General features: G+C 33.9%; 81 protein-coding genes and 1 tRNA gene (1 of these 82 running past the window's edge). 43 read left to right on the forward strand and 39 right to left on the reverse strand.

All coding sequences use genetic code 11. The annotated features are described in order from the left end of the window. Nucleotides 1-210: the 3' portion of a phosphomannose isomerase type II C-terminal cupin domain gene (locus tag BA768_RS05540; protein ID WP_065720013.1), read on the forward strand. The gene continues 135 nt to the left of window position 1, outside the view; only the last 210 of its 345 coding nucleotides appear in the window; its start codon lies beyond the left edge, outside the window; the stop codon is at nt 208-210. A gap of 12 nt (nt 211-222) precedes the next feature. Further along, nucleotides 223-1,188: a hypothetical protein gene (locus BA768_RS05545; protein ID WP_065720014.1), complete on the forward strand. Its 966-nt coding sequence runs from the start codon at nt 223-225 to the stop codon at nt 1,186-1,188. Here BA768_RS05545 and BA768_RS05550 read toward each other — a convergent pair whose 3' ends face one another. The 14 genes from BA768_RS05550 to pdxA form a co-directional block, all read right to left on the reverse strand. Continuing rightward, the gene (locus tag BA768_RS05550) at nt 1,189-2,073 is read right to left on the reverse strand and encodes a hypothetical protein (RefSeq protein ID WP_065720015.1); all 885 of its coding nucleotides are present in this window, start codon (nt 2,071-2,073) and stop codon (nt 1,189-1,191) included. It lies immediately after the preceding gene. Between the two features lie 9 nt (nt 2,074-2,082). Continuing rightward, nucleotides 2,083-2,967, reverse strand: a complete 885-nt coding sequence (locus BA768_RS05555) for a glycosyltransferase (protein WP_228388310.1) — start codon at nt 2,965-2,967, stop codon at nt 2,083-2,085. Then, the gene (locus BA768_RS05560) at nt 2,943-4,082 is read right to left on the reverse strand and encodes a glycosyltransferase family 4 protein (protein WP_065720016.1); all 1,140 of its coding nucleotides are present in this window, start codon (nt 4,080-4,082) and stop codon (nt 2,943-2,945) included. Before BA768_RS05560 ends, BA768_RS05555 begins: the two co-directional genes overlap by 25 nt. 84 nt (nt 4,083-4,166) lie before the next feature. Continuing rightward, on the reverse strand, nt 4,167-5,378 hold the full coding sequence (locus BA768_RS05565) for a glycosyltransferase family 4 protein (protein ID WP_065720017.1): 1,212 nt from the start codon (nt 5,376-5,378) through the stop codon (nt 4,167-4,169). Further along, entirely contained in the window at nt 5,368-6,330 is a 963-nt protein-coding gene (locus BA768_RS05570; protein WP_065720018.1) for a hypothetical protein, read from the reverse strand. The genes BA768_RS05565 and BA768_RS05570 overlap by 11 nt, the downstream gene beginning before the upstream one ends. Beyond that, a complete protein-coding gene (locus tag BA768_RS05575) occupies nt 6,327-7,316 on the reverse strand; it encodes a hypothetical protein (protein WP_065720019.1) in 990 nt (329 codons plus the stop codon). Before BA768_RS05575 ends, BA768_RS05570 begins: the two co-directional genes overlap by 4 nt. 90 nt (nt 7,317-7,406) lie before the next feature. After that, nucleotides 7,407-8,363, reverse strand: coding sequence for a hypothetical protein (locus tag BA768_RS05580; RefSeq protein WP_065720020.1), 957 nt, complete (start codon nt 8,361-8,363; stop codon nt 7,407-7,409). 17 nt (nt 8,364-8,380) lie between these two features. After that, entirely contained in the window at nt 8,381-9,361 is a 981-nt protein-coding gene (locus tag BA768_RS05585; RefSeq protein ID WP_165601773.1) for a glycosyltransferase family 9 protein, read from the reverse strand. A 31-nt stretch (nt 9,362-9,392) separates the two neighbouring features. Beyond that, nucleotides 9,393-10,640, reverse strand: a complete 1,248-nt coding sequence (rocD, locus tag BA768_RS05590; RefSeq protein ID WP_065720022.1) for an ornithine--oxo-acid transaminase — start codon at nt 10,638-10,640, stop codon at nt 9,393-9,395. Nucleotides 10,641-10,883: 243 nt separating this feature from the next. Then, the gene (gene accC / locus BA768_RS05595) at nt 10,884-12,239 is read right to left on the reverse strand and encodes an acetyl-CoA carboxylase biotin carboxylase subunit (RefSeq protein WP_034678986.1); all 1,356 of its coding nucleotides are present in this window, start codon (nt 12,237-12,239) and stop codon (nt 10,884-10,886) included. An 82-nt stretch (nt 12,240-12,321) separates the two neighbouring features. After that, on the reverse strand, nt 12,322-12,804 hold the full coding sequence (accB, locus tag BA768_RS05600) for an acetyl-CoA carboxylase biotin carboxyl carrier protein (RefSeq protein ID WP_034678988.1): 483 nt from the start codon (nt 12,802-12,804) through the stop codon (nt 12,322-12,324). Between the two features lie 127 nt (nt 12,805-12,931). Continuing rightward, nucleotides 12,932-13,135 carry a 50S ribosomal protein L32 gene (gene rpmF / locus BA768_RS05605; RefSeq protein ID WP_034678990.1) on the reverse strand — a complete coding sequence of 68 codons (204 nt, stop codon included), beginning with the start codon at nt 13,133-13,135 and terminating at the stop codon, nt 12,932-12,934. Nucleotides 13,136-13,194: 59 nt separating this feature from the next. Then, nucleotides 13,195-13,719, reverse strand: coding sequence for a YceD family protein (locus BA768_RS05610; RefSeq protein ID WP_065720023.1), 525 nt, complete (start codon nt 13,717-13,719; stop codon nt 13,195-13,197). Between the two features lie 83 nt (nt 13,720-13,802). Next, complete coding sequence (gene pdxA / locus BA768_RS05615) at nt 13,803-14,894, reverse strand: 4-hydroxythreonine-4-phosphate dehydrogenase PdxA (protein ID WP_065720024.1); 1,092 nt, start codon at nt 14,892-14,894, stop codon at nt 13,803-13,805. Nucleotides 14,895-14,943: 49 nt separating this feature from the next. On the opposite strand from pdxA, the gene BA768_RS05620 reads away from it, so the two are divergent. Genes BA768_RS05620 through BA768_RS05630 form a run of 3 tightly spaced genes read left to right on the forward strand, consistent with a single transcriptional unit; the run spans nt 14,944 to nt 17,682 of the window. Further along, nucleotides 14,944-15,540 carry a riboflavin synthase gene (locus BA768_RS05620; protein ID WP_034679283.1) on the forward strand — a complete coding sequence of 199 codons (597 nt, stop codon included), beginning with the start codon at nt 14,944-14,946 and terminating at the stop codon, nt 15,538-15,540. Beyond that, nucleotides 15,530-16,984: a sensor histidine kinase gene (locus tag BA768_RS05625; protein ID WP_034678996.1), complete on the forward strand. Its 1,455-nt coding sequence runs from the start codon at nt 15,530-15,532 to the stop codon at nt 16,982-16,984. The genes BA768_RS05620 and BA768_RS05625 overlap by 11 nt, the downstream gene beginning before the upstream one ends. Then, entirely contained in the window at nt 16,984-17,682 is a 699-nt protein-coding gene (locus tag BA768_RS05630) for a tRNA1(Val) (adenine(37)-N6)-methyltransferase (RefSeq protein ID WP_065720025.1), read from the forward strand. The genes BA768_RS05625 and BA768_RS05630 overlap by 1 nt, the downstream gene beginning before the upstream one ends. Here BA768_RS05630 and BA768_RS05635 read toward each other — a convergent pair whose 3' ends face one another. Together BA768_RS05635 and rpmH are read right to left on the reverse strand one after the other, a co-directional pair. Next, on the reverse strand, nt 17,683-18,393 hold the full coding sequence (locus BA768_RS05635) for a cell division ATP-binding protein FtsE (RefSeq protein WP_034679000.1): 711 nt from the start codon (nt 18,391-18,393) through the stop codon (nt 17,683-17,685). 154 nt (nt 18,394-18,547) lie between these two features. After that, on the reverse strand, nt 18,548-18,706 hold the full coding sequence (rpmH, locus tag BA768_RS05640) for a 50S ribosomal protein L34 (RefSeq protein WP_034679005.1): 159 nt from the start codon (nt 18,704-18,706) through the stop codon (nt 18,548-18,550). 222 nt (nt 18,707-18,928) lie between these two features. Here rpmH and BA768_RS05645 point away from each other — a divergent pair, with 222 nt between their 5' ends. After that, the gene (locus BA768_RS05645; RefSeq protein ID WP_065720069.1) at nt 18,929-19,933 is read left to right on the forward strand and encodes a DHH family phosphoesterase; all 1,005 of its coding nucleotides are present in this window, start codon (nt 18,929-18,931) and stop codon (nt 19,931-19,933) included. 6 nt (nt 19,934-19,939) lie between these two features. On the opposite strand, the gene BA768_RS05650 is transcribed toward BA768_RS05645, so the two are convergent. The 7 genes from BA768_RS05650 to tilS all read right to left on the reverse strand — a co-directional run bounded on the left by BA768_RS05650 (nt 19,940) and on the right by tilS (nt 26,884). Next, on the reverse strand, nt 19,940-20,743 hold the full coding sequence (locus BA768_RS05650) for a patatin-like phospholipase family protein (protein ID WP_065720026.1): 804 nt from the start codon (nt 20,741-20,743) through the stop codon (nt 19,940-19,942). 62 nt (nt 20,744-20,805) lie between these two features. Further along, a complete protein-coding gene (locus BA768_RS05655) occupies nt 20,806-21,588 on the reverse strand; it encodes an alpha/beta fold hydrolase (RefSeq protein ID WP_065720027.1) in 783 nt (260 codons plus the stop codon). Nucleotides 21,589-21,599: 11 nt separating this feature from the next. After that, a complete protein-coding gene (locus BA768_RS05660; protein WP_065720028.1) occupies nt 21,600-22,130 on the reverse strand; it encodes a hypothetical protein in 531 nt (176 codons plus the stop codon). A gap of 62 nt (nt 22,131-22,192) precedes the next feature. Next, the gene (locus BA768_RS05665; protein WP_065720029.1) at nt 22,193-22,723 is read right to left on the reverse strand and encodes an ExbD/TolR family protein; all 531 of its coding nucleotides are present in this window, start codon (nt 22,721-22,723) and stop codon (nt 22,193-22,195) included. A 191-nt stretch (nt 22,724-22,914) separates the two neighbouring features. After that, on the reverse strand, nt 22,915-23,208 hold the full coding sequence (locus tag BA768_RS05670; protein WP_165601774.1) for a T9SS type A sorting domain-containing protein: 294 nt from the start codon (nt 23,206-23,208) through the stop codon (nt 22,915-22,917). Between the two features lie 246 nt (nt 23,209-23,454). After that, nucleotides 23,455-25,521, reverse strand: coding sequence for a protein-disulfide reductase DsbD family protein (locus BA768_RS05675; RefSeq protein ID WP_065720031.1), 2,067 nt, complete (start codon nt 25,519-25,521; stop codon nt 23,455-23,457). A 1-nt stretch (nt 25,522) separates the two neighbouring features. Further along, complete coding sequence (gene tilS / locus BA768_RS05680) at nt 25,523-26,884, reverse strand: tRNA lysidine(34) synthetase TilS (protein ID WP_228388312.1); 1,362 nt, start codon at nt 26,882-26,884, stop codon at nt 25,523-25,525. Between the two features lie 50 nt (nt 26,885-26,934). Between tilS and BA768_RS05685 the strand changes: the two genes are divergently transcribed. From BA768_RS05685 to BA768_RS05710, 6 genes are all read left to right on the forward strand, one after another. Continuing rightward, nucleotides 26,935-27,768, forward strand: coding sequence for an OmpA family protein (locus tag BA768_RS05685; protein ID WP_034679025.1), 834 nt, complete (start codon nt 26,935-26,937; stop codon nt 27,766-27,768). A 365-nt stretch (nt 27,769-28,133) separates the two neighbouring features. Continuing rightward, nucleotides 28,134-28,781, forward strand: coding sequence for an O-methyltransferase (locus BA768_RS05690; RefSeq protein WP_034679028.1), 648 nt, complete (start codon nt 28,134-28,136; stop codon nt 28,779-28,781). A gap of 80 nt (nt 28,782-28,861) precedes the next feature. Then, nucleotides 28,862-29,578, forward strand: a complete 717-nt coding sequence (locus BA768_RS05695; protein WP_065720033.1) for a C40 family peptidase — start codon at nt 28,862-28,864, stop codon at nt 29,576-29,578. Between the two features lie 6 nt (nt 29,579-29,584). Further along, on the forward strand, nt 29,585-30,052 hold the full coding sequence (locus BA768_RS05700; RefSeq protein WP_065720034.1) for a DUF1648 domain-containing protein: 468 nt from the start codon (nt 29,585-29,587) through the stop codon (nt 30,050-30,052). Nucleotides 30,053-30,067: 15 nt separating this feature from the next. Beyond that, nucleotides 30,068-30,583, forward strand: a complete 516-nt coding sequence (locus BA768_RS05705; RefSeq protein WP_065720035.1) for a hypothetical protein — start codon at nt 30,068-30,070, stop codon at nt 30,581-30,583. Beyond that, complete coding sequence (locus tag BA768_RS05710; RefSeq protein WP_065720036.1) at nt 30,583-31,821, forward strand: 3-deoxy-D-manno-octulosonic acid transferase; 1,239 nt, start codon at nt 30,583-30,585, stop codon at nt 31,819-31,821. The genes BA768_RS05705 and BA768_RS05710 overlap by 1 nt, the downstream gene beginning before the upstream one ends. Here BA768_RS05710 and BA768_RS05715 read toward each other — a convergent pair. From BA768_RS05715 to BA768_RS05725, 3 genes are read right to left on the reverse strand one after another with little or no spacing between them, the layout of a single operon-like run. Beyond that, a complete protein-coding gene (locus tag BA768_RS05715) occupies nt 31,813-32,439 on the reverse strand; it encodes a deoxyuridine 5'-triphosphate nucleotidohydrolase (RefSeq protein ID WP_065720037.1) in 627 nt (208 codons plus the stop codon). The genes BA768_RS05710 and BA768_RS05715 overlap by 9 nt on opposite strands. Beyond that, nucleotides 32,439-33,197, reverse strand: coding sequence for a glycosyltransferase family 2 protein (locus BA768_RS05720; RefSeq protein ID WP_065720038.1), 759 nt, complete (start codon nt 33,195-33,197; stop codon nt 32,439-32,441). Before BA768_RS05720 ends, BA768_RS05715 begins: the two co-directional genes overlap by 1 nt. 21 nt (nt 33,198-33,218) lie before the next feature. Next, the gene (locus BA768_RS05725; RefSeq protein WP_065720039.1) at nt 33,219-34,196 is read right to left on the reverse strand and encodes an acyltransferase family protein; all 978 of its coding nucleotides are present in this window, start codon (nt 34,194-34,196) and stop codon (nt 33,219-33,221) included. A 201-nt stretch (nt 34,197-34,397) separates the two neighbouring features. Between BA768_RS05725 and BA768_RS05730 the strand changes: the two genes are divergently transcribed. From BA768_RS05730 to BA768_RS05780, 11 genes are all read left to right on the forward strand, one after another. Then, the gene (locus tag BA768_RS05730; RefSeq protein ID WP_065720040.1) at nt 34,398-34,865 is read left to right on the forward strand and encodes a lipocalin family protein; all 468 of its coding nucleotides are present in this window, start codon (nt 34,398-34,400) and stop codon (nt 34,863-34,865) included. A gap of 182 nt (nt 34,866-35,047) precedes the next feature. Beyond that, complete coding sequence (gene leuS / locus BA768_RS05735; protein ID WP_065720041.1) at nt 35,048-37,861, forward strand: leucine--tRNA ligase; 2,814 nt, start codon at nt 35,048-35,050, stop codon at nt 37,859-37,861. A gap of 238 nt (nt 37,862-38,099) precedes the next feature. Next, nucleotides 38,100-38,963, forward strand: coding sequence for a MotA/TolQ/ExbB proton channel family protein (locus BA768_RS05740; protein ID WP_034679039.1), 864 nt, complete (start codon nt 38,100-38,102; stop codon nt 38,961-38,963). 62 nt (nt 38,964-39,025) lie between these two features. Beyond that, the gene (locus tag BA768_RS05745; RefSeq protein WP_034679040.1) at nt 39,026-39,637 is read left to right on the forward strand and encodes an ExbD/TolR family protein; all 612 of its coding nucleotides are present in this window, start codon (nt 39,026-39,028) and stop codon (nt 39,635-39,637) included. A gap of 12 nt (nt 39,638-39,649) precedes the next feature. Continuing rightward, nucleotides 39,650-40,219, forward strand: coding sequence for an ExbD/TolR family protein (locus tag BA768_RS05750; protein WP_034679041.1), 570 nt, complete (start codon nt 39,650-39,652; stop codon nt 40,217-40,219). Between the two features lie 24 nt (nt 40,220-40,243). Beyond that, on the forward strand, nt 40,244-41,089 hold the full coding sequence (locus BA768_RS05755; RefSeq protein ID WP_034679042.1) for an energy transducer TonB: 846 nt from the start codon (nt 40,244-40,246) through the stop codon (nt 41,087-41,089). Nucleotides 41,090-41,160: 71 nt separating this feature from the next. Beyond that, nucleotides 41,161-41,358: a C4-dicarboxylate ABC transporter gene (locus BA768_RS05760; RefSeq protein WP_228376805.1), complete on the forward strand. Its 198-nt coding sequence runs from the start codon at nt 41,161-41,163 to the stop codon at nt 41,356-41,358. Continuing rightward, nucleotides 41,351-42,226, forward strand: a complete 876-nt coding sequence (locus tag BA768_RS05765; protein WP_065720042.1) for a PstS family phosphate ABC transporter substrate-binding protein — start codon at nt 41,351-41,353, stop codon at nt 42,224-42,226. Before BA768_RS05760 ends, BA768_RS05765 begins: the two co-directional genes overlap by 8 nt. A 99-nt stretch (nt 42,227-42,325) precedes the next feature. Continuing rightward, nucleotides 42,326-43,972 (forward strand): tetratricopeptide repeat protein, encoded by a 1,647-nt coding sequence (locus tag BA768_RS05770; RefSeq protein WP_065720043.1) that lies wholly within the window; start codon nt 42,326-42,328, stop codon nt 43,970-43,972. Nucleotides 43,973-44,120: 148 nt separating this feature from the next. Further along, nucleotides 44,121-44,840 carry a bacillithiol biosynthesis deacetylase BshB1 gene (gene bshB1 / locus BA768_RS05775; protein WP_065720044.1) on the forward strand — a complete coding sequence of 240 codons (720 nt, stop codon included), beginning with the start codon at nt 44,121-44,123 and terminating at the stop codon, nt 44,838-44,840. Nucleotides 44,841-44,875: 35 nt separating this feature from the next. Next, a tRNA-His gene (locus tag BA768_RS05780) sits at nt 44,876-44,951 on the forward strand. Between the two features lie 118 nt (nt 44,952-45,069). On the opposite strand, the gene BA768_RS05785 is transcribed toward BA768_RS05780, so the two are convergent. Together BA768_RS05785 and BA768_RS05790 are read right to left on the reverse strand one after the other, a co-directional pair. Beyond that, entirely contained in the window at nt 45,070-45,405 is a 336-nt protein-coding gene (locus tag BA768_RS05785; RefSeq protein WP_034679055.1) for a DUF3276 family protein, read from the reverse strand. 99 nt (nt 45,406-45,504) lie between these two features. Beyond that, the gene (locus BA768_RS05790; protein ID WP_065720045.1) at nt 45,505-47,166 is read right to left on the reverse strand and encodes an ABC transporter ATP-binding protein; all 1,662 of its coding nucleotides are present in this window, start codon (nt 47,164-47,166) and stop codon (nt 45,505-45,507) included. A gap of 90 nt (nt 47,167-47,256) precedes the next feature. Here BA768_RS05790 and nusB point away from each other — a divergent pair, with 90 nt between their 5' ends. The 5 genes from nusB to BA768_RS05815 all read left to right on the forward strand — a co-directional run bounded on the left by nusB (nt 47,257) and on the right by BA768_RS05815 (nt 51,609). After that, nucleotides 47,257-48,162, forward strand: coding sequence for a transcription antitermination factor NusB (nusB, locus tag BA768_RS05795; protein WP_034679060.1), 906 nt, complete (start codon nt 47,257-47,259; stop codon nt 48,160-48,162). A gap of 17 nt (nt 48,163-48,179) precedes the next feature. Continuing rightward, entirely contained in the window at nt 48,180-48,704 is a 525-nt protein-coding gene (locus BA768_RS05800; protein ID WP_065720046.1) for a DUF1573 domain-containing protein, read from the forward strand. An 11-nt stretch (nt 48,705-48,715) separates the two neighbouring features. After that, a complete protein-coding gene (gene yajC / locus BA768_RS05805; RefSeq protein ID WP_034679065.1) occupies nt 48,716-49,066 on the forward strand; it encodes a preprotein translocase subunit YajC in 351 nt (116 codons plus the stop codon). A 242-nt stretch (nt 49,067-49,308) separates the two neighbouring features. Further along, nucleotides 49,309-50,040, forward strand: coding sequence for an SDR family NAD(P)-dependent oxidoreductase (locus tag BA768_RS05810; protein ID WP_065720047.1), 732 nt, complete (start codon nt 49,309-49,311; stop codon nt 50,038-50,040). Nucleotides 50,041-50,079: 39 nt separating this feature from the next. Then, entirely contained in the window at nt 50,080-51,609 is a 1,530-nt protein-coding gene (locus BA768_RS05815) for a T9SS type A sorting domain-containing protein (protein ID WP_065720048.1), read from the forward strand. Between the two features lie 31 nt (nt 51,610-51,640). Here the strand turns inward: BA768_RS05815 and ligD are convergent, their stop codons facing one another. From ligD to BA768_RS05855, 8 genes are all read right to left on the reverse strand, one after another. After that, the gene (ligD, locus tag BA768_RS05820) at nt 51,641-53,515 is read right to left on the reverse strand and encodes a DNA ligase D (protein ID WP_065720049.1); all 1,875 of its coding nucleotides are present in this window, start codon (nt 53,513-53,515) and stop codon (nt 51,641-51,643) included. Nucleotides 53,516-53,592: 77 nt separating this feature from the next. Further along, entirely contained in the window at nt 53,593-54,195 is a 603-nt protein-coding gene (locus tag BA768_RS05825; protein ID WP_065720050.1) for a DNA polymerase ligase N-terminal domain-containing protein, read from the reverse strand. Then, nucleotides 54,195-54,980, reverse strand: a complete 786-nt coding sequence (locus BA768_RS05830) for a Ku protein (RefSeq protein ID WP_065720051.1) — start codon at nt 54,978-54,980, stop codon at nt 54,195-54,197. The genes BA768_RS05825 and BA768_RS05830 overlap by 1 nt, the downstream gene beginning before the upstream one ends. 109 nt (nt 54,981-55,089) lie before the next feature. Beyond that, complete coding sequence (locus BA768_RS05835; RefSeq protein WP_065720052.1) at nt 55,090-57,264, reverse strand: hypothetical protein; 2,175 nt, start codon at nt 57,262-57,264, stop codon at nt 55,090-55,092. 35 nt (nt 57,265-57,299) lie between these two features. Then, nucleotides 57,300-59,054, reverse strand: coding sequence for an aspartate--tRNA ligase (gene aspS, locus BA768_RS05840; protein WP_065720053.1), 1,755 nt, complete (start codon nt 59,052-59,054; stop codon nt 57,300-57,302). A 137-nt stretch (nt 59,055-59,191) separates the two neighbouring features. Next, on the reverse strand, nt 59,192-59,626 hold the full coding sequence (locus tag BA768_RS05845; RefSeq protein WP_051883016.1) for an ankyrin repeat domain-containing protein: 435 nt from the start codon (nt 59,624-59,626) through the stop codon (nt 59,192-59,194). Between the two features lie 115 nt (nt 59,627-59,741). Continuing rightward, a complete protein-coding gene (locus BA768_RS05850; RefSeq protein WP_034679077.1) occupies nt 59,742-59,948 on the reverse strand; it encodes a helix-turn-helix domain-containing protein in 207 nt (68 codons plus the stop codon). A gap of 163 nt (nt 59,949-60,111) precedes the next feature. Further along, nucleotides 60,112-60,696: a DUF2975 domain-containing protein gene (locus BA768_RS05855; protein WP_034679080.1), complete on the reverse strand. Its 585-nt coding sequence runs from the start codon at nt 60,694-60,696 to the stop codon at nt 60,112-60,114. A gap of 155 nt (nt 60,697-60,851) precedes the next feature. Here BA768_RS05855 and BA768_RS05860 point away from each other — a divergent pair, with 155 nt between their 5' ends. Together BA768_RS05860 and BA768_RS05865 are read left to right on the forward strand one after the other, a co-directional pair. Then, the gene (locus tag BA768_RS05860) at nt 60,852-62,246 is read left to right on the forward strand and encodes an MATE family efflux transporter (protein ID WP_065720055.1); all 1,395 of its coding nucleotides are present in this window, start codon (nt 60,852-60,854) and stop codon (nt 62,244-62,246) included. A gap of 187 nt (nt 62,247-62,433) precedes the next feature. Beyond that, the gene (locus tag BA768_RS05865; protein ID WP_065720056.1) at nt 62,434-62,553 is read left to right on the forward strand and encodes a 30S ribosomal protein THX; all 120 of its coding nucleotides are present in this window, start codon (nt 62,434-62,436) and stop codon (nt 62,551-62,553) included. Between the two features lie 58 nt (nt 62,554-62,611). Here BA768_RS05865 and BA768_RS05870 read toward each other — a convergent pair whose 3' ends face one another. Beyond that, the gene (locus tag BA768_RS05870; protein WP_034679085.1) at nt 62,612-63,268 is read right to left on the reverse strand and encodes a DUF937 domain-containing protein; all 657 of its coding nucleotides are present in this window, start codon (nt 63,266-63,268) and stop codon (nt 62,612-62,614) included. A 106-nt stretch (nt 63,269-63,374) separates the two neighbouring features. After that, nucleotides 63,375-63,884, reverse strand: coding sequence for a DUF2480 family protein (locus BA768_RS05875; protein ID WP_034679086.1), 510 nt, complete (start codon nt 63,882-63,884; stop codon nt 63,375-63,377). A gap of 108 nt (nt 63,885-63,992) precedes the next feature. Here BA768_RS05875 and lpxB point away from each other — a divergent pair, with 108 nt between their 5' ends. From lpxB to BA768_RS05930, 11 genes are all read left to right on the forward strand, one after another. Further along, nucleotides 63,993-65,096, forward strand: a complete 1,104-nt coding sequence (lpxB, locus tag BA768_RS05880) for a lipid-A-disaccharide synthase (protein ID WP_065720057.1) — start codon at nt 63,993-63,995, stop codon at nt 65,094-65,096. 32 nt (nt 65,097-65,128) lie between these two features. Further along, complete coding sequence (locus tag BA768_RS05885; RefSeq protein ID WP_083206591.1) at nt 65,129-66,022, forward strand: T9SS type A sorting domain-containing protein; 894 nt, start codon at nt 65,129-65,131, stop codon at nt 66,020-66,022. Between the two features lie 55 nt (nt 66,023-66,077). Beyond that, nucleotides 66,078-67,853, forward strand: a complete 1,776-nt coding sequence (locus BA768_RS05890) for a ComEC/Rec2 family competence protein (protein WP_065720059.1) — start codon at nt 66,078-66,080, stop codon at nt 67,851-67,853. A 144-nt stretch (nt 67,854-67,997) separates the two neighbouring features. Beyond that, on the forward strand, nt 67,998-68,660 hold the full coding sequence (locus tag BA768_RS05895; RefSeq protein WP_034679089.1) for a succinate dehydrogenase cytochrome b subunit: 663 nt from the start codon (nt 67,998-68,000) through the stop codon (nt 68,658-68,660). Nucleotides 68,661-68,675: 15 nt separating this feature from the next. Then, nucleotides 68,676-70,688: a fumarate reductase/succinate dehydrogenase flavoprotein subunit gene (locus tag BA768_RS05900; protein WP_065720060.1), complete on the forward strand. Its 2,013-nt coding sequence runs from the start codon at nt 68,676-68,678 to the stop codon at nt 70,686-70,688. Between the two features lie 24 nt (nt 70,689-70,712). Then, entirely contained in the window at nt 70,713-71,480 is a 768-nt protein-coding gene (locus tag BA768_RS05905) for a succinate dehydrogenase/fumarate reductase iron-sulfur subunit (RefSeq protein ID WP_034679092.1), read from the forward strand. 183 nt (nt 71,481-71,663) lie between these two features. Beyond that, nucleotides 71,664-73,214, forward strand: a complete 1,551-nt coding sequence (locus tag BA768_RS05910) for a TlpA family protein disulfide reductase (RefSeq protein WP_228388314.1) — start codon at nt 71,664-71,666, stop codon at nt 73,212-73,214. 111 nt (nt 73,215-73,325) lie between these two features. Beyond that, nucleotides 73,326-74,741 carry a 23S rRNA (uracil(1939)-C(5))-methyltransferase RlmD gene (rlmD, locus tag BA768_RS05915; protein WP_065720071.1) on the forward strand — a complete coding sequence of 472 codons (1,416 nt, stop codon included), beginning with the start codon at nt 73,326-73,328 and terminating at the stop codon, nt 74,739-74,741. Between the two features lie 41 nt (nt 74,742-74,782). After that, entirely contained in the window at nt 74,783-77,254 is a 2,472-nt protein-coding gene (locus tag BA768_RS05920) for a zinc-dependent metalloprotease (RefSeq protein ID WP_065720072.1), read from the forward strand. An 8-nt stretch (nt 77,255-77,262) separates the two neighbouring features. Further along, the gene (locus BA768_RS05925; protein WP_065720061.1) at nt 77,263-77,730 is read left to right on the forward strand and encodes a DUF6452 family protein; all 468 of its coding nucleotides are present in this window, start codon (nt 77,263-77,265) and stop codon (nt 77,728-77,730) included. Further along, nucleotides 77,696-78,358: a DUF6048 family protein gene (locus BA768_RS05930; RefSeq protein ID WP_034679094.1), complete on the forward strand. Its 663-nt coding sequence runs from the start codon at nt 77,696-77,698 to the stop codon at nt 78,356-78,358. The genes BA768_RS05925 and BA768_RS05930 overlap by 35 nt, the downstream gene beginning before the upstream one ends. 19 nt (nt 78,359-78,377) lie before the next feature. On the opposite strand, the gene BA768_RS05935 is transcribed toward BA768_RS05930, so the two are convergent. Beyond that, on the reverse strand, nt 78,378-78,779 hold the full coding sequence (locus BA768_RS05935) for a hypothetical protein (RefSeq protein WP_065720062.1): 402 nt from the start codon (nt 78,777-78,779) through the stop codon (nt 78,378-78,380). A gap of 190 nt (nt 78,780-78,969) precedes the next feature. Between BA768_RS05935 and BA768_RS05940 the strand changes: the two genes are divergently transcribed. Together BA768_RS05940 and BA768_RS05945 are read left to right on the forward strand one after the other, a co-directional pair. Beyond that, complete coding sequence (locus BA768_RS05940; protein WP_065720063.1) at nt 78,970-81,030, forward strand: M43 family zinc metalloprotease; 2,061 nt, start codon at nt 78,970-78,972, stop codon at nt 81,028-81,030. Nucleotides 81,031-81,183: 153 nt separating this feature from the next. Beyond that, complete coding sequence (locus BA768_RS05945; RefSeq protein ID WP_065720064.1) at nt 81,184-81,684, forward strand: hypothetical protein; 501 nt, start codon at nt 81,184-81,186, stop codon at nt 81,682-81,684. Nucleotides 81,685-81,793: the final 109 nt, after the last annotated feature.

Genomic DNA, 81,793 nt, shown 5'->3' on the forward strand with positions numbered 1-81,793 from the left:
TGGACGGTCATTGAAGGTGATGCCACTGTTGTTCTTGATGATAAAGAAATTAAATTAGGTTACGGCGAAAGCATTTTTATTCCGCTTGGCGCAAAACACAGAATGATGAATCTTTCTGAAAAACCTGTGGTATTTATCGAAGTACAGACCGGAACTTATTTTGGTGAGGATGATATTGTGAGGATTGAGGATGAGTATGATAGGAGCTAAAATGTTTTGTAAATGAAAATTATATTTCATGAAAATCAATTGTGTTATAGAGGCACGTCTAATGCACTTTTTGATTATGCAAACTATAATGAGACAATTTTAAATAATGAGTCTGTAATTCTTTATCCAAAAGATAGTCCGAATAATATCAGTGAGGCAATAACTCGATTTGAAAATAGATTTGAGGTGATAGCTTACAATGATGTTGCAGATAGAGATCGTATCATCAATAGCTTAAATGCAGACCTTTTTTATGCAATAAAGTCCGGACAAAAAGAGACTGATGCTCCTGTTGATTTAATCAAAACAGTTATTCATGCTGTTTTTAAATATAATGAACCATACGGAGATGTTTATGCCTATGTATCAGAATGGTTATCAAAAACGATGAGTGACGGGCAATTACCTTTTGTACCTCATATAGTTGATTTGCCCGAAGTGAAAGGAAATCTACGTGAAGAACTAAATATTCCTAAAGATGCAATTGTATTTGCCAGATATGGCGGTGCTGATACTTTTGATATAGATTTTGTGATGGATGCGGTAAAGAAAACTGCCATTAAAAACAAAAATATTTTTTTCATTTTTATGGGGACTAATGAATTTGTAAAAAGAAATTTTTTCAGATCATATAAAAATATTATTTTCCTTCCTCCAACAACTGATGTAGAAAGAAAAGTTAAATTCATTAATACTTCCGATGCCTTTCTTCACGCAAGGCAGCAAGGTGAAAGCTTTGGTATAGCAGTGGGAGAGTTTTCCATTAAAAATAAACCCATCATCACATGGTCTGGCTCTGATGAAAAATCACATTTGGATATTTTAGGTGAAAAAGCAGTGCTATATAATGATAAAAAAGATTTACTACATATTTTAAATAATTTTAAGCCTGATCCTACTCAAGATTGGGATTGCTATTCTCATTTATTTAATCCTAAAGTGATTATGAGCAAATTTGATGAGGTTTTTATGAAATAATTAGCCTAAAGATTTTAAATAAAGTTTTATTCTTTTTTTTAATTTAAGAGGCATCGTAATGTAGTTCTGATGATGATTTTTCTCAAAATTGATGATGAATTCATCTATGTTTTTAGAAGGAACGAATATAAGTTCTTTCCAATCACTTGGCGATAGAGGATGGAAATTTTTAAATTCGGTGTAATTTTCTTGGTTCAGTTCATACCATCTTTTATAAAACTCTTGGGTATCAAAATCATTATTGTGTCCCCAGTTATTGATTTTTTGAAGAATTTCTTCTGGGCTTCTTGCCCAAGATTGATGAATATTGTTAAAATCTAAGTGTAAGGTATAATTGTTTTTCGGGAATCTTGCATTTACATATTCAGGAGTATTTGTGATGAGAAAGCATGATTCTGTAAAGGGAGCCACTACAAAAAATCCCTCCTCTGTCTGTTTAAAAAGTGTAACGAAGTTTACAAAAAAATTAACAGGTGTTTTTGTGGGATTTCTTAAAAGATATTTTTGTTTTCTTAAAAAATGTGCTAGTTTATCAAATCCTACGGGATATTCGTCACTGTCAATTTGAAGATGCCATCCACCGCTACCCATTTTTTTCGCAAGCATATTTCTTTGTCTTGTATCAAGATCTATTGTGCTAACCCCTTTTACATAAAACGTGTCTGCATAAAACACGATTTTTTTTTGGTGATCTAATTTCTGAATTTCAGAAAAAACAATTTCGGGAATTTCAAAATCATTACCTGCCCATGTTTTTCCATCTTGGTCGTAGCATATAAAAATTTGGTCAGAAAAGTCATATATCTGTTTTATGGAATTAAATATAAATTTGTAGTCATAGGACAAAAGATACCCTACTTTAATAATATTTTTTGAATCAGTCATAATTTTTAATTATATTTTTGAGTAAATTCCATGTAATATTCCTTTTACATAGGCTTTTCCCATAGAGAATTTACCTTTTTTTATGGCTCTTCTTGCGAGTGTCCATCGTTCTTTGGTGACATATTTTATATTTCCGTTGTATAATCTGCAAAGCCAAATTCGATTTCTGGTCATATAGTATTGGTAGAAACTACTTCTTTTTGTAAAGAGGTTGTAAGCTTCATATTGTGTATTTACAGCTATTCTCCATTTTGTCTTTGTCAAAAGCCGTAAACACCATTCAGATTCTTCGTAATACATAAAAAAGGTTTCATTCATAAATCCTACATTATCTAATATTTCTTTTCTGAACATCAGTGCACTTCCATCCACATAGTTTATATTGTAATTATAATCAGATGCCTTTACGTTTTCTTTGTATTTTTCATAGTTGATGTGATCACCCGCAAACCCTTTCTCTGGAAACAATAAACCACCGTCTGAAAATATTTTATGACGGTCATTTCTGTAACAGATTCTAGGGCCAATCATTCCTAGATTCGGTAACTCATGTAGATCTTTATACAATTTGTGGATAACTGCTAATGATATTTCAATGTCAGGATTTAGTAATAAAAAATATTTTTTCCCATCTTCAAGAGCTTTTTTAATCGCTAAATTATTTCCGTAAGCATATCCTCCGTTATGATTACTCAGTATAGTATTTATATTTTTTTGAAATCCAAGTTTCTCTATATCATTCTTGTCTTTTGAATCATTATCTACCACATAAATAGATTTTTCGAGAAGTCCTTCTTTTAATAATGAATCCACTTCCCGCTGTGTATCATCAAAAGAATTATAATTCAATATAATTATTGCTAAATCATTCATCTCGTTAAAACGTTTTTCCATTTTTTTAGAGCTTTTTCTTCAGAAAAATTATTTTTAAAATATTCTTCTGCCTGGCTTTTTATACTTTTATAAAAAGATTCATCTTGCAATAAAGATATTATTTTATCTTTAAATATTTCGGGGTTATTATCGGTCAAACATCCATTTGCTATACGTGATGAAAATCCGTCAACTGCTCGTTCTGTTCCCACTACAGGAAGACCAAAAGAAAGAGCTTCTATTACTTTGATTTTAATACCTGTGCCTTCTAGCATTGGGCATATGGCAATTTTTGATTGAGAATAATATTCATCTAAAGTTTCTGAAAACTCTACTAAGGTTACACCTTTTCTTTTTTCAAGATGTTTACAAATACGTCCAATAATTACAATGTTGATATTATCTGGTAATATTGGATAGACATTATCAAAAAACCATTTCATTGATTTTATGTTGAAAATGTTATCTGATCCTACAAAAATAAGATCAAATTTCTTTTCAGAATTAGAAAAAAAATGAGAGGGAAAAGATGGCGGTATATTCACAACTTTATCACCTAAAAACCCTTTAAACACAAAATTCTCATCATTAGATATGGTAATAACCTTATCAAATTTATTAAGATTATTAATTTCCTCCTCAAAACGATCACCGATTTTTAATAAGGGATTCTTATAAAATTCGTTTAGAGTAATCCAATCGTGAGTGTCTATGATTGTTGTCTGATTATTTGAGGGTTTATAATCAATAAGACCGGCCCAAAATTCGTAATTAATAATTATATAATCATATTTTTTAGCCTCAACAATTTTTTCGAAAGACGCTTTGATGTAGTTTGTCAATAAATGATTTGATTTATTGTTTTTTGTAGTTATCAGACTAAATTTATATCTCCAATATTCTAATGATCCTATTCTCTTTACAGGTCGTCGTGAAAGTAGAAATAGAGTGTCAACAAGATTATGATCTATATCTGTGGTGTCACCCATTACTTTATACATATCTTCAATGCCTACTAAATCAATCTGATAACCTAAATTTTTTAGAATATTTAAATTAGCTTTAGCTCTTGTCACGTTTCCTGCCCTGTTGGAAAAAGGATTTTCCGGAAAAAAAAATAGAATTTTTTTTGTCATTGTAATAGAATAATGTCTGAATTAGGCCAAGATTTTGATGTTATACATTTCTAGCTCTTTTAAATAATCGTTTTTTAGTGTATTTTACTTAAACAATTTTAAAACCTCATCTCTCTGCGCATCAATAGAGAACGGATAAATACCTTTTTCCGAATTATGATGAAGGGTATTCCAAAGTTCTTTGTCTGTACAGATTTCAATAATATGATCGGCAAATTTTTGATAATCATCATTCCCTGAAATTAAGGCAGTAATTCTATTTTCTAAAAACATGCCTTCAGCGCCTATTTCTGTGGTTAATACAGGTAGAGTATACTCTAAAGCCTGACCTATTTTGCCTTTTACCCCTGCTCCGAAACGAAGAGGTGAAACCGAGGCAAAACATTTTTCATAATAAGGGATGATATCTTCTACATATCCCGCAATTTCAAACTTCTCCGAGTTCATATTCTGAATAGATTCCGGAGCTTCTGAACCAATAATAGTAATTTTAAGATCCGGCATTTTTTGCCATACAAGAGGCATAATCTTATGATAAAGAATTTCTACGGCATCTACATTGGGATCATGCAAGAAAGTTCCTATGAAAAATATACCTTCTCTTTTTTCAAATGAAGGCATATCTTCAGGTTTTACTTTAAGATTGTGAACATTACTCACGGTAACCAATTTAGATTCGTCTACAAAAGATTTCATAAATTCTTTTTCCTTATCACTGATTACTGCAATTTTATCTGCTTTTTTACAAAGTTCAGTTTCAATATATTTGTATTTTAACAGTTCTTTGGCTCTCTTTTTATCATATTTTATTTCCAGGCCTCGCTCCATTCTCAGATAATGAATGTCTACCATATCGTAAATGATTTTTGCATGAGGAGCATTTTTTCTGAAAAAGTCTAGATAATATTCAAAAAGCTCAGGTCTGTGACACCATACAAAATCTATTTTTGGCAACAGGTTGTCTAAAAAATGTTTTTTTCCTTTTAATATTCCAAAATTATTGATGAAAGGAGTATAAACATTTACATTATGATCATTTAAATTCTGAATATACTTTTTGAATTCTACCGTAGGAATAGACTTTCGCCAATCCATAAGATATACATTATAATATTTTGCAAGAAATTTGGCAATTTCTGTAAGCCTGTTTGATGCAGAATCTTTATCGAAAGTAGGGATCTGACTGTCTACAATAAGAATCGTTTTCTTACCATCATCATGAACAATGGTTTTGTCAGATAAAGGATAATATTTCTTTATATGAATATAGTTTTTTATCTTTCTTTTAATTCCCATCAGGTTGTAGTTTAAAAATGTTGGCGGTAAAAGTTTTTACACTGTATTTATCGAGTATATACTGTGGAATTTCCACATACGGAAGATCAATAAAATCTTTTATAGAATCTGTATTGACATTTTTGCTGTCAATAATCATCATATTATCCGGATGGAAAAAATCATATTCTTTCACGGCTGAATTGGTTGTGATAAGTTTCTTTCGATAGCTAAGACTTTCAAAAGTTCGGAATGAAAGACCTTTCTGATCTGCTCTTTGTATATCGATCATCGATTTAGACCGTGAAATAAAATCCTTAGTTTCTTCTAAGCTAAGATATTTTGTTATGGAAGAGAGATGCGGATAATTTAATTTTTCAAACCAAAATAAAATAAATTTTATTTTCAATCCTGCATCAACTAATGCCTTCGACAAATTATTGATCTCTTCAATTCGATTATCATAAGATGAGATATTGAAAATATCGTACTCATTTTCTCTTGATTCTATTTTTTCGTCGTAAATGAAATTCGTCGTTTCAATAAAACCATAATTTTTTATGTCTTCTTTTTCGTAAGAATAAATCTCGTCAAAAAAATGTGCAATTTCAAGTTGTTGAGGATATTTTTTACAACTGTCGTAATAGTAAGCGATAAAACAGTCTGTTCTTTTTTTAAGCTCCTCCAAAACGTGCAAATCCATAAGATCGGGACGGATAATAAAAATAATATCCTGTTTTTCTTTGATCTGCTGAAGAATCTGTTCGTTAAAAAATTCTCTTTTTCTGTTCTTTCCAAACAGTTTCGTGATTCCGTTCCAGATTTTAACACCTATATGTGGATACTTATATTTTATAACATCCGTTTTTATATCTGTCACATTTATTGATGAATAAGACTGCAATTCTTTGACTACAAAATCAATATAGCCATACGCAAAAGGATAGATTAAAGTAATTTTCTTTAAGGTCATTTTTTAAATATTTCCTGCAGCTTTTTTTCGAATGTTATTTCTTCATTCAGTACCATATCCTTATAAACTCTGAATTGCGGAATATGTTGCGGATAATTGTTCAAAACTTCTTTTATTTTCTCTACGATCGCCGGAATTTTACTCTCGCTGAACTCAAATTTATACTCTTCCGGAATCATTAAATCTTCATAATAAGCAGAAGAACCATTCTTTCCCGAGATAATACAGCAATCCTGAGAAACAGATTCTCTCAACATCTTATCTCTGCCCGGATTTTCACCAAAATCTACATACAATAAAGATTTTGACATCAGTTCCTTGATCTGCGAAGCATTCATGTTTTGAATAGGAATCCATTGCAGATCAGGAGAAGCTTTGATGAGCTCAGGAATTTCTTTTTTACCTTTTTTAGGGTTGTATAGGATCGTTTTGTTGTTAAGATCTTTTTGAATAGGTTCTTTGTTTTCTAAAAATATCGGATTGATGTAATCACACACAAAATCGATCTGGCTTTCAGGGATGCCATGATCTTTCAGATAAATACTCGACCGGTAAGATTGTGCCCATTGATAAACATTGGGTAGAGCTTCAAAATGATATTCCTTATCGTTTTGATTGTAGAATATTTTGGTAATGAAGCTTTGTTTTCTGACCCTGTAATCCATTAAAATTTTATAAAAATCTACACTCAGCCACCAGATTATTTTCTGGCTCTGGGGGTATTTTTTTATTAGAAAAGTCATCGATTCCGGGATGATCAATATATTATCGGGATGGTCTTCAAAACTGTGAATCTCCTGAGTTCTGTAAATATTATAGTTTACAGCTTTTGCATTTGCTTTCTTAGGAACATAATGCATGTATACATTATCAAACCCCAATTCATAAAGCTTGTTTGAAAGCTGGTGCAATGCTTCCGGACCACCTGTCACTTTCTTCGGGGGACAAAATATGATGATCTTGGAAGTATTTTTATAAGAAATCATAGAATCTCAGTTAATAAATAGAGTTTGATTGAGATGTTTTCTCAATTTGAAGGTGCGATAATACCATTTAATTTTTAAAATTACAAAATATTAATTAACCAAATCTTCTACCCAGTTTTCTATTAGATATTTATGAAGAATATTTTTAGGGACTTCACGATAAGGAGTGTTAATAAATATTTCAGGAATCGTGATGTTTTCGATGTCTTCAATAACCAAAATGTTTTCAGGATTGTAAAAATCATAGTTCACAATATCTTTATTGGTTGTAATCAGCTTTTTTCTCAACCCTAAACTTTCAAAAACTCTGAAGCTCAAACCTTGCTGTCTCGATCTGCTCACATCAAGCATAATCTCTGACTCGTCAAGAAAATTATTGATTTCTGATATGGTTAAAGGAGATTTAGAAAACTCCAGATAAGGTTCGGTATTTTCCTTTTTCGAAAAAATAATGATCTTACTTTTTACATTCATGGTGTACAAAGTTTCGGCAATCTTTTTTATAATCGGAAACCGGTTGTCATAAGAGCTTATATTGAATACTTTATATTTGAATTTTGTCTGAATGGTATCCGCAGTTTTATAAATAAAATTTGTTTTAAAGCTTAAATTATATTTTTTGCAGTCCTTCTTTTCAAACGAAAATACCTTATCGAAAAGGGAAAGTATATTTTTGGTTTTCGGATACCTGTTGATAGAATCACTAATGATCAGTACCGATTTTTTTGATTTTGCATTAATGGCTTCAATGGTTTGTTTTGATAAAAAATCAGCCTTAATGTAAATTGCCGTATCGATACTTTTAATATCATTAAGCTTACTTAAAATAACCTCGTTATAATAAACATGTTTAAGATTTATAATTCCTAGGTTTTTAGTGAAAAAATTTAACGTTTTATGAGCAATTCCGGGATATTTGTATTTAAAACTGTGAAAATCAATATGCATTACATCGTACGATTTGTCCTGCAATGCATCAGCAATATATTGGTTATAACCCCAATTATCGTAAGTTATAAGAAGTACAAGCTTTTTAGGTTCTTTCATCCTTTGAAAATCAGCAATTAATTTAATATGGTTTTGTCCAAAAATTCTTTTAAATCTTTTTCCAAAAGCGAAGGCTTGAAGTCTGAATAATTTGTTGAATTTGGCACATAATCGGTTACATGCAAAAACTTATCCATTTTGGGATTGCTGGTCCATGCCCAGTCTGATAATTTTATCTGAGGTGAAAAAATAGTAAATGTCGGAACATTAAGTGCTTTACTGATATTTGTTGCTCCGCCTTCATTACCAATCAGGCATTTACAAAGACTTGTAACGGCAATAAATTCGCGTAAGTTTTTTGTATCAAATGTTTTGATGATCGTTTTTTGTGTTTTTTCCGGTAAAGAATTGTATAAATTGGAAAACTTCTCTTTCTGTGCAGGCATATAATTGCAAAGAATTTTTACTTCAGGCTTATAATCTGCGATAGATTTCAGAAGTTCTGCCATATACTCTATGGGGTACGTTTTTTCTTCTGAGCTTCCAAATGTACTCATCATGATAAGTTGATCATTTACCGATAGATTGTTTTCTGCAAGAATTTTTTTTGCGTTTTCAATTTCTTCATCCAATAAGTAAACTTTAGGAAAAACTTCTTCAAAAGGTATGTTTAATGGTTCAAGCATTTGAAGGCGATGCTCAATTCCGAGTGTTGTGTTTGCAGATTTTACCTGCATTTGTCTTTTTACAGGCTTGTTGTAGAAAATCTGCGTGTAATTTTTGAAAAAGCCAATTCTGGTCTTCGCTCCTGAAAACAGAGAAATAATTCCGGTTTCTATTTTGGAATAAAGATCAATGACAAGATCAAATTTCTTGCTTTTTACCTGAGATACAGTTTTTAAAAGCCCATCTTCATGGAAAAAAAGAAAATGATCGACAAAAGGATTTCCTTTTAATATCTGAGCATGCTTTTCATCCAAAAGAAAGCTGATTTCTGATTGAGGATATTTTTTTTTGAGTTGTGGTAATATCGTTGAGGTCACGAGGACGTCACCCATGAATTTTTTTTGTATAATTAAAATTTTCATTTTATCCTCCAAACTCCAATACCGTTTTTTCAATAATTTTCACACAGTCGAGCAACTGCTCTTCTGTAATCACCAAAGGCGGTGCCAATCTGATGATGTTTCCGTGGGTTGGTTTGGCAAGCAATCCGTTTTCTTTTAGCTTTAAACAAAGATTCCATGCCGTTGAGCTTTCAGGAGTATCGTTGATCAAAATAGCATTCAATAAGCCTTTTCCTCGTACTTTTGTGATAAGGTCAGATTTTTCGATCACTTTTTCAATCTCACTTCTGAATAATTTCCCTAATTCTTCAGCTCTTTCAGAAAGCTTTTCTTCCTCCACGACATCCAAAGCAGCAATTGCAACAGCACACGCAATAGGATTTCCTCCGAAAGTAGAACCATGTTGTCCCGGTTTGATGACGTGCATGATCTCATCATTTGCCAAAACTGCAGAAACAGGATACATTCCACCTGAAAGTGCTTTTCCTAAAATTAAAATATCAGGTTGTACATCTTCATGGTGACATGCAATTAATTTTCCGGTTCTCGCAATACCGGTCTGCACTTCATCAGCGATGAAAAGAACATTGTATTTTTTGCATAATTCTGAGGCATTTTTCAGAAAGTTTTCATCAGGAACATAAACGCCTGCTTCACCCTGAATAGGTTCAACCAAAAATGCAGCAATATTTTGAGCTTCATTTTTTAGAATTTCTTCCAATGCAGCAATATCGTTATAAGGAATTTTGATAAATCCGGGTGTAAATGGCCCGTAATTCTGATTCGCATCAGGATCATTCGAGAAAGAAACAATCGTAGTCGTTCTTCCATGGAAATTGTTTTCGCAAACAATTATTTTGGCAGCATTTTCAGAAATGCCTTTTACTTCATAGCTCCATTTTCTGGCCAGTTTTACAGCGGTTTCAACAGCTTCAGCACCAGAATTCATCGGTAAAACTTTGTCTAAGCCAAATAGGGTAGTGATCTTTTTTTCGTACTCACCTAAACTAGAATTGTAAAATGCTCTTGATGTTAAGGCCAGTTTCTTAGCCTGATTTACCAATGCGTCAACAATTTTAGGATGAGAATGCCCTTGGTTTACAGCTGAATATGCAGAAAGAAAATCGTAATATTTTTTGCCTTCTACATCCCACACAAAAACACCTTCTCCTTTATCTAAAACCACAGGAAGCGGATGATAGTTGTGAGCACCGTGCTGATCTTCAAGATCGATAAAATATTGTGAGTTTTTTGCTGTAACTGTTGACATAAATTTTGGTTTTTACAAATTTACATATTATAAATTACATATCTGTACAGAATAACAATCCTGTAAAATAAGCAGAATTAAGTATGTTTTGACGTTTAAAATTAAAAGTTGAGAAAATATTCGTAAAGTAGGTTACACTTTTAGTTTTTATATCTTTTGACTTTAATAAAATTAAATCAGTTAAAAATTTAACATAAAAAAACCGCCTCAAATTGAGACGGTTAAGTTTATTTTAAAATAATCTTAATGATTATCGTATTTCTTATCCATTACAAAATCTTCCATGAATTTTGTCGTGTAATCTCCCGAAAGATATCTTTCGTCTTCCATCAGCTGTCTGTGGAAAGGAATGGTTGTTTTTACTCCTTCAATATAAAATTCTTCCAATGCACGCTTCATTTTTGCAATTGCTTCTTCACGGGTTTGTGCCGTTGTGATTAATTTTGCAATCATTGAATCGTAGTTTGAAGGAATGGTATATCCTGAATAAACGTGAGTGTCAACTCTGATCCCGTGTCCTCCAGGAATGTTTAATCCTGTGATTTTTCCAGGTGACGGTCTGAAATCAGCATAAGGATCTTCTGCGTTGATTCTGCACTCAATTGAATGTAATTTTGGGTAATGGTTAATTCCCGAAATCGGAGTTCCAGCAGCCAAAAGAATCTGCTCTCTGATCAAGTCATAATCAATAACCTGCTCAGTGATCGGATGCTCAACCTGAATTCTCGTATTCATCTCCATGAAATAGAATTTTCTGTGCTTGTCAACCAAAAACTCGATCGTTCCAACACCTTCATATCCTATATACTCAGCCGCTTTTACAGCTGCATCACCCATTTGCTCACGAAGTTCGTCGGTCATGAACGGAGAAGGAGTTTCTTCCGTCAATTTCTGATTTCTTCTCTGAACAGAACAGTCTCTTTCAGAAAGGTGACAAGCTTTACCAAATTGGTCACCTGCAACCTGAATTTCAATATGTCTCGGCTCTTCAATCAGTTTTTCCATATACATTCCTCCGTTTCCGAAGGCTGCTACAGCTTCCTGAATGGCAGATTCCCAGTGATCTTTAAGGTCTTCAGCTTTCCATACCGCTCTCATTCCTTTTCCACCACCACCTGCAGTTGCTTTGATCATCACAGGATATCCTGTTTCTTCAGCAATTTTTACAGCGTGTTCGTAAGATTCGATCAAACCGTCAGAACCCGGTACACAAGGAACACCTGCAGCTTTCATGGTTGCTTTAGCATTTGCTTTGTCTCCCATTTTTTCAATTTGTTCAGGAGAAGCACCGATGAATTTAATGCCGTTCTTTTGGCAGATTCTTGAGAAATTAGCATTCTCAGACAAGAAACCGTAACCAGGATGAATAGCGTCTGCGTTTGTAATTTCTGCAGCAGCAATAATATTAGGAATTTTCAGATATGAGTCTTTACTCATTGCAGGACCGATGCAAACTGCTTCATCAGCAAATCTTACGTGAAGACTGTCTTTATCTGCTGTGGAATATACCGCAACGGTTTTGATCCCCATTTCTTTACAAGTACGTAAAATACGCATTGCAATTTCGCCACGATTGGCTATTAATATTTTTTTGAACATCTTAATTGGATTTGAAATTTGAAAACTTGAAATTTGAAATTGATTTTTTCATCAATTATCAATCATCATTAATCAACTATAATTAAGATGGATCTACTAAGAATAGTGGTTGGTCGTATTCTACAGGAGTTGCATCGTCAACTAAAATCTTTACGATTTTTCCGCTTACTTCAGACTCGATCTGATTGAATAACTTCATTGCTTCGATTACACAAACCACTTTTCCGTTAGAAACTTCATCACCAACGTTTACAAATACATCTTTATCCGGAGATGGCTTTCTGTAGAAAGTTCCGATCATTGGGGATTTAATCGTTACATATTTGCTGTCATCAGAAGAAGCTTCAGTATTTTGAGCAGGTGCAGCCGGAGTTGCAGCCGGAGCCGGAGCAGCAGCTACTTGTTGAGGAGCTGTATGGTATACAGCGGGTTGAGCATAAGCTACTTCACTTCCAGCTAATGGAGTTTTAATAGTGATTTCGAAATCTTTAGTTTTATATTTTACTTCTGAAACCTCAGCTTTAGATACAAACTTAATAAGATTCTGTATGTCTTTAATGTCCATAAAATTGATATTTGATTTGCTGTCAAAGATACCAAAAAAACATAAAAAACAACAAAAAACCGCCAAATTTTATCAAAATCGGGCGGTTTTTGTATTAAAATGAGTGTTTTTCGATGAAAAACAACTCTTAATTTTCTTCAGTAGTTGCTACTTCTTTTTCTAGAACTACTTTACCTCTGTAGTAAAGTTTTCCTTCATGCCAGTGAGCTCTGTGGTAAAGGTGCATCTCACCTGTTGTTGCATCTTTAGCTAATTGAGGAACTACAGCTTTGTAGTGAGTTCTTCTCTTATCTCTTCTTGTGGACGATTGTCTTCTCTTTGGATGTGCCATTTTGTAATAACTTTTTTAATTGATGAGCGATGAGATTCATCATCCCATCATTAAACTATTTAATTTTTATTCTTTAAATTTTTTAGTGCGTCCCATCTCGGGTCGCTTTCGTGTTCTTCCTCTTCTTCGGTTTCTTTTGGACTGAATTTTTCAAGAATTGCCAGATCTTCATCACTTACATTGGGTGAGATCTTTTTCATTGGGATTGAAAGTGCTACATTTTCGTAGATCAACTGAGCTACATTGAATGCATGATCATTGGTAGGAATGGTAATAACATCTTCTTCGCTGTCATCGTATTCTTCGCCAAACTTTACCAAGATACCAATCTGATTTTCAATCGGGTGAGTGAAATTTTCGTTCGTGATATCACAAACCAATTCTACTGTACCATCAACTTTAATCTCAAATTCTAAAAAAGTAGTGTGTTTATCAAGCAAAACGTCTACTGCAATTTTAGGATCTGTAAATTCCTGTTCAGTGTCAAATAATTGAAAGAACTCTTTATCTATCTCAAACCTGAACTCGTGCTTGCCAGTTTTTAAACCGGAAAAGCTTACGTCATAGTTTCTTAACTTGTCCATAAAATGAGTGTGCAAAAATATGCATTTTTTTTAATATTACAAATAAAATATATAACAAATTAATTTTAATTCGATTACAAATTTTACATTTCAGTTTCTACAGGCAGATCTTCATCAATTCCGTTATCCGAAGGCATTCTTCTTGGCTGCAGACGATTGCTCATCAAATCTTTATAATCATTTCTGTTGTTAAAAATTTTGATGGCTGTGAAAATTGCTTCCATAAAACTCTGCTCGTCCGCGATATTTTTACCCGCAATATCATAAGCAACCCCGTGATCCGGAGATGTTCTGATGAAAGGAAGTGCGGCGGTATAATTTACCCCTTCTTCATAAGCCAAAGTTTTAAAAGGAGCCAATCCCTGATCGTGATACATCGCTAAAACTGCATCGAAATTTCTGTATTTGCTTGGCTGGAAAAAACTGTCTGCCGGAAAAGGTCCGAAAGTAAGGATTCCGTTGTCTGAAAGTTCTCTAATTGTTGGAGCAATGATTTCAATCTCTTCATTTCCGATCACTCCGCCGTCTCCTGAATGTGGATTCAATCCCAAAACAGCAATCTTTGGTCTTGTTACAGCAAAATCTTCAATTAAAGTTTGGTTTAAAGCTTTGATCTGCTTCTTTATTTTTTCTTTAGAAATATTTTCAGCTACCTGTGAAATTGGAATGTGGTGTGTTGAAACTGCCACTTTCAAATCTTCGCTAACCAAAAACATTAATCCTTTTTTGTTGAATTTTTCTTCAAAATATCCAGTGTGACCTGCATGCTTGAAACCCATTTTTACCATTTCATCCTTGTTGATCGGTGCGGTTACCAAAACATCAATTTCTCCTTTCATTAAGGCTTCGGTTGCTGCTTCAAGAGAATCGATGGCCATTTTTGTGGATTCTTCAGTGGGTTTTCCCAATTCTACATTAGAGTTTTCTTTTGTAAGGTTTACCATGTTCAGCTTTCCGTTTTGTGCTTGGGAAGCTTCTGTAATGTAGTTGAAATTTAAATTCAGCTTGAAAATATTCTTCTGAAAAGTGAAAAGTTTGCCCGAACCAAAAATAACAGGAGTGAAAAAGTCTGTAATGGTTTTGTCTTTCAGAGATTTCATGATGATTTCCGGGCCGATGCCGTTGAAGTCACCAATTGAAATTCCTACTCGTACTTTATGGTTTTTTGGGCTCATTTTGATTATCTTTGAAGATTATAATTTTACAAATTTAGCAAAAATAAATATGTTCACAGGAATTATTGAAGCAGTAGGAGTTATTGAAAAAATACAGGAAAACGGAACGAATATAGACTTTACCCTAAGTTGTCCTTTTACGAACGAATTAAAAATAGATCAGAGCCTTGCTCATAACGGCTGTTGTCTTACGGTAGTTGAGATTAAAGACGATAAATATGTTGTCACGGCAATTAATGAGACTTTAGAAAAAACAAATTTAGGTAACTGGAAAGAGGGCAGTGTTGTCAATTTGGAACGTTGTATGATGATGAATGGCAGACTGGATGGGCATATTGTTCAGGGGCATGTTGACAAAACCGGAGAAATTGTAAGCATCGAAAACAAAGATGGCAGCTATTTTGTTACTGTACAATATAATTCAGAAGGTAATTTTGTTACAGTTCCTCAAGGTTCAATCACAGTAAATGGAATTAGTTTGACGGTAGCTAAGAGTGAAGATTTTCAGTTTTCTGTGGCTATTATCCCTTACACATGGGAATTTACCAATATGAATACGCTTCAGGTGGGCGATAAAGTGAATCTGGAGTTTGATATTATTGGTAAATATATTTCGAAACTAATTAATAAGCAGAATGTCGTTTAATAAATATAAAGGATATAGTTTAAGAAATCGTGTGTTTTTCGGTTTCTTACTGATATGTCTTTTAAGTGTTGCAGCTTCTTCTCTGGTTCCTTATTTCGTTTTAAGGAATAATGCGCTCCAGCAGAGTAAGATTGATATGCAGGACAAAACGAATGCGGTCATGGCGTATTTTGATTATGCTCTGAGCCGTACTTCTGTGCAAACCGGCGATCTTAAAAAAGTTTTAGGTAACAAAATATTTGAAATTGCAGATATTAATCAGCACGATATTGTTATTTATGATCTGAAAGGAAATTATCTTCTTTCCAATAAAGAGTCTAATCAGGTTGATAAAAAGAAAATTCCGCTCAAAATTGTCAACGAAATTCTTTCTAAAGAAACCCGCTATGACATTCGTGGGTATGATGCAGAAAAAGATGCGGTTTATACTTCTTCTTATTTAGTTCTTAAAAATAATAACTGGGAACCGATTGGGATTATTTATATCCCACTTTATCATAACGAATCTGCTTACATGGATGTTTTGCATAAATATGTGGTTTATATTTTATTGGTTGATCTGGTTATTATTGCTTTCAGTATTTGGTTGAGTTGGGTTACCTCTAATAATTTGGCTAAAAATATTACAAAATTTTCGGATATGATCACACGTATTACGCTTTTTGAAAACGAAATGCGCCCGATCAAATATTACAAAAATGATGAGCTTAATGCTTTGGCAAGAGCTTACAATAGGATGATTCTTCAGATTCAGGATCAGAAAGAGAGGCTTCGGTTTAAAGCATCGGAAGAAGCGTGGCGCGAAATGGCAAAACAGGTTGCTCATGAAGTGAAAAATCCTTTAACGCCGATGAAGCTGACGATTCAGAATTTTGAAAGAAAATTTGATCCGAATGACCCGAATGTTACTGAACGGGTAAAACAGATGAGCAAAACCATGGTTGATCAGATCGATGTGATTGCGACAGTTGCTTCTGCTTTTTCTGAGTTTGCAAAGCTTCCTGAAAAAAACAACGAAGTTATCAATCTTAATAACGAAATTGATGATATTCTAAGGGTTTTCAACGATGATCAGATATTTGTTCATGCCAATAAGAGCAATATTATGATTACGATGGATCGGGTTTTTCTTTCCCGAATCATCACGAATCTGGTTACCAACGCAAAGCAGGCAAAAAGTGACGACAGAAATCTTTTGGTAAATGTAGATATTGAGCAGCACCAGCGCAGAGTTATTATCTCAGTTCAGGATAACGGAATCGGAATTCCTGAAGAGATGTACGAAAAAATTTTTGAACCGAATTTCACCTCTAAAAACAGCGGAATGGGGCTCGGTTTATCAATGGTTCGCAAAATGGTGGAAGATTATAAAGGTGAAATCACCGTAAAATCTGAAGTCGGAAAAGGTTCTACATTCACGATCGCTTTACCTACCAATTTATAGTGAGGCCTTTTAAGTTTAAACAATTTGAAATTCAACAGTCAAAAGACGTCTTCCGTGTCGGAACAGACGGTGTTTTGCTGGGAGCTTTGGCTAATATTGTTAATGCTAAAAAAGTTTTGGAAGTGGGAACCGGAACCGGTTTGATTTCTTTAATGTTGGCTCAAAGGAATTCTTCTGCTGAGTTTTTAGGAATTGATATTAATGAAGAAGCTGTAAATCTTACCCGACTCAATTTTGAGAATTCACCTTTTTATTTAAGATTAAAAAATATCCATCAGGATTTTAAAAAATTTGAACCCGATGAAAAGTTTGATTTCGTTGTTTCAAATCCTCCGTATTTTGAAGAATCAGGCTCTGAAAAAGATAAATTGGCACGTCAAACTGTTGAGCTGAATTTTCAGCAATTGATTTCAAAATCTTCCAAATTACTTTCTGAAAACGGTATTTTCTCAGTGATTATTCCTTTCGAAATTGGAGGTGATTTTATAAAATTAGCTCATGAAAATCAATTGTATTTAATCCGAAAAATCAATATTAAAGGAATTGAAAATTCTAAAACAAAAAGACTCACTTTGGAATTTTCTTTAACGGAAAAAGAGGTCGAAGAATCAGAATTTATTATAGAAAAAAGTCCGAGACAATACTCGGACCAATATCTTGAACTCACTAAAGAGTTTCATGTTTTTAAAGAGAAATAATTACTCAAAAAGTTCAGCCGTATCAAGCACAGAAACCTTTCCGTCTTCACATCGGATTGCTTCTCCCGGGAAATTCTGAATCATGTGATAATCGTGAGTTGCCATTACCACCGCAGCTCCGTTTTCCAAAGCAACCTGCTTTAGTAGAGTCATAATTTCATTTGATGTTTCCGGATCAAGATTTCCTGTAGGCTCATCGGCTAAGATTAAATCAGGGTGATTTAAAAGTGCTCTTGCAATCGCAATACGTTGCTGTTCACCACCGGAAAGTTCGTGCGGCATTTTATGTTTTTTGCCTTTCATGTTTACGCTCGAAAGAACTTCATTGATGCGCTCGTCGATTTTATGTTTGTCATTCCATCCTGTGGCTTCCAAAACGAATTTCAGGTTTTTTTCAACCGTTCTGTCGGAAAGCAATTGGAAATCCTGGAAAACAATACCCAATTTTCTTCTCAGATTAGGAACGTCTGAAGCTCTTAGCTTTGCAATGTCGAATCCTACAACTGTACCAACTCCGCTGGCTAAAGGGATGTGACCATAAAGTGTTTTAAGCAGTGAGCTTTTTCCGGAACCTGTTTTCCCGATAAGGTAGCAGAATCTTCCTTTTTTTATATTAAGGTTAACATCAGAAAGAACAGTGAAGTTTTTCTGTGCAATCTTTGCGTGCTGCAGACTTACAATGCTGTCTCCGGAGATATTGGTATGTGGCATAAATCTATTTTTAGGTGCTTTTGAGAAAGCGCTTTTTCAGATTTTAAAAATAAAAAAAGATATTCTATAAACCTAAGAAATTAATATATTTTAACAACAAAAAATGCCTGAAAAAGTACTTTTCAAGCATGATTTGTATATTGTAACTAAAGAATTATCTTTTAGCTCTTGCAGAACTCACTGTTAAGCTTTTTCTTCCTTTAGCTCTTCTTGCAGCTAAAACTCTTCTACCGTTTGGTGTAGACATTCTTTCTCTGAAACCGTGTTTGTTTCTTTTCTTTCTTTCTGATGGTTGGAATGTTCTTTTGCTCATTACTATATGTTTAAGTCGTAATTATCTATTAATTTTCAGGTTGCAAATATATGCATATTTTTATTAAGTGCAAATGTTACTTGTCTTTTTTTGAAATTATTTTATGGCAATTATCTGTATATTATTAAAAATCCTTTCTGCAAAAGCCTTCCTTTGCTTTCTCAATTATTAGTCTGCAATACGTATAAAAACTTTATCTTTGGAAACTCAAATTTAAAGAAAATGTTTACACCTGCAGAGCTTTTAGAAATCAATACCCTTCTTGTACCGGAAAATAAAATTGTTATTCTTACCCATTATAATCCGGATGGAGATGCGATTGGCTCAAGTTTAGGTTTAAAACATTACTTAAAAGCTAAAGGTCTGGAAGCAGAAGTTGTTGTACCCAACGATTTTCCGAAATTCCTGAAATGGATGCCTGAAGCGAAGAAAAATATCATCGGCGAATACAAAAGAAAAGTTGCTTTTGATATAGTTAATGAAGCAGATGTTATTTTCTGTCTTGATTTTAATTCTCCGGCAAGAATCGGAATTTTGGGTGACTGGTTGATGAAATCGAAAGCTAAAAAAATTCTTATCGATCATCATCAGCAACCTGAAGATTTTGATTTTGTGTATTCAGATACCATTATTCCGGCAACTTGTCAGATGATTTATCATTTTATTGAAGCGATGGATGACGAGAAACTGGTCAATAAAGATATTGCAGAATGTCTTTATACAGGAATTATGACCGATACAGGAGGTTTCCGTTTTCGTTCTACGAGTGCGACGACGCACAGAATTGTTGCTAATTTAATTGAAAAAGGTGCGGATCCTTCTATTATTACTTCGAATACATGGGACACGAACACGGTTTCACGCTTACATTTGCTGGCTTTAATTTTAGGACGAATCGAAGTGGTGAATGATGGTAAAGTTGCTGTTTTATATTTAACGAGAAAAGAACTTCAGGAATATGGTTTCCAGAAAGGTGATACCGAAGGTTTTGTAAATTACGGACTGAGTATTGTCGGGGTAAGAATGGCGGCTTTCTTTATGGAAGATCTTTATGAAGATTTTATTAAAATTTCTTTCAGAAGTAAAGATGATGTAGATGTGAATCAGTTTTCGAGAAAATATTTTAACGGAGGAGGCCACATCAATGCGGCGGGAGGAAAATCAATGGAATCTTTGTCTGATACAATTGAAACTTTTAAAAGCAGAATTGCGGAAGAAATTTTATAATGAAGATTACAGTCTGTCTGCCACTTTTTTATAACCTTTGTTTTCTAATTCTTTACACGTATAATCGTAAACTTCTGCAAACATTTCGTCAAGAAAATTCTTTTTAAATAAGCTGAACTTCGTCATTTTAGGCGGGTCTAAAAAGATGTCGCAATGACTTGCTTTAGAATAAACCGATTTTGCAATGGCTAAATGCAGAATGCGGTCAAATTCTTTCATTAAACTCATGTTTTCCAAGCCGTCGTAGCTGATCGAATTTACGTGTGAGCCGATAAGGAAATCGCATTTGTCGATAATCGGTTCTATCGGCAGATTGTCTAAAACTCCACCGTCAACATAAATTTTCTCACCAATTTTTACGGGAGGCAAAACGAAGGGTACGCTCGATGAGGCTAAAAGTGGTCCGAAAAGTTCACCTTCAGAGAAAAAATCTACGATACCGTGGGTCATTTCTGTTGCCGCAACATAAACCGGAATTTTTAAAACTTTAAAATCATCTTCGGGAAAATGGTCATTGAAAAGCTTCAGGATAAATTTAGAGCTGAAAATTCCGTTTTTGGATAATTTTAAATAAGAACGTGAAAAAAAGGTGGTGTTTTTCACAATTTCCATCATTTCATCCGGAGTTTTCCCAAACGAATAAAATGCTCCGATAATGGATCCTGCGCTTGTTCCTGAAATGATATCCGGCTTTAAGTCATATTCTTCCAAGGCTTTGAGAACAGCAATATGGGCGATTCCGCGCATTCCGCCTCCGGAAAGTGTGAGTCCTATTACAGGTTTCTTTTTTTTAAAAGAGAATATGCCCATTTAGAATTTTAAGCCTTACTAAGATAATAATTTCAAATCATGAATATCGTTCTGCCTAAATTTTAAAGTAAAAGTTTTTTAGGTAAGTGATGCAAAAGTTCGGTATTGATGATTTCTGCACAGATGGAAGGTTTTTCCCAATGACCATTGTGTCCGCAATCCAAAACATAAGATTTGATGTTGGTACGATCCGGAAGATTATTGATGGTTATATCCGTTTTTACGGCATTGTCATGTTTTCCGGCAAGAACCAAAATTTTAGCTTCTACTGTTTCCAGAATATGTTTTTTGTCGGTTCTTTCCACCATTCCTTTCACACAGGCTAAAGCTCCAAGATTATTGGTTGAAAGAGCAACTTCCAAAGCAGTTTCTATTTTTCCTTCTAAAACGTCTCTTTCATTTGGATTAAATAAATTCGGAACTCCGGCTCTTGCATAATGAGCAAAAGCATTTTCTATAATTCGGTAACTTTTGATACGCTGTTCTTTTTTTTCTGCATCATCAGGAAAATAAGTGGAGAAAAATAAGGTAAGACTTTTTAAATATCCAGGAAATTTCTCGGCAAATGCCAGTGAAACATAACCTCCCATCGAATGTCCGAGCAAATGAATTGTATTTAAATTTTGATGATCCAGAACTTTTTTTACTTCTTCTGCCATCATCTCCATGGTGTGTACTTCAGCTAAAATATCTGATTTGCCGTGCCCCGGAAGATCGATTTTTAAAAGTATAAAATCTTTGGAAAGATGTTTTTCAAGGTCGCTCCAGATCGAAATGTTCTCCATAAAACCATGAAGCAGAACCAAAGTTTCTTTTCCGTCACCTTTTTTTTCAAAATTGAGCATAATTTTAGATTTTAATATTGAATATCGATGTAATCTACAAATCCTGAACCATTTACCATATCCTGAAGTCTGTATGTTTTTCCGCCGTCTTTAGAAGCAAATGTTTTGGTTCCTTTTCTGGTGTATGGTTTTCCGTTATCGTTTACAGAGATTTTTTGGGTAATTTCTCCGGTGAAATTCATGTGTTTGGCAGAAACTACCTGTACAAATCCTTTGATGTATACAGAGTTATTTCCGGATTTTATACTTCCTGAAACATTATAATTATCTCTTTCTCCATCAATTTTTTTAAAGTCTACTGTTCCGGAATATTTTGGTGAACTGTCATTTTGGTAAATGAATTTATGGCTTCCGTTAAAATCTTTGAAACGGTTTTTACTGTTCAGAGCCTGAATGCTGTCGTTTATTTTGGTTGTCACAGCGTTCATGGAGTCTACAATTTTTACGCTGTCAGATTTTTTGTCTGTGCTTGTGGTTTCTTTCTTTGAGCAGGAAAAACTCAGAATTGCAATTCCGAATAAAATGAAGATGTTTTTCATCATGGGTAGAAATTTTATGCTCAAATTTATATAAAAAAAGAGCATTATAAAAATGCTCTGAGGTTTTATTTTATTACGTTTTCGTAAACTTTCTTTTCCCATGGTTTGACTTCGGCAATTCCGTATCGTTCTTTTTTGGCAATCGAAATATTATCCATCATGTCTACGAAATTTTTGTAATTCGAATCGTCAGTTGGTTTTACAATGACTGTGAAGATCTCTTTTTTAGGAGCTTTGGCATAAGCTTCTGAAATGATCTTGGAAACATTCATGCCGTTGTAATCTGTTTCTTTTAAACCGGCTTCTGTTAATTCTTTTTCGTTGCTCTGATGATAAAAAATTCTGTTGTTTTCTCCGATGATAAATGTAATTTGATTGAGCTGGTCAATTACAATATTATCAGTTCGGGTAGGATTTGGATCTTTTGCAGGCAAGCCTAAATCCATGACGTTGGGTTTGGTAAAATTGGTGGTAAACATAAAAAAGGTAATCAATAAAAATCCTAGGTCAACCATTGGGGTCATGTCGATACCGATTCTTTTTTTACTCTGACGGGATTTTCCGCCTTGTTTTTCGTTTGTGATAACTTCAGCCATAATTCAGTTTTTAGTATTGAACAAATTTTCAGATTTAATGAATTATTAATTCATTGTAAAATGATTCTATGCAAAGTTTATACCTAATTATGGAATTTTTTGAAGAATTTTGATTTTGTTGATTTGGAAATATAAAAAAGCTTGTGACGATTGTATTCTCACAAGCTTTTATGATATTTTAAGAGTCTGGATTATTTATTAATGAGCAATTTTTTAGAAAGAATATTTTTTTCTGCACTGTCAATCTGAATAATATATATTCCGCTTATAAATACTGAAACATCAATAGAAATGTTTGTTTCAGAATATTTTTTACTGAAAATCTTTCTTCCTGCGGTGTCAAAAATAGCCACTGTACTTTCTATGGGAAGATGATTGATGCGAACAATATCTGTTGCAGGATTGGGATATATTTCCGGATTTTGAATATCCTGCAGTAATATATCCTCCGTCTGGTGTTTGCACAATAGATTTTGAAATTTCACTATTTGACCCGCCAAAAGATTTTTGCCATTCGATGATTGGAGCCTGAGCTTTGGCAATGAAAGAAAAAGAAAAAAATAAAAGAATAGATTTGAAATATTTCATAAGCATTTGGTTTGGTGTGGATTATTCAAAATTAAATAAAATTATTCAAATTTTAATGAATAATTAAACTTTTACATAGGATCTGATGAAAAACAAGAAGACTCACACTTTTCAGTATGAGTCTTTAAATATATTTTGAACTTCTATTTATTATTCTTGAAGTAATTTACACCACATTCTAAGAATTTTTTGAATTTCTCTTTTTCCATATATCCGGAAACCGGTGTGTTAATTACTTTTCCGTCCGGAGTTAAAAGAACATAATGCGGTTGAGAATTATTATTAAAATTAGCAGTCTGGAATAAACTCCATCTATCACCGATTGTTTTTACTTTTTTCACCTGCCCGTCTCCCAGATCTATTTTGGTTTTTTGATCTTCAGGAAGTTCTTCTTTGTCATCTACATATAGTGAAGCAAGAACAACATCGTTTTGAAGAATTGGTAAAATATCGGGTTCGCTCCATACAAACTCTTCCATTTTACGGCAGTTTTCGCAACCATAACCTGTGAAGTCTATTAAGATCGGTTTTTTCTCTTTTTTTGCCAATTCAATGGCAGCGAAGAAATCATGTTCAGGGTGCATTCCCAGAATTCCGTCTTTTTCGTCATGGAAATAACTTACATTTAGTGGAGGCAAAATTCCGCTTAACAATTGCAGTTTTGGTCTTTCGGCAGGAATTAGTCCCTGAATTAAATAAACAATAAATCCTATTCCTAAAACACCGATAATTTTTCTTGTAATAGAAATTTTAGGCTTCTTATCATCATGTGGAAATCTTATTAATCCGAATAAATAAATAACCAATCCGATGGCAACCACAATCCATATTGCGATGAATAATTCTCTTTTAATTAAGAATGTTTTAGAAACCAAATCTGCTTTTGATAAGAATTTTAAAGCCAAAGCCAATTCTACAAAACCTAAAACAACTTTTACGGTATTCATCCAACCGCCTGATTTCGGAAGACTTTGTAAAGCTTGCGGGAATAACGCCAGTAAACCGAATACAATTGCCCAAGCTAAACCAAAACCTCCTAAAGCAAATGTCAACAGCATCGGAACGTTTGCCGAACCTGTAATGGCGCTTCCCAATAAACTTCCCAAAATAGGTCCTGTACAAGAGAAAGAAACGATTACTAAAGTTAAAGCCATAAAGAAAATACCGATCATTCCGCCTGCTTCTTCAGCTTTTGAAGATTTGTTGGCAATCGAACTTGGCAAAGTAATATCATAATATCCGAAGAAACTTCCTGCGAAGAAAATAAAGATGATGAAGAATACAATATTCAACCAAACATTCGTAGAAATTTCATTAAAAATATTTCCTGCAATTCCGTCAATTAAATGGAAAGGAACACTCAATAAAACAAAAATTAAAAGAATGAAAAATCCGTAAATCAATGCATCTCTTTTTCCTTTTGCCGGGTTTTTATTTCCTTTTGTAAAGAAAGAAACCGTCAACGGGATCATCGGGAATACGCATGGAGTCAGTAAAGCAATTAAACCTCCAAGGAAGCCCAATAAAAGATACGTCCAATAATTTTCATCGATTTTTGATGAGCCTGTTCCGCAATCTGTCAAAGGTTTTGCAATATCAATAGAAGCAATTTTTAATTGTTTCGGGTCAAGTTTTGGGGCGTCTGTAACAGTAATTTCTCCTTTTGCAGGATTTTCAACTACAGTTTCAGTGGTTTTTACAGAATCTTTTGCCGGCTCTGTTTTTTTATCAATTGCAGTTTCTGCGGTTCCATTCGGAGTAACTGTTTTATTGAATTCTAAAGTATTCGGAGCAAGACAAACCCGGTCGTCGCAAGTTTGGTAAGTAATTTCGGCAACTACATCTCCAGGTTTTGTAGGATCTTTTAATTTAAATTTTTGCTTAAAACCAGCAGAATTCGAATAATAAATAATTGTTCCGCCAAATGCTTCAGAAAATTCTTCATGCTTTTTCCCGATTTCCTGAAATTTTCCGATCAGCTCAATGTTTTTCCCCGAAACAACGTATTCTGTAGGAATTCCTGTGTCTTCCGGAATGTCTCTTGAATAAATATGCCATCCGCTTTCAAGCGTTGCATTCAGAACGGCTTCGTACTGATTATTGCCAAGATCGTTGACTGCGAATTTGAATTTTACGGGATTTTTGATTTGTGCATTGATTCCTGTTGCCAAAAACAATAGAATCAGTAAAAACCAGCTTTTAAATTTCATTTTACTTTCGATTAAAAATTGTGAGAACTTTTTGGGTTTTCTCATCTTTTGCGTATCGTCTGTCTTGCCTGAACGGAATTATGCCTAAAACATTATCGTTTCCGTCACTTAGCAGCCAGATTTTTTGCTTCGCTAAAATAGACAATTTTTCGTCCTTAAAAAACTTAGAAACTTTCTTTTTCCCCGAAAAACCATTCGGGTAGAATAAGTCTCCTTCTTTTTTGGTGCGAAGTTTTAGCGGATGCGTGATTTTTTCGGCATCAAATTCCCAATTGAAGTCTTTATTGATTTCTTCGATGAGCTCAATGGACTGCGAAATGTCGATGCTAAAGTGATTTTGATGCGATTCTGTGGTATTGGTTAAAACGATTTCTTCCTGAATTTTTATGTTTGGATTTAATTCAATGAAAATCAATTCGTTTCTGTTGATGATTAATTTATATTCTTTTGAATAAAATATACTTCCGGTTTCAGCAATGAAGATTTTCTGAATTTCTCCGGGTTGATTGAATCCGTATTTTTTTAAAATTTCAAATTGAATAAATTCAGTTTTATGATTCAGTTTTTCTTTATTTAAAATAGTGTTTTCTTCAGATTCAATTAAAATATTTTTTTCAATTTCTTGAATTTGATGATGAACAAAATCTTTAGTCTGATTTAAATACAAAATGCTTTTTCTGAAATTTTCTAAAAACTGTTCGTTGGTCTCCGAAAGTTTCGGGACGATTTCATTTCTGATTTTATTTCTCAGGTAATCATTTTTTTTATTGGAAAGATCTTCTCGGAAATCAATTTTGTTTTTCTCTGCAAATCTGTAAATTTCTTCTTTTGAAAAATTTAGTAAAGGTCGAAGAATATTACTTTCATTTGCCAGAATTCCACTTAAACCATTTATTCCGGAAGCTTTTGAAAGATTGATGATAAAAGTTTCTAATTGGTCGTTCAGATGATGAGCTGTCACCAGAAAATTTAAATTCTCTTTTCCCTGAATCTCTTTAAAAAACCGGTAACGAAGTTCTCTTGCCCAAAGCTGAATAGAATTTTCAGGCTTTTCATCTTTCTTCGAAACTTCATATAAATGAAATTTAATATTATTTTTTTCGCAAAAATCTTCCACTACTTTCTGATCCGAATCCGAATCTTCCCCACGAAGTTTATAATTAATGTGCGCAACCTGAAATTGGTATCCAAAATCCCGTAATTTATTAAACAGATATGCTAAAACCATAGAATCTGCACCGCCGCTTACCGCCAAAAGATAAGTTTGGTTGTCAGATAATTGGGTGAGGTTTTGAAGCTGTTTTTCGAAAGCGGATCGTGAAAGCGTCATGCTTAGAATTTCTTTTGTACAAAGATAAACCATATTATTAAAATGAATTTTGTTACCTTTGAGATCGTTTAAAAAGTTTATTTATGAAGATTTTTAAAATTTTAATGGCTTCGGCAGTGGTGTTGGGAATGACATCTTGTGTAAGTAAAAAACAGTATGATGCTCTTAGTGGCAACTACAAACAGTGTATTGAAAATATTGGCGAAAGACAGCGTGAGATTCAGGATCTGAAAGGTCAGAATTCTACGTTGACAGCAGAAAACAACCTTTTGAAAAGTCAGCATGATGCTTTGAAATCATCTTTGGATGCATGTCTTTCAAATACGGGGAAAAGCTCTGCAAATATTGATAAATTGGTTGGAGAGATCAATGCTTCAAACTCTTATATCAAACAGCTTATTTCAGCAAATGCTAAGAATGACAGCTTGAATTTAGCTTTATCAAACAAACTGAAAAGATCTTTGGATAATGTTGCGGATCAGGATGTTCAGGTAAAAGTTCTTAAAGGAGTGGTAATGATTTCATTATCAGATAATATGCTTTACAAAACAGGTGATTACAATGTTTTGCCGGCTGCTCAGGAAGTTTTGGGTAAAGTAGCTAAAGTAATCAACGATTACGACAAATATTCTGTACTCATTGAAGGTAACACAGATAATGCACCTTTAAGTTCCTCTAATCTTCCGAGAGACAACTGGGATCTTTCTGCATTGAGAGGTACTGCCGTAGCGAAAGTTTTACAGTCACAGTTCGGAGTTGATCCTTCAAGAATCACTGCAGGTGGCCGTTCTGAGTATAATCCTAAAGCGACAAACATGAGCGTTTCGGGAAGAGCAGAGAACAGAAGAACGGAAATCATCATTATGCCTAAGCTGGATGAATTCATGAAGTTGATGGATATTAAAGAAAAGAAATAAAGAATTAAGCTCCAAAATAAAATTCCGATAAGTAATTATCGGAATTTTTTTGTGTTTTTTTCAGACTACATCTTCTTTTTTCAAAAGCTGTATAATCTGTTTTAAAAATTGACTGCGTTTGCTATTTCGGGTAGTGTTTGTTGCGGAAGGAGAAGTTTTTGTGTTTTTTTGGATTCCTTTCGCAGCGGATAAATTTATTTTCGTCTCCATAATAGTATTTACCTCGTTTTTTTAAAGCAGTGATGCAAAGGTAACTGGGAATGGTGATGTAAACAATCCGTGTTTTTACGGTAATTTTCATTTGTGTTTCGATTTTCATTGAGCGCACCGATTTATTTTAATTAAATTTGAACAAATAAAAAATAATGAGCTTTTTTGAAGAAAAAAATCCTGAAATGGATAGGTATTTAGAAAATCATGCCTCATCAGAGCCTGAAATTCTAAAAAAATTGAGAAGGGAAACTTTTCAGAAGACGACTCAGCCACACATGATTTCCGGTTATCAGCAGGGAAGGCTTTTAACCATAGTTGCTCAGATGATGCAGCCAAAAAATGTTCTGGAAATCGGAACGTTTACAGGTTATGCCACACTCTGTTTAGCGGAAGGATTATCATCGGAAGGAAAAATTACAACACTTGATGTAAACGAGGATCTTGCTTATTTGCCAAGGAAATATTTTTCTGAAAGTGAATATTCAAACCAAATTAATTTCAAGATCCAGGATGCAAAAGAGTTTTTAAGAAATACGGATGAGGTTTTTGATCTGGTTTTTATTGATGCCGATAAAGAAAATTATGCAGAATATTTCAGATTGATTAAACCTAAAACAAAATCGGGTTCTGTCGTAATGTTTGATAATGTCTTATGGTATGGAAAGGTGTTAGATGAAAACCCGAAACAGAAATCTACTCAGGTTATCAAGGAGCTTAATGATTTGGTGGCAAAAGATGAAGATTTTGAAAATCTTATTTTACCTTTGCGAGACGGAGTAAATTTCCTGAGAAGGAAGTAATTTGAGGTTGGATGGTCAAGATTTTACAGCGTTATTTTGTCAACCTAAGCCTCAACCCTAATCTATAATTGAAAATATAAATGAATAAAGGAATTTGTGTCGTGACCGTTGCACCTGTTCGTGCTGAAAATTCAGATAAGGCAGAAATCGTTACCGAAATTTTGTTTGGCGAAAGTGCAGATATTCTGGAAGTGAATAAAAACTGGACTAAAATAAAAATGCACTACGACGGATACGAAGGCTGGATGGATACCAAACAGATCAAGCCGGTAACCGACGAATATCTTGCCAACAGAAAAGTAACCTTAATTACAGAAGACTTTTCTTCGATAATGACCAATGATGGAAAAACACTTCTTTCAATGGGTTCTGAAGTTGAATTTCCTGCCGTTGCATCAAGACGTAGTCATGATGTGAGAGAAAGTATTGTTTTAACAGCGAAAGAATTTTTGAACATTCCTTATTTGTGGGGTGGGAAAAGTTTTTTTGCGGTAGATTGCTCCGGTTTTGTGCAATTGGTTTACAAAATTCATCATGTGAAAATGCCGCGGGATACTTATCAGCAAGCAGAAGTTGGTGAAGCTTTAACTTTTGTCGAAGAAAGTCAGCCAGGTGATTTAGCTTTTTTCGAAAATTCTGAAGGGAAAATTATTCACGTAGGAATTATGCTCGAAAACCAAAAGATCATTCATGCTTCAGGGAAAGTAAGAATTGATACGCTTGATTCTTCGGGAATTTTTAATAAAGAATTGAATAAGCACACGCATAAATTAAGAGTCATTAAAAGTATTTTATAAATTTCTATGGGAAGCGTAATTTTTAGTGTATTTGATGTACTGAATTTGATTTTAGTTCTGCTATTGTGGATCTATACTTTGAGAATATATAAAAGGCTTCCCGAAAAAATCCCGACTCACTTTGATTTTGAAGGAAAGCCGGATCATTTTGGTAAAAAGCGATTTGCTTTTTTATTGCCGGTTTTATCAGCAATCTTCTATATTGCTTTTATATTTATCAGCAAATTTCCTGAGACAGGTAATTTCCCGGTTGAGATTACGGATGCCAATTCATCTGTTCAGTTTTTCATTATGATTCTTCTGATGAAAGGGCTTTTATTCCTTATTTTGTTATTATTTTTAAATATTCAGGATTATACGTTTCGTTATAGCTTTAATGCGGAGTCAAAAGCAAGAGTTCCTATTTTAATATTTATACCTTTTATTTTTTTAAGTGTCATGGCTGCGATAATTGCAGCTTACGTATATAGATAATTTTTAAAACTAAACATGAAAACCACAAAAACATTAGCTCAGATTTCAAATTCAAAAAGTTTCCAGCTGTCGGAAATTTTGGTGAGCTGGCAATATTATACAGAAGAAACAGTAATTTTAGCATATTCTGAAATCAAAAGGAGAGGAATTCAGATCAATGAAGAAATTGAAAAACTAATTACAGCATTTGCTGTAGCGCAGGGAAAGCCGATTGATCAACTCGAAGCTGAATTTTTTGAAAGTAAAAATGTGGAAAATTATCAGGAATACCATAACTCATTACCACAGTTTTCTGAAACAGTTACCGAAGAAAACAAAAAGCTTGAAAAACTAAGAAGAGATCAGGCATTCCAAAAAGAAGTTTTTGAAAAAAAACAGGCCAATAAAGATATTCTTTATGGCGGACTTTGGTTTGTTGGCGGACTTGCCATTACTTTAGCTTCTCTCGCAAGCGGAAAGGGTGGTTTTATTGCTTACGGAGCGGTGATCTTCGGTGGAGTTCAGTTTTTTAGAGGTTTAATGAAAAATTGATGACTTTTTTATATTCTATATTTGTGCATCTTCTCATTTTCGGAATGCAAGTTTTATCGTTGTTTCATGATAAAACTAAAAAGGGCGTTGAAGGAAGAAAGCAATCCTTAAATATTGTAAAATCTGCATTTTCAAAATCTGATAAAGTTTTGTGGATGCATGCTGCGAGTCTGGGAGAATATGAACAAGGGCTTCCTGTTTTAGAAAAGCTCAAAGAAAATTTCCCGGATCATAAAATTCTGATTACCTTTTTTTCGCCATCGGGTTATGAAAATGTCGCAAAGAAAAAACATATTGCAGACGCTGTTTGTTATCTCCCTTTCGATAAAAAGAATACTATAAAAGAATTTGTTTCTCAATTCAACTGCGAATTGTTTTTCACGGTAAAATACGATTACTGGTACAATCTTTTGGCAGAACTTAAAAATCAGAATGTAAAAACTTTTGTGATCTCGGCATTGTTTTATGAAAGCCAATCTTTCTTCACAAGCTACGGAAGATGGTTTGTAGAACAACTGAAAAAAAATATGACCTGGTTTTTTCATCAGACGCATCATTCATATGTTTTGGCTAAAAGTATTGGTCTACTAAATTCTTCGGTAACCGGAGATACCCGATTTGACAGGGTAAAGCAACTTAAGCTGAAAAATAATCATGTTGATTTTATTGAAGAATTTATTTGCGGAAAAAAAGTGATTGTTTTTGGAAGTTCTTGGCAGGCTGAAGAAAAAATTGCAAAAATTATTTCTGAAAATAATGAAGATTTAAAAATAATCATCGCTCCTCACGACTTAAAAAGAGTAGAGCATTTAAAAGAAATTTTCCCTGAAGCGTTGTTGTACAGTGAATTGAAAAACGCTCAAACTCTCAAACTCTCAGACTCTCAAACCTTAATTATTGATAGTATAGGATTACTCTCCAAGCTTTATTCTTATGGTGATATTGCTGTTGTCGGTGGCGGTTTTCACGATGCGGGACTTCATAATATTCTGGAAGCAGCAACTTTCGGTGTTCCTGTAATTTTCGGAAATCATTACAAAAAAAATCCTGAAGCAGATAATTTGATTGCTGCAAAAGGAGGGATGTCTTTTGAAAATGAAAATTCTGCAGCCAGATTTGTTTTAAGCTTGATAAAAGATGAAAAACTGTTGAATGAAATGTCTGAAAATGCTGGCAGATTTGTGACAGAGCAGCCAAATTCAACTGAATTGATTATTAATAAAATTTTATCACTTTAAAAATCCCTGACTTTTAATGTCCTTAATAATCAAATCAAAATGATCAGGAATTCTTTCGACATTAAACCAATTAAAATCGATTCCATTATTAATGAAAAGTTTTTCGAGATAAATATTGTTGGTTACTTTTTCATATACGGTTGAAAGAAGTTGGTCGATTTCCATCCAATAATCTTCATCGAGTTTTTTAGTTAACGCTAAAGCTTTTACAATTTTATTGATGATATAGAGGTAAAGTTTATAAATGTCATTGAATCTCTGTCTGCTCAGTTTATCGTTGTATTCTAAAATCTGATTAATTAAAAATAAATTCAAAGAAACATCACCGAATTTATCGGTTGTTACTTTAACGTGTTCTGTAATTTCTGCACTGATCTTGCGAATGAGAACGACGAAATATTTTTGATTGCTAATATATTTTGCAGCATATTCTACTTTCTCCTTCACGATTTCTTCCATCTGGTCACGTTTCTGATCGGTAGTTTCTTCATCGATTAATTCGAAATACAATTTTTTAGAAAGAATTTTGTCTTTTTTCAGTAGCCTGAAAATTAACCGGTCTTTTTCAATATTTGAAAGTTGGCTTAAAGCTGCTTTAAATTCTTTAGAATACTCCATTAATTAAATATTTTAGAATATTTCATAAATCCGTTCAGTGCCCAGTTTGCTGTGTAATATAAAGATTTTACAGTAGAAAACCCCATGAAATCTTTATACACAAGATATTGATCTTTAATGATATTTTTTTTCTTTCTGGAAACACTGTTTTTACGCATTCTGTATTTTGCCATTGTCTTTTTAAGAGGATAACCTTTAGGAATCTCTTTTAATAAATTCAGCCACATCACATGATCTTCACGTTTGCTTTTTATAGGAAAGTAAAATTTCCCCACTCTTTTGGTGTCGTAAATGGTAGAAACAGGAGCAAGTCTGCAGGTTTTAAGCAAATTGGAAAACGTTACGATTTTATCTGCTTCAAAATCTTTTAAAATTGGCTCCATCGTATATTCGTCACATCTTGAATAGTTGCAATATACCAATTCTGCATTGTTTTTCTGCATAAAACAGGTCATTGTTTCAAGATATTCCGGATACCAGAGATCATCAGAGTCCAGGAATGAAATATATCTTCCCTGAGCTCTCTCAAGACTTTTGTTACGGGCATTTCCTGCGCCGCCGTTCTTCTCGAGAACCTGTAGTTTTATTCGCGGATCATTATATTTTTTTATAATTTCAACTGTATTGTCTTTTGAGCGATCGTCTGAGATAAGCCATTCCCAGTTTTCATAAGTTTGGTTAAGGACAGACTGTATCGTTTCCTCAATAAATTCAGCGGAGTTATAAGATGGCGTAATGATAGAAACAAGATCTTTCATTGTGATTAAATTACATTAAAATTATAAAAATCTTTTCTCATAAAAATGCCATGAACTCACCCCGACTGCGATGACAATCAGCATACAGAAGAACGCCATCAAGTAAGGATTGTAATCTTCAAATAATCCTAAAGTGGTAAATGTTCTGATAATTGGAAAGTGAAAAATATAAATCCCGTATGTGAAGTCTCCATATTTCCCGAAATTATTTAAAAATTTCAAAGAATAAGCGATATACAATATAATAATCCCGATCATCATTGGGGAAAATAGCTGAATGTTGATGAATAAATCGATCCAGACCGTTAAAACAGCGATGATAAACAGTGAATTTTTATGTTTAATAAATTTATCAAAATTAAAATAGATCAACATTCCCGGGATAAAATAAGAAAGTGTTCCGGGAAGCTGTTTTGCCATTGAAATTTTACCTACTGATTCAAAATAATTAAGATAAGCAAGTGATAAAAAGTAGAGAATGATTAAACTGACGTTTCTGTATTTATTGTTTTTTCCGAATAATAAAAACAGCAAAGGCACACAGAAATAATAGCACATTTCTATTTTCAGAGTCCAGAGTGCACCATTCACCGCCTGATTTCCGAAAACTCCGGGAAGCCAGGGTGCTTTGAAATTTAGAAACAAAGAATTCCAGAAAAGATATTTATAGACCTGTGTATTGGCGAAATATTCGGTAAGAGAATAAGTGCTTACCAAGCTCAGCAATATCGCACACAGGAAAATGACCAATAAATAAGCAGGAACAATTCTTTTTATTCTCTTCGTTAAGTAGCTTTTAAGGCTTGAGGATCTTTCATAACTTCTTGCAATCAAAAATCCGCTGACAACAAAAAATCCGAAAACTGCAATTTCAACAGGGCTGTGTTGAAGAAATTTTAGTTCAGTAGAAGCACTTAAAGCGCCTAAGTGTCCTAAGAAAACAATAAAAGCCAATAGAACTCGGAGGAAGTCGAAATTATTTTTCGTGATGTCTTGCATTTGTCGTGTTTTGTGCAAAAATAGTTTTTTTTACAGAATACAGTGTATTTCCGTTGCTTGAATATTTGTTAAATCAACGTCATTTAAAGCATTTGTAAAGGCAAAAAGATATGAGATAATAAATTTTTATAATATTTCTTCAAAAAATATGTTTAATAATTATAAATAAATCATAATTTTAAGCCTTGAAAAATTTGATCTATGAAGAAATTAGCATTAATTGCAGGATTATCATTATTAGCTTTTACAGGATGTAACGACGACGACGCTCCGGAACAGGTGTTTCCTCTTGTAGGAACTTGGTCTCCGACTAAAGAGGTGATTACCCAAGTTGAGGTAGACGGAACGGGAGTATCTGATGAAATTGTTTACACAGATTGTCAAAAAGAATCAAGATGGGTTTTTAACGAAAATCTTTCCGGGAAAAGAACCAATAAAGATATGGCTGGATCTACTCCTACGTGCAGCACAATTTCTGAACGTAATTTCTCTTACGTCTATAATGCTTCTGAAAAAAATATAGAGATCAAATATCAGGGAACTGTTGTTGCAGATAAAGGTAAAGTGACTTTACTGGATGCTCAGACATTGAATCTTAAAATTGAAGATACAACGGATCCTACAATTTATAAGTCTACAACTTATACATTCAAAAGAATAGCTCAATAATAATTCAGTATTGCTTTAATATATAATCTCATCGTAAGATGAGATTTTTTGTTTATAAGTATCGCATATATTTAATTTGAAATTCAATTTCCATTTCTTATAAATTCATTATTTTTGTGAAAATTAGAATTGGAATTTTTAAATCTAATGTCTAATTACTAACATCTAATATCTATAAAAAAGTGTTTTACGATCATCAGCAGATAGAAAAAAAGTGGCAGAAATACTGGGAAGACAATCAAACGTACAAGACTTCCAATAACACAGACAAACCGAAATTTTATGTTCTCGATATGTTTCCGTATCCTTCCGGAGCAGGGCTTCATGTAGGTCACCCGCTTGGATATATTGCATCGGATATTTATGCGAGGTACAAAAGACATCAAGGTTTCAACGTTCTCCACCCGGTTGGCTACGATAGTTTCGGGCTTCCTGCTGAGCAATATGCTATTCAAACGGGAACGCATCCTGCGATCACAACTGAGCAAAACATTACAAGATACGAAGAGCAGTTAAGAAAAATTGGTTTCTCTTTCGACTGGAGTAGGGAAGTGAGAACTTCCGATGCTTCTTATTATAAATGGACACAATGGATTTTTATTGAATTGTTCCATTCATGGTATAATAAGGATACGAATAAGGCTGAATCTATTTCTACTTTAATCAAACATTTTGAACAAAAAGGAACAGAAGGTTTAAATGCGAATCAGAACGACGAATTAAGTTTCACAGCAGAAGAATGGAAATCTGCTTCTGAAATGGATAAAGAAGATATTCTTTTAAATTACCGTTTAGCGTACAGAGCAGAAACGACTGTAAACTGGTGTCCTGCTTTAGGAACAGTGTTGGCGAACGACGAAGTGAAAGACGGAAAATCTGAAAGAGGTGGTTTCCCTGTTTTCCAAAAGAAAATGATGCAGTGGAGCATGAGAATTTCTGCTTACTCTGAGAGATTATTACAAGGTTTAAAAACTTTAGACTGGCCGCAACCTTTGAAAGATTCTCAGGAATACTGGATCGGAAAATCTCAGGGAGCGCAGGTTAGGTTTAATGTTGATGGTCATGACGAAATCGTTGAAGTTTTCACCACAAGACCTGATACAATTTTTGGAGCAACGTTTATGGTCTTGGCTCCGGAAAACCCTTTAGTAGAAACAATTACTACAGCAGAACAAAAAGCTGAGGTAGATACTTATATTGAAGAAACTTCCAAAAAAACCGAAAGAGACAGAATGTCTGACGTGAAAAACGTTTCCGGTGCTTTCACGGGAAGTTATGCAATCAATCCGTTCAGCGGAGAAAAAATGCCGATCTATATTTCAGATTATGTTTTGATGGGTTATGGAACGGGAGCTGTAATGGCTGTTCCTGCACACGATGAGCGTGATCACAGATTTGCGAAGAAATTTAATTTAGAAATTAAAAAAGTTGTAGAAACAGACGAGGACGTTCAGGAAAAATCTTTTGATTCTAAAGATTCTGTTTGTGTAAATTCTGATTTCTTAAACGGCTTAAATTATAATGAAGCGAAAACATTGATTATTGATGCCATAGAAAAAAAAGCAATCGGTCACGGAACAACGAATTACAGACAGCGTGATGCAATTTTTTCAAGACAAAGATATTGGGGAGAACCAGTTCCTATCTATTATAAAGATGGAATGCCTTATACGTTGCCGACTTCCGCACTGCCTCTGGAACTTCCTGAAGTTGAAAAATATTTGCCGACTGAAGACGGAGATCCGCCATTAGGAAATGCAAAAACTTTTGCATGGGATGAAGAGAATCAGAAAATTGTTGATACTGATTTAATTGACAAAAAAACTGTTTTCCCATTAGAATTATCTACAATGCCGGGTTGGGCAGGAAGTTCTTGGTATTTCCTTAGGTATATGGATTCGAAAAATGATAAAATGTTTGCCTCACCAGAGGCTTCAGATTATTGGGGTCAGGTTGATTTATATATAGGTGGTAGCGAGCACGCGACCGGTCACTTATTATATTCTCGTTTCTGGAATATGTTCTTAAAAGACAGAGGATATATTAAAAATGATGAGCCTTTCCAAAAGTTGATCAACCAAGGAATGATTTTGGGGATGAGCGCTTTTGTGTATAGAATTGACGGTACAAATCAATATGTATCAAAAAATCTAGCAAAAGATTATCAGACTCAGGCAATCCACGTTGATGTATCTTTATTAAAAGGAACTTCTGACGAATTAGACACAGAAGCTTTCAAAGCTTGGAGACCTGACTACGCAGATGCAGAATTTATTTTAGAAGACGGAAAATACATCACAGGTCGTGAAGTAGAAAAAATGTCTAAGTCAAAATACAATGTTGTAAATCCTGATGATATCTGTGAAGAATACGGAGCAGACGGTTTAAGATTGTATGAAATGTTCTTAGGTCCATTAGAACAATCTAAGCCATGGAACACGCAAGGTCTTAGCGGAGTTTACGGTTTCCTGAAAAAATTCTGGAATTTATATTTTAATGGTGAGGTTTTTGAAGTATCGGAAGAAGAGCCGACAAAAGCAGAATATAAAGTTTTGCATACATTAATAAAAAAAGTGGTTTACGACATCGAAAACTTCTCTTTCAATACATCTGTATCTTCATTTATGATCGCTGTAAATGAATTGCAGAAAATAAAATGTAACAAACGCAATATTTTAGAACCTCTTGCCGTTATCATCTCTCCTTATGCTCCGCACATCTGTGAAGAGCTTTGGAGTAAATTAGGTCATAATGAGACAATAGAATTTGAAAAATTCCCTTTGCTGAACGAAGATTATCTGATAGAAGATGAAATTTTGTATCCTGTAAGTGTAAATGGCAAGATGAAATTTAAAATTTCCCTTCCGGCAACATTATCTCCAAAGGAAGTTGAAGATTCAGTGCTTCAAGATGACAAAATGGGACAGATTTTAGAGGGGAAAACTCCGAAAAAAATCATAGTGGTGCCAAAAAAAATTGTAAATATTGTAATTTAAAAGAAATTTAACATTGGTAAATTATAAAAAAACATATCTAATTTTTTCAAGTTTTAAATGTATTTTTCAAAATTTGAAATAATTGATAAAATATCTGAAAATATTTGCATTTTTAGAATTGAGGTATATTAAACCTTTGAAAAAAAGATAAAATGTTTTCTCATACACTTGTATTTTAATTATTTTTGCCTTTATTTTACAAACTCTAAAATTTTAAAACAATATAATTTAGTTAAATATGGAAATGAATGTTTCAAAAAATGATGAGCAAGTAGTTGCTAAAAAAGCAGGAGGTCTTAATCCAGCTGTAATTATCCCTATTCTATTGGCAATAGGTATTTGTATTTATTTATTCGTTCTTGGTAGTCCGGGGAACTTTAAAGATGCAGAAAAATTAGGTTCTGGATCAGTTGCTTTTTCAAGTGTTGAAGGGAAAGACATTCACCCAGATTCGTTTTTAGGAATTATCTACAAAGGAGGGGTTATCGTACCAATCTTGATTACTTTCATGATTACTGTAATCGTTTTCTCTTTCGAAAGATATTTCATCCTTAGCAAAGCTGCAGGAAAAGGAAACTTAGACAACTTCGTTGTAAAAGTAAGAAGCTTACTAAACCAAAACAAAGTTGACGAAGCTCTTGAAGAGTGTGACAGACAAGAAGGTTCTGTTGGTAACGTAGTAAAAGAAGGTCTTACGACTTACAAAGCATTATCTCATGATACTACATTGAACAAAGAACAAAAAATGGTTGCTCTTAACAAAGCTATCGAAGAAGCTACAACTCTTGAGATGCCAATGTTAGAGAAAAACATGATGATTCTTTCTACTTTAGGTACAGTGGCTACCCTAATCGCTCTACTTGGAACGGTAATCGGGATGATCAAAGCATTCTTTGCTTTAGGTTCTGGTGGTGGTACTCCTGATGCTGCTGCACTTTCTACAGGTATCTCTGAAGCATTGATCAACACGGCTTTAGGTATTGGTACTTCTGCAATTGCGATTATGCTTTACAACTTCTTTACTTCTAAAATTGATGGATTAACTTATAAGATCGATGAGATCGCTATGAGCATCCAGCAGTCTTTCGCAGAATTCAACTAAGAATTTTGTAGCAAGATATTTGCATTATTTAGAAAGAAGTTTAATTAAAAAATTATAAAATAATGGCGAGAGTCAAACCAAAAAGACACGGAGTAATTACGGATATGACGGCAATGTGTGACGTTGCATTCCTATTACTTACGTTCTTTATCTTGACCACACAGTTCAAAAAACCTGATGTGGAGCAGATCAAACCGCCATCTTCAATATCAGAAAAATTACTCCCTGATGCAAGTTTAATGACTATTAATGCTACGCCGGACGGAAAATTTTATTTTCAGCCAGTAGACAATGCTTCAGAAAGAGTAGATCTTCTTAAAAAAATGGGTGAGAAGTATAATCTTCCTGCTTTTTCTCCAAACGAAATTGCAGCATTCCAGAGAGTTCAGGCAGTTGGTGTTCCTATGGCACAGCTAAAGAGCTTTCTTAACCTGTCAGAAGATGAGCGAAAGAATTATAAGAGTCCTACAGGGATTCCTATGGATAGTACTAATAAACAATTAGTTGACTGGGTAGAGCAGAGTCTTAGCGTTAATCCTGATTACAAATTAGCAATCAAAGGTGACGTTACTACGGAGTACCCTAAAGTTAAAAGTTTATTTGAGGGTTTAAGAGATATTGATTTTCTTAAATTTTGGTTGATTACGTCACAAGAAGGTAAACCTAACGAATAATATCGATTAGAAATGGCAGAAGTACAAGTACAGGAAAAAGGCGCCAAAGGCGGCAAGGTACGTTCCAAGAAACAGAGTACCAGAGTTGATATGACTCCGATGGTGGACTTGGGTTTTCTATTGATTACCTTCTTTATGTTCACAACCACATTCTCTAAACCGAATGTTATGGATTTGGGTCTTCCGGCTAAACCGAAAGAAAATACTCCAAAACCACCTCCAACAGAAATTAAACTTTCAAATTCAATTTCTCTATTATTAGGAAAAGATAACAGAATTTTTTGGCATCAGCAAGATAATACTTCTCTGACTGACCAAAATCTGAACGAAACTAATTTTGACAGAGAAGGAATCAGAAAAGTAATCGAGCAAGCAAAAGCTAATGCGGCAGATAAAACTAAGTTTACAGTAATTATCAAACCGACTGACGATGCAGTGTATAAGAACTTTGTAGATATTCTTGACGAAATGGCTATTACCAAAAGTGAGCAGTACGGTGTTACCGATCTGAAGCCTTGGGAAAAAGCAATCTATGACAAGAAAGTAGGAAATCCAGCTGGTGCTGCTCCTGCAACAAAGTAATTTAACCATTAATATTGAATTACAATGGCAGATGAAAATGTGTACAGTCAGAATCTTACTTTAGACGAGATTGTATTTGAAAATAGAAATAAAGAATATGGTGCATATGATATCAGACATCAGTATCCTAGATTACTGACAAAGTCTTTTATCATTGGAACATCTCTATTCTTGGTGGCTGCTTTATCTCCGTTTATCTATCTTACAATTAAAAACATGAATGCTCCTGAAAAGCAGGAAGTTCAGTTGGATTTGAAAGATGTATTGCAGGAAGATAAAATTATTGAAGAGCCAAAAGAAGAAGAACCACCACCACCACCACCACCTCCAAAAGAGGAAGAGAAAATAGAAGTTATTCAGAACGTAGTTCCGGAACCAGTGAAAGCTCCGAAAATTGAGACTCCACCGCCGCCGATTTCTAAGCAATTAGAAACAACTACTGGTTTGCAGAATCAGGAAGGTGTTAAAGCTCCGGCTTATACGCCACCACCGCCACCACCATCAACAGGTACTAAGGCTTCAACAGCCGAAGTTAAGCCTCAGGTAAGTGATACTCAGATCTACAATGAAGTTGAACAAAATGCGGAATTCCCTGGCGGAATTAACGCATTCAGAACTAAAATTTCTAATAATTTTGATGGTTCTGCAATGAGTGGCGATGAAGGGACTGTAAAAACTGAAATTACTTTCGTTGTTGAAAGAGATGGATCTATTACAGACGTAAAAGCTAATGGCAAAAATTCTGATTTTAATGCAGAAGCTGTTAGAACTGTAAAATCAATTAAAAATAAATGGACACCAGGGAAAATCAATGGCCAGCCTGTACGTTTGCGTTTCAGACTACCTTTAACAATGAATTTCGAAGGTTAATTTATTTTAATAATAATTAAAAAAGAGAGGCTTATGCTTCTCTTTTTTATTTTTTTTAATATTTTTGTTGTATGATGTTCAATTGGTTATCCTTAGTCACAGGATTATTCTATATTATTCTCGGAATTGTAATTATTGTTTACAAATTCTTTTTTACCGTTTTGGAACCTACTGTTGCTTATCCGTTGGGTGGGCTTGTTATGCTTTATGGTTTTTTCAGAATATGGAGAGCAGTTTCAAAAATTAAAAACAAAGGAGACAATGAATAAACTAAAACCAGTATTGGTACTATTTCTATTCTTGATATTAGCTGTTGCTTGCTCAAAAAAAGAAGAAAAATCGCCATCTTATCATAAAGGAGAAATGACAATTTTAACGGATGAGTCATTTAAAAGTGTAACAGAAGCTTTGGCAGAAGGTTATATGATAAGCTATCCTGATACTAAAATAAAAGTTGTGGCAAAGAAGGAAGATTTAGGCTTTATAGATTTGCTTAATGATAAAGCGAGAATCGCGGTGATGTCTAAAGAATTGTCTCCTGAAGAAATTAAACTTTACGAAAAACAAGTTGATTTAAAATACCTGCCTGCTAAATTTGCAGCTGACGCAGTGGTATTTTTTGTTCCGAAAAATTCAGTAAAGACGAGCATTACAATGGAAGAAATAACAGCAGGATTGCAGTCTGATGATAAGAATTTTGTTTTTGACGGAACCAATTCCAGTAATCTGAACTTTGTAGCTCAAAAACTTAAGAAAGAACCTCGTGATCTTAAATTTTCTATTATTCCGGGAAGTATAAATGTTATTGAAGAATTAAACAAATATCCCAATAAAATTGGCGTTATCGGCTTGAATACAATTAGCCGTCCTTACGATAAAGAAATGGAAAAGTTAAGAGAAATGATTAAAATCCTTCCAGTCACCACCAATGAAAAATCATATTATCCGAATACTGATGGATTGAGAGAAATGAAATATCCTTTTACAAGAGTTCTTTATTTCTTAACAAATGAAGGAAATTTTAACATTGCTAATGGGTTCATTCGATATTCTTGTACACAGCTGGGTCAGATGATTGTCGAAAAAGAGGGGCTTCAGCCATATAACATCTACAGACGCGAAGTTCAAATGCGTTAAAAAATCTTAATATTACCTTTTATACAATTTAAATGCATTATTTTGGTCTGAAAATTGTGTAATTGTAATTCGTTTTTTAATACAAGTTTTAAAATAATAATGAAAGATATAATGATTATGAATGTAAAGAAGATTGCTTTAGGTGCATCAGTGGTATTTTTTACCAATTTTGCTTTTGCTCAGACGTTGCAGGATGGTATTAACAGCATAGACAGTGATAAATTTGCTGCTGCTAAGACCAACTTCTCTTCAATGATTGCAAAAGAGCCTACAGCAGAAAATTATTTCTACCTAGGGAATACATTTTTGAGACAAGGTGAGCCAGATTTTGCTCAGGCTTCAGAAAATTTTAACAAAGGTTTAGCTGCTGATAAAAAAAGTTATTTAAATCAAATTGGTTTAGCGGCTGTAAAACTTGGAAAAGGTGATAAATCTGCGATTGCTGAAATTCAGAAGATTGTTACAGATTCAAGAGAAAAAGATGCAGAAGTTCTGTACAGAGCTGCTGAAGCATTAACTTTATTTGAGAAAAATAACTCGCCTGATTTAGCAATTCAATATTTAAATAAAGCTGTAGAAAGAGCTAAGAAAGACGTTCCTGCATATTATTACTATACTTTAGGAGATGCTTACAGATTAAAGAGAATTCCTGGTGATGCAATGACGGCTTATGATAAGGCTTTGCCTTTAGCTAAAAATAAAGCTTCTGTTCACACGAGAATAGGAACTTTATGGATGGCTGCTCAACAATGGCAACAAGCTAAAACAAGTATTGATAAAGCAATTGCTACCGATGCAACTTATGCTCCTGCATATAAAGCTTTAGCAGCCTATGATATCAAATATCAGGAAAATGCAAAAGCAACTCAGGATTTGATCAACTATACAAAATATGCTGATGAAGATCCATATACGCAGTTAGAGATTGCAAAATTGTATTTCACTAATGAAGATTATGCAAATTCAAAAGCAATTTTAGATAAGATTTTTGACAAGATTGATGATCCGATCAAATTTAAATTAAGAGCTTATGTAAATTATGCAGACGGACAATATGCTGAAGCTAAACAAAACATGGATTCTTTCGTATCAAAAGCTGAAAAATCTAGAGTTCAACCGGCTGATCAGGGATTGATGGGATTGATTGCAGCAGGTTTAGCAAAAACTGAAACGGACGCTGCTAAAAAGTCAGCTTTACAGGCAGAATCTCAACAGAAAGTGGCTTTGGCTAAAGCAGCAAAAGATGAGACTTTGAAGTGGGACATGGAGTTGGCTAAAATCAATGGAGGAGGAGCTTCACAAGCTTCAGTAGATGCAGGGCCAACTACTCCTGAAATTGAAGCTGCTAAGAAGCAAGTAGCTGCAAACGCACAGGATTCTGATGCGCTTTACAAGTTGGCAAATGCTTATCAGGATGCTAAAAACTGGAATGGCGCAATCCTTACATGGGGTAAAATGAGCGCACTTCTTCCTGATTGGGCACCTGCTTATTATAGCCAAGGTTATGCATACCAGCAAGCCGGGAATAATGATGCGGCTAAAATTTCTTACGAGAAATTTATTTCTACGGTAAAGCCGGCAGAAGTAGAAGCTAATAAACAGACCCTTGCTTATGCATACTTTGCGGTTGCATATCTTGAAAAAGATAAAGATTTGGCAAAAGCAAAAGATTATGTTGCTAAATCATTGCAACTTGATCCTTCTTATCAGGACGCTGTAAAACTAAGTGCAGAGATTAACAAGTAATTTAAAATTTAAATTATAGATATTAAAACTTCCCATTCGTAAGGCTTGGGAAGTTTTTATTTTAAAGCTTACCTTTGAAAATGAAATACTTTTTATTACCGATTCTAAAGTACTTGATTGGTATTTCGATTAAAATAAATATGAATAAATGAAAGTAGATATACTTGCTTTTGGAGCGCATCCTGATGATGTTGAACTTGGATGTGGCGGAACTATTGCTAAATTAATTTCAGAAGGAAAAACCTGTGCAATTGTAGATCTTACCAGAGGTGAGCTCGGAACCAGAGGTACTGATCTTACCAGAAAAAAGGAAGCTACCGAAGCGGCAAAAATTTTAGGTGTTTCAGCAAGAGAAAATTTAGGATTAAAAGATGGTTTTTTGGTTAACTCGGAAGAATATCAGATGGAGATTGTAAAAATGGTTCGCAAATACCGTCCGGAAATTGTCTTAGCCAATGCAATTGGTGATAGACATCCAGATCATGCAAAAGGAGCGAAATTAGTATCTGATGCGTGCTTTTTAGCTGGCTTAAGAAAAATAGAGACTGTTTTAGATAGAGAAAACCAGGAAGTTTGGAGGCCGAAACATATTTTTCATTATATTCAGTGGAAAAATATAGAACCTGAATTCGTAATTGATATTTCTGACCATCTTGATAAAAAGATAGAAGCTTGTATGGCATTCAAGACTCAATTCTATGACCCAACTTCTAAGGAACCGGAGACACCAATAACATCAAAAGACTTTTATGAAAGTCTTACTTATCGTGCTCAGGACTTGGGCAGATTGTCCGGAGTAACGTACGCAGAAGGCTTTACAACAGAAAAATTGATTGCTTTGAAAAATTTTGACGGAATTATTTTGTAGCTTAAAAATTATTCCTATATTTGCACTCACAAAACGGTGATTGTAGCTCAGTTGGTTAGAGCGTCGGATTGTGGTTCCGAAGGTCGGGGGTTCGAGACCCCTCATTCACCCAAAAAAGTACACTTTTATAGTGTACTTTTTTTATTTTATATCCAATGAGTATTTTGAAATTCAGGCATAAAAAAAGCACCTTTTTCCAGATGCTTGTGTTTTTAGATATTCTTTTTAGTTAAACTTCATCGTCAGAATCGATTGTATAACTTTTGCTTTTGAAGTCTTTATCATGTTTTTCTGAAATGACATCCTCACCCTTTTCATTAATGATGAAATCTGTAGATTCATTAAACATCTCCTGAAAACTTTTGAAATCCTCTTTGTAAAGATAGATTTTGTGCTTCTCGAATGTCGCCTCCCCATTCTCTCCGAAATTCTTTTTGCTTTCGGTAATTGTAAGATAATAATCTCCCGCTTTCGTCTCGCGCACATCAAAGAAATAAGTTCTTCTCCCCGCTTTTAACACCTTGGTGAAAATTTCATTTTCATGGCGTTCCTTGTATTCACTCATTATTAGATATTTTTTAATCTTGTTAAGAACAAATATAAAATTTTTCTTCCAACCACAAAATTTTTTTTATGATTTATTTAACAATTCAAAATTTTTTGACTATGCCGTTGCAGAATTGGTAATTTCGCTAAGATTAAGGATTTTATCGGCTCTTTGAGCGCTAGACTCTCTGTGAGTGATGATTATGGAAGTTGCGTTATGAATTTTTGAATCAATGTTTTCGAGGATGTTTTGTTCTGTTTCTGTGTCTAAAGCGGAAAGAGAATCATCAAAAATAATGATATTCGGATCTTTAATTAAGGCTCTTGCAATACAGATTCTCTGTTTCTGACCTCCCGAAAGCATCACTCCGCGTTCACCGACCATGGTTTTGTATTGATCTTTAAACTCAATAATGTTTTTGTGAACATCAGCGATTTTAGAATATTCCACTACTTTTTCGTGAGAAGGATTGTCTATGGAGAAACCGATATTATGTTCGATAGAATCAGAAAAAAGATAACTTTCCTGCGGAATATATCCAATAAAATTTCTGTAATTCTCTAAGTTATGTTCCTTCAGATTTTTTCCGTCGATTAAAATTTCTCCTTCAGTTGGGTCAATCAGTCTGCAAAGAAGTAAGGCGATGGTAGATTTTCCACTTCCGGTTTTTCCCATGATGGCTAAAGATTTTCCGGCTTCTATTTTAAAACTTAAATTACTCAAAGCTTTAATTCCGGTATTCGGATAAACATAGGAAACATTTCTGAATTCAATATCACCTTTGATAGGATAGTTTTCAAAATTCTTGTTATAAATTTCTGATTGCTTTTCTAAAAATTCGTTGATTCTATGCATCGAAGCTTCTGCTCTCTGGTTGATCGAAGTTACCCAACCCACCATTGAGAATGGCCATATCAAAATATTGATGTACATGAAGAAATCAGCAATTTTGCCTACTGTAAGTTCTCCGGCAATATATTTTTCGCCACCGATTAAAATCACAGCAACATTCAATAAGCCGATTACAAATAAAATAATAGTAAAGAAATATGCTTCCGTTTTTGCTAAATCTAAAGCTTTGTCCTGATAATCGCTGACTTTGATTCCGTAATTCTTCTGAATGTATTTTTCTTTCGCAAAATATTTTACCACTCTGATGCCCGAAAAACTGTCTTGTACAAAAGTTGAAATCGCAGACTGGCTTTTTTGCATCACTTTCGATTTTTTATTGATGATCGAGCTTACTTTAAAAATGATATATGATAAAATAGGAAGCGGTAACAAGGTCCATAAAGTCATCGAAACGTCCGTTTTGAGCATGTAAACACTTGTGATTAAAAGTAAAACCACCAAGTTGACAACATACATCACGCCCGGTCCCAAATACATTCTTACCGCAACGATATCTTCACTCAATCGGTTCATCAAATCTCCGATCGTTGTCTGTTTGTAATCCGTTAAAGATAAATCCTGATAATGTCTGTAGATTTTGTTTTTCAGTTCGTATTCAATTCTTCTTGAAGCAACTATGATCGTTTGTCGCATCATAAATGTGAAAAATCCTGTAAGAAGCGAACAGCCGACAATAATAGCAACGTAAATCAGAACCTGTCTGTTGAAGCCTAAATTGCCATGTTTCGTAAGCTCGTCAACTGATTTTCCGACAAACTGTACTTTATAAATGTTGAAAAAATTACTGGCGATGATGAATAGTAACCCCCAAAACAATAATATTTTGTGCTTCCAAAAGTAAGGGTTCAGAGTTTTCAGTGCTTTCATAAACTTTCACAAAATTACAAAAATTGAAGGAGACTGAGAATTTCATAAATTTTAAATTTCATATCTTTGCACCCATAAAAAGCTCTTTGAATGTTAGGAAGAAGACAAATCCGTGAAAAAGTAGTAGAAAGTGTGTATTCGTACTACCAAAATCCTGTAAAAATTGATGTTTTGGAAAAGAACATGTTTACAGGAATAGAGAAAATTTACAATCTCTATATTTATCAGCTGAATTTTTTGGTAGGTCTGAAAGATCTTGCAGAAAATCAGATGGAAATTGGTAAGAATAAATACTTCAAGACTGATTCTGACGTCAACCCCAATCAAAAATTTATTAATAATCAGGTTTTAAAAAAGCTTGAAGAAAACCCTGAAAGATTATTCTTCTCTGGTCAGCATAAAGATTTGAAGTGGGATTTGCATGATGATATGCTGGTAAAAACTTTCCAGAGAATGACTGCAGGAAAACGTTATCAGGATTTTATGAAAGAGGAAGGGTATTCTTTTGAAGAAGATCAGAAATTTATCGGAAAATTATTTTTAAGATATATTGCTGAAAATGACGATTTTCATGACTACATAAGTGACAGAGAGCTTACCTGGGCAGATGATATTCACATTGCCAATTCAATGGTTCAGAAAACAATTGGTTTTTTGAAAGAAGATGAAGAAAGCCGTACTTTAATTAAAATGATTAAAGATGAAGAGGATAAAACTTTCGCAAGCAAGCTGCTAAGAGACACGCTGAATAATTGGGAAGCCAACGAGAAGAAACTTTCTGAGCGTCTTGAAAACTGGGATTTGGAGAGAGTTGCATTGATGGATAAAGTGATTTTAACGACTGCCATTTCTGAACTTGATAATTTTCCTTTTACACCTTCAAGAGTTGTTATTAACGAATATATTGAGATCGCAAAAGTATTTGCAACCGACCGATCAAATATATTCATCAACGGGATTTTAGATAAATACTGTAAAGATTTAAATAGAATATAAATTAAAATTAATTTAATATGAAAAAGACATTATCAATAATTGCTTTGTCTGTTATCGGATTCGGATTGGTTTCTTGTAAAAAAGAAGAAAATAAATCATCAGAAACTTCACAGGTAACCGGAGTAGATTCTACAAATGCCCCTTCTGCTGACTCTATGACAACACCTGCAGCTCCGGCTACAGCTGTTACAGGAACTGAAGTTGCAACACCAGTAAAATCTAATCAGCCTACAACAACCATTGCATTATCTGAAAGCAATTTCGATTTTGGAAATATTAAAAAAGGAGCAAAAGTAAACCACGTTTACGAAGTGACCAATACAGGTACAAACCCATTAATTATCTCTGAAGTAAAGCCTGGGTGCGGATGTACTGCTCCTGATTTTACAAAAGATCCGATTATGCCGGGTAAAAAAGGGAAAATTACTTTGAGCTTTGATTCCACAAACTTTGACGGAAGTGTACAAAAATATGCAGATGTTTTCGCTAATGTAGAAAACGCTCCGGTAAAATTGACATTCAACGCCAATATTCAACCATAATTAAAATATTTATGTTGACATTATTTTTACAAGCACCTGCACAGGGAAACTCTACCACCATGCTCATGATGATGGGAGTAATGATCGTCGGATTTTATTTTCTGATGATCAGACCGCAGATGAGAAAGCAGAAACAAGAGAAAAAATTTCAGGAAGATCTTAAAGTGGGAAGCAGAGTAGTGCTTACTTCAGGTCTTCACGGAAGAATTGCTCAGATTCAGGAAGACGGAGTGGTTATTGAAACACTTTCAGGAAAACTGAAATTTGAAAAAGCAGCCATCTCAAGAGAATTTACAGCAACCAGATTTGGTGACAAAGCTACAGCTGATAAAAAAGAAACTACAGAAACTGAAAAGAAATAATTTTTAGTTTTGATAATATTGTGTTTCGGCGCGGTGAGCAAAGCTCACCGCGCCGATTCTTTTTAATGGTTAGGTAAACTGTCATTCAGAACGAAACGTAGTGGAGTGAAGAATCTTTTCTAATAAAAAGCTCGATGATATATAATAGATTTTTCCTTCATCGAAATAACAAAACGTTCGTGTTATTTGTGAAAATATTCGTGAAATTAGCGTTTAAGAAATTAAAAAAATATCTTTGCCCCATGAATCAAAACACAAACAAAAACGTTCTCATTCTCGGTGCAAATTCTGACGTTGCGAAACAATGTATCAAACAATACATCGAAAAAGGTTTTTCTGTTATTGCAGCTTCCAGAAATATACAATCTCTGGAAGAATTTGTTCAGCAAAGTAATCTTCAATCAAAAGTTACGATTTTAAGTTTTGATTCTGTTAATTTTGATTCTCACCAAAAATTTTATGATGAACTTCCCATAAAACCTCATATTGTTGTTTATGCTGCAGGTTTTTTAGTGGATAATGAAAAAGCTTTGCGAGACTTCAAAGGAGCTCAACAAATGATGTTGGTCAATTATATGGGAGCAGTTTCTATACTCAATATTATTGCAACGGATCAAAACAACAAAAATTTAGAAAGGATTATCGGATTATCTTCTCTTTCGGGAGTTCGTGGACGGAAAAGTAATTTCGTTTATGGAAGTACAAAAGCGGCTTTTACAACTTACTTGGCCGGTTTGAGACAGGAATTAGCTTCAAGAAATATAAAAGTCAACGCGTTGGTCATTGGTTATATTCGAACAAAAATTAATGAAGGTTTACAGTTGAATGAATCTTTAATGATGGAGCCGGATTATGTAGCAAAATTCATTGTAAACGCCAGGAATTCTTTTACCATAGTTCCCAATTTTAAATGGAAAATAATTTATTTGATTTTAAAAATGTTGCCGGAGAGTTTGGTGGCGAAACTGCCGTAAAAAAAATTAAAACTATATTTGTGATTAAATTTAATAACCATGATAAAAAGATTTTTATTTCTTTTAGTAGTTTTTTGTATTACTCTAAACGCAAAAGCTCAAAATCAATTTTTAGATCAGACTTTTGGTGCTAATGGTGTAATGACCTACACACCGAATAACACTTATGGGTTTACTTATGACGCTGGTGCGATGACATCCCAAGAAAAGATTATTGTAAGTGGTAGCTACACAAGTCCTAACAATCCTTATCCGTATTTTAGAACGAATGTTGTACAGAGGTTAAATAGTGACGGCACCATCGACAATACATTTAGTACATTAACAATGCCGCCCAATAATCTCTATCCATCAATTCCTAACATGCAATTTGCAAAAATGCTTATCCGGTCGGATCAAAAAATATTTCTCTGTGATTTGTCATTCAAAAAAATAATACGTTTAAATGAAAATGGATCTTATGATGCAACTTTTGGAGCTAATGGAAGTATTGATGCAAGTGTTATTAATTCATTTTTTGATAGTAGAAATATAACTGCTTTTTATATAAGGAATATTGTCTTAACCAATTCTAATAAACTTTTGATTTGTTTTTTTGCTTTAGAAAACCAAGAAAATAGGATCGGAGTTGTTCGTTTAAATGAGAATGGTTCTTTTGATACGGGTTTTGGAAATAATGGAGTTGTTTTAGAAGAGGGTAAAGATGGAAACTTATTGATACAGAGTGATAATAAATTTGTCATTGTAGGACAAAAACAAAATGATTTTATAAAAAAAAGATATTCTGAAAATGGATTAGCAGACAGTACTTATAATAATGCAGCCATACAATTTACACCCTTATCCGGATATCAAACCTATTTCGTTAACGCAGCAACAAAGAATGACAGAGTATATTTGTATGGTTATTCTTCTAGTGCAACGGATCCAACACTTATTACTTTGTTTAAACTAAATCAAAATGGAGAATTAGATACCACTTTTGGAAATGCCGGAATAGTAAATGAACATTATTATAATAACAATAATTATTTAATCGATAACAATATTCTTTTCCCTCAATTATTATTAGACCAAAATGATAATATTATTTTAGCTTGTAATGTTAGCCCAACTGCCTCTCCGATAAATTACAATCAATTTTTAAAGAAATTTAAGCCTAATGGATCAGTAGATCAGACCTTTGGGAATAATGGGGTTATCGATGTAGAATTAAATTATTCTGAATACATAAGATCTGCACTTATTACAAATGATAATAAAATTATGACTTTCGGATATCATCAGAATCCTAATAAGGGAATTGTTACTAAGATATTAAATAATAATGTTTTGGCAGTTGACAAAATAAATAAAGAAAATTTTAAAATTTATCCTAATCCCGTAGAGGACTTTATTAATGTTGAAAATCTGAAAAGTAATTCTTCAAAAGCAGAAATAATTGACCTAAATGGACGTTTAATATTAACAAATGAAATTGAAAATAACAAAATAGATGTAAGAAACTTACAAAAAGGAATATACTTCTTGAAAATTGATGAAATAACAAATAAATTTATAAAGAAATAAAATTAAGAAGCGGGAATTTTTCTCGCTTTTTTCATTCAGCACTTCCTAGTAATTCCAACGTCTTCATCATATCAATCCCTTTTCCCAAAACAGCTTTAAACAAATCTCCTTTCTCCTTAATTCTTTCCAAAGCATTATGAATATTGAAATCAGTCGGTCTCAAGCCTTTTTTTACTTCATCCCATTCTAAAGGCATCGAAACAGAGGCTCCTTCTTTCGGTCGTAAACTGTAAACACTTGCCAAAGTTTGTCCGGTACGGTTTTGAAGATAATCAAGATAGATTTTTTTATCGTCACGTTTCTGTAGGCTTCTTTCTAAAGTGGTAATTTTGGGTAGTCGCTCATAAACCTGTTTCATTAAAATATGGGCAAAATCTTTTACCTGGTCAAAATCATATTTACCACCCATCGGAATGTAAACGTGAATTCCCGTACTTCCGGAAGTTTTACAATAACCGTCAATTTTAATGGTTTTTAAAACTTCGTTTACTTGCAAAGCCGTTTCAATCACATCATCAAACGTATTTTTTTTCGAAGGATCGAGATCTAAAACCAAAAAATCGGGATGATCCAAATCGGGAAGTGAAGAGTTCCACGGATTGAGGTCGATACAACCTAAATTATTCAGATAAGCCAATGTCGCTTTATCATTGCAGGAGATATAATCGATATTTTTATCGGTGGAATCTGAAAACACCTGTGTTGTTTTAACCCAATCCGGAATGCTGTCTCCTGCATCTTTTTGATAAAAACCTTGTTCTTCAATCCCATTCGGAAAGCGATTTAAAGAAAGCGGACGGTTTTTAAGGTGTGGCAAAATATATTCGGCAACTGACTGATAATATGCTATCACATCACCTTTGGTAATGTTGTCTTTCGGAAAATAAATTTTATCCTGATTTGTCAATTTTACTTTATGACGGTTTAAAGTAATTTCTTTGTCTGAATCTGAATTTTTTGAACGACTGCTCGTTTTCATAAGTTTCGATTTTGGTGTATTTTTTAGTTCTGTTGACGAAGTTTTTACTTCTTTTGGCTCTTTGTCTTCACGTATTGTTACAAAAACAGGGTGTCGGAAAATTCCGTCTTTGGTAATTTCTGAGAATTTTATTTCGCAAACCAATTCGGGCTTCGTCCATGTTACGGGCATATTGGTCTTAGGTTTATTTTCGAAAGGAGAAGTTTTGATGATTAACTTTTTTAATCTTTCAAGAATGTCAAGAATCAATTCACGATTGAATCCGGTTCCTGTATGCCCTGCATAAATCAGTTTTCCGTGTATATATTTTCCTAAAATCAATGCTCCGAAACCTTCTCTTGAACCGCGTGGTTCTGTAAACCCACAGATGATTGCTTCTTCGGTATTGGTAAATTTTATTTTGAGCCAATCGAAACTTCGGTGATTTTCGCTATAAATACTGTCAGATTTTTTCGCAATCATCCCCTCAAGTTCCATTTTTTTCATCTGATTAAAAAAATCGATGCCTTTTTCCGTGATGTGATCACAATATTTGATAATGTCAGTCTCAACGAGAGCATCTTTCAGCAATTCTTTTCTCTGAATTAAAGGAAGTTCTTTAGTAGAATGACCATTCAGCCAAAGCAAATCAAAAACCTGATAGGTTAAAGCTAAGTCGGGATTGTCACCAATCTGTTGTAGCATTTGAAAGCTAGGCTTTCCGTTTTCATCATAAGCAACAATTTCTCCGTCGAGAATCATTTTGTGTTTTTGATTGTCGAAATCTTCTGCAACTTTGCTGAATTTGGATAAAAAGGAAATCCCGTTTCGTGAATAAAATAATGGCTGTTTTTTACTGAGATCAGCAATGGCACGGTAACCATCCCATTTTATTTCGAAAAGCCAGTCTTCATCATCAAATGCTTTGTCGTGAGGTTTTGCAAGCATCGGTTTGATAAAGCTTTTTAATTTCTTTTCGTCAACTAAAGAATTAAACCGCTGAAATTTGGGTTTAGTTTCTGAGCTTATGACTTCTTTTTGCTGCTTTTTAGGCTTTTTTTTTTCTCTAAAAATTTGGTTACTGAAGAATTTTTTGCAGTGTTCTCTTCTGCATCATATTCATCTTTGGCAAATTTATCTTTGTGTTTAATGAGAAGCCAGGCATTATTTTCAGCATTTTTCATTTTAACTAAAGCAAATTCACCTTTTAGTTTTTTACCATGAAGGATAAATTTTAAAGAACCGGCTTTTAGTTCTTTCAGCAATTCTTTTTCATCTGAAATTTTTGAGGTATTATCTAAAGGCTCATATGTCCCACTGTCCCAGACTTCAACTTGTCCGGCTCCATAATTTCCTTCGGGAATATTTCCTTCAAAATCTTTGTAATCATACGGATGATCTTCCACCATCATGGCGAGACGTTTATCGTCGGGATTTAAAGATGGACCTTTCGGAACTGCCCAGCTTTTCAAGACTCCCTCCATTTCAAGACGAAAATCGTAATGCAATCTCGATGCAGCATGCCTTTGAATTACAAAAATAAGCTGGTCCTTGCTCTTTTTTGTTTTTCCTTTGGGTTCGCTTGTTTCATCGAATTTCCTTTTGTCGTTGTAATCTTTCAGAGCCATTACGAAGCGGTTTTAGATTTTGGACTTTGTAAACTGGCTTTTAACTGCGCCATTAAATCAATCACTTTGCCTTCTTTTGCAGGAGCTGTCTTTTTGGTTTTTACACTCTTACCTTTTGCTTTTTTCTTAATAATTTTAAGCAGAGATTCAGAGTAAGTGTCTTTATACATTTCAGGATCGAATTCCTGAGAAAGCTGTTCTATAAGATTAACCGCCATTTTCAGTTCGGCTGGTTTCGGAGCTTTTTTAGTTGGAATTTTAAGGTCTTTGTAATCTCTGATTTCTTGAGCAAATCGTAATCGGTTTAAAACTAAAACATCATCGTTGTAAGGTCGAATCAGACCAATGGCTTCGCTGTCACGAAGTACGAAGGTTCCGACACCTACCATTTTAGTTTTAGCCAAAGCATTCAGCAAAAGCCGGTATGCACTTTCACCGTTTTTCTGTGGCTCGAGATAATATGGGTTTTCAAAATAAACAGAATCAACCTCAACCTCTTTTACAAATTGATCAATAGACAGGATTTTTGATTTTTCAGGACTTGCAGCAGCATAATCATCTTCATCCAAAACAATATATTTGTCATCCATGAGATAACCTTTCACAATGTTTTCCCATTTTACTTCTTTGCCTGTTTTTTCGTTAACTCGTTTGAATTTGATATTCGAAAAATCAGATTTATCAAGCATATCCAAATCCAATTTACTGGTTTCTGTCGCAGAATAAATCTTCACAGGAATATTGACTAAGCCAAAGCCAATGGCGCCGTTCCAAATTGCTTTCATTGCACTTTATTTTATGTGAAAAGTACAATGATTGTGCCGTGAGGAAATTATTGCTGAATTGTGATAGTTATTAATACTTACTTGGAATTGGGATATGATTTTAATAATATTATTGATTTTGTCCTTCGTTTATTCTTCTATACATCAGAACTTTATCAACATAATAACCATAATTAAATGAAACAATTTTGGAATGTTCTTCCTTAAGCAATTTTTTTTCTTTCAAATATTTTCTCCATTCCCAAGCTCTGTCTGAAGGTGGACAAATATACATCCCTGCAGAATTACAAAGTTTATCAGGATATCCTAATGCTGTTTTTTGATCTAATTCTAAAAGTTTAATTACCGCGCCAACTTCATTTTCAAGCTCTGAACTGCCTGTAAAAGGAGTTACAATGTTGAATTTCAGAATTTCGTAAACTTTATCGTAATCTATATTTCCGTTTTGATTTTTATAATCAATTCCTGCAAGATCAAGATAATATCTATAAAGTTCCTTTTCGGTATGTGATTTATATACGGATAAAAATTCGTCTCTTACTGTTTTATCTTTCCAGTCTTTAATCATAAAAAATCCAAAATCCCTTTCAAAAAGTGAATATTTATTTCTGTAATTTTTTTCATTGAAATTCAAATTTTCTAAGACTTGAAAAGCTTCCGGAATTTGCGAATAACCAATTTTTGAAAAAAGTTTTAAAATTTCACGTTCAAAATCATCATTATCTTTTGCAGTAAGTCTCAACCTTTCGGATTCAGTTTTTAAATCGACTTGCTGGCTATTGAAATTGCCATCAAATGTTTTTTTTGTATCTATTGGATAGTCAAAATGTTCTAGACATATTTTCTTTGCTTTTTCTATCTGGAAAGTGATATCTGGATCGTTGGATTTAATTTTATTTAAAAGTTTTATTACATCATTCCCATTTTCTGTAAATTTAAAAAGGTAATAATTAAGATTTCCATTAATGCCAACTCTGCTGTATAATAATGATTTTTTTAGATATAAAGTCAGCTGGTTTTCATCGTTGAGAATTTTATTCCAATTTTTTGTGTAATAAATGTCTAAAATTCTCGAAACAGACTCAGATAGTCCCGGTCTTTTTTCATAAATCAATGACCAATATTCTAGTGGAATCAGGTCTTGTAATGACAAATAATCTATCAAATAATTTTCATACTTTCTTCTTTCTCTAAAAGAAAGTTCAGCACTCAATTTTTCAATGTGCGTATGAAGATCTTTTGTTCCTTGAAAATCAATATTATTTTGTTTGTAATATGATGTAAGCTGAGATAACTGACTCAGAAATCTAAATGGAAAAGTGGGCAATATGTAATTTGCTCTACTAAGAAAATTCCTCTCTTTTTCTGCGCTAAGTTCATTCACTCTTTTGACATCGCTTTGGGAAAGTTTAATAAATGTATTTAAGGCAATAGAATCGTTTTCGTTGTAAAGATCTTCAAAAAGATTTGCGATTTCATCTGTTTGTTGAGATTTTAAAGACTTATTGATAAAATAACTGGATGAACTGTCCCAAACAAAGCTTTTGTAATTTTTTGAGAAATAAATAAGTAAATTAAGGATTGCATTATTATCAAAATTATAATCATCAGTATCCCAAGATAAAGAATGATTCATACCTATTGAACCGATCTCTTTATGAATTAAAAATGTAAGAAGGTCATAAAAATCTTCTTTATTACGATTATAAGCATCAAATCTATCTCTTTTGCGATAAAAACTCTCGCAAATTTTCACGAGAACTTCTGGTTTATTTTCTTTTATTAAAATGTCTATTCTATTGGTCTTTATCCAATTTTGTTGTAGAATTTGAGGAATTTTTTTTGCTAATTTCTCGAACTTTGCATTAGGAAGTTCCCTAAATGCAACAGATTCATTTCTTTGGTTAATTGTCGTAATATAAAACGCTCGTATGTTCGGCGAGTATTTTATTTTTCTCTCATTTTTCTTTAGAAAATCTAAAAATTGTTTCGAACTGGAAATACTGTCGACATTCATTTCTTGATTTGTAAAAGTCGTATTTTCTGCGATAGCTCGTTTTGCTAAAAAGCTTTCTTGAGTTTCTAAATAATGATAACCAAGAAATTCTGCTAATTTTTTAGAGCTATCAAAATATGGAGCTAGTTCATATAGAGCTTTTTTGTCACCTTTCTCAATTCTTAATTTTAATTTATAAATTTCGCTTTCAGTGTATTGTCCTTCTGCATATTGACAATTAAACAAATTGATGAAAAGTAAAAATAATAGTGATATTAGTTTTTTCATAATAAAAAAAGCGGAGAAAAATCTCCGCTTCTAATTTATGCTTTTAAATTTAATTGTAATTCCAGTTCATCGAGCTGTTCATTCGCAATCGCTGCAGGAGCATCAATCATCACATCACGTCCTGAATTATTCTTAGGGAATGCGATATAATCTCTGATCACCTCGTTTCCGTCCAAAATTGCCACCAAACGGTCAAATCCGAAAGCCAGACCACCGTGAGGCGGAGCTCCGTATTTGAAGGCGTTCATTAAGAATCCGAACTGAGCTTCTGCTTCTTCTTTTGAAAATCCTAATAAATCAAACATTCTTGATTGTAAATCTTTATCAAAAATTCTGATAGAACCTCCACCGATTTCATTTCCGTTAAGAACCATATCGTAAGCGTTGGCTCTTGCTTTCCCCGGATCAGTTTCCAATAAATGAATATCTTCTGGTTTTGGAGAGGTGAAAGGGTGGTGCATTGCATGGTAACGTCCGCTTTCTTCGTCAAATTCCAATAATGGGAAATCTACAACCCAAAGTGGTGCGAAAACGTCGCCTTTTCTTAATCCCAAACGGTTTCCAAGCTCCATTCTCAACGCAGAAAGCTGAGTTCTTACTTTGTGCTCGTTTCCTGAAAGAATCAACATTAAATCGCCTTCTTTCGCTCCGAACTTTTCGATGATTTTTGCTAAATCTTCTTCATTGTAGAATTTGTTCACAGAAGAGGTTTTTACACCATCATTCTGGAATTTAGCCCAAACCATTCCTGAAGCTCCGATTTGCGGTCTTTTAACCCAATCAACAAGTTCATCGATTTGTTTTCTTGTGTAATCTGCACATCCTTCAACATTGATTCCGACCACCAATTCTGCGTCATCAAATATTTTGAAATCTTTTCCTTTTACTAAATCGTTCAACTCTACGAATTCCATTCCGAAACGGATATCCGGTTTATCGTTTCCGTATTTCTGCATCGCATCGGCGAACGTCATTCTTGGGAATGCTCCGAATTCCTGACCTGTAATGTCTTTGATCAACGTTTTCGTCATTCCTTCAAATACATTCATTACGTCTTCCTGCTCTACAAATGCCATTTCGCAGTCGATTTGTGTAAATTCAGGCTGTCTGTCTGCTCTTAAATCTTCATCACGGAAACATTTTACGATTTGGAAATATTTATCCATTCCACCTACCATTAACAATTGCTTGAAAGTTTGTGGAGATTGTGGCAATGCGTAAAACTGTCCCGGATTCATTCTGCTTGGAACAACGAAGTCTCTTGCTCCTTCCGGAGTAGATTTGATTAAAACCGGGGTTTCAACCTCGATAAATCCTTCGTCTGAAAGATAATTTCTTACCTTTTGCGCCATTTTGTGACGGAAGATCAGTTTATCTCTTACCGGAGCTCTTCTAATGTCCAGGTAACGGTATTTCATTCTTAATTCTTCACCACCATCCGTTTCGTCTTCAATCGTGAAAGGCGGAAGCTGAGATTCATTAAGAACTTCTAATTTTTCAACTAAAATTTCAATTTCTCCTGTTGGAATATTGGGGTTTTTGCTTATTCTTTCGATTACTTTTCCTGTAACCTGAATTACAAATTCACGTCCCAGTTTTTTTGCATTTTCCATCAGTTCCGCTGTAGAACGGTCCTGATCAAAAACCAACTGAGTAATGCCGTAACGATCTCGAAGATCTATCCAAATCATAAATCCTTTATCACGAATGGTTTGTACCCATCCTGAAAGTGTAACTTCTTCATTAAGATTTTTTAGAGATAATTCTCCGTTTGTGTGCGATCGAAACATTATTATTTAAAGTTTAAAGTTTATGGTTCAAGGTTTTGAACCTTTGATAATTTCCGTTTGCAAAGATAAGATTTTTGAAGGTTTTAGAAACAAAAAAACTCCCCGAAGGAAGTTTTAAATATTATTTACAGAATTTTTTACAGAATTGCAGCTGTTGCAGTCTGTTTATTTTCTGTAGCGTAATCTTTTGCTGTTTTTCCGTTAAGATCTTTTGCATTTTTATTGGCTCCTTTTTTTAGAAGTAATTTTGCTGCTTCAGTTTCTCCGTATGTTGCTGCAACCATTAAAGGGGTTAATCCTTTACAAGCTTTATTAACATCAGAATTATTTGCAAGTAAAAAGTTTGTAATGTTCTTTCTGTTATGTCTGATACTGTACGACAACATTGTGTATGAACGTTCCTTTATATCAATGCATTTGTCATACTCAGCTTTTGTAAATGCACTTTTGAAAGTCTCAATATTATCTGTTTGTATGGCTTGACGCTGAACTTTTGTTGCCTGCTGTGCATAGATTGAATTTGTTAAAGCAACAAATCCAATTAATAAAGTTGTGGTAATTATTTTTTTCATAAATATCAATTTTATCTAAATAATACACAAAGCTAAATAAATTTTTTGATTCATGTTGTTAATTATTAATCGATTTCGTTCGTTTTTCTAAAATGATAATTCATGTAGAATTTTATTAATCTTTTATATACTCTAAAAGATCTCCCGGTTGACAATCGAGAATTTTACAGATGGCTTCCAATGTTGAAAGTTTCAATGCTTTTGCTTTTCCGGTTTTTAAAATAGAAAGGTTTGCCTGTGTAATTCCTATTTTCTCTGCAAGTTCCTGAGACTGCATTTTTCTTTTCGCCAACATGACGTCTACGTTAATGATGATTGGCATATTTTAATTTTTTTAGATTGTTTTCAGATTGTAATTTATTCCAATTTTTTAAAAGTAGGATTGCAAAGTAAGACAATCCCAAAAGGATAAAACATACTGTAGAAATGGTGTAGTTTAGAATTATATCTAAAAGATACATCCAGATTAAAATGATTGGCATATTTTATATTGTTAAATCATTTTCAGATTGTAATTGGTAACCTTTTTTGAAAAACGCAGAAGTAAAATACATTGTAATTCCTAAAAAGAAGAAAATTAAGCAAGTAATAATTATAGAGCCATCTAAACTGGCATTAAAAAGATACACCCAAATGAAAAAATAGAGCGGGGCGTACAGAATATTAATAATAGAAAATATTTTCAGCTGCTGTATTATTTTTTCAGTGAAAAGATTATGGTTGTTTAGATGATTAAAGATTTTATACAAAAACAAAAAAAATAGACAGAAGAATATATTCTGAAAAGAATGAAACATTACCGTTTGCTTGGTGAAAAACCCCATCATCATTTGCTGATTTGAAAACGGATATTTGAAGATAAAGTAAACATCAAACGGAGGCGGATGATTTCCTCTTGATTTTCCAATCTCAATGACTTCAGGTAATAAGTGTTCAGAGTTGGTATAGTTGTAATAGCTTACTCCAAATAAAAAAGTCATATAAATTGTGTGGAGTAACAAAAAGATAAACAGTAGTAGGAATAAATAAGATAATCCTGTAGAAATAGATTTTGGTCCGAGTAATTTCATGTGCTAAATATTTTATTATTGCAAATATATAATTAATTATTGTTTTACGATAATTAATTATCAAAATTTTAATTAACAATTAAAATTGAAAAACTTTCCATATGTCAAGCTGCGTTCATTTCTGAATTGATATTTTTGCTCAAAACAAACTCATCATGTCTAAATACATCACTTTCCTGAAAAAAGCATTAAGCGGCGAAGAAGTCGACTACACCAAAGCATCTATAAGAAGTGCGGTTCTTCTTTTGGCAATTCCGATGATGCTCGAAATGGCTATGGAATCTGTATTTGCATTAGTAGATCTGTATTTTGTGGGACACTTGAAAGAAAGCGGTTACGCCATTCAGACAGTTGGTCTCACAGAATCTGTACTTTCCGTCATGTATTCTATTGCGATCGGAATGAGTATGGCGGCAACAGCAATGGTTGCAAGACGAATTGGTGAGAAAAATCCTGAGCAGGCTTCAAGAAGTGCCGCACAGGTTTTGCTGGTTTCATTTTTGGTAACCTTAGTTTTAAGTTTGTTTGGAGTAATTTATGCTGAAGAAATTTTAATTCTGATGGGTTCAAAACCAGAAGCTGCAGCTTATGGAAAAGATTTTACAAGAATTATGATGGGAAGCAGCGTCATTATCATGCTGTTATTTTTAATTAATGGGATTTTCCGTGGAGCAGGAAATGCGGCGATTGCAATGAAATCTTTGTGGATTGCCAATATTGCCAATATTATTTTGTGCCCTGTTTTGATTAAAGGTTTCGGACCTGTTCCTGCAATGGGGTTAACGGGAGCTGCTTTGGCAACGATGATCGGAAGAAGTATTGGTGTTATTTACCAATTGTATCATCTTTTAATTGCCGATACTCAGATCAGAATTCACCTTAACTATTTTAAGCCAAAATTTGATGTTATAAAATCTGTCGTAAAAATTGCCACACCCGGAATTTTTCAGTTTGTCATTGCTTCCTGTAGTTGGATTTTCTTAGCCAATTTGGTTGCAACAACCGGTGGTGAAAATGCTTCTGCGGGTTATCAGACCGCTTTACGACTAATGATGTTCTTCATGCTTCCGGCTTGGGGACTGAGCAATGCGGCTTCAACTTTGGTTGGTCAGAATATGGGAGCCAGCGAAATGCAGAGAGCCGAAGAATCGGTTATGAAAACCGTAAAATATAACGTGATTTTCATGTTGACGGTAAGTCTGGTATTTTTTCTTTTAGGTGATTTTTTGGTTGGATTTTTCACTCAGGAGCCTGAAATTGTAAATTTTGCTAAAAATGCTTTACACATTATGAGTATTGGCTTTATTTTCTACGGGATAGGAATGGTAATGATTAATGCATTCAACGGAGCCGGAGATACCTGGACACCAACCTGGGTGAATCTTTTCGGATTTTGGCTGTTTCAGATTCCATTAGCTTACTTTCTTGCAAAATATCTGGAGATGGGACCAAAAGGTGTTTTTATTTCAATTCCTGCTGCAGAAACTTTAATAACGATCGTTGCTTTTATCTTGTTTAAAAGAGGAAAATGGAAAACGGTAAAAGTGTAGGGAGGATAGGTGCTTGAAGCCGGATGAAGGAAGTTCATTATTGGAATGCAAATTTTTAGGGTTAAAAAACTTCCATCTTCCATCATCCATCTTTCAGCAAAAAAACATTATAAAAATTTTAACAGCCTAAATCTTTGATTTTTAAACTCAGTTTTATAAATTCGTATATCAACCAAAATTTATTGCTATGGGAAAAGGAGACAAAAAATCAAGAAGAGGTAAAATCAACAATGGTAGTTACGGAAAAAGAAGACCGAGAAAAGATGCTAAATCAGTTGTAGCCTCTGAAGAAAAATCTAAAAAGTAAAAGGAATAAAAAAGACCAGAGAAATTCTCTCTGGTCTTTTTTTATCATTTCAAAAGGTTTATTTTCCCCCAAAAAGTCCGCCAAGAAGGTCTCCAATGCCGCCTCCGCCTTGCTGCTTTTGTTGGCCTCCTCCCAAAACACTTCCTAAGATGTCATTCAGAGGATTTCCTGAAGATTGCGATTGTCCGCCACCTAAAACGCTTCCAAGAATATCATTTAAAGGATTTGATTGTTGTTGCTGAGCCTGATTTTGAGCTCCACCCAAAATTCCCCCTAAAAGATCTCCAAGACCTCCGGCTCCAACATTATTCTGTTGTTTTTCTTTACCGATATATCCCATAATCACAGGAGCAAGCATCGCCAAGATCGGACCTATTTTATCAATAGAAATTCCTGTGTTTTGCGACAATTGGTTTTCAACAGTATTTTTTTCGCTTCCGAAAATGTGAGAAAGAATAGAACCCCCTTCATTTTGTCTGGATTCGAGTTGCGAAGTGTCATTCAGAATACTTCCGTCATGATCTTTGTCTAAGGCGTTGTTTAAAGCTTCAGCTTCTTTTGCATCCTGAGATTTGTTTCGTAAATAAGAAATAACAAGTGGTGTAGCGACTGCTAAGAGCGCAATAATCTGATTTTTGCTGATTCCGAATTTGTTTTCAGCCTGTTCTGCAACCTGGTTTCCTGTATTACCAGTAAGTAAATCAATTAAACTCATTTTGTGTTTATATTTTTATTTGTTAATCAACTCAAAGTTATCAAAAAATATGAAATACAGTCATTTATTCACAATTAAAATTTAATCAAACATCAAAAAATTAGGCTTAATTCTTTAAAATAGGAACATTGGAACAAGCTTCACCAAACATTAAAGATTTTACAACCGGACTCAGTTTTTCTACCAATTCTACATATGCGTTCTCCGGAATAGATTTGTCTGAACATCCTTTTACCAAAACTCTTTTGCCGTTCATTTCAGAGAAGTCATAATCTCTTACGGCTTCATGCATCAGGATCATTTCAAGGTTTTCAGCGCTTCCGTAAACAATTTTTTTAGCAGTATCAGTCAGTTTTGCCGTAATCAGGAAATAAGCCCAAAGCGGAACAATCGCATCTGCCGAATTGTAAACATAAATATAAGCGTCTTTGTATTCTTCTAAGTTGATTGCTGCTACTTTCTCACGAAAATCTTTTTCTTTTAAAACCATCTCCATAAAAAGAAAATCTTTCAGATCAATTCCTTTTCTTTCTCCTTTTGGGAGCAATGTAGACAAATCGAAGTTGATCAATCCGCTTGCTGCCACTTTATTTTTTATTTCAAATTCTTCTGACATTTTTATCATTATCTTTGAAGCAAATTTACTCAATTATAATTTGAATTTTGATGTTTGAAACTGTCAGTTCAATAGATAAAATCATTCATCGTACATCAATTATTATTTATGAAATATTACATCATTGCAGGAGAAGCTTCCGGAGATTTGCACGGAAGCAATTTAATGAAAGCTTTAAAGGAAAAAGATTCCAACGCAGAATTCAGATTTTGGGGCGGAGATCTTATGCAGAAACAAGGCGGAACTTTGGTAAAACATTATCGTAATCTTGCTTTTATGGGATTTCTTGAAGTAGCGATGAACCTGAGAACAATTTTAAACAATATTAAATTCTGCAAGGAAGACATTAAAAATAATAAACCTGATGTTCTTATTTTGGTAGATTATCCCGGATTCAATCTTAGAATCGCAAAATTTGCCAAAGAATTAGGAATAAAAGTTGTTTACTATATTTCACCACAACTTTGGGCGTGGAAGGAAGGTCGTGTAGAAATCATCAAAAAATATGTCGATGAAATGATGGTAATCCTACCTTTCGAGAAAGATTTTTATCATAAACATGGAGTAAAATCTCATTTTGTGGGACATCCTTTGCTGGATGCCATTTCTTCACTTCAGGAAATCAATATTGAGAATTTTAAATCTGAAAATGGTTTAAACGAAAAAGAAATTATTGCACTTTTACCGGGTTCCAGAAAACAGGAAGTCGAAAAAATGTTGGAAATCATGCTTTCTGTTCGTCCGTATTTTGAAAATTACCAGTTTGTGATTGCAGGTGCGCCAAGCTTAGATAAAGAGTTTTACCAAAAATATGTGGATGAAAATGTGCATTTTGTTTCTAATAAAACATACGATTTGTTGAGGTGTTCGAAAGCCGCTTTGGTCACTTCGGGAACGGCAACTTTAGAAACTGCTTTGCTGAATATTCCTGAAGTAGTTTGCTATCGCGGAAGTAAAATTTCTTATGCTATTGCCAAAAGACTGGTTAAAAATATCAAATATATTTCTCTGGTCAATTTGATTATGGATAGGGAAGTGGTGAAAGAATTGATTCAGAACGAACTCAATACTCAAAACCTTGTTAAAGAACTGAATCTCGTTGTTGAAGGCGAAAAAAGAAGCAAAATGCTTCAAGATTTTAAGTTACTTAGAGAGAAATTAGGCGGGGAAGGAGCGAGCGAAAATGCTGCGAATGTTATTTTGAAAAATTAAAAGCATAAATAAACTAAAAAAAATATTAAACCATGAAACATAATTATTTATTTATTATTCTTTTGAGTTTGATTTGTAAGTCACAAACGAATTTAATTTTTCAACAAAATAAGTTAGGAAATGCAGCAATGAATACTACTGCAATATCAGACGGTCAATTTGTAGCTATTGCAGATGATTTTACTTTAAACCAAACCAGTAATGTAACTAAAATTTCTATTCAAGGAACACAGATTTCAAATAATTTGCAATCTCGTTCGACAGGTCTAATGATTTATATTTATAATGATGATAATGGTAAACCAAATGGAAATCCATCTGATTTATCTGTTATGCCAGTTGCTAAGATAGATATATCTAATACTTCTCCAGCATATCATTTAGTGCAAACAAGTTTTCAAAATTATACATATTCAGTTGATGTTAATCAAATTATAAGTAATCTAATTTTGCAAGCGGGTGTTAAATATTGGTTGGTTTTTATACCAAAAAATAATTTGCAAACTTTATCAGTTAATAATTTACAAGATACGTTTTTTTGGTGGACAGGTATTCACAGCGGTAGCTATGCAATGTCTATTAGTCCAACAAACTTATATGGCTCAGGTAATGGTGTTATAACATGGTTTGATGCTACATATGATGGCGTCACTTTCACAATTGAAGGTACAAATAATCTAGGAATTAATGAAGAAATATTTGATTCATCAGGAATAACTATCAGTCCTAATCCTGCAATCGATAAAGTCAAGATTTTAACTGAACATAAAATAAAAAAAATTCTTCTGTATGATAAATTAGGAAGAACTATCAAATCTAATGTAATTAATAATATACTTGATGTATCACATTTACAAACAGGGCATTATTTCATTCAAATTACTACAGAAAAAGGGCAAACAATAAAGAAAATTGTAAAAAAATAAGCTGAAAACATCGATCTAATATAAATATTCTTTAACTTAGTTTGTTCAAACACAGATGATTTTGAACAGACAGCCTCTTTTGATTCTTGTCATTTCTTTTATTCTTGGAATTTTCTTTCAGGATAAAATTTCTTTTGAACAAAGCTCTGTTACTATAATTCTCGTAATTTCTATCTTAATTTCTGGATTGTTTTTTATAAAAAATCAAATTTTATTTAAAATCAGAAATATTCTTCTCGTGATATTGTTTTTCGGGCTGGGAATATCATTCCATTTTTATAATCAAATTAATTATGAAAAATTTAATTTAAAAACCAATGAAACCATAGTTTTTAAAGTTTCAAAAAAATTAAATTCCAATGAAAAGTATAAAAAATATGAAGTTGTAGCTGGAGTTGAAAACCAAGTGTTTGAAGCGATTGTTAATGTTGAAAAGGGTAAAAAAGAACTTGATTTTAACCATTATTACAAAGCAAAAGCTTATGTTGTTCAACCGAAATCTCCTGAACATGATTTTCAGTTTGATTATTCTAAATATTTGCAGCGAAAAAATATTTTCTATCAATGCTACACCAACGGAGAGATTTCTTCTGCTTTGAGAGCTGATTTAAATTTCTCTGAAAAAATTAGGCAGAAACGTTTAGAAACCTTACAAGAAATTGACAATTCTAAAATATCTTTTCGCAGCCGTGAATTTTTAAAAGGAATTATTCTCGCAGACCGTACTGAAATTGATGCTGAAACGGTTGAGGATTTTAACCGTTCGGGTCTGGTGCATTTTCTGGCAATTTCGGGAACGCACATTGTTGTGATTTTCGGGATGTTTTATTTTCTGATGATGAGGTTTTCTCCGGTTGGTTTTAGAAAATACGCCATCATTATCAGTTTATTTTTTATCTGGATTTTTGCGGTCTTTATCGGATTTGGAAATTCTGTGATGCGCTCCTGCATTATGATTTCGGTGTATTTTATTTATGTTTTGCTTCAAAGAAAACCAGATTTGCTTCATTCGATGGCATTTTCTGCGTTTATTATTTTAATGATTGATACGCAGCAGATTTTCGATGTTGGTTTTCAGTTGAGTTTTCTGGCGGTTTTGGGAATTTATTGGCTGAATCAACCGATCCTGAAATATCTTCCGAGGCAGGATCATTATTTCAAGAAAATAATTTACAATACGATTTCGATTTCCATTGCAGCGCAATTGGCAACTTTGCCCCTGGTTTTGTATTATTTTCATCAGTTTTCTTTGATTTCAATTTTTGCCAATTTCTTTATCGTGCCGTTTTCGGAGTTGATTATTGTTTTTTCTTTTGTGATGACTGCTTTGATCGGTTTTAATGTAGATTTTGAAGGTATCAACGTTATTTATGATTTTGTGATTCAGGTTTTGTTGAAAGTCATTCATTGGTTTGCAGGTTTCGATTCGGTATTTTTTGAAAATATTCCTTTAAACTTAGTTGAGGTTTTTGCTCTGTTCGGGATTGTTTATTTTCTGAAATTTATGCTTGAGAAATTTAATTTTAAAAATGCATCCAATGTTATTTTATCTGTTCTGGTATTTATTCTGATTAAAGTTTCTTTTAATATTATTGAAAATCAAGAAGATGAATTTTTGGTTCATCATTATAAAAAAGATAAAATTATCTCGATCAAGAGTGGAGATCAAGTCATTTTTTGGTTAAATTCTAATGATGAGAGAGATAAGATTCAACAATATATTGTGAATTCTTATGTTTCAAAACGCAGAATTAAAAATGTTACAATTAAAAATTTTCCGGCTTCAGCAAAAACGGTAAAATTCAAAAACAAAATATATTACTTAGATTAATATCAATAATTGAAAGTTTTCGAGTTTTTATTATTGTTTTAATTCTTATTTAGAAACATTACAAACTGCCTAATAGTGAGATTTCTCAGTTTCACGTATTGTTAACATTTCCTAATTTTGTGGAAATTCAAATTTAAGCTTAATATGGCAAGTTTAACAAGTTCTACAATAGGTAGGAAATATGCAATGGCACTTTCGGCAATGTTTCTGCTGATTTTCTTAGTGATGCACATGTCTACCAACATGACATCTGTTTTTAGTGAGGATGTTTTTAATCAGGCTTCTCATTTTATGGGATACAATCCTTTGGTGCAGTATCTTATGCAACCCGTTTTGATGTTTGCGGTAATCTTTCACTTTGTGATGGGTTTTGTTTTAGAAATTAAAAACAACAAAGCACGTCCTGTAAAATATGCGAACAATAATGGTGCAGCAAACTCTTCTTGGATGTCAAGAAACATGATTATTTCAGGAGCGGTAATTCTTGCGTTTCTTGTACTTCACTTCTACGATTTTTATTTTCCGGAAATGAATTACAAATACATTCAGGGAAATACTCCGGATGAAACAAGGTATTTTGCTGAATTACACCACAAATTTCATGATATCTGGAGAGTGGTTCTTTATGTGGTTGCTTTTGTGCTTTTAGGTTTGCACTTGGCTCACGGTTTCCAGTCTTCTTTCCAGTCTGTTGGAGCAAGACATCCGAAATATACACCAGTAATTAAAGCTTTCGGGAACTGGTATTCTATCCTTATTCCACTAGGTTTTATTTTTATTGCAATTTTTCATTACGTAACTCAATAATATCAATATACTAATATGAGTAAATTAGATTCAAAAATTCCAGCAGGTCCGCTTAAGGATAAATGGAAGCATCATAAAGACCATATGAACCTTGTTGCACCAAACAACAGAGATAAGATTGATATTATTGTTGTAGGAACAGGTTTGGCAGGAGGTTCTGCTGCAGCTACTTTGGCTGAGCAGGGTTATAATGTAAAAGCATTCTGCTATCAGGATTCTCCAAGAAGAGCGCACTCTATTGCGGCTCAGGGAGGGATCAACGCAGCTAAAAATTATCAGGGAGATGGTGACTCTACTTACAGATTGTTTTACGATACCATCAAGGGTGGTGACTACAGAGCGAGAGAGGCAAATGTTTACAGATTGGCTGAAGTTTCTGCAAATATTATTGACCAGTGTGTTGCTCAGGGAGTTCCTTTCGGGCGTGAGTACGGAGGTCAGTTAGATAACCGTTCTTTCGGTGGTGTTCAGGTAAAAAGAACTTTCTACGCAAAAGGACAGACAGGTCAGCAGTTATTATTAGGTGCCTATTCTGCAATGAGCCGTCAGATCGGTAAAGGTAGAATTAAAATGTACAACCGTCATGAAATGATGGAACTGGTAATAGTAGACGGAAAAGCAAGAGGAATCATCGCAAGAAATCTGGTAACAGGTGAAATCGAAAGACATTCTGCTCACGCGGTTGTCATTGCTTCAGGAGGTTACGGAAACGTGTATTTCCTTTCTACCAACGCAATGGGTTCAAACGTTTCTGCAGCTTGGAAAATTCACAAAAAAGGAGCGTATTTCGCAAATCCTTGTTATGTACAGATTCACCCGACTTGTATTCCGGTTCACGGAACGCAGCAGTCTAAACTGACTTTGATGTCTGAATCACTTAGAAACTCAGGAAGAATTTGGGTTCCTAAAAAGATTGAAGATTCAGTAGCGATCAGAGAAGGTAAATTGAGACCTGAAAATATTAAAGAAGAAGACAGAGATTATTATTTGGAAAGAAGATACCCTGCATTCGGAAACCTGGTTCCTAGAGACGTTGCGTCCAGAGCGGGTAAAGAAAGATGTGATGCTGGTTTCGGAATCGAAAATAATGATACTAAAGAAGGTGTTTACCTTGATTTCTCTACAGAGATCATGAAAAAAGGTAAAGAAGCCGCTATCGAAAAACATATTCACAATCCTACAGAACAGCAAATCTATGATTTAGGAAAAGCTTGGGTTGAAGAAAAGTATGGTAACTTATTCGTGATGTACGAAAAAATTACGGCGGATGATCCTTACAAAACTCCAATGAAGATTTATCCTGCAGTACATTATACAATGGGTGGTGTTTGGGTTGATTATAACTTACAGTCTACAATCCCAGGATGTTTTGTAATTGGTGAAGCTAATTTCTCGGATCACGGAGCAAACAGATTAGGAGCTTCTGCATTGATGCAAGGTTTGGCAGACGGATATTTTGTACTTCCTTACACGATTGCAGATTATCTTTCTGCAGACATCAGAACGGGAGCGATTCCTACAGATTCTAACGAATTTAATCAGGCTGAAAAAGAAATTAAAGATAAAGTAGACTTCTTCTTAAATAATAAAGGATCTCATTCAGTAGATTATTTCCACAAAAAATTAGGACACATTATGTGGAATAAGGTAGGAATGGGAAGAACTCCTGAAGGTTTAAGAGAGGCTATCACTGAAATCGAACAGGTAAAGAAAGATTTCTGGAGCGATGTGAAGGTTCCTGGAGATGCAGACGGAATGAACACTGAGCTTGAAAAAGCATTCAGAGTGGCAGATTTCATCGAACTTGGTCAATTAATGGCTATCGATGCATTACATAGAAACGAATCTTGTGGTGGACACTTCAGAGAAGATCATGCTACTCCTGAAGGTGAAGCAGAAAGAGATGATGTAAACTTCAAATATGTAGGAGCTTGGGAATATCAAGGTGATGATATCAAAAATGAAGTTCTGCACAAAGAAGATCTTATCTATGAAAACATTGAAGTTAAAGCAAGAAGTTACAAATAATCTCCAACCTATAAATAAATAATTATGAGTGCAAAAAAAGGCCTTCATCTTACCCTGAAAATTTGGAGACAAAAAAATAGCAAAACTAAAGGTCAGTTTGAGACCTACAAAATATCGGATGTTTCTACAGATTCTTCATTCCTGGAGATGCTGGATATTCTTAACGAAAACCTTATCAACGATGGGAAAGAACCAATCGCTTTCGATCACGACTGTCGTGAAGGAATCTGCGGAATGTGTTCTCTTTACATCAACGGTAGAGCACACGGTCCTGATACAGGAATTACTACGTGTCAGCTTCACATGAGAATGTTCAAAGATGGTGAAACGATCGTTATTGAACCTTGGAGAAGTGCGGCGTTCCCTGTTATTAAAGATTTAATGGTAGACAGAAGTGCATTCGACAGAGTAATGGCTGCAGGTGGTTTTATCTCGGTAAACACTTCGGGAAATACGCTTGATGCAAACGCAATTCCGGTTCCTAAAGAAGATGCAGACAAAGCAATGGATGCTGCAGCTTGTATCGGATGTGGAGCTTGTGTGGCTACTTGTAAAAACGGTTCTGCCATGTTATTTGTTGGAGCTAAGGTTTCTCAATACGCTCTTTTACCTCAGGGTAGAGTAGAAGCAAAACGTAGAGTTCTGAACATGGTGAAAGCTATGGACGACGAAGGATTCGGAAACTGTTCGAATACAGGAGCTTGTGAAGTAGAATGTCCTAAAGGAATTTCTCTTGAAAATATCGCAAGAATGAACAGAGAGTACATGGCTGCTTATGCAGACAGAGGATAATCTGTTATAAAAATAAATTACAAAAATCGCCTTCTCACAGGAAGGCGATTTTTTAGTTAAATCTTTCATAAAATAAGTTTAAATATTATATCTGTTGACTTGAAAAACTTATTTTTGCTAAATTATTTAAAAACAAAAATGAAATCGAAGATTCAATCATTCCAAAAAAATAATTATACAATAATGATTAAAAAATATCTTTTGTTGTTTGTCATTGCCATATTTGCAATGTCTTGTTCAAAAAAAGTTGAAGTAAAAGGAAAAATCGCAGGAAGTTCTCCTCTAGAGAGAATCGAGTTTGTAGAAGCTTCAGGCGTAGCAACTCTTCCGCTTGCCAATTTCGGGATCGATAAAGACGGAAACTTTACAGGAACTTTCGAAGCTCCGAAAAACGGAATGTACGTTATGAATTATGCCGGAAAACAAAACTTGATTTTCCTTAAAGGAGGTCAGAAATTAAATATCTCAGGTAATTCAGCGACGTTCCCGAACGAATACGTAGTTACAGGTGATGCTAAAAATGATAATGATTTCTTCCAAGCTTGTCAGAAGTTTTTAATGAGCTACGGACAAGGTCTGAATATTCAGGAATTGGTTGCAGGGGATGAAGCAAAGTATGTAAAAGCAATGCAGAAAATCGAAGCTGACATCAATAAAAACATTGATGAAAATGTGAAGAAATACAATCCTGGTAAAGAGGTAGTTGAGTGGAAGAAAATCGATGCTAAAACAGCAATTCTTAATTTATTGGTAAATTATGAAATGTCGAAGAAAATGGGTGGTAATCCATCTTTCAAATTGGGCAAAGTTTTCACTGACTACGAGAACAAACTTCAGGAGAATAAAGATACAATGGTAAAAACAAGTCCGTTTTACAGACAGTATCTTTTAACGAAAATGAGCCCTGATTTCCAAAAGTTTGCTCAGGCAAAAACTCAGGGAAAAACAGATGTTACCACTTCAGAATTGTTTAACGAGTTTTTAAAAGGTAAAAAAGAAATTTCTCAGACAGAGAAAGATTATTTATTGGCTTTCGTAATGGCTCAGTCAGATATGCATCCGCAAACTCCGGCTGCTGCAACAGACAAAATCAAAAAAATTATCGAGGAAGACATTAAAGATGCTACCATCAAAGCTGACCTGAAAAAAATGCAGTTTGCGATCAACGGGTTTAAAGTTGGAGACGATGCACCAGAAGCCTCATTGGTAAAAGAAGATGGTTCAGCTTACAAATTAAGCGAAAACAAAGGTAAACCTTACATGATTGTATTCTATGCATCTTGGAATCCTAATATTAAAGAAGGTACTGTTCCTGTTCTGAAAGAAGTTGTAAATTTCTACAAATCTAAAATGAACTTTGTATTTGTAAATCTTGATGATACCAAAGAGCAGTTTGGGAAAACAAGCAAAGCAATGTTCAATGGAATTACCGGAACTAATGTTTACGGAGATGGAGGTCTTAATTCTGATATTGCTAAAAAATATGGAATTTATGGATTTAAATTACCAAGCTTTATTATTGTTGATAAAAATGGTAAAATCGCAAGCAGACCTTTCAACAATCTGGGTGATCAGGATTTGGTGACATTATTAGATAAACAAACGGGATTATCTGCGCCAAAAGTTGCACCGCAACCACAATTGCAGCTTGATCCGTCAGCTTTCCAGCAGGCTCCACAGGTAGAAGAAGCCCCTAAAACACAAGAGGCGCCTGCTCCTGCTCCAACTAAATAATCGAGTTAAAAAAGTATAAAAGAAACCTTGTCTTCGGATAAGGTTTTTTTTATTGTATTTTTGCAGACTGAAACCGGACAAGTTTCAATTAGAAAAAATAGAAAAATCAGAATGGGTAGGAAGAATAATAAGAAAAATTTAATTCTTGAAAATATAAAATTAGTTTCTGCAGGAGCAAAAGGTGTTGCTATCGGAAGAACCGAAGAAGGTAAAGCGGTGATGGTTTCCGGAGCAATTCCGGGTGATGTTGTTAACGTACGAGTTAAAAAAGCGAAATCAAAATATTTTGAAGGGGAAGCTGTAGATGTTATCGAAAGATCTCCTTACAGAGTTGAGCCAAAATGTATTCACTTCGGAACTTGTGGTGGCTGTAAATGGCAGAATATGAGCTACGAAAAGCAGCTTGATTTTAAACAGGAAGAAGTTTATAATAATATTAAAAGAATTGGCGGAATTGATGATTTCGTTACTGTTCCTATTCTAGGTTCTGAAGAACAATATTTTTACAGAAACAAAATGGAATTCTCATTCTCGAATGCAAGATGGCTGACTCAGTATGAGATCAGTTCAGAAGAGAATTTCGGAAGCAAAGATGCTCTTGGTTTCCATATTCCAGGGATGTGGAGCAAGATTTTGGATCTTAAAGAATGTTTCCTACAGGAAGATCCTTCCAACGCAATTCGTTTAGCTGTAAAAAAATATGGAGTTGATCATGGTTTAGATTTTTTCGATGTTAAAAATCAAGAGGGTTTTCTGAGAACTTTGATGATGAGACAAAATTCCAAAGGAGAATGGATGGTTTTGTTCCAACTTTACAGAGAAGAAAAAGAAAACAGAGAGAAATTGTTTACTTATTTGCTGGAAAATTTTCCTCAGATCAAAACTTTGGTGTATGCAATTAATCCAAAACAGAATGATTCAATTTATGATTTAAATGTAAATGTGTATTTTGGTGAAGGGTTTTTAATGGAAGAAATGGATGGTTTGAAATTTAAAATCGGCCCGAAATCATTCTTCCAGACCAATTACAAGCAGGCTTTAGAATTATATAGAAAAACACTTGAATTTGCCAATTTAAAAGGTGATGAAGTGGTTTACGATTTATATACAGGAACCGGAACAATTGCTCAGTATGTTGCAAGAAATGCAAAGCAGGTAATCGGAATTGAATCGGTTCAGGAAGCTATCGACGCAGCAATTGAGCACGCCGAATTGAACGGTTTAACGAATACGACATTCTATTGTGGAGATATGAAAGATGTTTTCACAGAAGAATTTTTAGAAAATCATCCAAAAGCGGATGTTTTGATTACTGATCCACCAAGAGACGGAATGCACCAAAAAGTAGTAGAGCAGATTTTAAAATTAGCTCCCGAAAAAGTAGTGTATGTAAGCTGTAATTCTGCAACTCAGGCAAGAGATTTGGCTTTGATGAAAGACCATTACACTTTGGTGAAAATTCTGCCGGTAGATATGTTTCCGCAAACCCACCATGTGGAGAATATTGCGCTCCTTATCAAGAAATAATTACGTAGATTTGAATTGATTTTATTAAAAGTTTAATGAATATGATAAAGAACTGTAAAGCTTTTTTTCTGTTGACTGCTTTGATTTTAGGTCAGCAAACCATTTCCGCTCAGGAAAAAGATTCAGCGGCAGTAAAAAAAGATACCGCTGTCGTAAAAAAAGACGATAAAAAGAAAAGCCCGATCAAACCATTTAAGGATATTATTACCGATAAAGCGGTTTCTGATCAGGGAGTTTTTACGGTTCATAAAGTAGAAGATAAATATTATTTTGAAATTCCGGATTCTATGCTGAAAAAGGAATTTCTTCTCGTGACAAGATTAACGAAAGCTGCTGCAGGAATGCGTTCCGGAACTTCCGGTTATGCAGGAGACCAAATCGGTCAGCAAGTAATTGCTTTTGAAAAAGGTCCGAAAGATAAAATCTTGTTACGTTCAATTTCTCACGTTGATTATGCGAAAGATTCTACGTCTCAGATGTATAACTCGGTAACGAGAAATAATGTGCAGTCTATCATTAAATCTTTTGATGTAAAAGCTTACGGATTGAAGAAAAATTCTTCTGTGATTGAAGTTACGGATGTTTTAAATTCTGATAACGAACTTACTTCTTTTTCGGTTTGGGCTAAAGATTCTTACAGAGTAGGAACTTTTCAGAAAGATATGTCTTTTGTGAATTTCGTTAAATCTTTTCCAAATAATATTGAAATCAATACCACTAAAACTTTCGCAAGAACTTTAGGAAGACCTGCAACTCCGGCTGTTCCGGGAATGCCCGCTCCTAAAATCAGCGGAAATTATACCGTAGAAATCAATTCTTCTTTTGTTCTTCTTCCTGAAAACAAAATGCAGGCAAGATATTTTGATCCAAGAGTTGGTTATTTTACCGTAGGTTATACCGATTTCGATTTGGATCCTCAAGGTGTAAAAAGAGTTTCTTTGGTAAAAAGATGGCGTCTTGAGCCAAAACCTCAGGATGTAGAGAAATACAATAAAGGTGAACTGGTAGAACCTTCCAAACCAATTGTATTCTATATCGATCCTGCAACTCCGAAAAAATGGGTTCCCTATTTAATTCAAGGGGTGAATGATTGGCAAAAAGCTTTTGAAAAAGCAGGATTCAAAAATGCAATTGTTGCAAAAGTTCCGGATCCTAAAATTGATACGGAATGGAGTCTGGAAGATGCAAGATTTTCTGCCATCGTTTATAAACCTTCAGATGTCCCAAATGCTTCAGGACCTTCAATCGCCGATCCGAGAACGGGTGAGATTTTAGAAAGTCACATCAATTGGTATCATAACGTCATGTTGTTGTTGAGAAACTGGTATTTTGTACAGGCTTCTCCAAATGATCCAAGAGCCAGAAAAATGGAATTCGACGAAAAACTGATGGGTGAATTAATCCGTTTTGTTTCTTCGCATGAAGTGGGTCATACATTAGGATTGAGACACAACTATGGTTCAAGTTCAACAGTTCCTGTTGAAAAACTGAGAGATAAAAAATGGCTGGAGAAAAATGGTCACACTCCTTCGATTATGGATTATGCGAGATTTAATTATGTTGCACAACCTGAAGATAATATTGGTGATTCAGGGATTTTCCCGAGAATTGGTGATTATGATAATTGGGCAATCGAGTGGGGATACAAAAGATTTAATCAGTTTAAAACTCCCGATGCAGAAAAAGAATACCTTAATCAGTGGGTCATCAAAAATCTGAAAAACGAAAGGCTTTGGTTCGGTACAGAAACCAATCCTTTAGATCCAAGATCTCAGAGTGAGCAGGTTGGTGACAATGCGATGATTGCAAGTACTTACGGAATCAAAAATCTGAAAAGAATTGTAGATAATCTTGATAGCTGGACGAAAACTCCGAATGAAGATTACAAAAATCTTGAAATGATGTATGATCAGGTGACTACACAGTTCAGAAGATATTTAGGTCACGTTTCAAAATATATTGGCGGACAAATGGAAACTCCGAAAACGGCAGAACAGTCTGGCTCCGTTTATGAAGTAGTTGCCAAGAAAGATCAAAAAGAAGCTTTACAGTTTTTAGATGAAAATATTTTCACGACTCCACAATGGTTGCTAAAAAAAGATATTTTTGAGAAAACAGGAAAAACTCCTGTAAAAACAGTTGAAGAAATTCAGAACGGAGTTTTAGGAAGAATTTTAAGTCAGATGGTTCTTCAGAGTTTGTATGAGTCGGAAGCCGTTAATCAGAATTCATATTCATTGATCGAATATTTTTCAGATTTAAACAATTCAATTATTAAAAAAGACAACGCAGATATTTACGGAAGAAATCTTCAGAGAAATTATGTTGATGCTTTAATTAAATTAATTGATACCAAAAATTCAGATAAGTCTGATGTTTCAGCGATTGTGAGAGGAAATTTGAACACCATTAAAAAAGATCTTGCAGCGAAAACTATTTCCAACGATTTGGTTAATAAATACCATTACGAAGATTTGGTTTTCCGTATTGAGAAAGCTTTAGATCCGAAATAAATTCAGCTATGAAATATTTAAAATTCATATTATTCATATTTACTTTGTCATTGATTTCTTGCGGAAGTGATGACGACATCTGTGAAAGCGGTGAAGGAACCCCAAGAATGAAAATCATGTTTAAAAGAGAAGGGAAAATCGCAGATATAGACTCCATAAGAGTTTATGCAGATCTTGGAACAAGCATTATCGATTTGGGATGGAAGCTAAAGGTTGATTCTGTGTTTGTTCCTTTGCGCGTTGATGATTCTCCTTTTACCGATCTTTATATTAAAACAACAACAGAAGAAGATTCTACGAGAGTAAGAGTAAGCTATACCACTAAATCTATTTACGTTTCTCCAGGATGTGGTGTAAAAAGAAATTATGAAAATGTAAACTCCGTATTATCAACCCCAAATTCCTTAAAAAGTCTTGAGCAGGGACAAAATTTTATAGACAATGAAGAAAAAACTAATTTATTCTTTAATTTTTAGTGTTTTAAGTTTTTGGAATCTTTCTGCACAGGAAAAAGAAGAAACCGAAAAACCAAAATGGAAATATGAACCCAACTTTATAGTAGGCGTAGATGTTCTGAATGCAGGTGTTTCTTTTTTCTCCGACAGGCAATTGTTTCAGGGGTTTATTTCTTCCAAAGTAAAAGATAACCTTCACGGGATAATTGAAGCTGGTTTTGATAAAAATATTTACCAGAACAATGGCTACGATGCGAAAGCAAGTGGCCCTTTTGCAAAGATCGGAGCTTTTTATATGTTGGCAAGAGATCGTGAGAATGATTTTAACGGATTTTATGGAGGAGGAAAAATCGCCGGTTCATTCTATAAACAGGAATATATGGCAATTCCGGTAAGAGGTTTTGGCGGAAACAGTTCGACGGTATCGATGCCTTCATCATCACAGTCATCTTTTTGGCTTGAAGGAACGTTAGGGGGAAGAGTACAGTTGTTTGAATCGAATTTTTACATTGATGTAAGTATGCAGCCGAGATATTTAATGGTAACTTCGAAACAGGACGAAGTTGTACCAATGATCGTCCCGGGCTTTGGAAAAAGCTCCAGCAAATTCAATATGGGCTTTGCATGGAATATTGCCTACAAGTTTTGAAATAAAAAAAGAGCAGGTTTTACTTGCTCTTTTTTGTTTCTATTACTTTCTTGATTTCATCATAAAGATTGTTCAGTTCAACAGGAGGATTTCCTGCATCGAATTCTGAAGATTGATACTCAGTTCCGTTTTTAGTAATAGTAATAAATGAAGCGAAAGCTGCGTCGCTGTATCTTTTCGTCGATGGTGATTCAAGTTTTGAGATTCCTTCTAAATTAATCTTTTCAGCAGCCTCAGAAATTTTTGCCCAGTTATCCTGTGTAATTTCTTCTGTTTTACTATTTCCGTTTAAAGATGTTTCAAGCTTGCCATTTGTTAAGGTGAAGATTCGGTTTGTGCCTCGCGTGAGTTCTGATAAGGAAATTTTTTCAATAACTGTTGATGATTTATCAGTAGATATGTTTTTTGATTTGCAATTCAATAGTATTGCGGATGTTATTAACAAAAATATCGTAATATATTTCATTGTAATTTGTTTTTTAATAATGGGTAAATTTAAAAATTTTGTTATATTCTAAGCAAAGTAATGATTTTTTTTAAATAAAATTAATAGAATATTAATGTAGATGTAATTTATATTATATTTGCCAAAAAATAAATCAATTTTAGTCATGACAAAAAAAATTACTTTCTCAAAAGTTTTTTTTCTGTTTTTATTGGGTGTTTGTTCAATAGTATATGGACAAAAACAAAAACTTAAAAATAAGGAAGAAGGAACTATAGTGTTTGGAAAAGTTTACACTATTGATGAATTAAAAGAGACAAAAGGGGTTATTCGATGCTCATCCAGTGAGTACGAAGCCTTTTTACAAAAGCAGTATCCCGATCGAATGAATGAAGGACAGTTTGAAGCATGGATTAATCCTTTAATTAGAAATGCTTCCGCAAAGTCTCAAAATGGCGATGTTATTACCATACCTGTTGTTGTGCATGTGATTCACTCAGGGGAAAATTATGGTGTTGCACCAAACATTCCAGATGCTCAGGTGGCTTCGCAAATTACTGTTATGAGTCAGGACTTTAGAAAAATGTCTGGAACTAGAGGGTTTAATAATGAAACTGTTGGAGCTGATATTAAAATCCAATTTGCATTAGCAAAGGTAGATCCTAATGGTAATCCTACAAATGGTATTGATAGAGTAAATATGTGTAGAAATTCATGGAGTATGGATGAAGTGGATGCAATTGTAAAACCTCAAACCATTTGGGATCCTACTCAATATATGAATATGTGGAGTGTTAACTTTTCGGATCAAGGACTCTTAGGTTATGCGCAATTTCCTTCGGGATCCAACTTGCCTGGTCTTAACGCAAATGGAGGATTGGCAGAAACTGATGGAGTAGTTGCTGGATACTGGTGTTTTGGAAGCAATGATCACAATGATGGAACATTTTCTCTTCAACAAGGGGTTGACTTAGGTCGTACAATGACGCATGAGGTGGGTCACTTTTTAGGTTTAAGACATTTATGGGGAGATGGTAATTGTTTGACAGATTATTGTGATGACACACCTTTTTCTTCAAGTGCAGGTAATGCGCATTATATATGCAATCCATCACAAGATTCTTGCCCTACAATGCCAGGCTTGGATATGGTACGTAATTATATGAATTATACTTATGATCTTTGTATGAATATTTTCACAAATGATCAAAAGGCAAGAATGACTGCCGTAATGAACAATTCTCCTAGAAGAGCATCTCTTAAAACATCTACAAAAGATGTTGCAATACCATTATTTGCAAATGATGCAGAATTGAAAGCTGAAAAAAATTGTAGTTCTGCTACGGCTTGTGGTGGTACGGCTTCTATTCCATTTTTGTTTAGTGTTTATAATAGAGGGACATCTGTACTTACCTCTGCCGTAATTACATACAGCGTGAACGGAGGTGCGGCACAAACTTATAACTGGACAGGAAATCTTACACAAGATAGATATGCGATAATTTCTATAACTGCTCCTGAAAACTCTACAATTTCTGCGCAGATTACCTCAGTAAATGGTACTTCTGACGCAAGATCTAGCAATAATTATGCGTATGCTGCTTCAGGTAGCTTCACAACTACGCCATCTGCGGCCTCTGCTACGGTTAACTTCACTCTTCAACCGGATTTTTATGGTACAGAAACGACATGGACACTGAAAAATAGCGCAGGAGTTACTGTTAAATCAGGAGGCCCTTACCTAGATGGTATTGCTAACAGCCAAAACCAAATAGTTTCTTTACCTGCTTTAGTTACTGAAACTTGGAACTTAGCACCAGACTGTTATGTATTCACCATTAATGATACAGAAGGTGATGGTATTGAATATTATGGATACTATAATATAAAAGATGCTGCAGGGAACACTTTTATTTCTGAAGGAGCGGTAGATTTTGGGTTTATGCAGTCAAAGACTTTTAAAGTATTATTTTTGGACACGAAGGAAACAAATGTTGCAGGCGCAAATGAAATTCAATTATATCCTAACCCGGCAACCGATGTTTTAAATATTACAAAGGTTTCAGATAAGGCTGCATACCAAATTCATAATGCGGCTGGCCAATTAGTGAAGTCGGGTATTATAAAGAATAATAAGGTAAATGTTTCTGAATTGATAAAAGGCACCTATATTATTACTGTTAAAGAAAACAATGTAAATAAAAGCATTAAGTTTATAAAAAAATAATAATATCAGAATAGATTTGCAATACCCCAGAGTCAGCTCTGGGGTATTTTTTGCATAAATAACTGTATTGTGACTTTTTTATTGAAATGTTAAATATTTCGAATATTTCATATTAAATATATATATTTGTGTGTTAAAAAGTAATTTAATTATATGAAAAAACTCATTACTGCTTTATTTTGTAGTTTACTTGGTGGTTCCGCTATTGCACAGTGGTCACCAATAACTATAAGTAGAAGTAAAGAGATTGTTCCAGGATCAATCTCACAGCATTTTAAATTGGATCTTAACTTATTAAAATCACAATTAAAAGATGCTCAAGAAACCGGACCCGTTGCAAAACCAGTCTATATTTCATTACCTAATATAAAAGGTAAAATGGAGAGATTTGCAGTATATAGCTTCCCTGTAATGGTAAAAGAATTGGCAGATCAATATCAATTGGGTTCGTATGTGGGTGTTAGTGTGGATAATCCAACTAAGTTCCTTAGATTCTCAGTGTCTCCGAATGATTTTAGCTCAATGGTTATCAATAATGGTACTTACGAATTTATTGATGCACAAAATAGTGATAAAACTATTTATGGAGTTTATCATAAATCATCAAAAGACGGAAAAGCTTTTGTTTGTAATACTTGTACGTCTTCAAACTAACTTGGACATTTTGGAATAAATCCTTAAGGAGTATTTAGGGTTATAAATTTATTAATTTCTGTTGAAAATACAACTGTCTTCTTTTTCGGATTGAATCCGATTTTATTTG

Source organism: Chryseobacterium sp. CBo1, assembly GCF_001693475.1.
Lineage (GTDB): Bacteria > Bacteroidota > Bacteroidia > Flavobacteriales > Weeksellaceae > Chryseobacterium > Chryseobacterium formosense.

Bases quoted from the DNA above. Each gene is read 5' to 3' on its own strand.
- rpmF (WP_034678990.1), bottom strand. From the start codon at position 13,135: ATGGCACATCCAAAGAGAAGACAATCGTCCACAAGAAGAGATAAGAGA.
- BA768_RS05825 (WP_065720050.1), bottom strand. From the start codon at position 54,195: ATGGCTCTGAAAGATTACAACGACAAAAGGAAATTCGATGAAACAAGC.
- BA768_RS05725 (WP_065720039.1), bottom strand. From the start codon at position 34,196: ATGCAAGACATCACGAAAAATAATTTCGACTTCCTCCGAGTTCTATTG.
- BA768_RS05560 (WP_065720016.1), bottom strand. From the start codon at position 4,082: ATGACAAAAAAAATTCTATTTTTTTTTCCGGAAAATCCTTTTTCCAAC.
- aspS (WP_065720053.1), bottom strand. From the start codon at position 59,054: ATGTTTCGATCGCACACAAACGGAGAATTATCTCTAAAAAATCTTAAT.
- BA768_RS05740 (WP_034679039.1), top strand. From the start codon at position 38,100: ATGGAAATGAATGTTTCAAAAAATGATGAGCAAGTAGTTGCTAAAAAA.
- BA768_RS05700 (WP_065720034.1), top strand. From the start codon at position 29,585: ATGGGAAGCGTAATTTTTAGTGTATTTGATGTACTGAATTTGATTTTA.
- yajC (WP_034679065.1), top strand. From the start codon at position 48,716: ATGTTGACATTATTTTTACAAGCACCTGCACAGGGAAACTCTACCACC.
- BA768_RS05710 (WP_065720036.1), top strand. From the start codon at position 30,583: ATGACTTTTTTATATTCTATATTTGTGCATCTTCTCATTTTCGGAATG.
- BA768_RS05855 (WP_034679080.1), bottom strand. From the start codon at position 60,696: ATGAAATTACTCGGACCAAAATCTATTTCTACAGGATTATCTTATTTA.
- BA768_RS05760 (WP_228376805.1), top strand. From the start codon at position 41,161: ATGATGTTCAATTGGTTATCCTTAGTCACAGGATTATTCTATATTATT.
- BA768_RS05920 (WP_065720072.1), top strand. From the start codon at position 74,783: ATGATAAAGAACTGTAAAGCTTTTTTTCTGTTGACTGCTTTGATTTTA.
- BA768_RS05635 (WP_034679000.1), bottom strand. From the start codon at position 18,393: ATGCCACATACCAATATCTCCGGAGACAGCATTGTAAGTCTGCAGCAC.
- BA768_RS05940 (WP_065720063.1), top strand. From the start codon at position 78,970: ATGACAAAAAAAATTACTTTCTCAAAAGTTTTTTTTCTGTTTTTATTG.
- accB (WP_034678988.1), bottom strand. From the start codon at position 12,804: ATGGACATTAAAGACATACAGAATCTTATTAAGTTTGTATCTAAAGCT.
- BA768_RS05750 (WP_034679041.1), top strand. From the start codon at position 39,650: ATGGCAGAAGTACAAGTACAGGAAAAAGGCGCCAAAGGCGGCAAGGTA.
- BA768_RS05565 (WP_065720017.1), bottom strand. From the start codon at position 5,378: ATGGGAATTAAAAGAAAGATAAAAAACTATATTCATATAAAGAAATAT.
- BA768_RS05925 (WP_065720061.1), top strand. From the start codon at position 77,263: ATGAAATATTTAAAATTCATATTATTCATATTTACTTTGTCATTGATT.
- BA768_RS05610 (WP_065720023.1), bottom strand. From the start codon at position 13,719: ATGGACAAGTTAAGAAACTATGACGTAAGCTTTTCCGGTTTAAAAACT.
- BA768_RS05665 (WP_065720029.1), bottom strand. From the start codon at position 22,723: ATGGCTGAAGTTATCACAAACGAAAAACAAGGCGGAAAATCCCGTCAG.
- ligD (WP_065720049.1), bottom strand. From the start codon at position 53,515: ATGCTTGCAAAACCTCACGACAAAGCATTTGATGATGAAGACTGGCTT.
- BA768_RS05655 (WP_065720027.1), bottom strand. From the start codon at position 21,588: ATGCTCAATTTTGAAAAAAAAGGTGACGGAAAAGAAACTTTGGTTCTG.
- BA768_RS05830 (WP_065720051.1), bottom strand. From the start codon at position 54,980: ATGAAAGCAATTTGGAACGGCGCCATTGGCTTTGGCTTAGTCAATATT.
- BA768_RS05790 (WP_065720045.1), bottom strand. From the start codon at position 47,166: ATGAAAGCACTGAAAACTCTGAACCCTTACTTTTGGAAGCACAAAATA.
- BA768_RS05620 (WP_034679283.1), top strand. From the start codon at position 14,944: ATGTTCACAGGAATTATTGAAGCAGTAGGAGTTATTGAAAAAATACAG.
- BA768_RS05695 (WP_065720033.1), top strand. From the start codon at position 28,862: ATGAATAAAGGAATTTGTGTCGTGACCGTTGCACCTGTTCGTGCTGAA.
- BA768_RS05800 (WP_065720046.1), top strand. From the start codon at position 48,180: ATGAAAAAGACATTATCAATAATTGCTTTGTCTGTTATCGGATTCGGA.
- BA768_RS05755 (WP_034679042.1), top strand. From the start codon at position 40,244: ATGGCAGATGAAAATGTGTACAGTCAGAATCTTACTTTAGACGAGATT.
- tilS (WP_228388312.1), bottom strand. From the start codon at position 26,884: ATGGTTTATCTTTGTACAAAAGAAATTCTAAGCATGACGCTTTCACGA.
- BA768_RS05660 (WP_065720028.1), bottom strand. From the start codon at position 22,130: ATGATGAAAAACATCTTCATTTTATTCGGAATTGCAATTCTGAGTTTT.
- BA768_RS05945 (WP_065720064.1), top strand. From the start codon at position 81,184: ATGAAAAAACTCATTACTGCTTTATTTTGTAGTTTACTTGGTGGTTCC.
- rpmH (WP_034679005.1), bottom strand. From the start codon at position 18,706: ATGAGCAAAAGAACATTCCAACCATCAGAAAGAAAGAAAAGAAACAAA.
- lpxB (WP_065720057.1), top strand. From the start codon at position 63,993: ATGAAATATTACATCATTGCAGGAGAAGCTTCCGGAGATTTGCACGGA.
- BA768_RS05625 (WP_034678996.1), top strand. From the start codon at position 15,530: ATGTCGTTTAATAAATATAAAGGATATAGTTTAAGAAATCGTGTGTTT.
- BA768_RS05570 (WP_065720018.1), bottom strand. From the start codon at position 6,330: ATGACCTTAAAGAAAATTACTTTAATCTATCCTTTTGCGTATGGCTAT.
- BA768_RS05745 (WP_034679040.1), top strand. From the start codon at position 39,026: ATGGCGAGAGTCAAACCAAAAAGACACGGAGTAATTACGGATATGACG.
- BA768_RS05580 (WP_065720020.1), bottom strand. From the start codon at position 8,363: ATGAAAGAACCTAAAAAGCTTGTACTTCTTATAACTTACGATAATTGG.
- BA768_RS05585 (WP_165601773.1), bottom strand. From the start codon at position 9,361: ATGGGTGACGTCCTCGTGACCTCAACGATATTACCACAACTCAAAAAA.
- BA768_RS05765 (WP_065720042.1), top strand. From the start codon at position 41,351: ATGAATAAACTAAAACCAGTATTGGTACTATTTCTATTCTTGATATTA.
- BA768_RS05555 (WP_228388310.1), bottom strand. From the start codon at position 2,967: ATGGAAAAACGTTTTAACGAGATGAATGATTTAGCAATAATTATATTG.
- BA768_RS05650 (WP_065720026.1), bottom strand. From the start codon at position 20,743: ATGGGCATATTCTCTTTTAAAAAAAAGAAACCTGTAATAGGACTCACA.
- BA768_RS05885 (WP_083206591.1), top strand. From the start codon at position 65,129: ATGAAACATAATTATTTATTTATTATTCTTTTGAGTTTGATTTGTAAG.
- BA768_RS05715 (WP_065720037.1), bottom strand. From the start codon at position 32,439: ATGGAGTATTCTAAAGAATTTAAAGCAGCTTTAAGCCAACTTTCAAAT.
- BA768_RS05845 (WP_051883016.1), bottom strand. From the start codon at position 59,626: ATGAAAAAAATAATTACCACAACTTTATTAATTGGATTTGTTGCTTTA.
- BA768_RS05575 (WP_065720019.1), bottom strand. From the start codon at position 7,316: ATGATTTCTTATAAAAATACTTCCAAGATCATCATATTTTGTCCCCCG.
- BA768_RS05705 (WP_065720035.1), top strand. From the start codon at position 30,068: ATGAAAACCACAAAAACATTAGCTCAGATTTCAAATTCAAAAAGTTTC.
- BA768_RS05875 (WP_034679086.1), bottom strand. From the start codon at position 63,884: ATGTCAGAAGAATTTGAAATAAAAAATAAAGTGGCAGCAAGCGGATTG.
- BA768_RS05810 (WP_065720047.1), top strand. From the start codon at position 49,309: ATGAATCAAAACACAAACAAAAACGTTCTCATTCTCGGTGCAAATTCT.
- rlmD (WP_065720071.1), top strand. From the start codon at position 73,326: ATGGGTAGGAAGAATAATAAGAAAAATTTAATTCTTGAAAATATAAAA.
- BA768_RS05675 (WP_065720031.1), bottom strand. From the start codon at position 25,521: ATGAAATTTAAAAGCTGGTTTTTACTGATTCTATTGTTTTTGGCAACA.
- BA768_RS05815 (WP_065720048.1), top strand. From the start codon at position 50,080: ATGATAAAAAGATTTTTATTTCTTTTAGTAGTTTTTTGTATTACTCTA.
- BA768_RS05850 (WP_034679077.1), bottom strand. From the start codon at position 59,948: ATGCCAATCATCATTAACGTAGACGTCATGTTGGCGAAAAGAAAAATG.
- BA768_RS05720 (WP_065720038.1), bottom strand. From the start codon at position 33,197: ATGAAAGATCTTGTTTCTATCATTACGCCATCTTATAACTCCGCTGAA.
- BA768_RS05870 (WP_034679085.1), bottom strand. From the start codon at position 63,268: ATGAGTTTAATTGATTTACTTACTGGTAATACAGGAAACCAGGTTGCA.
- BA768_RS05690 (WP_034679028.1), top strand. From the start codon at position 28,134: ATGAGCTTTTTTGAAGAAAAAAATCCTGAAATGGATAGGTATTTAGAA.
- BA768_RS05890 (WP_065720059.1), top strand. From the start codon at position 66,078: ATGATTTTGAACAGACAGCCTCTTTTGATTCTTGTCATTTCTTTTATT.
- BA768_RS05865 (WP_065720056.1), top strand. From the start codon at position 62,434: ATGGGAAAAGGAGACAAAAAATCAAGAAGAGGTAAAATCAACAATGGT.
- BA768_RS05860 (WP_065720055.1), top strand. From the start codon at position 60,852: ATGTCTAAATACATCACTTTCCTGAAAAAAGCATTAAGCGGCGAAGAA.
- pdxA (WP_065720024.1), bottom strand. From the start codon at position 14,894: ATGAGCCCAAAAAACCATAAAGTACGAGTAGGAATTTCAATTGGTGAC.
- accC (WP_034678986.1), bottom strand. From the start codon at position 12,239: ATGTTCAAAAAAATATTAATAGCCAATCGTGGCGAAATTGCAATGCGT.
- BA768_RS05835 (WP_065720052.1), bottom strand. From the start codon at position 57,264: ATGAAAAAACTAATATCACTATTATTTTTACTTTTCATCAATTTGTTT.
- BA768_RS05645 (WP_065720069.1), top strand. From the start codon at position 18,929: ATGTTTACACCTGCAGAGCTTTTAGAAATCAATACCCTTCTTGTACCG.
- BA768_RS05895 (WP_034679089.1), top strand. From the start codon at position 67,998: ATGGCAAGTTTAACAAGTTCTACAATAGGTAGGAAATATGCAATGGCA.
- BA768_RS05545 (WP_065720014.1), top strand. From the start codon at position 223: ATGAAAATTATATTTCATGAAAATCAATTGTGTTATAGAGGCACGTCT.
- rocD (WP_065720022.1), bottom strand. From the start codon at position 10,640: ATGTCAACAGTTACAGCAAAAAACTCACAATATTTTATCGATCTTGAA.
- nusB (WP_034679060.1), top strand. From the start codon at position 47,257: ATGTTAGGAAGAAGACAAATCCGTGAAAAAGTAGTAGAAAGTGTGTAT.
- BA768_RS05910 (WP_228388314.1), top strand. From the start codon at position 71,664: ATGATTAAAAAATATCTTTTGTTGTTTGTCATTGCCATATTTGCAATG.
- BA768_RS05685 (WP_034679025.1), top strand. From the start codon at position 26,935: ATGAAGATTTTTAAAATTTTAATGGCTTCGGCAGTGGTGTTGGGAATG.
- BA768_RS05770 (WP_065720043.1), top strand. From the start codon at position 42,326: ATGAAAGATATAATGATTATGAATGTAAAGAAGATTGCTTTAGGTGCA.
- BA768_RS05930 (WP_034679094.1), top strand. From the start codon at position 77,696: ATGAAGAAAAAACTAATTTATTCTTTAATTTTTAGTGTTTTAAGTTTT.
- BA768_RS05900 (WP_065720060.1), top strand. From the start codon at position 68,676: ATGAGTAAATTAGATTCAAAAATTCCAGCAGGTCCGCTTAAGGATAAA.
- BA768_RS05785 (WP_034679055.1), bottom strand. From the start codon at position 45,405: ATGAGTGAATACAAGGAACGCCATGAAAATGAAATTTTCACCAAGGTG.
- BA768_RS05730 (WP_065720040.1), top strand. From the start codon at position 34,398: ATGAAGAAATTAGCATTAATTGCAGGATTATCATTATTAGCTTTTACA.
- bshB1 (WP_065720044.1), top strand. From the start codon at position 44,121: ATGAAAGTAGATATACTTGCTTTTGGAGCGCATCCTGATGATGTTGAA.
- BA768_RS05905 (WP_034679092.1), top strand. From the start codon at position 70,713: ATGAGTGCAAAAAAAGGCCTTCATCTTACCCTGAAAATTTGGAGACAA.
- BA768_RS05550 (WP_065720015.1), bottom strand. From the start codon at position 2,073: ATGACTGATTCAAAAAATATTATTAAAGTAGGGTATCTTTTGTCCTAT.